Source organism: Streptomyces tirandamycinicus (genome assembly GCF_003097515.1).
Lineage (GTDB): Bacteria > Actinomycetota > Actinomycetes > Streptomycetales > Streptomycetaceae > Streptomyces > Streptomyces tirandamycinicus.
In genome coordinates this window covers 5,864,275-5,979,359 of record NZ_CP029188.1, presented here as the reverse complement: position 1 = coordinate 5,979,359, position 115,085 = coordinate 5,864,275, and the positions used below count along the sequence as shown (strand labels likewise).

At 73.0% G+C, this 115,085-nt stretch carries 96 protein-coding genes and 5 pseudogenes; 48 read left to right on the top strand and 53 right to left on the bottom strand.

From position 1 onward, the window contains the following. Positions 1–74: 74 nt before the first annotated feature. The 10 genes from DDW44_RS26090 to DDW44_RS26040 form a co-directional block, all read right to left on the bottom strand. A complete protein-coding gene (locus tag DDW44_RS26090) occupies positions 75–1,850 on the bottom strand; it encodes a cation:proton antiporter (RefSeq protein WP_108907966.1) in 1,776 nt (591 codons plus the stop codon). Positions 1,851–1,859: 9 nt separating this feature from the next. Beyond that, positions 1,860–2,912, bottom strand: a complete 1,053-nt coding sequence (locus DDW44_RS26085) for a cytochrome d ubiquinol oxidase subunit II (RefSeq protein WP_108907965.1) — start codon at positions 2,910–2,912, stop codon at positions 1,860–1,862. Further along, positions 2,909–4,420, bottom strand: a complete 1,512-nt coding sequence (locus DDW44_RS26080; RefSeq protein WP_108907964.1) for a cytochrome ubiquinol oxidase subunit I — start codon at positions 4,418–4,420, stop codon at positions 2,909–2,911. The genes DDW44_RS26085 and DDW44_RS26080 overlap by 4 nt, the downstream gene beginning before the upstream one ends. Positions 4,421–4,462: 42 nt before the next feature. Next, positions 4,463–5,257: an SDR family oxidoreductase gene (locus DDW44_RS26075; RefSeq protein ID WP_108907963.1), complete on the bottom strand. Its 795-nt coding sequence runs from the start codon at positions 5,255–5,257 to the stop codon at positions 4,463–4,465. 191 nt (positions 5,258–5,448) lie between these two features. Continuing rightward, entirely contained in the window at positions 5,449–7,041 is a 1,593-nt protein-coding gene (locus DDW44_RS26070; RefSeq protein WP_108907962.1) for a GMC oxidoreductase, read from the bottom strand. A gap of 280 nt (positions 7,042–7,321) precedes the next feature. Continuing rightward, positions 7,322–8,236, bottom strand: coding sequence for a cyclase family protein (locus DDW44_RS26060; protein ID WP_108907961.1), 915 nt, complete (start codon positions 8,234–8,236; stop codon positions 7,322–7,324). 44 nt (positions 8,237–8,280) lie between these two features. Further along, entirely contained in the window at positions 8,281–9,678 is a 1,398-nt protein-coding gene (locus DDW44_RS26055) for a chloride channel protein (protein ID WP_108907960.1), read from the bottom strand. A gap of 12 nt (positions 9,679–9,690) precedes the next feature. After that, positions 9,691–10,029: an SHOCT domain-containing protein gene (locus DDW44_RS26050; RefSeq protein WP_108907959.1), complete on the bottom strand. Its 339-nt coding sequence runs from the start codon at positions 10,027–10,029 to the stop codon at positions 9,691–9,693. 58 nt (positions 10,030–10,087) lie between these two features. Beyond that, positions 10,088–10,552 carry a DUF6325 family protein gene (locus DDW44_RS26045; RefSeq protein ID WP_026281483.1) on the bottom strand — a complete coding sequence of 155 codons (465 nt, stop codon included), beginning with the start codon at positions 10,550–10,552 and terminating at the stop codon, positions 10,088–10,090. Between the two features lie 169 nt (positions 10,553–10,721). After that, positions 10,722–11,396 carry a GAP family protein gene (locus DDW44_RS26040; RefSeq protein ID WP_018888800.1) on the bottom strand — a complete coding sequence of 225 codons (675 nt, stop codon included), beginning with the start codon at positions 11,394–11,396 and terminating at the stop codon, positions 10,722–10,724. Between the two features lie 279 nt (positions 11,397–11,675). Between DDW44_RS26040 and DDW44_RS26035 the strand changes: the two genes are divergently transcribed. Then, positions 11,676–12,614 (top strand): YhjD/YihY/BrkB family envelope integrity protein, encoded by a 939-nt coding sequence (locus tag DDW44_RS26035; RefSeq protein ID WP_017944451.1) that lies wholly within the window; start codon positions 11,676–11,678, stop codon positions 12,612–12,614. A gap of 157 nt (positions 12,615–12,771) precedes the next feature. Here the strand turns inward: DDW44_RS26035 and DDW44_RS26030 are convergent, their stop codons facing one another. From DDW44_RS26030 to DDW44_RS26010, 5 genes are all read right to left on the bottom strand, one after another. Further along, a complete protein-coding gene (locus tag DDW44_RS26030; RefSeq protein WP_017944452.1) occupies positions 12,772–13,584 on the bottom strand; it encodes an ATP-binding cassette domain-containing protein in 813 nt (270 codons plus the stop codon). After that, positions 13,581–14,636 (bottom strand): ABC transporter permease, encoded by a 1,056-nt coding sequence (locus tag DDW44_RS26025; protein ID WP_018888798.1) that lies wholly within the window; start codon positions 14,634–14,636, stop codon positions 13,581–13,583. Before DDW44_RS26025 ends, DDW44_RS26030 begins: the two co-directional genes overlap by 4 nt. Next, positions 14,633–15,649, bottom strand: coding sequence for a sugar ABC transporter substrate-binding protein (locus DDW44_RS26020; RefSeq protein ID WP_166802797.1), 1,017 nt, complete (start codon positions 15,647–15,649; stop codon positions 14,633–14,635). The genes DDW44_RS26025 and DDW44_RS26020 overlap by 4 nt, the downstream gene beginning before the upstream one ends. Before the next feature lie 95 nt (positions 15,650–15,744). Further along, positions 15,745–16,740 (bottom strand): sugar ABC transporter substrate-binding protein, encoded by a 996-nt coding sequence (locus DDW44_RS26015; protein ID WP_108907958.1) that lies wholly within the window; start codon positions 16,738–16,740, stop codon positions 15,745–15,747. A gap of 172 nt (positions 16,741–16,912) precedes the next feature. Continuing rightward, positions 16,913–17,686 carry a GntR family transcriptional regulator gene (locus DDW44_RS26010; RefSeq protein WP_017944456.1) on the bottom strand — a complete coding sequence of 258 codons (774 nt, stop codon included), beginning with the start codon at positions 17,684–17,686 and terminating at the stop codon, positions 16,913–16,915. A gap of 101 nt (positions 17,687–17,787) precedes the next feature. Here DDW44_RS26010 and DDW44_RS26005 point away from each other — a divergent pair, with 101 nt between their 5' ends. Continuing rightward, the gene (locus DDW44_RS26005) at positions 17,788–18,792 is read left to right on the top strand and encodes a Gfo/Idh/MocA family protein (RefSeq protein WP_027732278.1); all 1,005 of its coding nucleotides are present in this window, start codon (positions 17,788–17,790) and stop codon (positions 18,790–18,792) included. A 161-nt stretch (positions 18,793–18,953) separates the two neighbouring features. Here the strand turns inward: DDW44_RS26005 and DDW44_RS26000 are convergent, their stop codons facing one another. After that, entirely contained in the window at positions 18,954–19,649 is a 696-nt protein-coding gene (locus DDW44_RS26000; RefSeq protein ID WP_108907957.1) for a TetR/AcrR family transcriptional regulator, read from the bottom strand. A 139-nt stretch (positions 19,650–19,788) separates the two neighbouring features. Here DDW44_RS26000 and DDW44_RS25995 point away from each other — a divergent pair, with 139 nt between their 5' ends. Then, positions 19,789–21,054, top strand: a complete 1,266-nt coding sequence (locus DDW44_RS25995; protein WP_108907956.1) for a saccharopine dehydrogenase family protein — start codon at positions 19,789–19,791, stop codon at positions 21,052–21,054. 87 nt (positions 21,055–21,141) lie between these two features. Here the strand turns inward: DDW44_RS25995 and DDW44_RS25990 are convergent, their stop codons facing one another. Together DDW44_RS25990 and DDW44_RS25985 are read right to left on the bottom strand one after the other, a co-directional pair. After that, positions 21,142–22,023 carry a diacylglycerol/lipid kinase family protein gene (locus tag DDW44_RS25990; protein WP_108907955.1) on the bottom strand — a complete coding sequence of 294 codons (882 nt, stop codon included), beginning with the start codon at positions 22,021–22,023 and terminating at the stop codon, positions 21,142–21,144. 28 nt (positions 22,024–22,051) lie between these two features. After that, positions 22,052–23,647, bottom strand: coding sequence for an FAD-binding oxidoreductase (locus tag DDW44_RS25985; protein ID WP_108907954.1), 1,596 nt, complete (start codon positions 23,645–23,647; stop codon positions 22,052–22,054). Positions 23,648–23,719: 72 nt separating this feature from the next. On the opposite strand from DDW44_RS25985, the gene DDW44_RS25980 reads away from it, so the two are divergent. From DDW44_RS25980 to DDW44_RS25970, 3 genes are all read left to right on the top strand, one after another. Continuing rightward, positions 23,720–24,319 carry a TetR/AcrR family transcriptional regulator gene (locus DDW44_RS25980; protein WP_078509128.1) on the top strand — a complete coding sequence of 200 codons (600 nt, stop codon included), beginning with the start codon at positions 23,720–23,722 and terminating at the stop codon, positions 24,317–24,319. Beyond that, positions 24,316–25,872 (top strand): glycerol-3-phosphate dehydrogenase/oxidase, encoded by a 1,557-nt coding sequence (locus DDW44_RS25975; RefSeq protein ID WP_108907953.1) that lies wholly within the window; start codon positions 24,316–24,318, stop codon positions 25,870–25,872. The genes DDW44_RS25980 and DDW44_RS25975 overlap by 4 nt, the downstream gene beginning before the upstream one ends. Positions 25,873–26,095: 223 nt before the next feature. After that, complete coding sequence (locus DDW44_RS25970; RefSeq protein WP_108907952.1) at positions 26,096–27,367, top strand: DUF418 domain-containing protein; 1,272 nt, start codon at positions 26,096–26,098, stop codon at positions 27,365–27,367. 99 nt (positions 27,368–27,466) lie between these two features. Here the strand turns inward: DDW44_RS25970 and alc are convergent, their stop codons facing one another. Together alc and allB are read right to left on the bottom strand one after the other, a co-directional pair. After that, positions 27,467–28,591 carry an allantoicase gene (alc, locus tag DDW44_RS25965; protein ID WP_108908951.1) on the bottom strand — a complete coding sequence of 375 codons (1,125 nt, stop codon included), beginning with the start codon at positions 28,589–28,591 and terminating at the stop codon, positions 27,467–27,469. 1 nt (position 28,592) lies between these two features. Further along, complete coding sequence (gene allB, locus DDW44_RS25960; RefSeq protein WP_108907951.1) at positions 28,593–29,945, bottom strand: allantoinase AllB; 1,353 nt, start codon at positions 29,943–29,945, stop codon at positions 28,593–28,595. Positions 29,946–30,281: 336 nt separating this feature from the next. Here allB and DDW44_RS25955 point away from each other — a divergent pair, with 336 nt between their 5' ends. Further along, positions 30,282–31,088, top strand: coding sequence for an IclR family transcriptional regulator (locus tag DDW44_RS25955; RefSeq protein WP_017944467.1), 807 nt, complete (start codon positions 30,282–30,284; stop codon positions 31,086–31,088). 26 nt (positions 31,089–31,114) lie between these two features. On the opposite strand, the gene DDW44_RS25950 is transcribed toward DDW44_RS25955, so the two are convergent. Next, a complete protein-coding gene (locus tag DDW44_RS25950; protein ID WP_018888785.1) occupies positions 31,115–31,828 on the bottom strand; it encodes a class I SAM-dependent DNA methyltransferase in 714 nt (237 codons plus the stop codon). Positions 31,829–31,992: 164 nt separating this feature from the next. Continuing rightward, on the bottom strand, positions 31,993–32,304 hold the full coding sequence (locus tag DDW44_RS25945) for a DUF5955 family protein (protein WP_026281481.1): 312 nt from the start codon (positions 32,302–32,304) through the stop codon (positions 31,993–31,995). A gap of 531 nt (positions 32,305–32,835) precedes the next feature. Between DDW44_RS25945 and DDW44_RS25935 the strand changes: the two genes are divergently transcribed. From DDW44_RS25935 to DDW44_RS25925, 3 genes are all read left to right on the top strand, one after another. Continuing rightward, positions 32,836–33,447 carry a nucleotidyltransferase family protein gene (locus DDW44_RS25935; RefSeq protein WP_206307297.1) on the top strand — a complete coding sequence of 204 codons (612 nt, stop codon included), beginning with the start codon at positions 32,836–32,838 and terminating at the stop codon, positions 33,445–33,447. 346 nt (positions 33,448–33,793) lie between these two features. Next, on the top strand, positions 33,794–35,416 hold the full coding sequence (gene aceB / locus DDW44_RS25930) for a malate synthase A (RefSeq protein WP_018888782.1): 1,623 nt from the start codon (positions 33,794–33,796) through the stop codon (positions 35,414–35,416). 131 nt (positions 35,417–35,547) lie between these two features. Then, positions 35,548–36,153, top strand: a complete 606-nt coding sequence (locus tag DDW44_RS25925) for an arsenate reductase/protein-tyrosine-phosphatase family protein (protein WP_244224114.1) — start codon at positions 35,548–35,550, stop codon at positions 36,151–36,153. Between the two features lie 56 nt (positions 36,154–36,209). Here the strand turns inward: DDW44_RS25925 and DDW44_RS25920 are convergent, their stop codons facing one another. Next, positions 36,210–38,039, bottom strand: a complete 1,830-nt coding sequence (locus tag DDW44_RS25920) for a DUF4012 domain-containing protein (protein WP_108907948.1) — start codon at positions 38,037–38,039, stop codon at positions 36,210–36,212. 42 nt (positions 38,040–38,081) lie between these two features. Next, positions 38,082–38,723 (bottom strand): sugar transferase, encoded by a 642-nt coding sequence (locus DDW44_RS25915; RefSeq protein WP_108907947.1) that lies wholly within the window; start codon positions 38,721–38,723, stop codon positions 38,082–38,084. 200 nt (positions 38,724–38,923) lie between these two features. On the opposite strand from DDW44_RS25915, the gene DDW44_RS25910 reads away from it, so the two are divergent. From DDW44_RS25910 to DDW44_RS25885, 6 genes are all read left to right on the top strand, one after another. After that, entirely contained in the window at positions 38,924–39,922 is a 999-nt protein-coding gene (locus DDW44_RS25910) for a UDP-glucuronic acid decarboxylase family protein (protein ID WP_244224239.1), read from the top strand. Between the two features lie 62 nt (positions 39,923–39,984). Beyond that, positions 39,985–40,848, top strand: a complete 864-nt coding sequence (locus DDW44_RS25905; protein ID WP_240800554.1) for a WecB/TagA/CpsF family glycosyltransferase — start codon at positions 39,985–39,987, stop codon at positions 40,846–40,848. After that, on the top strand, positions 40,845–41,792 hold the full coding sequence (locus DDW44_RS25900) for a glycosyltransferase (RefSeq protein WP_108907945.1): 948 nt from the start codon (positions 40,845–40,847) through the stop codon (positions 41,790–41,792). Before DDW44_RS25905 ends, DDW44_RS25900 begins: the two co-directional genes overlap by 4 nt. After that, positions 41,696–42,178 carry a glycosyltransferase gene (locus tag DDW44_RS25895; RefSeq protein ID WP_244224238.1) on the top strand — a complete coding sequence of 161 codons (483 nt, stop codon included), beginning with the start codon at positions 41,696–41,698 and terminating at the stop codon, positions 42,176–42,178. Before DDW44_RS25900 ends, DDW44_RS25895 begins: the two co-directional genes overlap by 97 nt. A gap of 75 nt (positions 42,179–42,253) precedes the next feature. After that, complete coding sequence (locus DDW44_RS25890; protein ID WP_108907943.1) at positions 42,254–43,510, top strand: glycosyltransferase family 4 protein; 1,257 nt, start codon at positions 42,254–42,256, stop codon at positions 43,508–43,510. Next, on the top strand, positions 43,504–44,685 hold the full coding sequence (locus DDW44_RS25885) for a glycosyltransferase family 4 protein (RefSeq protein WP_244224113.1): 1,182 nt from the start codon (positions 43,504–43,506) through the stop codon (positions 44,683–44,685). Before DDW44_RS25890 ends, DDW44_RS25885 begins: the two co-directional genes overlap by 7 nt. Before the next feature lie 72 nt (positions 44,686–44,757). Here the strand turns inward: DDW44_RS25885 and DDW44_RS25880 are convergent. From DDW44_RS25880 to DDW44_RS25875, 3 genes and pseudogenes are all read right to left on the bottom strand, one after another. Next, a pseudogene (locus tag DDW44_RS25880) lies at positions 44,758–45,036 on the bottom strand (zinc ribbon domain-containing protein); the annotation flags it as partial. After that, a complete protein-coding gene (locus tag DDW44_RS32200; RefSeq protein ID WP_167455456.1) occupies positions 45,012–45,218 on the bottom strand; it encodes a hypothetical protein in 207 nt (68 codons plus the stop codon). The gene DDW44_RS32200 and the pseudogene DDW44_RS25880, both read right to left, overlap by 25 nt. A gap of 136 nt (positions 45,219–45,354) precedes the next feature. Beyond that, positions 45,355–46,515 carry a glycosyltransferase family 4 protein gene (locus tag DDW44_RS25875; RefSeq protein WP_167455534.1) on the bottom strand — a complete coding sequence of 387 codons (1,161 nt, stop codon included), beginning with the start codon at positions 46,513–46,515 and terminating at the stop codon, positions 45,355–45,357. Positions 46,516–46,968: 453 nt separating this feature from the next. On the opposite strand from DDW44_RS25875, the pseudogene DDW44_RS25870 reads away from it, so the two are divergent. Further along, positions 46,969–48,157 (top strand): annotated as a pseudogene (locus tag DDW44_RS25870) (IS110 family RNA-guided transposase). A gap of 4 nt (positions 48,158–48,161) precedes the next feature. Here DDW44_RS25870 and DDW44_RS25865 read toward each other — a convergent pair. Both DDW44_RS25865 and DDW44_RS25860 read right to left on the bottom strand, forming a co-directional pair. Further along, a complete protein-coding gene (locus DDW44_RS25865; protein ID WP_108907941.1) occupies positions 48,162–49,724 on the bottom strand; it encodes an oligosaccharide flippase family protein in 1,563 nt (520 codons plus the stop codon). Between the two features lie 60 nt (positions 49,725–49,784). Beyond that, entirely contained in the window at positions 49,785–50,489 is a 705-nt protein-coding gene (locus tag DDW44_RS25860) for a class I SAM-dependent methyltransferase (RefSeq protein WP_166802795.1), read from the bottom strand. A gap of 224 nt (positions 50,490–50,713) precedes the next feature. On the opposite strand from DDW44_RS25860, the pseudogene DDW44_RS33600 reads away from it, so the two are divergent. Next, positions 50,714–50,913 (top strand): annotated as a pseudogene (locus DDW44_RS33600) (winged helix-turn-helix domain-containing protein); the annotation flags it as partial. A gap of 3 nt (positions 50,914–50,916) precedes the next feature. Here the strand turns inward: DDW44_RS33600 and DDW44_RS33595 are convergent. The 6 genes and pseudogenes from DDW44_RS33595 to gmd form a co-directional block, all read right to left on the bottom strand. Then, positions 50,917–51,054 (bottom strand): annotated as a pseudogene (locus DDW44_RS33595) (IS256 family transposase); the annotation flags it as partial. A gap of 104 nt (positions 51,055–51,158) precedes the next feature. After that, entirely contained in the window at positions 51,159–51,812 is a 654-nt protein-coding gene (locus DDW44_RS25845) for an SAM-dependent methyltransferase (RefSeq protein ID WP_108907938.1), read from the bottom strand. A 571-nt stretch (positions 51,813–52,383) separates the two neighbouring features. Next, positions 52,384–53,130: an FkbM family methyltransferase gene (locus DDW44_RS25835; protein WP_108907936.1), complete on the bottom strand. Its 747-nt coding sequence runs from the start codon at positions 53,128–53,130 to the stop codon at positions 52,384–52,386. Between the two features lie 78 nt (positions 53,131–53,208). Then, positions 53,209–54,618, bottom strand: a complete 1,410-nt coding sequence (locus DDW44_RS25830) for an O-antigen ligase family protein (protein ID WP_146207058.1) — start codon at positions 54,616–54,618, stop codon at positions 53,209–53,211. A gap of 97 nt (positions 54,619–54,715) precedes the next feature. Continuing rightward, on the bottom strand, positions 54,716–55,636 hold the full coding sequence (locus DDW44_RS25825; RefSeq protein ID WP_108907934.1) for a glycosyltransferase family 2 protein: 921 nt from the start codon (positions 55,634–55,636) through the stop codon (positions 54,716–54,718). 4 nt (positions 55,637–55,640) lie between these two features. Continuing rightward, a complete protein-coding gene (gmd, locus tag DDW44_RS25820; RefSeq protein WP_108907933.1) occupies positions 55,641–56,678 on the bottom strand; it encodes a GDP-mannose 4,6-dehydratase in 1,038 nt (345 codons plus the stop codon). Between the two features lie 220 nt (positions 56,679–56,898). On the opposite strand from gmd, the gene DDW44_RS25815 reads away from it, so the two are divergent. The 4 genes from DDW44_RS25815 to DDW44_RS25800 all read left to right on the top strand — a co-directional run bounded on the left by DDW44_RS25815 (position 56,899) and on the right by DDW44_RS25800 (position 62,213). Next, positions 56,899–58,503, top strand: coding sequence for a tyrosine-protein kinase domain-containing protein (locus DDW44_RS25815; protein ID WP_244224112.1), 1,605 nt, complete (start codon positions 56,899–56,901; stop codon positions 58,501–58,503). Further along, positions 58,500–59,492 (top strand): GDP-L-fucose synthase family protein, encoded by a 993-nt coding sequence (locus tag DDW44_RS25810; RefSeq protein WP_108907931.1) that lies wholly within the window; start codon positions 58,500–58,502, stop codon positions 59,490–59,492. The genes DDW44_RS25815 and DDW44_RS25810 overlap by 4 nt, the downstream gene beginning before the upstream one ends. 648 nt (positions 59,493–60,140) lie before the next feature. After that, entirely contained in the window at positions 60,141–61,031 is an 891-nt protein-coding gene (locus tag DDW44_RS25805) for an LPXTG cell wall anchor domain-containing protein (protein ID WP_146207057.1), read from the top strand. 195 nt (positions 61,032–61,226) lie between these two features. Beyond that, positions 61,227–62,213 (top strand): glutaminyl-peptide cyclotransferase, encoded by a 987-nt coding sequence (locus tag DDW44_RS25800; RefSeq protein WP_108907929.1) that lies wholly within the window; start codon positions 61,227–61,229, stop codon positions 62,211–62,213. Here the strand turns inward: DDW44_RS25800 and DDW44_RS25795 are convergent. The 8 genes from DDW44_RS25795 to uraD form a co-directional block, all read right to left on the bottom strand. After that, a complete protein-coding gene (locus tag DDW44_RS25795; protein ID WP_425275663.1) occupies positions 62,186–63,160 on the bottom strand; it encodes a fibronectin type III domain-containing protein in 975 nt (324 codons plus the stop codon). The genes DDW44_RS25800 and DDW44_RS25795 overlap by 28 nt on opposite strands. Positions 63,161–63,347: 187 nt before the next feature. Beyond that, positions 63,348–63,668: an Rdx family protein gene (locus DDW44_RS25790; RefSeq protein ID WP_017944491.1), complete on the bottom strand. Its 321-nt coding sequence runs from the start codon at positions 63,666–63,668 to the stop codon at positions 63,348–63,350. Positions 63,669–63,680: 12 nt separating this feature from the next. Beyond that, positions 63,681–65,843 (bottom strand): hypothetical protein, encoded by a 2,163-nt coding sequence (locus tag DDW44_RS25785; protein WP_108907927.1) that lies wholly within the window; start codon positions 65,841–65,843, stop codon positions 63,681–63,683. A 333-nt stretch (positions 65,844–66,176) separates the two neighbouring features. Next, entirely contained in the window at positions 66,177–67,724 is a 1,548-nt protein-coding gene (locus tag DDW44_RS25780) for a nucleobase:cation symporter-2 family protein (protein ID WP_166802794.1), read from the bottom strand. A gap of 270 nt (positions 67,725–67,994) precedes the next feature. Then, positions 67,995–69,386: an 8-oxoguanine deaminase gene (locus DDW44_RS25775; protein WP_018888759.1), complete on the bottom strand. Its 1,392-nt coding sequence runs from the start codon at positions 69,384–69,386 to the stop codon at positions 67,995–67,997. A gap of 312 nt (positions 69,387–69,698) precedes the next feature. Next, complete coding sequence (pucL, locus tag DDW44_RS25770) at positions 69,699–70,646, bottom strand: factor-independent urate hydroxylase (RefSeq protein ID WP_027732247.1); 948 nt, start codon at positions 70,644–70,646, stop codon at positions 69,699–69,701. Between the two features lie 6 nt (positions 70,647–70,652). Next, positions 70,653–71,042 (bottom strand): hydroxyisourate hydrolase, encoded by a 390-nt coding sequence (gene uraH / locus DDW44_RS25765; protein ID WP_017944496.1) that lies wholly within the window; start codon positions 71,040–71,042, stop codon positions 70,653–70,655. Beyond that, positions 71,039–71,551: a 2-oxo-4-hydroxy-4-carboxy-5-ureidoimidazoline decarboxylase gene (uraD, locus tag DDW44_RS25760; RefSeq protein WP_027732246.1), complete on the bottom strand. Its 513-nt coding sequence runs from the start codon at positions 71,549–71,551 to the stop codon at positions 71,039–71,041. The genes uraH and uraD overlap by 4 nt, the downstream gene beginning before the upstream one ends. A 266-nt stretch (positions 71,552–71,817) precedes the next feature. Between uraD and DDW44_RS25755 the strand changes: the two genes are divergently transcribed. Beyond that, positions 71,818–72,108 (top strand): hypothetical protein, encoded by a 291-nt coding sequence (locus tag DDW44_RS25755; protein ID WP_017944498.1) that lies wholly within the window; start codon positions 71,818–71,820, stop codon positions 72,106–72,108. Positions 72,109–72,287: 179 nt separating this feature from the next. On the opposite strand, the gene DDW44_RS25750 is transcribed toward DDW44_RS25755, so the two are convergent. Both DDW44_RS25750 and DDW44_RS33000 read right to left on the bottom strand, forming a co-directional pair. Then, complete coding sequence (locus DDW44_RS25750) at positions 72,288–72,656, bottom strand: helix-turn-helix domain-containing protein (protein WP_018888756.1); 369 nt, start codon at positions 72,654–72,656, stop codon at positions 72,288–72,290. Between the two features lie 149 nt (positions 72,657–72,805). Next, positions 72,806–73,048: pseudogene (locus tag DDW44_RS33000) on the bottom strand (YkoF family thiamine-binding protein); the annotation flags it as partial. 160 nt (positions 73,049–73,208) lie between these two features. Here DDW44_RS33000 and DDW44_RS25740 point away from each other — a divergent pair. From DDW44_RS25740 to DDW44_RS25655, 18 genes are all read left to right on the top strand, one after another. Continuing rightward, positions 73,209–74,324 carry a lytic transglycosylase domain-containing protein gene (locus DDW44_RS25740; protein ID WP_108907925.1) on the top strand — a complete coding sequence of 372 codons (1,116 nt, stop codon included), beginning with the start codon at positions 73,209–73,211 and terminating at the stop codon, positions 74,322–74,324. Positions 74,325–74,379: 55 nt separating this feature from the next. Further along, positions 74,380–75,594: an RNA polymerase sigma factor gene (locus tag DDW44_RS25735; RefSeq protein WP_108907924.1), complete on the top strand. Its 1,215-nt coding sequence runs from the start codon at positions 74,380–74,382 to the stop codon at positions 75,592–75,594. A 530-nt stretch (positions 75,595–76,124) separates the two neighbouring features. Further along, positions 76,125–77,069: an ABC transporter ATP-binding protein gene (locus DDW44_RS25730; RefSeq protein ID WP_108907923.1), complete on the top strand. Its 945-nt coding sequence runs from the start codon at positions 76,125–76,127 to the stop codon at positions 77,067–77,069. Continuing rightward, positions 77,066–77,836, top strand: a complete 771-nt coding sequence (locus DDW44_RS25725) for an MlaE family ABC transporter permease (protein WP_017944504.1) — start codon at positions 77,066–77,068, stop codon at positions 77,834–77,836. Before DDW44_RS25730 ends, DDW44_RS25725 begins: the two co-directional genes overlap by 4 nt. A 2-nt stretch (positions 77,837–77,838) precedes the next feature. Beyond that, positions 77,839–78,666 carry an MlaE family ABC transporter permease gene (locus tag DDW44_RS25720; protein WP_017944505.1) on the top strand — a complete coding sequence of 276 codons (828 nt, stop codon included), beginning with the start codon at positions 77,839–77,841 and terminating at the stop codon, positions 78,664–78,666. Next, complete coding sequence (locus DDW44_RS25715) at positions 78,666–79,910, top strand: MCE family protein (RefSeq protein ID WP_108907922.1); 1,245 nt, start codon at positions 78,666–78,668, stop codon at positions 79,908–79,910. Before DDW44_RS25720 ends, DDW44_RS25715 begins: the two co-directional genes overlap by 1 nt. Further along, positions 79,907–80,950 carry an MCE family protein gene (locus DDW44_RS25710; protein WP_017944507.1) on the top strand — a complete coding sequence of 348 codons (1,044 nt, stop codon included), beginning with the start codon at positions 79,907–79,909 and terminating at the stop codon, positions 80,948–80,950. Before DDW44_RS25715 ends, DDW44_RS25710 begins: the two co-directional genes overlap by 4 nt. Before the next feature lie 20 nt (positions 80,951–80,970). Continuing rightward, complete coding sequence (locus tag DDW44_RS25705) at positions 80,971–81,951, top strand: MCE family protein (protein ID WP_018888751.1); 981 nt, start codon at positions 80,971–80,973, stop codon at positions 81,949–81,951. Positions 81,952–82,136: 185 nt separating this feature from the next. Further along, positions 82,137–83,243: an MCE family protein gene (locus tag DDW44_RS25700; protein ID WP_108907921.1), complete on the top strand. Its 1,107-nt coding sequence runs from the start codon at positions 82,137–82,139 to the stop codon at positions 83,241–83,243. Further along, positions 83,240–84,544, top strand: coding sequence for an MCE family protein (locus tag DDW44_RS25695; protein WP_108907920.1), 1,305 nt, complete (start codon positions 83,240–83,242; stop codon positions 84,542–84,544). The genes DDW44_RS25700 and DDW44_RS25695 overlap by 4 nt, the downstream gene beginning before the upstream one ends. Further along, complete coding sequence (locus DDW44_RS25690; protein ID WP_108907919.1) at positions 84,541–85,818, top strand: MCE family protein; 1,278 nt, start codon at positions 84,541–84,543, stop codon at positions 85,816–85,818. The genes DDW44_RS25695 and DDW44_RS25690 overlap by 4 nt, the downstream gene beginning before the upstream one ends. A 350-nt stretch (positions 85,819–86,168) precedes the next feature. Further along, on the top strand, positions 86,169–86,663 hold the full coding sequence (locus DDW44_RS32995; protein ID WP_051093093.1) for a hypothetical protein: 495 nt from the start codon (positions 86,169–86,171) through the stop codon (positions 86,661–86,663). Positions 86,664–86,712: 49 nt separating this feature from the next. Beyond that, positions 86,713–87,558, top strand: a complete 846-nt coding sequence (locus DDW44_RS25680; RefSeq protein ID WP_108907917.1) for a hypothetical protein — start codon at positions 86,713–86,715, stop codon at positions 87,556–87,558. 666 nt (positions 87,559–88,224) lie between these two features. Further along, entirely contained in the window at positions 88,225–89,064 is an 840-nt protein-coding gene (locus DDW44_RS25675) for a TIM barrel protein (protein ID WP_018888745.1), read from the top strand. A 58-nt stretch (positions 89,065–89,122) separates the two neighbouring features. After that, positions 89,123–90,040, top strand: coding sequence for a 2-hydroxy-3-oxopropionate reductase (locus DDW44_RS25670; protein WP_108907916.1), 918 nt, complete (start codon positions 89,123–89,125; stop codon positions 90,038–90,040). Positions 90,041–90,426: 386 nt separating this feature from the next. Then, a complete protein-coding gene (locus DDW44_RS25665; protein ID WP_108907915.1) occupies positions 90,427–91,890 on the top strand; it encodes a catalase in 1,464 nt (487 codons plus the stop codon). 910 nt (positions 91,891–92,800) lie between these two features. Further along, a complete protein-coding gene (locus DDW44_RS25660; RefSeq protein WP_108907914.1) occupies positions 92,801–93,256 on the top strand; it encodes a DUF6153 family protein in 456 nt (151 codons plus the stop codon). A gap of 132 nt (positions 93,257–93,388) precedes the next feature. Continuing rightward, entirely contained in the window at positions 93,389–94,012 is a 624-nt protein-coding gene (locus tag DDW44_RS25655; RefSeq protein WP_108907913.1) for a DUF305 domain-containing protein, read from the top strand. Between the two features lie 210 nt (positions 94,013–94,222). Here DDW44_RS25655 and DDW44_RS25650 read toward each other — a convergent pair whose 3' ends face one another. Further along, the gene (locus DDW44_RS25650) at positions 94,223–96,544 is read right to left on the bottom strand and encodes a heavy metal translocating P-type ATPase (RefSeq protein WP_108907912.1); all 2,322 of its coding nucleotides are present in this window, start codon (positions 96,542–96,544) and stop codon (positions 94,223–94,225) included. 481 nt (positions 96,545–97,025) lie between these two features. Further along, on the bottom strand, positions 97,026–98,420 hold the full coding sequence (locus DDW44_RS25645; protein WP_483027316.1) for an LCP family protein: 1,395 nt from the start codon (positions 98,418–98,420) through the stop codon (positions 97,026–97,028). 624 nt (positions 98,421–99,044) lie between these two features. Between DDW44_RS25645 and DDW44_RS25640 the strand changes: the two genes are divergently transcribed. Then, positions 99,045–99,554, top strand: coding sequence for a hypothetical protein (locus tag DDW44_RS25640; RefSeq protein WP_108907911.1), 510 nt, complete (start codon positions 99,045–99,047; stop codon positions 99,552–99,554). Positions 99,555–99,626: 72 nt separating this feature from the next. Next, entirely contained in the window at positions 99,627–101,054 is a 1,428-nt protein-coding gene (locus DDW44_RS25635) for a flotillin family protein (RefSeq protein WP_108907910.1), read from the top strand. A 286-nt stretch (positions 101,055–101,340) separates the two neighbouring features. Here DDW44_RS25635 and DDW44_RS25630 read toward each other — a convergent pair whose 3' ends face one another. The 5 genes from DDW44_RS25630 to gcl all read right to left on the bottom strand — a co-directional run bounded on the left by DDW44_RS25630 (position 101,341) and on the right by gcl (position 107,940). Beyond that, a complete protein-coding gene (locus tag DDW44_RS25630) occupies positions 101,341–101,907 on the bottom strand; it encodes a hypothetical protein (protein ID WP_108908946.1) in 567 nt (188 codons plus the stop codon). 65 nt (positions 101,908–101,972) lie between these two features. Continuing rightward, the gene (locus DDW44_RS25625) at positions 101,973–102,761 is read right to left on the bottom strand and encodes an ArsR/SmtB family transcription factor (protein ID WP_108907909.1); all 789 of its coding nucleotides are present in this window, start codon (positions 102,759–102,761) and stop codon (positions 101,973–101,975) included. Between the two features lie 195 nt (positions 102,762–102,956). Then, complete coding sequence (locus DDW44_RS25620; protein WP_017944530.1) at positions 102,957–103,226, bottom strand: hypothetical protein; 270 nt, start codon at positions 103,224–103,226, stop codon at positions 102,957–102,959. 200 nt (positions 103,227–103,426) lie between these two features. Further along, positions 103,427–105,337 carry an NAD-binding protein gene (locus DDW44_RS25615; protein ID WP_108907908.1) on the bottom strand — a complete coding sequence of 637 codons (1,911 nt, stop codon included), beginning with the start codon at positions 105,335–105,337 and terminating at the stop codon, positions 103,427–103,429. 815 nt (positions 105,338–106,152) lie between these two features. Beyond that, positions 106,153–107,940, bottom strand: coding sequence for a glyoxylate carboligase (gene gcl / locus DDW44_RS25610; RefSeq protein ID WP_026164759.1), 1,788 nt, complete (start codon positions 107,938–107,940; stop codon positions 106,153–106,155). A gap of 300 nt (positions 107,941–108,240) precedes the next feature. On the opposite strand from gcl, the gene DDW44_RS25605 reads away from it, so the two are divergent. Continuing rightward, entirely contained in the window at positions 108,241–109,149 is a 909-nt protein-coding gene (locus DDW44_RS25605; RefSeq protein ID WP_108907907.1) for a hypothetical protein, read from the top strand. Positions 109,150–109,399: 250 nt separating this feature from the next. After that, on the top strand, positions 109,400–109,906 hold the full coding sequence (locus DDW44_RS25600; protein WP_108907906.1) for a GNAT family N-acetyltransferase: 507 nt from the start codon (positions 109,400–109,402) through the stop codon (positions 109,904–109,906). A gap of 332 nt (positions 109,907–110,238) precedes the next feature. Here DDW44_RS25600 and DDW44_RS25595 read toward each other — a convergent pair whose 3' ends face one another. Then, entirely contained in the window at positions 110,239–111,780 is a 1,542-nt protein-coding gene (locus DDW44_RS25595) for an AMP-binding protein (protein WP_108907905.1), read from the bottom strand. A gap of 603 nt (positions 111,781–112,383) precedes the next feature. On the opposite strand from DDW44_RS25595, the gene DDW44_RS25590 reads away from it, so the two are divergent. The 3 genes from DDW44_RS25590 to DDW44_RS25580 all read left to right on the top strand — a co-directional run bounded on the left by DDW44_RS25590 (position 112,384) and on the right by DDW44_RS25580 (position 114,953). After that, entirely contained in the window at positions 112,384–113,544 is a 1,161-nt protein-coding gene (locus DDW44_RS25590; protein WP_017944537.1) for a magnesium and cobalt transport protein CorA, read from the top strand. Between the two features lie 342 nt (positions 113,545–113,886). Beyond that, positions 113,887–114,279, top strand: coding sequence for a hypothetical protein (locus tag DDW44_RS25585; RefSeq protein ID WP_027732216.1), 393 nt, complete (start codon positions 113,887–113,889; stop codon positions 114,277–114,279). Between the two features lie 5 nt (positions 114,280–114,284). Then, complete coding sequence (locus tag DDW44_RS25580; RefSeq protein WP_208648009.1) at positions 114,285–114,953, top strand: nucleotidyl transferase AbiEii/AbiGii toxin family protein; 669 nt, start codon at positions 114,285–114,287, stop codon at positions 114,951–114,953. Positions 114,954–115,085: the final 132 nt, after the last annotated feature.

The following is a 115,085-nucleotide window of genomic DNA, read 5'->3' as shown; positions in this document are numbered from 1 at the left end:
ACCCCCGGGCGGCGGCCCGTTCACCCGTCCCCGGCGGGCCGGCCCCTACGCGCGCGGCCCTCACGCGGGCGGCCTTACGCGGGCGTTCCGCCGGGCGCCGGGCCCAGCAGGACGACCCGGTCCCCCGGGCCCGGCCGGGCCGGCCGCGACTCGGTGACCGGCTCCAGGCGGCCGTCCGCGCCCAGCACGAACAGGGCGTCGTGACCGGGCGGCGGGCACTCGCCCGGCGCGCCCACCGTGAAGCGCGCGCCCCGGCCGTGGCGGTCCGCCAGCACGTCCCGCCCCAGGCCCGGGCCGAAGAGCACGTCCGGGCCGGTGCGGGTGGCGACGGCGCCGGGGCCGTGCGGGGGCGGTCCGACCCGGTGGACCGGTCCGTCGACGCTGTCCTGCGCGACGACGGAGACCAGCGCGTTGAAGTCGTCGTCGTCGGTGAGCAGCAGGACGGAGGTGACCCCTTCGAGCCGCCCGGACGGGTCGGTGGCCGCGGTGAGGAGCTCCCCCGGCGCCGGCTCGATCCCGGCGTGCCGGACGCGCTGCCGCTGCTCCTCCGTCGCCGTCCACACCGTGACGTCCAGCCCGGCGGACTTCAGGCACCGGGCCAGGTCGACCGACCAGGGCCGCCCGCCCACGAGCAGCGGCCGCGCCCGGGTCGGAAGGGTGATGCCCAGCCGGGCGGCGACCGGTGCCGCGGTGAGACCGTAGACCAGGACGGTCCCCACGATCACCAGGAACGTGACCGGCAGGATCGCGTCCGTGCCGGGCAGCCCCTCACCGTCCAGGGTCGAGGCGAAGGCGGACGCGGTGGACGCGGCGACGATGCCGCGCGGCGCCATCCAGGCGATGAACAGCCGCTCCCCGCGCGGCAGTCCGTGCCCGTGGGTGGAGATCCAGGCGACCAGCGGCCGGACCACCAGGACGAGCGCGCCGACCAGTCCGAGCGCGGGCAGCAGCACGGGCAGCACGGACGACGGGGCCACTCCGGCCGAGATGGTCACGAACAGCAGTCCGATGATCAGCTGCACCAGGGTCTCGAAGAAGGGCCGCCGGACCGGCATGCCCAGGCCGGGGAGGTTGGCCACGGCGAGTCCCGCCACCACCGCGGCGATCAGGCCCGTGTCGTCGCGCACGATGTCGCAGCCCGCCGACACCGCGACCACCGTGGCGAGCTGGGCGAGCGTCCCCAGCGTCTCCCCGAGCCGGAGCCTGCGGAGGAGGAACCACAGCACCGCGGCGCCCACCGCGCCGCCCGCCAGCCCGACCAGCCAGCTCAGCATGAACTCGCCCAGGTGGAAGCCGCGGCCGACCCGGAAGTCGCCCGAGAGCAGGGAGTGCAGGACGAGGGCGCCGAGAATGGCCCCGACCGGGTCGACCAGGGTCCCCTCCCAGATCAGGATGCGCCGCACCCGGTCCGGGGGCCGTACGTGGTCGAGCAGCGGCCCGACCACCGTCGGCCCGGAGACGACCAGTACGGCGCCCAGCAGCAAGGCCACCGGGAAGGGGACGCCGAGCAGCGCGGGGGCGAGCGCCGTGACGGAGGCCCAGCTGGCCAGGACGCCGAGGAACAGCAGCCGGAGCACCACCGAGCGGATGGCGCCCCGCAGATGGGCCAGCCGGAGCCCGAGGCCGGCGTCGTAGAGGATCACCGCGACGGACAGCGAGACGATCGAGGAGAAGTTGCCCGGCGCCAGCTGGTCCGGATGGACGACGTCGGTGAGGGCGCCCGCCGTGAACCCGGCGGGCAGCAGCAGGATCAGCGCCGGGATGCGCAGCCTGCTCGCCGCGATCTGGCAGCCGACCGCGATCAGCACGATCAGGGCGATGCCCAGGAGGAACTGGTCGGGGGTCAGCACGCGCGGACGTCACCCGCTCCCGGCGGGGCTGCCGCCCCCGCCCTCGCGCAGATCCGACTCGGAGAGGGACTCCAGCTCGGCGTGCGTGTCGAGCCAGTAGAGCAGGACGAGCGCGGGCCCGACGAGGAGCAACGCGACCAGGGTCACGACCAGCAGCCACACCAGCGTCGACGGGGCACCCGCCGCCTGCTCGATGGTCAGGGAGGTCGGGATGAGGTACGGGCGCTGGGCGACGCCCCAGGCGACCACGGAGGCGGCGACGATGCCGGTCGCCGTGAACCGGGACCAGCGGGTGTGTCCCCGCAGCAGCATCACCGCCGTCGCCACCGTGCAGGCCACGGCCACCAGGGCGAGCACCAGCCCGGCGCCCTGGGTGAGCCCGCTCCACAGGTGCGGGGCGTCGGTGGGTACGACGAAGAGCGCGGCCACGCCGAGCAGGGCGGCGACGGCCAGCGCGCCCAGCGCCCGGCGCCGGAAGTAGCCGACGAGATCGGGGGCGTTCCAGCGCTCGGCGTCGCAGGAGAGGAACACCGCGCCGAGGAAGGCGGTCCCGGTCACCGTGAGCAGCCCGAAGAAGAAGGACGTCGGGTTGGCCCAGGCTTCCGCCGACGCGGTGGTGCCGGGCGCGACCCGGCCGGAGGCGATGCCGCCGACGGCGGCGCCGAGGAAGTACGGGGTGAGCAGCGAGGAGACGGCGAACAGCGCCCCGTACAGCCGCCGTCCGGCCACCCGCTTGATCGGCTTGCGCAGCGCGAAGCCGGCGCCGCGCAGGACCAGTCCGACGACGGCGAGGGCCAGGGGAAGCCACATCGACGAGAACACCGTCTGGAAGAGCAGCGGGAACCCGGTCCACATGATGACCAGGACGAAGATCAGCCAGACGTTGTTGACCTCCCACACGGGTGCCATGGCGTGGTCGATCAGCCACCGGGGCCGCCTGCCTCGTTCGGCGCCGCCCGCGGTGAGGTCCCAGAACCCGGCGCCGTAGTCGGTGCCGCCGGCGCAGGCGTAGGCGGCGACGGCGAGCAGCAGCACCAGGGCGACGATGCCCGCGGTCGTCATGGCGTCCCGTCCTCCCCCGCGCGGGCCCCGGTGCCGGCGGACGCGGCCGGTACGGCGGCGCGCGGGCCGTAGGGCGTCTCGGTCTCCGGGCCCTCGGCGGGGGTGGCCGTCCCGGCCGCCGCGTCCTCCAGCCGCCAGCGGGTGCGCATCTTCAGCAGCACCGCGAGGAACGAGCCGAAGATGAAGACGTACACGACGATCACCACGCCGAACATGGTCCAGAGGGTGGAGGCCCGGGTCGATGTGACCGCCTCGGCGACCCGCATGTTCTGGTACACGATCCAGGGCTGCCGGCCCACCTCGGTGGCGATCCAGCCGCACTCGACGGCGACCACGGAGGCGACCCCGGCGCAGGCCGCGCTGCGGTAGAACCACCGTGACTGGGGCAGCCGTTCGGCCGCGGGCCGCTTCCTCCTGCGCCAGACGACCCACGCGTAGCAGAGCACGAGCAGCCCCAGCAGCGAACCGATGATGACCATGATGTCGAAGGCCCAGTGGACGATCGTGGCCTCGGTGGGATCGGGCCGGTCGGAGGCGGGCACCGAGGTGAGGCCGGTGACCTGGGTGTCGGGCCGGAACCCGGCCAGGATGGAGTCGAGTTGGGGGATCTTGATGCCGCCGGTGACGGTGCCGTCCGGGTGCAGACGGCCGAAGATGTACTCCGGCACATGGGTGTCGGTCTCCCAGACGAGTTCCATCGCGGCGAACTTGATCGGCTGCTTCTGGAACACCGAGCGGGCGATGGAGTCGCCGAGCACGAACTGGACGGGCGTGAGGATCGCCGCGACGGTGAACGGGACGGCGAAGCCGATCCGGTGGTAGCGGTCCCGGCGCCCTTTCAGGATGCCGACGGCGTAGACGCCCGCGACGACGTACCCGGCGGTCATGAACATCGCCACCACGAAGTGCCAGTACTGCGGACCGAACATCGGGGTGAAGATGGCCTTCCAGACGTCGACGTCCACGGGGTTGCCCGTGGCGTCGAGCCGGAAGCCCTGAGGGGTGTTCATCCAGGAGTTGGCCGCCAGGATGCCGAACGCGCCGAGCAGCGCGGTGGCCGGCAGCGGCAGCCCGAGGAGGAAGTGGGTGCGCGGCGGCAGCCGCCGCCAGCCGTAGAGGTAGATGGCGATGAGGACGGCCTCCAGGAAGAACGCCCACGCCTCGACGCCGAACCCGATGCCGAAGACGTCGCCCCAGCGGCCCATCAGTCCCGGCCAGAGCAGTCCGAACTCGAAGGAGAGGACGGTGCCGGTGACGACGCCGACGGCGAACTGGATGGCCATGACGGCCGACCAGCGGCGAGCGAGCAGCAGGGCCGTGGGGTCGCTCCGGCGCAGCCCGCGGTAGTGCATGACCAGTGTGATCAGCGGCAGCGCCACCCCCATCGGCACCAGGATGATGTGGGAGGCGAGGGTGAACGCCATCAGCTCCCGGGCCGGGAGCAGCTGGGCGGGTGCGTCCGCGAGCAGCAGATGCGCCCCGGGCGGCAGGGATACCGGATTGTGCATGTGTGCCTTCGGTCGTCGGAGCCCTTCGGATCGCGCGCGGTGTCAGCCGCCGGTGGCGAATCCGGGGAAGAGGGTCATGCCTCCGTCGACGAAGAGCGTGGTGCCCACCACGTAGTCCATGAGGTCGGAGGAGAGGGCGACGACGGCGCGGGCGATGTCGTCGGGCTCCCCGACGCGGGCGTACGGGATGAGGGTGAGCAGGTCCCGTTCGGCGTCCGGGGTGTCCCAGGCGTCGGTGTTGATCGGGGTCTTGATGGCGCCGGGCGCGACCGCGTTGACCCGGATCTTCTTCGGTGCGAGCTCCTGGGCGAGGGTCTCCATCATCATCTGCACGCCGCCCTTGGAGGAGGCGTAGTTGACGTGGCCGGCCCAGGGGATGACCTGGTGGACCGAGCTCATGCAGACGATCTTCCCGGCCGAGCGGGACACCTCGGGGACGACGCCGCGCCGCAGGAACTCCTTGGTGGCCTCGCGCGCGCACAGGAACTGGCCGGTGAGGTTGACGTCGATGACCTTCTGCCACTGGGCGAGGGTCATGTCGGTGAGCGCGGCGTCGCGCTGGAGGCCGGCGTTGGCGACGAGGATGTCGATGGTGCCGAACTCCTCGACCATCCGCTGCGTCATCGCGACGACCTGCTCCTCGTCGGAGACGTCTGCCTCGTGCGCGTAGGCGCGGACACCGGTGGCGGCGATCTCCTTGACGACCGCGTCGGCGGCATCCCGGCCCGCCACGAAGTTGACCACGACGTCCGCGCCGGCCCGGCCGAGGGCGATCGCCGTCGCCTTTCCGATACCCGAGTTGGCGCCGGTGACCAGTGCCTTCTGGCCCTTGAGCAACGGCGGAACCGGGTACGGTGCCACTCCTGCCTGGGAATTCACGATGCCTCCTGGGAACGTGCCTGCCCGCGGCCCGGGGCCGCGGCGGCGCTGGACGGAACCCGCGCGCAACGGAACCACCGGCGCGTGCCGTCAGGCGGACAGCGCACGGTCGTGTGGGCCGTTGGGTGCCCGATGTTCGCCCGGTCGGCTCAGCCGCGAAGCCGCTCGGCCAGGTGGTCCCCGACGCGCAGGGCGTTGGCGATGGCGGTCAGCGACGGGTTGACGGCGCCGATGCTCGGGAAGAAGCTCGTGTCGACGACGTAGAGGTTGTCGAGGTCGTGGGCCTTGCAGTTGACGTCCAGGGCGGAGGTCGCGGGGTCGTGGCCGAAGCGCACGGTGCCGGCCTGGTGGGCGGTCGCCCCGATGGGCATGCCCTTGTGCAGGTAGAGGCTGTGCGGCAGCAGATGGTGCTCGTGCATCCCCAGCCGGCCGAGCATGCCCTGCAGTTTGTGGCGCAGCCGGTTCAGCGCGGTGATGTTGTTCCCCTCGTCGAGCGCGAGATGGATGCCGCCGTCGCGGTCCAGGGTGACGCGGTTGCCGGGGTCCGGGAGGTCCTCGCCGCACAGCCAGAAGTCGACGGCGTGGTGGGCCAGCACCTCGAAGGGCATCTGCGGCGTCACCGCACCGGCCCAGCGCGGCGCCTCGCCGTGGATCTGCTCGGCGTCGGACTTGCCGAGCATCTGGATCCCGCCGAGGGGGTACTCCCAGTCGTCCGCGCCCAGGTACCAGTCGTGCAGGGCGAGGGTCTTCTGGAACCGGGTGTCGTTGGGTTCCTTCGACACCGCCATCAGCGCCATGTTGTTGTGCCGCATGTAGTGGCGTCCCACCACGCCGGAGCTGTTGGCGAGCCCGTCCGGGTGCCGGTCCCCGGCCGACGCCAGCAGCAGGGCGGCGGTGTTGACGGCGCCGCAGGCCACGGCGACGAGGTGGGAGGAGAACCGGGCCTCGGTGCCGTCGGCGAGTTCCGCGACGACGGTGGTGACGCTGCGGCCCGCGGCGTCGGTGTCCAGCCGGGTCACCCGGGCGTGGGTGACCAGGTCCACGTTGGGGTGCTCCAGGGCGGGCTCGACGCAGATGACCTGGGCGTCGGACTTGCCGCGCACCAGGCAGGGGAAGCCGTCGACCCGGTCGCAGCGGATGCAGACGCTGGAGTGGGTGGCGCGGCCGTCGCCGTCCTGCACCAGGTTGACGCCGATGGGCAGGTGGAAGGGGTGCAGGCCCTGCTTCTCCAGGTCGTCGCTCAACTGCTGGATGCGCGGCTCGTGCGCGACGGGCGGGTGGCGGTACTGGCCGCTGACCACGCCCTCCGTGGGGTCCTCGCCGTGGCTGCCGTGCACCAGGTACAGGTGCTCGGCCTGGGTGTAGTAGGGCTCCAGGTCCTCGTAGCTCAGCGGCCACGCCGGGGACACCCCGTCGTGGTGGCGCAGTACGCCGAAGTCCTCGGGGCGCAGCCGGAACAGCGCGGCGCCGTAGAACTTGGTGTTGCCGCCGACGTAGTAGTTGACCTCGGGCGGGAAGGAGTTGCCGTGCTTGTCGTACCAGAACTCGGGGGCGCGGTACTTGCCCTTGACGAAGACGGCCGTGGAGTCCCAGTTGTCGCGTTCCCGGGGGAGGTAGCCGCCGCGTTCCAGGAGGAGGACGCGGCGGCCGGTGGGGGCGAGGCGGTGGGCGAGGGTCCCACCGCCTGCTCCGGTGCCGATGATGATGACGTCGTAGTCGTCGTAGTGCGGGGATTCGGTCATGGCAGCCACCGTTCTCGCGGTTCCGGGCGCGGGATCCGCGTTCTGGCCCGGATGGGGGGTTCGGGATCGGTGAGGCGGTCCGGTTCGGAGTCGGGGTCGGGGTCGGGGTACGGGTCGAGGTATGGGACGGGGACGGGGTCCGGGTCGGGGTCGCGATAGAGGTCGGGGTCGGGGCCGGGGGGCGGGAGCCGGGGCGGGTGGTGGTCCGCGTACCCGGAGCCGAGGCTCGGGAGCCGGGGCCGGTGGTCGGGGACCGGGGCCGGTGCGGCGGGGCGGGCGGTCACAGCACGGCGATCGGGTTGACGGGTGAGCCGGTGGCGCCGGGCAGCCGCAGCGGTGCGACCGCGCACAGGAAGCTCCAGCGGCCCTCCTCCTCGCAGACCGGTACCAGCTCCTCGAACTGCAGGTAGTCCATGAGCTGCATGCCCATGGCGTGGATGGTCAGGACGTGGACGGGGAAGTCCACTCCCTGCACGGTGCTCGGCGCGGTGTCGCTGTTGCCGTCGCAGCCGAGCATCGCGACGCGCCGGTCGACGAGGAACTCGACCGCCTCCGGATGGAGTCCGGCGCGCGCCTCCGCGGTGTTCCACACGCCGTGCTCCCGGCGTCTGCGCCGGTGGCCCACCCGGACCAGCAGCACGTCCCCCGGTCCGGTGCGCACGCCCTGGGCGGCCTCGGCGGCGGTCAGGTCGTCGGCGGTGACCTGCTCCCCCGGTTCCAGCCAGGGCACACCCCTGAGCCGGGGGATGTCCAGGAGCACGCCCCGGCCCACGACGCCGTCCCGCGCCACGTCGACGGCGAGTTCCACGGCTCCGTCCGGGGTCAGGCTGCCGGCCGGGACGCCGTTGTACAGCGTGCCGTCGTACAGGACGTGGCACAGGGCGTCGAGATGGCTGTCGACGTCGCCGTGCACGTTCATCGCGAAGCGGTCGAGGGCGAACTGCAGCCCGGGGGACGGCTGTCGGGCGAGGTCGGGCGCCTTCATCCGGTGCCGGGCCGGCTCCGGGTTGTCCGGCCCGGGCCGGGTGTCCACGGGCGCGGCGAGCGACACGGTCCGGCCCGTGGTGACCTCGCGGGCCGCGGCCACCACCCGGTCGGGCGTGAGGTACCCCAGCGTGCCCCGCCGGTCGTCCGGGCCGCGCCGGGTCCGCTCGCGGACCCGTTCGTGGAGGGCCCGGAACTCCTCGGCGCTCATCGTCCCGCTCGGGGTTCCGCTCGGCGTTCCGCTCGTGGTCCCGTTCATGGTGCTCCCCCGGTCGCGCCCGCTCCGGCCGGAGCCGCCGGAGCGGACTCCGGGGGTGGTGCCCCGTGGGCGCCCGGCAGCAGTTCGGTGGTGACGATCGCGACCACCGCCGCGAGGATCACCACGGGCGTCATGGCGATGCTGCCGAGCAGCAGGGCCACCAGCACCACACTGCTGACCGGCAGACGCAGGGCGGCGCCGGCCGAGGCGGCCATGCCGGCCGCCATCCCGGGGATGACGCCGAGTCCGGGCAGCGGCGCCAGCAGCACGCCGGTCGCGGCGCCCAGGAACAGCGCCGGGAAGATCGGGCCACCGCGGAGGCTGCCCAGGCACAGCGCGTACGCGATGCCCTTGAAGGCGAGGACCGCGACGAGCGCCCCGACCCCCCAGGAGGCCGGGTCGGACGCCAGTCGCACCATCGTGCCCTCTCCGGACGAGGCGACGTCCGCCGGTGTCCGGCCGGTGATCCCGGTGTAGAGGGCCGCGCAGGCGCCCGCCGCCAGCGCGCACAGGACGGTGAAGGGGACCGGCCGGGTGCGGACGAGTCCGGCGGCCAGCCGCCCGACGACCTGGATCATGTGGACCAGCACGCCGACCACCACGCCGATGAGCAGGGTCCATCCCACGTCCCCGGCGTCGAGGTGCGGGAACGGCCCGGACAGCGGCAGCCGGAGGCTGCCCGTCTGCAGCCCGGTCCACCGGCCGAAACCGGTGAACACCAGCGAACCGACACCGCTGGACAGCAGCGCCGGGAGCATGACCGCGACCAGCCGCGGGCCGCCCACGCCGATGATCTCCATCAGCAGGACGGCGGCGATGACCGGGTTGCCGAGGACCACGGCGATGGCCGCGGCTGCCCCGGCAGCGCCCAGCAGCGCGGTGTTCTGGGACGTCACGTTGCCGCGGGCGAGGTTGCGGAACAGCAGCGCGAGACCGCCGCCGAGGGCGATCAGCGGCGCCTCCGGGCCGAGGGTGGCGCCGAGCGGCAGGCTCGCCGCCGCCGCGATGACCACACCGGGCAGGGCCCTGGGGGAGGCGCCCCCGGGCTGCAGTCCGTACGCGGGGACGTGGCCGCCCGCACCGGGCAGCCGGGCCACCACCAGGCCGACGATCAGACCCGCGAGGGGCAGCAGCACCAGCGGCCACCACCACGGCGGCTCCGGGCTGCCGAGCAGCGTCTTCGGCAGGTGGTCCCACATCAGGTGCTCGAGCTGGTGCAGCGCGACGAGGAACCAGAAGGCGATGAGCGAGATCGGGATTCCGATGAGCGCGGAGAACAGCAGAATCCGGCGGTAGGAGGTGCTGAGCAGGAGACCGCGCAGCACGTCGGGCTCCGGACGGGGGCTCCCGGGCGCGGCGTTCTCCCGCTCCGGCCCGGCCTGCGGCTGCGTCATCGGCGGCGGCCCTCAGCCGAGGACCTTCTGCTTCTCGGCGGCGAACTCCTGCTCGGTGAGCAGGCCCTGGGCCTTCAGCTCGCCGAGTTCCTTGAGCCTGTCGATCTTCCGGCCCATCTCGTCGTCGGGCGGCATCGGCGGGGGCACCGCTCCCTGGGCCTGGGCCGCGGCCGGGTCCGCCCCGGACGGAGCCTGCGCCTGCTGCGGCTGCGCCTGCTGGTTCTGTTGGTTCTGCTGCTGGTCCTGCTGTGCCCACCGGCCCGACTGCCGGCGCGACACGCGGCCGGACACCGCGGTGGCGGTGCCCGCGATGGCGGCCGTGCGGACCACTCTGCGGATGAGGCGGGGCATGTCGTCCTCCCGTACGGATGAAGGGACGTCTCCGTGTCGGTGACGGCGGACCGTTCGCTCAGGCCGCCGGTTCTCCCTGACCGGACACGCCCTCGACCTCGTCCAGGGCGGCCAGCAGCTGCTGGACGGGGATGCGTCCACCCGCGACCAGTTGGGCCCCGCTGCGCCGCATGGCGCGGGCGAGCGGCGCGGCCCAGGAGTTCTCGTACACCAGGACGGCCGCGGAGTTGCCCGGTTCGACGGCCGCGGCGGCCTCCTCGAGGTCGTCCTGGCCGAGCAGACCGGAGGACGCCCCTTCGAAGACGGTCAGGTCGAGGGTCCCGTCGCCGTCCATGTCGGCGAGCTCCAGGGCCGTGACCGTGCCGTCGGTGTCCTTGCGGACGAACAGCAGGTCGAGAATGCGGATGATCCTCCGGTCGACGAGGTCGACGAGCAGCGGAAAGCCCTCACCCGTCATGCGGTTGCCGGGGAACTCCACCACCAGGTAGTCGACGGGTCCCATTTCTTCGAAGTCATCGCTCATGACCACTCCCTGCGAGCGCATCAGCGGTCCGGGGCGGCTTGCCCGCCGAACGTCCGGCAGCCCCTCGGGGGGCGTCCCGTAAGCCATTGGAGCACTCGCCCGAATGCTTCGCACCTCCGGCGGGGCGGCCTCCAGGGCCCCCGGACCTGCCGGTACCAGGTCGGCCCGGTCAACTGGTGAGCTGGTAGATGCTGTTCCCCGTCAGCCACAGGCCCAGCACCAGGCAGCCGACGACGATGGCCGGCTCCTGGTGCTCCTGCAGCCAGCTCCGCAGCCGCGCCAGCCGCACGCCCGCCGCCTCGGGTGCGAACACCGTGTACAACTCGGCCGCGAGCAGGCTGCCCGTGGCGAGCAGCACGAACCCGAACAGGGCCGCGAACGACGCGAAGTGGGAGAGGTCCGCGCGGACCACCACGGTGGCGGCGGCCGCGACGAGGCCCCAGGGCTGCAGGAACACCGCCAGCGCGGCCGCCGACCAGGGCGACATCCTGCCCGTACCGCCGTGCGGGTCGGACGCGTGTTTGGCCCGGCCCTTCGCCTCGGTGGCCGCCTGGGGCGCCCGGTGCACGCGCCGCCGGTGCGCGCCGTACAGGACCAGTCCGACGCCGATCGCGAGCTTGGCCGCGAGGGCGGCGGTGGAGGGCGGCGACCTGGGCGGTGGTGGCTGACCGCCTGTGAACAGCAGCACCAGGGCGATCACGGCGACGAGACAGGCCAGCCAGGCGAGGATGAACGCCAGGCCCCGCCAGACGCCCCGGTAGGAGGACAGCACCAGCACAAAGGCCATGATGGGCAGCGGGTCGAGGGTGATGGCGACGGCGATGAGCAGCAAGTCGAGGACCATGTCGCTCCCCTCCGGCGGGTTCCCGCGCCGTGCGGGACGCTCGCGAGTGGGCCCTTGAGCCGACGGCCGCCCCGCGCGGACACGGGCCGCGACCGGCTCGCCCACCGTCCATGGTCACCTCCGGTGGCGGCCTCCCGCAAACAGAGCCCGGCGGTGACCCGGTGCGGCGGCCTCCCACGCACGGAGTCCGGCGGTCCCCCGGGCGGCGGGCGTGCTCGGCGTCCCGGGATGCCGTTGCGGACCGGGTCCCGCACTCTTGGTCCCAGGGAAGGAGCACGCATGACCACGCGGCGCCGGGCTCCGGACGTCCTCCGCCCGTCGTGGTGGTCGGGACGCTTCGCGTCGTGGAACGCCTCCGCGCGGTCGGCGGCCGAGCGCACCGAGACCCGCTTCCCCGTCGTCACCCATCTGACGACCCGTATGATCTCGGTCAACATCCTCGACTCCGCCACCCGGCTGGCCGCCCAGTGCTTCCTCACCGCCGTACCGCTGCTGTTCGTGATCGGGTCCTTCGCGCCCGAGGCGGTGCGGGACCAGCTGGTGAGTTCCGTGTCGGCGATCTTCGGACTCACCGGGGCATCGAAGGATCTACTCGAACAGGTGTACCGGTCCACGGACGACAACCTGCGCGAAGCCACCGGCGTGATCGGCGCGGTCATGGTGCTGCTGTCCGCCACGGCCTGCAGCCGGGCGATGCAGCGACTGTGCAAGCGGGCCTGGCTCGTCCCGAGGTCGGGCGTGCGGATCGCCCCCTGGCGCTGGCTGGCGTGGATCGGCGTGTGGCTGGCCGTACTGATGGTCCAGGGGCCGGTACGCGACGGGTTCGGCGCCGGTCTGTGGGTGGCCGTACCGGTCACCATGCTGTCGCAGGTCCTGCTGTGGTGGTGGTCGCAGCACCTGCTGCTGGGCGGGCTCGTCGGATGGCGGCCGCTGCTGCCGGGCGCGCTGCTGACGGGCTTCGCCGTGACGGCGCTGTTCATCGGCAGCCGGTACTACATGCCCCGTGCCATCGACCGGAGCCTGACCGAGTACGGCTCCGTCGGCACGGTCTTCACCCTGCTGTCCTGGCTGATCGTGCTCTGCGTCGCGATCGCGCTCGGCGTCACCACCGGGGCCGTGCTGGCGCGTGAGCCGTGGCTGGCGGGGCGGCTCGGCGACAGCGGTCCGCGATGGGCCGTGGACGGCACCGGGCGGCCCGGAGGGACGGACGGCGGCTGAGGCGTGGGGTGCTCCGCCCCCACGGGCGGTGAACCGGTCCCCGCGGTCGTGCACCACGCGGACCACGACCGTCAGCCGACGGCGTCCACGTCGACGACGGCCAGCGCGGACTCGGGGCGGGTCCAGCCCCGGCGCGCGGCCCCGCCGCCCCGCCCCGTCAGTGCCCCAGGTCGTGCCCGCCGAGATGGCGTGGTGCGGGGGCGCGCTCCAGTTCATGGCGCAGGTCGTCGAGTTCGCTGCCGCCCGCCATCTGCCGGGTCAGCTCGTCCAGGGTGATCTCCGACTTCCGGTGGCTCCCCGCCATCACGCCCCGCTTGAGCAGGATGAACCGGTCGCCGACGAGATAGGCGTGGTGGGGGTTGTGGGTGATCAGGACCACCCCGAGCCCCGCGTCGCGCGCCGCGGCCACGTACTTCAGCACCACCCCGGACTGCTTGACGCCCAGCGCGGCGGTGGGTTCGTCGAGGACGAGGACCCTGGCGCCGAAGTAGACCGCCCGGGCGATGGCCACGCACTGCCGCTCGCCACCGGACAGGGTGCCGATGGGCTGGTCCACGTCGCGCAGGTCGATGCCCATGCGCAGCAGCTCCGCGCGGGTGGTCTCGCGCATCGCGCGGACGTCGAGCCGCCGGAAGGGGCCCCTGCCCCTGGTCGGCTCCGAGCCGAGGAAGAAGTTGCGCCAGACCGGCATCAGCGGCACGACGGCGAGGTCCTGGTAGACCGTGGCGATGCCCCGGTCGAGGGCCTCGCGGGGAGAGCCCAGCGAGGTCTCCTCCCCCTCGATGGAGAAGGTGCCGGAGTCGTGCCGGTGCAGGCCCGCGATGATCTTGATGAGGGTGGACTTGCCGGCGCCGTTGTCGCCGAGGACGCAGGTGATCCCGCCCGCGTGGACCTCCAGTGACACGCCCTGAAGCGCGCGCACGTTCCCGTAGTACTTGCTGACGTCGTCGAGTTCCACGAGGGCCGTCATGCCGTCGCCTCCGCGCGCTTGCGGACCCATGCGTTCAGCAGGGTCGCCAGGAGCAGCATCGCTCCGAGGAAGAACTTGAACCAGTCCGGGTTCCACTCCGCGTACACGATGCCCTTGCTGGTCATGCCGAAGATGAAGGCACCGACCGCGGAGCCGATCGCCGAGCCGTAGCCGCCGGTGATCAGGCAGCCGCCGATGACGGCCGCGATGATGTAGATCAGCTCGTTGCCGACGCCCTCGCCGGACTGCACGACGTCGAACGAGAACAGCAGGTGCTGGCCCGAGATCCAGGCGCAGAAGGCCACTCCCGTGTAGAGCAGGATCTTGGTCCGGGCCACCGGGACGCCCACGGCCCGCGCCGCGCCCGCGCCGCCGCCGACCGCGAAGATCCAGTTGCCGAACCGGGTGCGCAGCAGGATCCAGGTGGCGACGGCGACCAGGCCGATCCACCACAGGATGGTCGTCTTGACGTCGACACCGCCGACGGTGAACGAGGCGAAGACCTTCTTGGCCGCGGGGAAGCCCTCCATGTCGGCGACGGTCCTCGTCGACACCGTGCCGCTGATCAGCTTGGTGAGGCCGAGGTTCAGGCCGGTGAGCATCAGGAACGTGCCCAGCGTGATGATGAAGCTCGGCAGTCCCGTACGGACCAGCATCACGCCGTTGAAGGCGCCGATCGCCAGCGTGACCAGGAGCGACACCAGGGCGCCTACCCACACGTTCGCCGTCATCTGGTAGCTGAACATCGAGGAGACCAGCGCGGAGCTGGTCACCAGTACACCGGCCGACAGGTCGAACTCCCCGCCGATCATCAGCAGGGCGACCGGCACGGCCATGATGCCGATGGTGGAGGCCGCGTACAGCACGGTGCTCAGGCTGGACGTCCGCAGGAAGGTGTCGGCGACGATCGAGAAGAAGAGGAACACGGCGGCCGCGCCGACGACCGAGCCCAGTTCGGGGCGCCCGAGCAGCTTCCGCCACGGCGAGGTGTGCAGCAGCCGCTCGTCCGGGGGGCCGGTCCTGTCGCCGGCCGGTGGTGCGGTCGTGGTCATCGGGTCCCCCGCTCGGTGTACTCCTGCAGTTCGGCGGCGTCCTTCTCGGTGATGATCTGCGGGCCGGTGAGGACGGGCCGTCCGCCGCCCAGCACATCGGCGTTGTAGCGGTAGAGCCACAGCAGGTCCACGGCCTCGTAGCCCTGGAGGTACGGCTGCTGGTCGACGGCGAAGCCGAGGTCGCCGGCCTTGAGCCCGGCGGCGACCTTCGCGTTGAGGTCGAAGGTGTCGATCTCGGCCCCGCTCCCCGCGGTCCGCTTGGCCTGGACGGCGGCGTCGGCGAACGGGGCGCCCAGGGTGACGACGGCGTCGATGGACGGGTCGGTCTGGAGCTTGGCCTCGATCGCGGCCCGGACGTCGGGCATGTTGGTGCCGTCGACGTACAGGTTCTGCAGGTCGCCGCCGAAGGTCTTCGCCGCCCCGGAGCAGCGCTGCTCATGGCCGACGTTGCCCTGCTCGTGCAGGACGCACAGGGCCTTCTTCCGCCCGCGCCGGTCGAGCTCGTCGCCGACGGCCTCGCCGGCGACGGTCTCGTCCTGGCCGACGTGGGTCAGTGCGCCGTACGCCTTCGACTCGGCCGAGCCGGAGTTGACGGTGATCACCGGGATGCCGGCCCGGGTGGCCTTGGCGACGACGTCCTTCATCGCCTCTGGCTTGGCGAGCGTGACGATCAGCCCGTCGACCTTCTTGTCGATGTACGTCTGGACGAGTTGGGACTGCTGCTGGGCCTCGTCGCTGTGGGCGTACAGGAACTCGACGTTGTCCTTGGCCGCCGCCTGCCGGGCGCCCTTCTGGACGATGTCCCAGAAGGTGTCGCCGTCTCCCGAGTGGGTGACCATGGCGAACGTCCAGCGCGGTGTGTCGACCGCGGCCCTTCCCTGCGCCTCGGCGGCCCTGCGGGCGTCCTCGGCGCGCTTGCCGCCGGTGGCGCTGCACCCCGCGAGGGCTGATGCCCCGAGCACCGCCGCCAGCACCGCGCCGATCGCACGTACCCCAGTCCGAACCCTTGCCACGACGCCGTGCCCCTCTTGCTGTGCCTGCCGTACTCCCGGGCAAGTATCCCCGAGCCCGGCGGCCGGGGCGGCCGGCGGGTGGCTGGTGAGCCGGGTCATCGCGTGCCGTCGGCCGTGAGCTTCTCCAGTGCGGGGACGTCCTTCTCCGTCACCAGAGCGGGGCCGGTGAGCACCGGCTTGCCGCCGCCGACGACGTTGCCGTTGGTCTTGTTGAGCCAGAGTCCGTCGACGGCGAGGTAGCCCTGGAGGTACGGCTGCTGGTCGACGGCGAAGCCGACCTCCTCGGCCTTGAGCCGCTTGACCACCTCGGCGTTCAGGTCGAAGGTGTCGATCTCGGCCCCGCTCCCCGCGGTCCGCTTGGCCTGCACGGATGCGGCGGCGAACGGGGCGCCCAGGGTGACGACCGCGTCGATGTCCTTGCCGCTCTGCAGTTTCGCCTCGATGGAGGAGGTGGCGGCGGGCATGTTGGTGCCGTCCACGTTGAGGTTCTCGACGGTGCCGCCGAAGGTCTTCCGCACGCCCGCGCAGCGCTCCTCCAGCGAGACGTTGCCCTGCTCGTGGATGACGCAGAGGACCTTCTTCTTGCCGCGCTTGCCCAGTTCCTCGCCGACGGCCTCGCCGGCGACCGACTCGTCCTGGCCGATGTGGCCGAGCGCGCCGAGCTCCCGGGAGAACTGCCCGCCGGAGTTGATGGTGACGACGGGTATGCCGGCGGCGACGGCCTTCCTGACGACGTCCCTGAGCGCCTCGGGCTTGGCGAGGGTGACGACGATGCCGTCGACCTCCTGGTCGATGTACGTCTGGACCAGCTGGGCCTGCTCCTTGCCCTCCTTGTTCGCGGCGTACAGGAACTCGACGTTGTCCTTGGCGGCGGCGTCCTTCGCTCCGCGCTGGACGATGTCCCAGAAGGTGTCGCCCTCGCCGGAGTGGGTCACCATGGCGATCCTCAGCCGCTCGGTGGTGGCGGGCTTCCCGCCGCCGCTGCCGCCTGCGGCGTTCTCCTCGGAGTCCTTGCCGCCGGAGCTGCTGCATCCGGCCACGGCGAGTGCGAGTGCGGCGAGCAGGACTGCTGCCGTGCGGGGTCTGCGCATGGTGGGGTCCGCCTTCTCTCCCGGCCGCCCGGTTGCGGCTGGGTGAGTTTCTACGGGGGCGGCGCCACCCCGTCAATACTTTGTCCGAACATTCTTACGCGGGGCTGGTGCGATGGGAGCGGGTCCCGCCGCTCATCCGGCCCGGGCGGCGCGGCACCCGCCACGGGATCCCTCAGGGACGGACCAGGAGCTGGAACTCGAAGGCGTACCGCGAGGCCCGGTAGACATGCGAGCCGAACTCGACGGCGCGCCCGGTGTCGTCGAAGGTGGTCCGCTCCATCGTCAGCAGCGGGGAGCCCGCCTCCTCGCCGAGCAGCCGCGCCTCGTCGCCGGTGGCGGCCCGGGCGCCGACCGACTGCCGGGCGCTGTGCAGGGTGATGCCGGCGCCGCGCATCAGCCGGTAGAGCCCGGTGGACTCCAGTTGCCCGGTCTCCAGCGGCAGCAGCCCGGCCGGCAGGTGGTTGCACAGGTGCGCCATGGGCTCGCCGTGCGCCGAGCGCAGCCGCTCCACCAGGTGGACGTCGCTGCCCTCCGGTACCCCGAGCGCGGCCGCGACCTCGGCGGTCGCCGGTTCGACGAGGTTGCGCAGGACGCGGGTGGCGGGCCGCTGCCCCGCCGCCTCCAGGTCGTCGTAGAGACTGCTCAGTTCCAGCGGGCGCCTCACCTGGCTGTGCACGACCTGGGTACCCACCCCCCGGCGGCGCACCAGCAGCCCCTTGTCGACGAGGGACTGGATGGCCTGGCGGACGGTGGGCCGGGACAGCCCGAGCCGGCCCGCCAGTTCGATCTCGTTGCCGAGGAGGCTGCCGGGCGTCAGCGTGCCGTGCTCGATGGCGGCCTCCAGCTGCTGGGACAGCTGGAAGTACAGCGGGACCGGGCTGGCGCGGTCCACGCTGAGCTGGAGCGGCGCGGTGGCGTCCGTCGTGTCTCTGGGCTGCTTGGGCACGCTGCGAGGGTAGTCGCAGGGTCTATTGACGGGAAGTTGTGTCGTTCGATTGTCAGGACAAATGCTTGACAGGGCCCTTCGCCGACCTCCACCTTTGGGCCATGCGCATCGGACTCATCGGAACCGGACGGATCGGCGCCTTCCATGCGGGCGTCCTCAGCCGCCATCGCGATGTCGGCGCCCTGGTGGTCGCGGACACCGACGCCCGGCGGGCGCGCGAGGTCGCGGCCCGGATCGACGCCACCGCGGCTCCTTCCGTCGACGAGGTCTTCACCTGGGGCGTGGACGCCGTCGTCATCTCCTCGGCCACCGCCGCCCATGCCGAGCTGATCGGCCGGGCCGCACGCACCGGGCTCCCCGCCTTCTGCGAGAAGCCGATAGCGCTGGACCTGCCGGGGACCCTGGAGGCCCTGCGCGAGGTCGACCGTGCCGGGACCGAGCTCCAGCTCGGCTTCATGCGGCGCTTCGACGCCGGGTACGGCAGGGCCCGCGAACTGGTGCGCTCGGGCCGGCTCGGCAGGCTGCACACCGTACGGGCGGTCACCGCGGACCCGGCCCCGCCGCCCGCCGCGTACCTGCCGCTGTCCGGCGGGCTCTACCGCGACTGCCTGGTGCACGACTTCGACATCCTGCGCTGGATCACCGGACGGGAGGTGGTGGAGGTGTACGCCACCGGCTCGGACGCCGGGCCCGCCATGTTCCGCGAGGCGGGCGACATCGACACCGCGGCCGCCGTGCTGACCCTCGACGACGGCACCCTGGCGTCCGCCACGGCCACCCGCTGCAACGGCGCGGGCTACGACGTCCGGATGGAGCTGTGCGGCGAGGACGACACGGTCGCCGTCGGCCTGGACGACCGTACGCCGATCACCTCCACCGAACCGCAGGGCCCGCCGCCCGCCGACAAGCCGTGGCCGGGCTTCCTGGAGCGTTTCGCCCCCGCCTACGAGGCCGAGCTGGACGCGTTCGTCCGCCTCGCGATGGGCGAACTGGACAACCCCTGCGACGGCCGGGAGGCCCTGGAGGCACTGCGCGTCGCCGAGGCGTGCGAGCTGTCCCGGCGGGAGCGCCGCCCGGTGCGCCTGGAGGAGATCCCGGGACTCTGAGCCGTCCGGCCATCCGGCAGCGCGGCAGCGCGGCAGCGCGGCAGCGCGGCAGCGGGGCCACGCGACCGCCCGGCACCGGACGGAGGGTGGCGGACGGCGGACGACAGGTGGCGGGTGGCGGGGCGCCCCGCTCGCCCCCGCGCCGGAACCGCCCACCCCGGCTACCCCAGCTCCGAGGCCGCGCTCGCGATCAGCATGTCCAGCGCCGCCGGGTACGCGCTCACGTTCATCTCGGCGACGAGATGGCGCGCCGCCGGTGCGATGTGCGGGTGCGTCGTCGCCGGCAGCCGTGCGTACGTCGCCTGCCAGACCGCCTCGTCCGCGCGGCGCGCCGCCTCGGGGAGGGCCAGTGCCGCCGCGTCCAGTGCCGCGAAGGCGAGCGTCTGGTCGATGAAGCAGTGGTAGACCCGCACGGCGTCGCGCACCGGGAAGCCCGCGCGGTGCAGCACGCCGAGGACGGCCTCGTCCGCGGCGATCTCGTTCGCCCGCCCCGAGACGCGGCTGGCCGTGAGCACCGCGGCCTGCGGGTGGGCCAGATAGGCGGCATGGATGCGCAGCCCCAGTTCGCGCAGGTCCGCACGCCAGTCGTCGGTGGCGCGCCATCCCCTGAGCGCCCGGCCGATCAGCTCGTCGCCGACGGCGAGGATCAGCTCGTCCATGCCGCGGAAGTAGCGGTACAGGGTGCTCGGGTCCGCCCCGAGGGCCGCGCCGAGCCGGCGCGCGGTGAGCCCTTCGCCGCCGTGCTCCCGGAGCATCCGCAGCGCCGTGGTGACGATCAGCTGCTCCGAAAGGACCACTCCGGCCTTCGTGGGGCGACGGCGGCGGCGCGCGCCCTCCGGAACCACCTTCTTGGGCAACGCCCCCTCCTCCCACCGTGGTTGGCACCCGCCGGTACCGGCCCCGGCGCGCTTATGCCAACGCCATTGACGCTACCAGTGGGCGGTGAGTTTCATCAGGCCCCGGAAGAGTCCTGATGAAGAGGGAAGGGAAGAGGTCATGCGCATCTTGCTGGTCGGCGCCGGCGGAGTGGGGACAGCAGTCACCCGGATCGCCGCTCGCCGCGAATTCTTCGAACACATGGTCGTCGCGGACTACGACGAGACCCGGGCCCGGGCCGCCGTGGCCGGTGTCTCGCAGGCCGGCGACGGAGGTCCCGCCGGGACGGACGGCGGCGGCACCTCGGAAGGCGGCCGGTTCTCCGCCGCCCGGATCGACGCCTCGGACGAGGCCGCCGTCAGGGAACTCCTGGAGCGGGAGCGCTGCGACGTCCTGCTCAACGCGACGGACCCCCGGTTCGTCATGCCGCTGTTCCGGGCGTCGCTCGCCGCGGGCGCGCACTACCTGGACATGGCGATGTCCCTGTCGCGGCCGCATCCGCAGCGGCCGTACGAGGAGTGCGGGGTCAAGCTCGGCGACGAGCAGTTCGCGCTGGCGGAGGGCTGGTCGCAGTCCGGCCGGGTCGCACTCGTCGGGATGGGCGTGGAGCCCGGTCTGTCGGACGTCTTCGCCCGCCACGCGGCGGACGAGCTCTTCGACTCGATCGAGGAGGTCGGCGTACGGGACGGCGCGAACCTCACCGTGGAGGGCTACGACTTCGCGCCCTCGTTCAGCATCTGGACCACGATCGAGGAGTGCCTGAACCCTCCGGTGGTCTTCGAGACGGGCCGCGGCTGGTTCACCACACCGCCGTTCAGCGAGCCGGAGGTGTTCGACTTCCCCGAGGGGATCGGCCCGGTGGAGTGCGTCAACGTGGAGCACGAGGAGGTGCTGCTCATCCCGCGCTGGGTGGACGCGGACCGCGTCACCTTCAAGTACGGCCTCGGCTCGGACTTCATCAACACCCTGCGCGTGCTGCACCAGATCGGCCTGGACCGCACGGAACCGGTGACGGTGCGCGGCGCCGACGGCCCGGTGCAGGTGTCGCCGCGTGACGTCGTCGCCGCCTGCCTGCCGGACCCGGCCACGCTCGGCGACCGGATGTGGGGGAAGACGTGCGCGGGGACGTGGGTGAAGGGCGTCAAGGACGGCCGGCCGCGCGAGGTGTACCTCTACCACGTCGTCGACAACGAGTGGTCGATGAAGGAGTACGGCAGCCAGGCCGTGGTGTGGCAGACCGCGGTCAACCCGGTCGTCGCCCTGGAACTGCTGGCGACGGGCGCGTGGTCCGGGACCGGCATCCTCGGCCCGGAGGCCTTCGAGGCGCGCCCCTTCCTCGATCTGCTGACGGAGTACGGCACCCCCTGGGGCATGCGCGAGCAGTAGGCGCGGTGCGCGCAGAGGGGGGTGCACGCACAGGGGGGTGCGGCGGCGCGGCGGGCAGGGGAAGCGGCCCGCAGCGCCGCCGCACGATCAGGCCAGCACGTTCAGCGCGCCCGGCTGCACCCGCACCGTCACCGGCAGGGTCGCGTCGACCTCGCCGTCCGCCCCGTACGGGAGGGAGCGTTCGGCCTCGATCCGGATCTCCTCGCCGCGCAGGACCTCGATCTCGGGGCGCCTCAGGTGCGCACCGGTCTTGAGCTCGTTCATCATCGTGAAGAAGAGGCGCTTGGGCGCGTGCCGGATGACGACGACGTCGAGCACGCCGTCGTCGAGGCGGGCCCCGGGGGCGATGTTGCGGCCGAAGCCGTAGTAGCCCGAGTTGGCGGCGACGACGGTGTAGCCGCGCCGCTCGTGGAGCACCCCGTCCACGGTGACGCGGTACTCCGCCGGCCGCCAGGCCGCGACGGCCCGCAGCCCGCCCGCGTAGTACGAGGCCGCGCCGCGCAGCAGCTTGGAGGTGTTGGCGTGCTGGTTGGCGACGGCGTCGACACCGGCGTAGACGCTGCCCAGGACGGACACCCCGGCGTGGGTGGCCGACTCGACCCGGATGGTGTCGACCGCGCGGGGCGTGCCGTCGAGGAGTACGGCGGCGAGGGCGGCCGTGTCGGTGGGCAGGCCCAGCGCCCGGGCGAAGTCGTTGCCGCGTCCGGCGGGTACCAGACCGAGGACCGTGTCGGTGCCGCTGAGGGCGCCGCCGACGCATCCGGCCATCCCGTCGCCGCCGACGGCGAGCACGACCTGCCCCTTGCGGCCGGCCTCCCGGGCCAGCTCCCGGGCGTGTTCGAGGTTGCGGCTGTACCGGGTGTCGAGCCCGGCCCCGGCCTCCCTCAGGATGCGGGCCAGCGGGAGCAGGGCCGCCGTACCGCTGGAGCCGCCCGCGGTGGGGTTGACGACGGCGGTGAACTGTCGCATGGATGCGCCTTTCGGAAGGCAGGGCCGGTCAGCGGACGGGGATGAGCACACCGGGATTGAGGATCCCGGTGGGGTCGAGCTCGGCCTTGACGGCCTGCAGCACGCGGACGCCGACGGGCCCGATCTCCCGGGTGAACCAGTCGCGGTGGTCGGTACCGACGCCGTGATGATGGCTGATGGTGCCGCCGGAGGCCAGGATCGCGTCGCCCGCCGCCCGCTTCGCCGGGGCCCAGTGGGCGACGGGGTCGCCGCCCTGGGCGGAGACGACGGTGAAGTAGAGCGAGGCGCCGTTCTCGTACACGTGCGAGATGTGGCACATGACCAGCGGCGGGGTGCCCGCGTCGGTGAGGGCGGCGGTGAGGGCGCCGCGCACCGCGTCGTAGAGGCCGGGCAGCGCGGACCAGAAGGCCGCGGTCTCCAGGGTCTCGGCGAAGGCGCCGGCGTCGAGGAGCGCGTCGCGCAGATACGGGGCGTTGTAGCGGCCGTGGGCCCAGCGCTCGCCCGGCTCCTCGCCCACGTACTCGCCGCCGCAGGCGAGGAGGACCTCGCGGGCCCGGGCGCGCCGGTCGGCGGTGTCCTCGGCGGTGCCCTCGTACCCGGCGATCGCCATGCACCCGGCGGACCCCGGCGCGTCCGGGCTCCCGATCCGGTCGGGCTGGGCGAGGCCGACGAGGGACTCGGTCTCGTCGGACAGCCGCAGCACGGTGGGGCGGGGGCCGTCCTGGGCCAGCTTGCGGAGGGCGGCCGTTCCGGCCTCGAAGGAGGCGAAGCGCCAGCCCTCGTAGACCCGGGTGTGGGGCAGGGGACGGACGCGGACGGTGACCGAGGTGATCACGCCGAGCGCGCCCTCGGAGCCGAGCACCAGCTGGCGCAGGTCCGGTCCGGCGGCCGAGCGCGGGGCGCGCCCGATCTCCAGGGTGCCCTCGGGGGTGGCGACGGTGACGCCGAGGACCATCTCGTCGAAGCGGCCGTATCCGGCGGAGGCCTGGCCGCTGGAGCGGGCGGCGGCGAACCCGCCGATCGACGCCCACTCATAGGACTGGGGGAAGTGGCCCAGGGTGAAGCCGCGTTCGCCCAGTAGCGCCTCGGCGTCGGGCGCGCGCAGCCCGGGCTGGAGCACGGCGGTGCGGGAGACCTCGTCGAAGGAGAGGAGTCCGTCGAGGCGGCGCAGGTCCAGGGCGACGAATCCCTGCTCGGCCTCGGGGGCGAGACCGCCGACGACGGAGGTGCCGCCGCCGAACGGCACCACCGCCAAACCGTGTTCGGCGCAGGCCCGCAGCACGGCCAGCACCTCGTCGTGGTTCGCGGGCAGGACGACGGCGGCGGGGATGTCGTCGACCTCCCCGGCGCGGATCCGCAGCAGGTCCGGGGTGGACTTGCCGCGGGTGTGGCGGATCCGGGACTCCGCGTCGGTGCGCAGGTGCACGGGTTCCTTGACGGCGGCGGTGAGCGCGCGGCGGGCCGCGCCGGTCAGCGCGGATCCGGGTACGGCGATGTCGCCGAGGGCGGCGGGGCCGCTCTCGCGGGGAGTGACTCCCAGCAGATCGCGCAGCAGGCCGACCACCGAGTCGGGCAGCGGTGCCGCCTTGGCCGGGTCGCCCCAGCCGCTCCACAACATGTCCACGTCGTCCGTCCTTCACCGTCGGTTTCGCGGGGCGCGGTGCCGCGCGGCCTGCCCTGCATTACACTGTGACAGATGACGCCTATTCGTCACAACCATGGGGACGGAGATGCCGTGCTCGACGCGGCACGGGACTGCGTCCTGGCCGTCGGCGTACGCCGGACCACCCTGACCGACGTGGCCCGGCGCGCCGGTGTGTCACGCATGACCCTCTACCGGCGGTGGCCGGACGTGCGGACCCTCGTCGGCGACCTGATGACGCGCGAGTGGATCGCCCTCGCCGTGAGCGCCATCCCGCCGGTCCGGGCGGACGCCACGACCCGGGCGCGGCTGGTCGACGGACTCGTCGGCGGGGTCGCCGCCTTCCGCGCCCACCCCCTGTTCCACAAGATCGTCGACGTCGACCCCGAACTGCTGCTGCCGTACCTGCTCGACCGCCGCGGCGCCAGCCAGGACGCGCTCCTCGGGCTGATCGCCGGCGCCCTGGCGGAGGGCCACGCCGACGGCTCAGTCCGGCGGCTCCACCCCGATCTGCAGGCCAGGTCGCTGCTGCTCGTCGTGCAGTCCTTCGCCATGTCGCTGCGCACGATGACCGAACCGGACGACCCCGCGCTCACCGACGCGGCCTTCCTCGAAGAGCTGCGGATCCTTCTGGAGAGGACCCTCACGCCATGAGCACTCCGCGTCCCGCCTCCTCCCTGAACGCGGCCCGCCGCGCGCGGGAGCTCGCCGCACTCGCCGACGGGGCCGAGGTCGACGTGCTCGTCGTCGGCCTGGGCGCGACGGGCGCGGGAGCGGCCCTCGACGCCGCCTCGCGGGGGCTGTCGGTCGCCGCGATCGACGCCCACGACCTCGCCTTCGGCACCTCCCGGTGGAGCTCCAAGCTCATCCACGGCGGACTGCGCTACCTCGCGAGCGCCCAGCTGGACGTCGCCCACGAGAGCGCCGTCGAACGCGGCATCCTCATGGAGCGCACCGCCCCGCACCTGGTGCGCGCCCAGCCGTTCGTCCTCCCGCTGACACCGCTGGTCCCGCGCGGCCAGGCCGCGCTGGCCTGGGCCGGCTTCCGGGCCGGCGACCTGCTTCGGGTCTCCGCACGCACCTCGCGGACGGCCCTGCCCGCGCCGCGCACCCTGTCCGCGGTGGAGACCCGCCACCTGGCGCCCGCGCTGCGGCCGGCCGGGCTGCGCGGCGGACTGCTGTCCTGGGACGGCCGGCTCAGCGACGACGCCCGGCTGGTGACCGCCGTCGCCCGGACGGCCGCCGCGCACGGCGCCCGGATCCTCACCCGGGTACGCGCGCTCTCCGTCGGCGGCCGGGGCGCGGCGGTACGCGACGAGCGGACCGGCGAGGAACTGCGGATCCGGGCCCGCGCGGTGATCAACGCCACCGGCGTCTGGGCGGGCGGACTCGTCGGCGACGTGCGGCTGCGGCCCTCCCGGGGCACCCATCTGGTGCTCCGCTCCGAGGTGCTCGGCGGTCTCGCGGCCGGCCTGCACATCCCCATCCCCGGCGAGGCCAACCGCTTCGTCCTCGTCCTGCCGCAGGGCGACGGCCGGGTGTACGTGGGCCTCACCGACGAGCCGGTCGACGGCGACGTGCCCGATGTGCCGGAGGTGCCGGAGACGGACATCGGCTTCCTCCTCGACGTCCTCGGCTCCGCGCTCGACGTGCCGGTCGGCCGCGACGACGTGGTCGGCGCCTTCGCCGGGCTGCGCCCGCTGCTGGACACCTCCGGCGACGGCGACCCGGAGCGCACCGCGGACATCTCGCGCCGGCACGCCGTCCTCACCTCGCCCGACGGGGTCGTCACGGTCGTCGGCGGGAAGCTCACCACGTACCGGCGGATGGCGCAGGACGCGGTGGACGCGGCGGTCACGGCACGCGGGCTGCGCGCCGGGCGGTGCCGGACGGCCGCACTGCCGCTGGTCGGCGCCGCCGGTCCTCACGCACTCGCCGCGCTGGACGCGCCCGCGCGGCTGGTCGGCCGCTACGGCTCCGAGGCACCGGCCGTACACGCCCTCGGCGTCGCCGACCCCGCGCTGGCCCGTCCCGTCGTACCCGGCCATCCGGTCACGGGGGCCGAACTGCTGTGGGCCGTACGGCACGAGGGTGCCCTGGACGAGTCCGACCTGCTCGACCGCCGTACCCGGATCGGCCTGGTGCCGTACGACCGGGAGTCCGCGCTGGACGCGGCGCGCGAGGCACTGGCCGCCCGGACCGGCTGACCGGCCGAACCGGATGAACCGGATGGACCGGACGGTCGCGGCGGCCGGGCCCGCACGTCATCGCGACCTCCGGGCGGCGCGCCCGGAGGTCCGGACGCACGGCCGCAGCACCCCGCCCGCGGCGTGCCTCCCGGTGGTGCGCGGGCGGCACGGGTGTCCCGGGGCCGTAGACGGCGCCGGCGTCCCGAGGTCGTAGACGGCGCCGGCACCTCTACATCCTTCGGTGCAGCGCGCGTTCATCATCCGCCACGACGATCGCGGCGGGAACGGCCCGGACGATGGGGACATGACCGAGACCCTCTCCACCCAGGCCGGCTCGTCCGGTGCGCCCGGTGCGTCCGGCACCCCGGGCGGCCGGCTGGCCCTGCTCGACGTGCTCCGCGGCACCGCCGTCCTCGGCACGCTGATGACGAACGTGTGGGTCTTCACCACCCCGGGCGCCGAAGGGGCGATCCTCCGGGGCGCGGGCGGCGCACCGGGGTTCACGTCCCCGTCGGACGGCGCCGAGACCCTGTTCCGGCTCCTCGCGGACGGCAAGTTCCTGTCCATGCTGACGATCCTCTTCGGCGTCGGCCTCGCCATCCAGTTCGACTCCGCCGCCCGGCGCGGGCCGCCCTGGCCGGGCACGTACCGGGGCCGGGCACTGTTCCTCCTCGCCGAGGGCACCGTCCACTTCGTCCTGGTGTTCGCCTGGGACGTCCTCATGGGGTACGCGGTCACGGCCCTGCTCGTCGCCCGGCTGCTGACCCGATCCGACCGGGCCCGCCGCCGGGTGATGTGGTGGGCGGGCGGTCTGCACCTGCTGCTGATGGGCGGGCTGACCGCGGCGCTGGTGGCGTCCGGGGAGCAGGGCGGCGCGGGGACCGGGGGGAACGTCCCCCGCCGGGTCGTCGAGCTGTACGCGCACGGCGGCTACCCGGACCAGATCGCGTTCCGTCTGGAGAACGCCGTTGCGCTGAGGCTGGAACCGGTGCTGTCGTTCGGGCTCCTGGTCTTCCTGTTCCTGCTCGGGGTGCGCCTCTACCGGGCGGGGGCGTTCGGCGCGGGCACCGCCGGCCGCCGCAGCCGTGCCCGGATGCTCCGCTGGGGGCTGGGCCTGGGCGTACCGCTGACCGCGCTCTCCGTCCTCGCCGGACCGGACGGCTTCCTGCTCGGACGCTACTGCGCCGCCCCGCTGGTGGCCGTCGGCTACATCGGCCTGATCGGCGCCGCCGTGGACCGGGTCCGCCGCGAGGGATGGTTCACGAAGGGGCTCACCTCGGTCGGGCGGACGGCCCTGTCCGCCTATGTGCTGCAGAACGTGCTGTGCGTGCTCGTCTCGTACGGCATCGGCCTCGGCCTCGCGGAACGACTCGGCGAGTCCGGGCGGCCGTGGTGGGTCATGGCGCTGTGGGCGGCGGTGTGCGCCGTGCTGATGGGGGGCTCCGCACTGTGGCTGCGGCGGTTCCCCAGGGGCCCGCTGGAGTCCGTGCAGAGCCGGGTCCTGCGACGCTGAGTGCGCGCCCGGCCGAGGCGGCGCGGGACGCACCGGTGCCGTGGGGTCCGGTGCGTCCCGCGGGGGCGGTTGCCGTGGCCGCCTGCCGGGTGGGGCGGGTCAGCCGCCGAGTTCGCGGTGGCGGGCCGCCAGCTCCGCCGCGCCCCGCTCGGTGAACGAGCCGAAGAGACGCAGCCGGGAGAAGCCCCCGTCCGGGAAGATGTCGATGCGGACGTGCGTGCCGACCGCCGGGGTGTCCAGCACGAAACGGTGGTTGGTGTCCGGCTGCAGACGGGTGCGCGGCAGGAACTCGGCCCACTCGCCGTCCTCGCCCGTCCTGACGGACAGCGCGGCCCAGCCCGCGGCGTTGCCCTTGAGGTACGCGGTGTCGATCTCGACGGCGCGGATCTCGGAGTCGGCGGCCAGCCGGTACCGGATCCAGTCGTTGCCCCGGTCACGGCGGCGCGCGGTCTCCCAGCCGTCGTCCATCTTGCGGGAGCGGCCCGGGCTGATGGTGTTGACCGGCGGCGAGTAGAAGCGGTTGGAGGCGTCCTCCACGGCGCCGCCGTTCTCCAGCGCCACGACGTCGACGGTGCCGAGCGCGGCGAGCCACTTCGGGTCGGGGACGACCTCCCCGTACACGCGCAGCCGTGCGATGCCGCCGTCGGGGTGCTGGTTGACGCGCAGATGGGTGAAGCGCTGCTCGGCGGTGACCTCGAAGCCGTTGGCGGCGTGGCCGGCCACCGGGGTGCGCGGTACGAGCGTCGTCCACTTCACGTTCCCGGAGAGGAGTTCCTCCGGGGTCGGGGCGCCATGGGCCCCTTCCCAGGCGGTTCCCTCGACGGACACGGCCTGCGGCATATTGCCGCGGAAGTGCGCGGTGTCGACGACGATGCCGCGGATCACGCCCGGCGCGCCGAGCCGGACCAGCGCCCAGTCGTGGTCGTCGGCCGTGGGCCAGGGCTGCTCGGCCGAGGCACCGCGGCGGCGCCGCGTCTCCCAGCCGTCCATGATCTTGCCCTTGTGGCCGAAGTGCTCGGGGTCGAACTCGGCGGGCTCGGGCACCAGCAGGTTCTCCCGCTGGGCGAAGAACTCGTCGTTCGCGGCGATCACACCCGCGCCGAGCCGGCGGTCGGCGAGGTTCGCGAGACCGGTGAACGGGAAGTCCGCGGTGCGGTAGTCGGCGTACGGGTCGCCGCCCCCGTACGGGTTCGCGTTGCCGGTGAAGGACGGTATCGCCACGATGTCAGTCGTTCCTTTCGAGCAGCCGGCCGGTGGGCTCGGCGACGGTGCCGTTCTCCACGATCCGCGTGCCGCGCAGCCATGTCGACTTGACGACACCGTGCAGGGTCTTGCCCGCGTAGGCGGTGACCTGGTTGCGGTGGTGGAGTTCGGCGGGGTCGACGGTGAAGGTCTCGTCGGGGGCCAGGACGGCGAAGTCGGCGTCGCGCCCGCCCTCGATGGCCCCCTTCCGGGTGAGGCCGGCGAGTTCCGCGGGGGCCGAGGACATCCAGCGGACGACGTCCTCCAGGGTGTGTCCGCGCCTGCGGGCCTCCGTCCAGATCGCCGGCAGGCCGAGCTGGAGCGAGGAGATCCCGCCCCAGGCGGAGGCGAAGTCGGGGGTCTTCAGATCGCCGGTGCAGGGTGAGTGGTCGGAGACGACGCAGTCGATCGTGCCGTCGGCGAGCCCCTGCCAGAGCACGTCCTGGTTGGCCGCCTCGCGGATCGGCGGGCAGCACTTGAACTCGGTCGCGCCGTCGGGGACTTCCTCGGCGGTGAGGGTGAGGAAGTGCGGGCAGGACTCGACGGTGACGCGTACGCCCTCGGCCCTGGCCTCGGCGATCAGCGGCAGTGCGTCGCCGGAGGAGAGGTGCAGCACGTGCACCCGTGCGTCCAGGCGCCGGGCCTGGGCGATGAGGTTCGCGATCGCGGTGTTCTCGGCGTCGCGGGGGCGGGAGGCGAGGAAGTCGACGTACCGGGGACCCGGCCGCTGCGGCGCGGCGGCCAGGTGGTGCGGGTCCTCGGCGTGGACGATCAGCAGTCCGCCGAAGCCGGCGATCTCCGCGAGGGATCCGGCGAGCTGCTCCTGGTCGAGTTCCGGGAACTCCTCGACGCCCGACGGCGACAGGAAGCACTTGAAGCCGAAGACGCCGGCGTCGTGCAGTGGGCGCAGGTCCTTGACGTTGCCGGGGACGGCGCCGCCCCAGAACCCGGTGTCCACATGCGCCTTGGGCCGTGCCACGTCCTGCTTGACGCGCAGGTTGCCGACCGTGGTCGTGGGCGGGAGGGAGTTCAGCGGCATGTCCAGCAGGGTGGTGATGCCGCCGGCGGCGGCCGCGCGGGTGGCGGTCCAGAAGCCCTCCCACTCGGTGCGGCCCGGATCGTTGACGTGCACATGCGTGTCGACGAGACCGGGCAGGACGGCGTGGTCACCGACGTCCTCGAGCCGGGCCCCGGCGGGCACGTCGGCGTCGTGCGGGAGCACCGCCGCGATCCGCCCGGCGGCAACGGCGATCGACGCGGGGCGTGTGCCGTCGGGCGTGACGACGCGTGTCGAGCGCAGCACCAGGTTCACGTCCGTGACGTGCGTATCGGACACCCTGCCCCTCACTTCCGTACCGCGGTACTTCCGCACAGTGAAATTCAACGAACTGTTGAAGAAGTCTTCCCCTCCGCCCCCGCCCAGTCAAGACCTTGCGGGCCCGCTCCCGATCAGGTCGGCGACCATCGGAGATTTTCACCAAGTGGAACTATGCTTTCGACAAGCAGAACTCGACTGTGCACCGAGGCGCCGTCGCGGGACCTTCGGAGATGACCGGCCGCACACCGGCACAGACGCCCTGACCGGCCCCGACGGCTCCCGCACGAGCGGTGTGCGCCCCGGCACCGCCGGGTAGGCTGCTGCCTTGCCCGCCTGCCTGAAAGGACCGTTGACGTGCCGACGTCCAGCGCCAGCACCACCGACGCCGCCAAGCCCGCCGCCAACAGCGGCGGCGTGCAGTCCCTCGAGCGGGCCTTCGACCTGCTCGAGCGGATGGCCGACGCCGGGGGCGAGGTCGGGCTGAGCGAGCTCTCCGCGAGCAGCGGGCTCCCCCTGCCCACGATCCACCGGCTCATGCGCACCCTGGTGGCCTGCGGCTACGTCCGCCAGCAGCCGAACCGGCGCTACGCCCTCGGCCCCCGGCTGATCCGTCTCGGCGAGAGCGCCTCCCGGCTGCTCGGCACCTGGGCCCGCCCGTACCTCGCCCGCCTGGTCGAGGAGACCGGCGAGACGGCGAACATGGCGCTGCTCGACGGCGACGAGATCGTCTATGTGGCGCAGGTGCCGTCCAAGCACTCGATGCGGATGTTCACCGAGGTCGGCCGCCGGGTGCTGCCGCACTCCACCGGCGTGGGCAAGGCGCTCCTCGCCCACTTCCCGCCGGACGAGGTACGGGCGCTGCTGGCCCGCACCGGCATGCCCGCCGCGACGGAGAAGACCATCACCACGCCCGAGGGCTTCCTCGCGGCGCTGGAGCAGGTCCGCGGCACGGGCTACGCCGTCGACGACAACGAGCAGGAGATCGGGGTGCGCTGCCTCGCCGTCCCGGTGCCCGACTCCCCCACCGCCGCGGCGATCTCCATCTCGGGACCGGCGGGCCGTGTGACGGAGGCCGCGACGGAGAAGATCGTGCCGGTCCTGCGGACGGTGGCGAAGGAACTCTCGGAGGCACTGGCGAGCACCTCGGCTCCCCGGGAGTAACCGCCGGACTCGCCGTGCTGCCCGGCTCACGCCCTGCGCCGCGCCACCACCATCGCGCAGCGCGGGGTGCCGTCGGGGCGCCGCCCGAGGCCTTCGAGCGGGGTCGACTCCACGTCGAATCCGGTCCGTCGAAGCTCGGCGAGCACCTCGCCGAGGGGGAACGTGCGGTAGTACATCACGAAATCGGGCCGCCACACCCGGTTGCGGACGCGCATCACCGCGTCGAAGCCGAGCATCGACCAGTACGGCAGGGTGCCGAAGCGCGGCGGTGCGCCGACGGGGAACGCGAAGACCCCGCCGGGGCGGAGTGCGGAATGCACCTGGGCGAAGAGTCCGGGGCGTTCCCGCGGCAGGAAGTGCCCGAAGGCGCCGAAGCTCACCGCCAGGTCGAACACCGGGCGGAAGGGCAGGGCGCGGGCGTCGGCGCGGACCAGGACCGCCGCGGGGTGGGCGCGCCGGGCCTCGCGGAGCATCCCGGCGCTGAAGTCGACTCCGACGACCCGCTCCTGGCAGAGTGCGCGCAGCACTCGCCCGCCGGCGCCCGTGCCGCAGCAGACGTCCAGCCCGTCACGGAAGGGCCCCAGCGGTCGCAGCGCGTCCGCCGTCTCGTCGAGGATGCGGTCCGGGGTGCGGAACGGCGTCAGGTCGAACTTGGGCGCGAGCAGGTCGTACCCGCGCTCGACCGACGACAGCGCCTGTACGGCGAGTTCGCGGAGGGTGGGGCCCCGGGAGGTGAACATCGGCTCCCAGCGTACGGGACCGCCCTCGGTCGGCGCGGGGCCGGAACGGGACCGGAACCGGGCTGCAGCGGGGCCGACCTGCGGAACGCCGCGGGCCTGGGTCGGGGCCGTAGCGGGGCCGACCGGCGGAACGCCGCGGGCCGGCTCCCGGGCGGTGCGTGCTCTCAGTTCTTCGACTCGCCGAACAGCTCCACCGCGTGCCGCACGTTCGCCAGTCCGGCCGCCAGGGCGCTGACCGAGCCGACCGCTCCGGCGATCAGCAGCAGCGACCGGCGGAGCCGCCGGACCTCGGGCACACCGCTGAGCGCCATCGCGTCCATCGCCGCCAGTTCGTCCTCCGCTATTCCGCGGTCCGCGAACTCGGCCGGGTGGCCGGCGAGTTCGCGCCGGAGCCGGGAGACGGCGGCACGCAGCTCCGTCACTCTCGGGTCCTCGCCGCTCTGCGTCTCCCGCGTCTGCCCCACGCTCCGCAACAAAGGTCTCCCCCTCGCACGTCGTTGTGCTGCCCGGTGAACGACCCGCCGGACGGTGGTCGAACGCCTGGGGTCGCGGGCCAGTTAACGCCATTCCGTAGGCGTTCCGCCACTCCGTGGTACGAAATTCAGCTCGACGTGTCTGCTACCGGCGCTCCCCGCGCCGCCCGGCGCACGGTGTGAACGGTGCCGCTGCGGCTTCCCGGCCCGTTCAGCTGCGTTCCGGCCGGTTCCGGCACGATCCGGCACGATCCGGTGCGATCCGGTGCGATCCGCTCGCCGGGACGGCGGAGCCGAGGAGACGAGTGGGATCCGGGGGATGCGGGGGATGCGGGGGATGCGGGGGAAACGGGGGAAACGGGGGAAACGGGGGATGCCGGGGAAACGGGGCATACGGAGGCCGGCGGAATCCGCCCCGCACACCGCGTCCCGGCACGGGCCGGGTGAGTACGGGGCCGGGACGCGCGGCGCGCCGGTGCGGGGCACGGACGGTTCGTCGCGCCGCGGTGCCGCCCGATGAGGTAAGCAGGGAGCATGGCTCACACATCAGACAAACCGCAGGTCGCAGGGCTGGTGCTGGCGGCAGGCGGCGGTCGCCGGCTGGGCGGCCGCCCGAAGGCGCTGCTGGAGCACCGCGGGCGGCCCCTGGTGGAGAACGCCGTGCGGGTGCTGCGGGCGGGCGGCTGCCGGTCCGTGCACGTCGTCCTGGGGGCGGCGGCGGACGAGGTGCTGCGGCGGGCCGACCTGGCGGGCTGCGTCGTGTCCGTGAACCCGGACTGGGAAGAGGGGATGGGCTCCTCGTTGCGGACCGGGCTGAGGTCGCTGGCCACCGCGGGCGGAGTCCAGGACGCGGCCCTGGTGTCACTGGTGGACCAGCCCGGCATCGGGGCCGCGGCCGTGGCCAGGATCGTGGCGGCGTGCGACTCGCCCTCCGCGCTGGTGTCGGCGGCGTACGACGGCCGCCGGGGGCATCCGGTGCTGATCGGCGCCCGGCGCTGGGAGGCGGTGGCCGAGCGCGCCTCGGGCGACCGCGGCGCACGGGACTACCTGGCGGAGCACGAGAGCGAGATCATGCTGGTCGAGTGCGGTGACGTGGCCGAGGCGTACGACATCGACACACCGGAGGATCTGGCCCACCTCGAGTGAGCCGGACGAGCCCATGCTCCCATCACCCGGTCTCCCGTCGCGCCGTCTCGTCCCCCACCCCCGCCACACCGCCCCATCCCTCGCCGTGCCGCGTCGCGACCTCGCCGTGTCGCGTCGCGTGAGGGCCCTGGCACCGAGCGCCACGATATGTCGAGGGGAAGAATCTCGACGTCAACAAACCTTGTACTTCCACCATGCGATAACTAGTATCCACTGATCAGAAGCACCCAACCGACCCATGGCGCCCTCGGCAGCACTCCCGAAGGCCCGGCACCGAGTGCCACTTCACTGTGCGCCGACCGCCGCCCGTACCGCCCGTGCAGCTCGCTGAAGGAAGTGACAGCTCATGTCCGCACCAGCGCCGTCGCCGCTGGCCATCGTCGAAGCCGAACCACTGCCCCGGCAGGAGGAGGTGCTGACCGACGCGGCGCTCGCCTTCGTGGCGGAGCTGCACCGCAGGTTCACCCCCCGACGTGACGAGCTCCTGGCCCGCCGCACCGAACGCCGCGCCGAGATCGCCCGTACCGGCACCCTCGACTTCCTCCCGGAGACCGCACGGATCCGCGAGGACGAGGAATGGAGGGTAGCCCCGGCCCCGGCCGCGCTCGACGACCGCCGCGTCGAGATCACCGGCCCGACCGACCGCAAGATGACCGTCAACGCCCTCAACTCGGGCGCGAAGGTCTGGCTCGCCGACTTCGAGGACGCGTCGGCACCCACCTGGGAGAACGTGGTCCTCGGCCAGCTCAACCTCATCGACGCCTATGAGCGCCGTATCGACTTCACGGACCCGCGCACGGGCAAGTCGTACGCGCTGAGGCCCGCCGAGGAGCTCGCCACCGTCGTGATGCGCCCCCGCGGCTGGCACCTGGACGAGCGTCATCTCCTGGTCGACGGCCGCCCGGTGCCCGGTGCGCTGGTCGACTTCGGCTTGTACTTCTTCCACAACGCCCGGCGGCTCATCGACCTCGGCAAGGGCCCGTACTTCTACCTCCCGAAGACGGAGTCGCACCTGGAGGCCCGGCTCTGGAACGACGTCTTCGTCTTCGCCCAGGACCACGTCGGCATCCCGCAGGGCACCGTCCGCGCCACCGTCCTGATCGAGACGATCACGGCCGCCTACGAGATGGAGGAGATCCTCTACGAGCTCCGCGACCACGCCGCGGGCCTCAACGCCGGCCGCTGGGACTACCTGTTCTCTATCGTCAAGAACTTCCGTGACGGCGGGGCCAAGTTCGTCCTGCCGGACCGCAACGCGGTGACGATGACCGCGCCGTTCATGCGCGCGTACACCGAACTGCTGGTCCGTACGTGCCACAGGCGCGGAGCGCACGCCATCGGCGGCATGGCGGCCTTCATCCCGTCCCGCAGGGACGCCGAGGTCAACAAGGTCGCCTTCGAGAAGGTGAAGGCCGACAAGGACCGCGAGGCCGGGGACGGCTTCGACGGCTCCTGGGTCGCCCACCCCGACCTGGTGCCCATCGCCATGGCCTCCTTCGACGCGGTGCTGGGCGACAAGCCCAACCAGAAGGACCGCCTGCGCGAGGACGTGCACGTCACGGCCGCCGAGCTGATCGACATCGCGTCGCTCGACGCGCACCCCACGTACCAGGGCCTGCGCAACGCCGTGCAGGTCGGCATCCGCTACATCGAGGCCTGGCTGCGGGGCCTCGGCGCGGTCGCGATCTTCAACCTGATGGAGGACGCGGCCACGGCGGAGATCTCCCGCTCGCAGATCTGGCAGTGGATCAACGCGGGCGTGGTCTTCGAGAACGGCGAGACGGCGACTCCCGAACTGGCCCGCAGGGTGGCCGCGGAGGAGCTGGCGGCGATCCGGGAAGAGATCGGCGAGGAGGCGTTCGCGGCGGGTCGCTGGCAGCAGGCGCACGACCTGCTGCTGCACGTCTCGCTCGACGCCGACTACGCGGACTTCCTGACCCTGCCCGCGTACGAGCAGCTGGTCGGCTGACCGCCCGCCGTGACGGCCCGTCACCCTCGGCACCGCACAGCGCCGGGGGCGGCGGGCCGTCGTCGTCGGCGTCGGCAACGGCACGGCGAGGCGCCCGGCCGAACGGCCACCACCTGCCGGACAATTCCGCTGTGCTCCCTTCCCCCTCCGCCCCGGTCCCGGGACAGGTGACCGGGCCCTTTCGCGTACTCGTCGTCTGCACGGGCAATCTGCACCGCTCGCCTCTGGCCGAACGCCTGCTGAGAGCCAGGCTCGCCGGCTCACCGGGAGCGTTCGAGGTGAGCAGCGCCGGCACCGCCGGTGCCACCGGCATCCCGATGGACCCCGTCGCCGCGTCGCTCCTGGCCGAACTCGGCGGCGATCCCCGTGGCGCGCTCGCCCGCCGGCTGACCGCGGCCCTCGTGGAGGACTCGGACCTCGTCCTGGGCGCGGCGGCGGAACACCGGGAAGCGGCCGTACGGCTCTCCCCTGTGTGGGCGCTGCGGCGCGCCTTCACCCTGCGGGAGTTCGCCAGGCTGCTGAGGGCGGAGGACGCCGAGGGCGTCACGGACCCCGCCGGGCGGGCAGCGGCGCTGGTCGAGGGCGCCGCGGCGCGGCGCGGGAACACGGGCCGGGCCGACGACGACGATGTGGCCGACCCGCACGGCGCGCCGCTGGAGACGGCGCGGGAGGTGGCCCTGCGGATCGCCGAGCCGGTGGAACGCATCTCCGCGGCCGTGCTGGCCGCCGCCCGCTGAGCAGCCCCCGGGCCGCCGAGGGGCCCGGCTCCCCGCCGGTTGACGGGACCGGTGGTTCAGCCGTCGCACGGGCCGGGCGGCCGCGCCGTGAACCGCAGGGGCTGCACCAGCCGCTGGTGCAGCAGCAGCGGCGGGCGGTCCGAGGGCCGCTCCAGGAGTTCCAGTACGAGGGTGCGGGTGGCGCCCCGGGGCAGCTCCATGTCGACCGTATAGACGGGATGGCCGCGTTCGGTCATCTGGTTCAGCATGGCCGGCCGGCCGTCCACCGTGGCCCTCGCCAGCCGGGCTCCCTCCGTCGCGTAGTAGGAGACCAGCAGGCGGTTGTCGCCGGGCCGGGTCCGGTAGGGCGGGCGGTCCACCCGCTGGGTGACGTAGGCGGGAAGGCCGGAGCCGGGCGCCCGGTTCGTCAGGGACGCGGTCACGGTCACCTCCCGTCCGGCCGCCGTGCACCGTCCGGCTCTCCAGTCCATGCGGCGGTCCAGGTAGAAGTCGAGTTTGGTGCCCGCGGCGTTGTTGACGACCAGTCCGGCGAACGGGGCGGGCCCGTCGGGCAGGACGCCGCCGAAGGGGTGCGATGCCAGCTCGCGCTGCTCGGACGGATGGGCGCTCCACACCTTGACCCGTCCTTCGCGCAGTTGGCCGCGCAGCGCCGCGAACAGCGCGGAGCGTCGCGCCGGGTCGCCGGCGCCGTCCAGGAGGACCTCGGACGTGGCGCGGGCGACGTCGAGGAAGAACGCCTTGCGCTCGGCGGTGTCGGGGAAGGCCGCGTAGCTGGTGCGCTCGGTCAGGTCCACCACGTTGGCGGCGGTGACGGAGGTTCCGTCCGGGAGCTTCGCCGGGCCGGCGGCGGTGAGCAGCCCTGCCAGCGCTCCGGGGTCCAGGGCGAAGGCGCCGTCCAGCCGCTGGCCGCTGTGCGCCCGCCACATGGCGCTCCAGATGCGCGCCGCGTGCGGGAAGTGCGGGCTGACGTTGGAGTTGACCCAGACGCCGGTGGGAGCGTGGCGGCCGTGCATCGCGGTGTACTCGGCGCCCAGGTCGACGGACGCCCGGACCTTCGCCAACTCGCCGTCGTTGCCGAAGCGTTCGAACCCCAGACGGCCCCGGTCCGCGGTGAGGATCGCGAACGCGCCGGGCAGCCCGCCGGTGCCGCGCGCCTCCGCCGTGTTCTCGAAGACCACCAGGTACCGTCGCGGGCCCCGCTCGCCGAGCATGGACGGCATCAGCCGTGCCGCGACCGCGGCCTCGGCCGTGGCGGGGACGACGAGGTCGAGCTGTCCGGCGAGCAGGGCCCGGGCCCGGTCGGCGGCGGGCAGCCAGGTGCCGCGGGGCAGGGCGGCCACGTCGGCGCGCACCTCGGAGGCGTGGCGCGATGCCGCGTGGAGGGCGGGGGCGGCACGGCGCAGCGCGGACAGGTCGAGATGGCCGCCGTCCGCTCCGGCGCCGGCGACGAGTTCGCCGGCCGTGTCCGCCAGGGGTGAGAGCACGTCGCGGGTCAGCCGGTCGGCGGCCTCCGCGGCACCCCGTACGGTACGGACGGGGTCACCGAGGACGGGCAGGTGCGCGGCGGTGTACCAGGCCGGACCGGTGGTGAGCCGGTGCGCTTCGGCCGCGCGGGCGGCCGCATCGCGCACCGCGTCCGCCGGGGTGCGTGTCCCGGGTGCGGCCGCCGGCCCTCCCGGGGCGGCCCGGTGGCGCAGCGACTCCAGGGTCCGCTGGGCGGCCTGCAGTTCGTGGCGGGCGAGCAGGCCGGTGACGGCGATCCAGGCGGCACCGGCCAGGGCCAGCCCCGTGACGGCGCACCAGGCCGCCAGGACGGGCCGGCGGCGGCACCAGCGCACCGCCCGGTCCGCGATGCTCGGCGCGAGACCTCGTTCCGGACGCGGCATCCGCGTCTCCCTTCCGTCGGGCGGTGGTGGGGCCACGCGTTGTCAGTAGGCGCCGTCGCCGCGCGCGACGGCGGGCAGCGTGCGCAGCAGGATGGCCAGGTCCTTGCGGATCGACCAGGAGCGCACGTACTCCAGGTCCAGTCGGAGCGCCTCCTCCCAGCCGAGGTCGGACCGTCCGCCGATCTGCCACAGCCCGGTGAGTCCGGGCCGGACCAGCAGGCGGCGGCGGGCGTCCTCGCCGAAGTCGGAGTCCCGGACGGGCAGCGGCCGCGGGCCGACCAGCGACATCCGGCCCGTCAGCACATGCACCAGTTGCGGCAGTTCGTCCAGGGACCAGCGGCGCAGCCAGCGGCCGGTCGTGGTGATCCGGGGGTCTTCGCGCATCTTGAACAGATGCCCGTCGGACTCGTTGCGGGTGCCGAGTGCGTCTCGCATCCGTTCCGCCCCGACGTGCATGGTGCGCAGTTTCAGCATGTCGAACTCCCGGCCGTAGCGACCCGTGCGCCTCTGCCGGAACAGGACCGGTCCCGGGGAGTCCGCCTTCACCGCCACGGCCGCCAGCAGGAGGAGCGGCGCGAGCAGCAGGAGCAGCGCGGCGGCGCCGACCAGGTCGATGGTCCGCTTGACGGCCGCTCGTCCGGGCTTCGGCCGTCCGGGCGAATCGGGGGCGTGAGCGGCCGTCACTGCGACGGGGGAAGCCGCCCCGCCCTCCTCTTCAACTGAACGAGGGAAAGTTGCCCATCGCGGAGGCATATTCGCTCACCTAACGTCTCGAATAGTCCATAACCGACCAATAGATGCAAACACGATGTCGGGGCAGGCCTCGGCAATGACACATCACCTTGCCGCAGTCGACCCGCGACGTGGCCGTCGAGAGGACCTTCATGCGTGCTGTAGTGACGGGTGGGGCCGGGTTCATCGGATCCCATCTGTGCGAGCGCCTGCTCGCCGCAGACCACTCCGTGCTGTGCGTGGACAACCTCGTGACGTCCAGCGAGGACACCGTCGCCCATCTGATGGACCACCCGCGCTTCCGGTTCGAGTACCGGGACGTCACCGAGGGCCTCGGCGTGAGCGGCCCGGTGGACGCCGTGTTCCACCTGGCCTCGCCCGCCTCTCCCCCGGACTACCTGAGGCTGCCGCTGGAGACGCTGCGCGTGGGGTCGGCCGGCACCTGGCACGCACTCGACCTGGCCGCCGACAAGGGCGCCCGCTTCCTGCTGACCTCCACCTCGGAGTCCTACGGAGACCCCCAGGTGCACCCGCAGCCGGAGAGCTACTGGGGGCACGTCAACCCGGTGGGCCCCCGCTCGGTCTACGACGAGGCGAAGCGTTTCGGCGAAGCACTGACGATGGCCTACCGCAGGGAACGCGGTGTCGACGCCAAGATCGTGCGCATCTTCAACACCTTCGGGCCCAGGATGCGCCCGGACGACGGCCGGGCGATCCCCACCTTCATCCGCCAGGCCCTGCGGGGAGAGCCGATCACGGTCACCGGGGACGGCAGCCAGACCAGGTCGCTGTGCTACGTCGACGACCTGGTCGACGGGCTGGTGCGGATGATCGGGAGCAGCCACGGCGGCCCGGTCAACCTCGGCAACCCCCACGAGATCACGATGCTCGAACTGGCCCAGTGGATCAGCAAGCTCACCGAGTCCCCCTCCGAGATCGTGCTGGTCCCCCGGCCGCAGGACGATCCCGAGAAGCGCCGTCCGAGCATCACGCTGGCCCGGCAACTGCTGGACTGGAACCCCACGACACCGGTGGAGCACGGCCTCCGGGAGACCATCAAGGACTTCCGCCGCCGGGTGGACCTCGACGACCTCGGCACCACGCCCCGGCGGCATCCCGTCACCGTGCTGAACGGCACAGCCCGCCGATGACGGCGGTCGGCGATCGGACGGCGAACGGCCCGGGGGCCGTTCCCGTCGTCTCGTGTCTCGGCGTGCCCGTCGCGGCACACACCCCCGAAAGCGCGGCCCGCCGGGTGGTGCACCGCGCCCTGCACGTCCGGGAGGCCCGCGAGGCGCACCGGACGGGGGACGCGGTCGGCCCGGCCGTCACCCCCGAGGGGAGCGACGTGCACCTGTGCAACGCCTACACGCTCGCTCTCGGCGACCGGGATCCGGAACTGCTCGGTACCCTCCGCTCGGCGTTCCTCAACCTCGCCGACGGACAGCCGGTGGTCTGGGCGAACCGGTTCCTCCACCGGGGCACCGCGCTGCCCCGCGGGCGCGTCTACGGCCCGGACCTCATGCTGGACGTCTTCTCGATGAGCCAGGGCACGGGACTGCGTCACTACCTGCTGGGCTCCACGCCGGATGTCCTGGCCGCGTTGCAGCGCGAACTGCGGCGGCGCTTCCCCCGGGCCGTGCTCGCCGGGTCCTGTTCTCCGCCGTTCAGGTCGCTGACCGCCCGTGAGCTGCGGGACCAGGAGGAGGACATCCGCGCCCGCGAGGCCGACATCGTCTGGGTGGGCCTCGGTACGCCCCTGCAGGACCACCGCGCGGCCGAGCTCGGCGCCGCGCTGCCCGTGGTGACCGTGGCGGTGGGCGCCGCGTTCGACTTCATCGCGGGCAGCAAGCGGCAGGCGCCGCACTGGATGCGCCGCGGGGGGCTGGAGTGGCTGTTCCGGCTGGGCTGCGAGCCGCGGCGGCTGTGGCGGCGCTACCTGTTCGGCAACGCCCGGTTCGTCAAGGGTGTCGTCCGGCAGGCGGCGCTGCGGACGGCTCCGGGCAGAGCCGTGGCGCCGGTGCGGCCGCCGGCCATCGGGGCGGCGGACGCCGAGGTGCGGGAGAAGGCGCGGTGACCGCCCCGGCCGGCACGTCCGCGCACCACGCGGGCCCCGCGCAGCAGTCCCCCCGGCCCGGCGTGGGGGCGCTGCGGATCGTCCTGGCCTCGTACGCGTGCGACCCGAGCCGCGGCACGGAGCCGGGCATGGGGTGGGCCTGGGCCGAGGCAATGGCGCGGCGCGGGCACACGGTCGAGCTGCTGACCCGCCCTCACGGCGACAACACCCGGCACATCGTGCGGCGCATCGAGGCCCTCGGACCGGTGGGCCGGCGGATCAGGCCCCATGTCGTGCCCGTCCCGCCCCGCCCCTGGTGGATCCGCCTGCTGCCCAGCTTCCTGCGCGGCCAGGCCCTGGAGTTCGCCCGCTACGACGGATGGCAGCGCCGCGCCCCTGAGCATGCACGGCGCCACGGGCTCGGCGGCGCCGATGTGGTGCACCGCGTCTCCTACGGCTCGCTGGTGGGCGGCAGCGCGCTGCGCCGGCTGGGACCGCCGCTGGTGTTCGGCCCCGTGGGCGGCGGGCAGACCGCCCCGCGCAGCCACCGGCGCTGGATGGGCCCGGCGTACTTTCAGGAGGTGGTGCGGGAGTTGCTGTGGGTGCGCGGCATGAGCCTGCGGCCCGCGTGCCGCGCCACACTCCGCGGCGCCGCTGAGGTGCTGACCACCAATCAGGACACCGCCCGGCGGGCTCGCCGCCTGGGCCGCACCGATCCCCGGATGGTTCTGAGCGACGGCGTGCCCGACGAACTGCTGAAAGAACCCCCGTGGCAGGCCCCTGCGCGGCCGGGACGCCCGCCGGCGGTCCTGTGGGTCGGCCGGTTCACCGCCATCAAGGCCCCCCAGTTGGCGCTGCGCGCTTCGCGCTGCTGCTGGACGAGATTCCCGGCGCCCGCCTGGAGGTGCTCGGGGACGGCCCGCTGCGCAACGAACTGGAGCGGCTGGCCGGGCGGCTGGGGGTGAGCGGGTCGGTGTGCTTCAGGGGCCGGCTGCCGTGGCCGCAGACCCTCGGCGCCTACGACGAGGCGGACGTGCTGCTCTTCACCAGCCTGCGCGACTCCTTCGGGGTGCAGAACCTGGAGGCCTGGGCCCGCGGTGTGCCGGTGGTGCACCTCGACCACCAGGGGGTCCGGGGACTTCTCCGCACCGGGCTGCGCGACTGCGGTACCGCTGGGCGATGCGGCGGACCTGCCGCAGCGCCTGGCCCGCGCGCTCGGCGCGGTGCTCACCGACCATCAGGCCCGCCACCGGAGGGCGGAGGCCGGGCTGCGGTGGGCACGACAGCACACCTGGTCACAGAAGCCAAGCTCGCTGAGCAGTTGTACGAGACCGTGGTGAACCGCCGCTGATCCTCGTCCGCTCGCGGCCGGTCTTCTTCCCCTGGACCCGCCCGCCCACCGCAACCGGAAAGAGCAGCAGAACTCATGGACGACACGATGATCGAGGCACCCCTTCTCCACCAGGGCATTCCGCCGAGGAACCCAGCGGCCTACCGCGTGGCGCTGGTGCACAGCTTCTACTCCTCCCGCCGGCCCAGCGGAGAGAACGCCGCCGTGCTCGACCAGGCGGAGGCGCTGCGCGGTGCCGGGCACGACGTCACCCTGGTCGCCGCCCACACCGACACGCTGGAGACCGAACGCGGCTACGCCCTGCGTGCGGCGGTCCAGGTCGCCACCGGCCGCGGCCGGTCCCCGCTGGCCCAGCTGCGCCGGCTCGGCCCCGATGTGGTGCATGTGCACAATCTGTTCCCCAACTTCGCCACCGACTGGCTGAACCGCTGGCCCGGCGCCCTGGTCGCCACGCTCCACAACTACCGGCCGGCGTGCGCGTCCGCGACGCTCTTCCGCGAGGGGACGATGTGCACCGCCTGCCCCGACGGCGACCGCTGGGCGGGGCTGCGGCACGGGTGCTACCGGGGCGGCCGCAGCGCCACACTGCCCCTGGCCTGGGCCGGCCGGCGCGGCGCTGCGGCCCATCCCCTTCTGCGCCGCGCCCAACGGCTGGTGACGCTGTCCGAACGCAGCCGGGACCTGTACCTGCGGTTCGGCGTGCCGCCGGAAAAACTCGCCCTGGTCCCCAACTTCGTCCACGCCGGAAGCCCGGCCTGCCCCGAGGACTCCACCACGGTGACACCGGAAACCGCCGCGCGGTGGGTGTACGTCGGGCGGCTGAGCGAGGAGAAGGGCATCCTGCCGCTGCTGAGGAGCTGGCCGGAGGGCGAACCCCTCGACGTGATCGGCTCCGGACCACTGGAGCCGGCCTGCCGGCACAGCGCGACCGGCACAGTGAGGCTGCTCGGCACCCTCTCGCGCCAGGAGATCGCCGCCCGGCTGCCGCGCTACACCGGTCTGGTCTTCCCCAGCATCTGCCCCGAGGGCGCCCCCCTCGTGTGCCAGGAGGCGCTGGCCGCAGGAGTTCCCGTGCTCGCCCTCGCGGGATCGGCGGCGGCGGACAGTGTGCGCAGGGACGGTACGGGGGCGGTCTACGGCGACGCCGGCGACCTGCCGCAGGCCCTGGCGACGGCACGCGAGCGCTTCCCGGCGCTGCGTGAGCACTGCCGCCGGATGCACGCCGAACGGTACAGCGCACGGTCCTGGACGGCCGGCATCCAAGCCGTGTACGCCCAGGCCATGGCACAGGCCGCGGGCCGGCCGGCGGCTCCCCTGGAGCCGGCGTGCTGAGCGCTCAGAGCGCCCGGCGCCGCGTGGTCGTGGTGCAGCCGTATATCGCCGACTACCGCACGTCCTTCTTCGACCACCTGCAGGCGCGCCTGGCCCGCGAGCGCGTGGATCTCGAGGTGCTGCACGGGCCCGCGCCCGCGCACCAGGCCGTCGGCAAGGACGCCGCGTCCTGCGCCTGCGCGACTCAGGTCCCCACCCGCCTCCTGCACGCGCCCGGCGGACGGTCCCTGCTCTGGCGCCGGGTGCAGCACCGGGCGGCCTGTGCCGACCTCGTCGTGCTGGAGCAGGCGCTGCAGAACCTGGAGGCATACCCCCTGCTACTGCGGCAGCCGAGGCGACGGACGGCCAAGGGGGCCCCCACGGTGGCCTTCTGGGGCCATGGCCGGACCTACACCAAACCGCCGAGGCGTCTCGAGGAGGCCCTGAAGGGCGCGCTGACCCGGCGGGGTTCCTGGTTCTTCGCCTACACCGACGGCGGCGCGGCACACGTCGCCTCCCGGGGATTCCCCCGCGACCGGATCACCGTGGTACGCAACTCCGTCGACACCACACAGCTCGTGGCCGCGCGCGCCCGGGCAGTGCGGCCGGGGACGGCGGAGTTCACCGAGACCGCGCAGTTGCGCAAGCGGTACGGCCTGGCCGAAGGACGCACCGCCTTGTTCCTGGGCGTGCTGGACGCGCCCAAGCGGATCCCGTTCCTGCTGGACTGTGCCGACCGCATCGCCGCCGAACTCCCGGGCTTCAGGCTCCTGGTGGCGGGCGACGGCGCCGACAGGCACCTGGTCGACGCCGCCGCCTCCCGGCCCGGCAGCCCGGTGATCGCCATCGGCCACACGAGCGGGCCGAGCGCCGCGCCGCTCGGGGCGGTCAGCGACATCATGCTGATGCCGGGCCGGGTCGGGCTCTGCGCGGTGGACTCCTTCGCCCTGCGCACCCCCGTCGTCACCACAAGCTGGCCCTGGCACGCCCCCGAGTTCGAGTACCTGGCCGACGGCCGCAACGCGCTGGTCACACCGGACGACCCCGCCGCCTACGCCGGCGCCGTGACCGCGCTGCTGCACGACCGGGCACGGCTTCAGGCCCTGCGCACGGCCTGCCAGGACGACGCCTCGGCGTACACGTCGCAGGGGATGGCGGCGCGTTTTTGCGACGGGCTGCTGCAGGCGATGGAATGAGACCAGAGGGAGGGAGGAGGAGGAACACGCATGCAGGTACTTGACTCTCCCCTGCCTGTAGGGAGGGGGTTCTCACGGCTCGCGCCGTGATGCTCTCTGCTTCGTCGCCGACTGCCCGCCCGGAGTTCTCCGTTGAGGCCTTACACCAGCTCCACAGACTGTCACCGAAAGTCCTTCGGCCAAAATGTTGCGGGCTGCGTTCACGTCCCGGTCGTGGGTCGTGCCGCAGCCGCACGTACAGATGCGGACGTTGAGCGGCATTGTCGATGCGATGGTGCCGCAGGCGGAGCACAGTCTGGAGGAGGGGAACCAGCGGTCCACCGCGATCACTTCGCGGCCGTACCACTGGGCCAGTGGGCGATCACTCCGTTGCCGGCACCGAGTTCCAGGACGTCCGCGCCTTTCGGGAGCCGCTCGGGGAGTCCGGTCACGGCCGCGGCGAAGCGGTCCCTGGGCCTTGGCTGGTCGAGACCGAGCGGGCTGAGAGCCTCGTTTGTCGCGTCCGCCGCGTACTTGATGTCGTCGTGCCTCACGAGTCGATGCTGTGTCCTGAGCCGGTTCGTTCATGCGCCGAGGATTCATTGGGGAGGAGACCGGTTGTGGTGAACGCACGCCCGGCCGTCCGCTGTACGGGGCCGGAGTGTGCGCGACTGCCGGTGTGGCAAGTGGTCAGCAGGCCGTGCGGAACCAGTCGACGTAGGCACGGGCCACGTCCTGGAGCCGGAAGCTGCCTTCGACACGCTTCCTGGCCCGCTCGGCGAGCAGCACCCGGCGCTCGTGGTCCCGGAACAGCTCCGTCATGTCCGAGGCCAGAACCGCGGGGTCCTCGACGTCCGTCAGAACGCCGGCCCGGCCGTCGTCGAGGACCCAGGGGACGCCTCCGCTGCGGCCACCCGCCACGACCGGAACCCCGACCGCCATCGCCTCGAGGATGGTCAGGGGGAGGTTCTCCGCGCGGGACGGGTGCACAAGGACGTCGGCTTCCCGAGCAAGGCGCTGGAGCAGGAGGGGATGGGCGGTGGGGCCGGCGAACTCCACCCCTCGGTGCAGACCCTTCCCGACGGCCCAGTTCTCGGCGGGCCCGCCCGGTCCGAATCCCGCGCCGCACATCAGCAGCCGCGCTGCGGGAAGGCGATCGCGCACTTGCCGGAAGGCCTGGAGCAGCCCGATTCCGTTCTTCAGCCGGCCCCAGCCCTGCAGCGCCGACGCGAACACCGGTTCTCCATGGTGACGAGGAGCCCCGGCGCGGGGCAGGGAGTCGAGCAGCACGCCGTTGGGGATCACCTCGACATGCCGCCGCACCCCGAGACACCGACGCAGGTGCCGGACCGTGTACGGACTGACGGCGCTGAGGGTGGTCGCCCGGTGTACGGCGGGCAGGGCCAGGCTGTGGCGCATCCAGCGAAAGGCACTCCGCATCTCCCAGGCCGCGCGGAGGGGGGCGTCGTGCGCGGTGACGCAGGAGGGCAGTCCGGTGTCCGTCGCCGCGAGTGCGAACTCGTAGGTCCAGTGGGCGCTGATCACATCGGCGGGGTGCTCGCGCATGGCCCTGGCCAGTCCCCGGCGCTCGAAGAGGAAGAAGTCGCGCGCACGATGCCTGGCCCTGTGGCGCTGCGGCACGGCGACGATCCGCAGCGGATCGCCGTCACCGTACACGCGGCACTCGCTCAGCTCGGCGCTCAGGGCGTAGACGGTCACGCGGTGCCCCTGTTCCAGCCACGTCCGCACCAGCCAGCCCGTGTACGGAAAGGCGTAGACAGCCGGGACTCCCTCCGGCAGGTGGCTGCGGAGCGTCGCGAGATCCACGGGGCCGGCAAAGCCGATGTGCATGGTCAGCTTCCTAATCCTTGAGTAAGCGGCTGCGGTTGGTCCCGTCAGGGACTGTCCGGGCCGTCGATGTGGTGTGGTTCGCAGCACCCCCGTGGGCACCGGGCCGGCCCCTCTGGCTTCCCGGTCCCGGGAGACCTTCTGAAAGAGCGGTGGCGCCCGGTGTCTTCGGGCCGCTACGAATCCCGCCGACCTGTGCCGGACGTCGATCGTCGTGGTGTGAGCCCGCCGCACGGTGACCCCGTCGTACTCCACGAGCCATTCGAGCTCTGATCGAGACCGGCGCCCCCGTGGTGCGCTGGTGCCGCGAGCGGCTGGTGCGATGGCGGACCATCGAGTCCTGGGAGGAGGTCGCCGGGTGGCCCGCACAGGCTTATCACCTGCGCACACGCACGATGAGAGGGGAACGGCTCGACCGTGTTCTGCGGGGTCGACGGGGCGGAGTCTCATCACGGCATGGCCCTGGTCGACCACGAGGGCGACCTGCTGGCCAAGCGCCGCATGGGCGACAATCTCACCGGCTACCGGCTGCTCCTGGACCTGCCGGCCGAGCACGGCGACAGCCCCGATGCCCCGATACCGGTGGCCATCGAGGCCTCCAGCGGCCCGCTCGCGGCCGTTCTGCGAACCGGCACGCGGAAGATCTTCGCTGTCAACCCGCTCGCCGCCGCCCGCTACCGCGACCGGCACGGCGTCAGCCGCAAGAAGTCCGATCCCGGCGACGCCCTGGTCCTGGCCAACATCCTGCGCACCGGCATGCACGCCCACCGGCCGCTGCCCGACGACAGCGAGCCGGCCCGCGCCATCACCGTCCCAGACCGCGCTCAGCAGGACGCGGTCTGGGCCCGTCAGCGGATCGCCAACCAGGTCCGCTCGCTGCTGCGCGACCACTACCCCGTCGCGCTGGACGCCTTCCTCGCCAAGCAGGGCGGCCTGACCCGCCCCGAAGCCCGCACGGTGCTGACTCCGGCACCGACGCCGACCGCGGGAGCCCGGCTGATCCTGCAGCGGCAGCGGACCGCCCTCAAGCGCGCAGGCCGCAGCCGCGGCATCGACGTCCAAGCCGAGCGCATCAAGACCGCCCTGCGCGCCGAGCAGGCACACCAGCCCACGCTGGTCGAGGACGAAAAGGCCCAGCAACTGCGCGCCCTGATCGCGCAGTTGGACGCAGCCCGCAAGGCCGTCGACGACCTCACCGAGGCACTGAACGCCTCTTTTCACCAGCAACCGGACGCTGAGATCCTGCTCAGCTTCCCCGGCATGGGCGTCCAGCTCGGCGCCCGGGTGATCGCCGAGACGGGCGATGACCGCACACGGTTCGCCGACGCCCGGTCCCTGAAGGCATACGCGGGCTCGGCCCCCATCACCTGGGCCTCTGGCAAGAAACGCTTCGTCTGACGCCGCTACATCAAGAACGACCACCTGACCACCCACCAGTGGGCCTTCGCAGCCCTCACGGCCTCGCCAGGAGCAGCCGCGCACTACCGCCGCCGACGTAAACGCGGCGACTGGCACGCCCAGGCCCAGCGGCCCCTGTTCAACCCGCATGATCGGCCTGCTCTACCACTGCTTGCAGACCCGACGGCCCTTCGACGAACAGCACGCTTTCACCTCCTCATCGGCGGATCTGGCCGTCGCGGCTTGACCTCTTAGGCACGTGAGATGTCTTTCACATCGTCATGGGCCGCGGCTGCGAGCCGGGCCCCTTCTCCGGTAAGTTCGGGGCCGGCACGAGGCCCTCCCGGAGAACGCAGGATCCCGGCCGCAGAGGCCACCGCGTAGAGCGGGATCCAGCGGCGAAAGAGCGCACAGAGCACGACGACCGGCAGCATGCAAGCGAGTCCGTAGCCGATCGCGGCTGCCGGGGACCGGCCGGAACCCCCCAGTGCGGCCGCAGCACCCAGTCCGCCGCCGATGAGCGCATGGATCGCGTGCATGCGCAGCGCCGCCCCTGTGTGCAGCAGGCCGGCCCGGTGCCAGCCGCCGAGCTGCACCAGATGTCCGGCCGTCTGCCCGACGGCCACCGCGCCGGCGAGCAGGACGAGGCTCTGTTCCATGACCGCGATGCCGATCCCCGCGAACGTGGTCGACAGCACCGTCAGTTGTGTCGTCAGCACTGCCCTGCTCGCGTGCCTGGTCTGGTCGATGATCATCCCCGACCGGCACAGCAGCGCCATGCCGGCGCCTGCCGCGGTCAGTGGCACCAGGGCGGTGGCGAGCTCCCAGCCCGGACCGAGCAGCAGTCCGAGCGCAGCGGGTCCGAGCCCGCACAGTGCCCCGAAGCCGACGAAGGTGGCGGCCGATGCGGCGCACACGACGTACTCCGCCGCACGGCCGCCCACGAGGCGGTCCGAGGCCCGCCGTTCGGCGAGCAGCGGAGTGGCCGCCGAGTTGAGGCCCTGGAAGAGGACCTGGGAAGGAAGACCGACGAAGTAGGCGGCGCGGGAGTAGGCTCCGGTGGCTCCCGCCCCGAACAAGTGCCCGGCCATCCACGTCGGCGAACTGGTGCTGGCGAATTCCAGGAGCCCGAAGCCGGCCAGAAAGCCCGAAGGCACAAGGAGTTGTCGCGCCCTGACCGGTGCGCCGGGGGGCAGCACGGGCCGGGCGGAGACCCTGAGTGTGACGAGTGCCAGGGTGACGGTCGCCGCCGCGGGCTGCGCGGCGGCCAGCCCGAGGGGATTCCAGCCGAGGGCGATCAGTGTCACGCCGGCGGCGATGCCGCTCGCCTGGCCTGCGAGTTCACAGGTGACCGCCGTGCGGGCCCGCCCGGTGCGACGCAGGGTGGCGATCACGACCGTGGCGGCCGGCTGTACGAGGAACTGGCAGCCCAGCAGGCGGAGCAGCGGCGTCATTTCGGGCATGTGCCACAGCGTGCCGATCAGCGGGGCGGTCGTCTGCACCACGAGGAAACAGAGGATCCCGCAGGCGGTCCCGAGCCGCCAGGCAGCGTGCACGGCGGGCCGCGTCAGCACTCCGGCCCGCAGTACGTAGGTGGCCAGTCCCCCGTTGGACACGTACCCGAGCAACTGGATCACGGTGAGCGCGATGGCGTACGCACCGAACGCACTGGGCGTCACCGTTCGCCCGGTGTACATGGTGTACGCGAGCTGGAGCACCAGGAGGACGGCGGAGCCGGAGCAGTTCCACCTCAGCCAGCGGAGAGCGGACCGGGCTCCGACCGCGGGGACACAGTCGGCGTCAGCGTGTTTCACGCAGGAACCACCTCATGCCGCATGAAGGGGAACGGTCGTACCGTGACCGGCTTCAGGAGGTCAGAACGAGGGTGCCTTGCAGACGAGAACCAGACCCTCGGAAAATGCCGGGCGCAATTTGGCGGCGGCACGAAAGACGGCCCGCATAATACGTTCCCGGACTCTCTTCCCCGGGCCGAAAACGTGGTAGAAGAGCCACCGGCTCGGCTGCAGTCCGCAGTCCGAGACCAGGCGGGCCAAAGAAGCTGGGGTGAATACGTACACGTGATCCGGGTGAATGCTTTCCCACCCCCTCATGGTGTTGACAATCCCCTTGACCGCGAGCCCGTTGGGAGTCGAGAGAATCAACTCGGCCCCGTTTCCCACCTCCCGCATCAGGTCCGCGATACCACGGAGGAACGAGGCCGCGTCCCGTACGTGCTCGATGACGTCGCCTGCCAGGACGACGTCGGGCTTGAACGCGGCGGCAACGGACCTGTCGGCCGGGTCGGCGACGTTCATGACGGTGTACTCCCCGCCCAGCCGGTTCCGCAGGAGTTCGATTCCCTCGGCATCGATGTCCGCCCCGAGCACCGCGGAGGCGGTCTTCAGCAGCCGTGCGTGGAGGATCGAGCCGTCGTCCAGCCTTTCCTCGGTCAGCGGTGAGTCGGCACAGCCGATGTGCAGCACCCGGCGCCCGGCGCAGAATTCGAGCAGGAGCGCGTCCCGGTCGGGAATGACCGGCCCGACGGGCAGACGATGGACGAAGAATCCGGGATGTGGCATGACGCCTCTCCTCAAACTTGCTGAAGATCGTGCCGGGCGGATGGGATACGACGCCGGCACCCCGAAAGGAAGCGGAGATCGGCATCTACGGATGCAGCCGCGCCGAATCCAAGGGTATCCCAGCATCCTTCCAGCTCGGAACTGACACGCCCTCGTCATGGCCCGGTCCGCAAAAGCCGCCCCGGGGGAATTTTTACACCTGCAGAAACCCCCTCCGGATTACTGAGGCGGTGATCGGCCGTCGCTTCCACCTGACCTACACGATCCGGGGCGTGCGGAAGCTGCTGGTGCGCAACGGATGGTCCTGCCGGGTCCCGGCCCGACGGGCCGTGGAGCGGGACGACGATGCGGTGGCCGGGTGGGTCGAGGAGGTGTGGCGGTGCGCGGAAGACTCGCGGCGGCCCGTGGAGCCTGGCTCGTCTTCGGGTCATGTCCCCTGTAGTGGTGTAACCGCGGCGGGTTGATCTTCTGTCTGGGGGTAAATCGAGTCCATGCCGCCCTCGGGGAGGTAGCTGTGGGGGAAGGCGATCCATTCGTCGTGCATCTCGATGAGGACGGCGGTGGCCGGGTCGTGCCACGCCAGCCGCACGAGCAGTGCGCCCGCAGGTCCGAGGCGAGCGGCCGATTCAGCGTGGGTTCGGGAGCCGGATCGCTCCATCCAGGAGTCTGCTACTTCCTGGCGACCAGCGACTTGGGAAGACCGGCGAAGCGCTCGAACCAGATGTGGGATTGAGGGAAGTAGGAGCGCATCTCGGTCACGGACAGCAGTTCGACTTCTTCGACATCTTGCGTCGCTTGTGGTCGATTGGCGCTCGAGATGTGTCCGTAGGGCCAGTGTTGTGAGACGGCGACGCGGGCGCGGAAGGGAAGCCACTGCATTCCCGGGAAGAGCCAGTGGGGTTCGACAGGGAAATATCGGTAGGGCGTCTGAATCCAGTGGTGATCGGCGCAGGAGTGGACGGTTTCGGCGAATTGCTGCCGATGGCGGTGGCCGCCCACGTGTTCCATGAGGGAGTTGGAATAGGCAAGGTCGAACCGTTCGCCTGCCAGGTGACCTGATGTGAGGAGAGTGCAGGCGTCCGCGACGAGAGGGGTGATGTCGGGTTCTGTTTGGTGCGCGGTGCTCGGGTCGAGGTTGACGGTCACCACGTGAGCGGGGCGGACTGGTGACAGACGCCAGGCGTGTGGAGTGCCCCCGAGGTCGAGTACGCGCATGTCTGCGAGGTTGGGGAAGCAGCGCAGTAGTTCTGCCCAGCGCCGTGTGCGGGCGCGGTGGGCGAGGGAACCGGGCTTGGTCGGGTCGGCAATGGCGGTGATGCTCATGCTGGCTCCTCTCACGCGACCTGTACACACGGGTCTCCTGAAACACGACCTGATCGACAAGCACAGCGTGAGCGGCCTAAACGGGCCAAGAGCGCCATTACTCCGCCCGTGGCATGTCACGGGCCATCAGACAGGGTTGCCGTGCTCAGCCATCCGTTGCGGTCTCCTCGGAGGTGACGCGGCCGCAGCGCGGATCGGCTGACACCGGCGTCACATCGAACGGATGCGAGCGGTCTCGTCGTGCAGATGTGGGCGTGGCGGGGCGGCTGTGTCGTTCAGGCACGTCGCCTGTGGAGCGGCTACGCGGTGCACGCGGCCCTGGGGCTCGCGGTGTATGCGGCGGCAGTCGCCCTCTCGAAGATCGCCTCCGGCCGGTCCGTACCCGCTGCCGTGCTCGTGCCGGTGGCCGTCGCACTCGCCGTGGTGCTGTGCCGCCCGGTGCGCACACGGCTGCCCTGTACCGGGTGGCGGCCGAGCGCGATCAGCTCCCCCTCCCCCTGCCGGTGCGGGGACGGGGCCGTCGGCGCGACCGGATCACCCGGCACCCGGCACCGTGGTCAATGCCCGCGTGTCACGTCCGGCCGGATGCGGGCTCGTGGTCGCGGAGGAACACCACATCGCACTGGAGCATCTGACCGGTGCGTCGATCGGTGAACCCCGGGACCACCGCCATGAGGGTCAGTCCGTAGCGCTGTTGCGCCATGCCCATCACCTTCTCCAGCAGGGGGCCGCCCTCGTACAGCGGGACGCAGGACGCCTCCAGCTGCAGACCGCAGCAGCGGCGCGCGAGAGCGTCGGCTCCTTTCAGCACGGCTTCCTCGTACCCCTGGACGTCCAGCTTGACGAAGACGCGGTCCCCGGGTCCGGCCAGCTGCGGCCACAGGTCGTCCAGGCGGTACTGCTCGGCCTCCTGGCGCCCCACGTAGCGGGAGTCGGGGCACGCCTGGGCATGCCGGGGCAGCATGGGCAGGACGGAACTGCTCAGTCCGCTGTTGCCGGCCACGTTCAGGGTGACGGTGGTCCGCTCGTCGCCGACGGCGTGCGGGAACACGGTCCACAACGGGTCGCGGGCCGCGCGGCGGCGCAGGGCCTCGAACGCTGCGCGCAGCGGCTCGAAGGACACGATGCGTCCTCGGTAGCCGAACCGCCGCAGGGTGTGCCCGTACTGGCCGCGGTTCGCGCCCACGTCGAGCACCACATCGGTGCCTGAGTGGCGCAGCAGCTGCACCGCGCGGTAGTCGAAGGAGCACTGCGGAAACCGGTGCACGTCGAAGCCGAAGCGCTGCACGGCTGTGCGGGCCCGGTGGAGAACAGTCACCCGCCCATTGTGATCAACCGTCGCCTGGTTTGTCACTTATTGCGGCGTTACACGCCCCGCTGTTCCTCCGGTTCCCGTTCACAGGGCCGTGCGGTCCCGGTCCTTGACGGCGGGCGGGGCGAGGGGCGCCGGACGCGGCACGGGCGCCACCGGACCGGGCGCGGGGGCCGGCGCTTTCGACCTGCCGGCGGCCCGCGCCTGCCACAGGCACAACCCGAGCAGCACCGCCTGCTCGGGAATGGCCGAGTAGGACACGAAGAGCACCAACTGGCCGATCATCACCACGCGCAGGGCAAGCGTCGCGGGGCCCTGGCGTCCGAGCCGCCGGAAGGTCTGGACATAGACGACCAGCAGCGCCAGCAGCCCCACAAGTCCGAGGCGCAGCATGATGTGCAGGTAGTAGTCATGCGGGGACACCGTGACAAGCCCGCCTGCGATGATCCGTTCGTAGCCGGACCCGAACGGCGCGCCGACCAGCCACTGGGCGACGGTCCGCGGGGCGTCGAGCAGTTCCTGCCAGCCGAGCAGCCGCCACACGAAGGTGCTGTGGGTGCCCTGGGTCTCCCTGACCGAGTCCGCGAGGAAACCGCCGATCGCGCCGAAGGCGCCGGCGGTGTACAGCAGCGCCACCACACCAAGGGCGAACACGCCCGCACAGGCGGACACCAGGCGCTGTCCGCCGCGTGCGGGACGCAGCGCCCACCAGGCCAGCGCCATCGTCGCGGTGGCCACCCAGACGGTCCGGTGCTGGAGCAGGACCACGAGGAGGAGGAGGAACAGCACGGCCACAAGGTGCCTGCCGCGCCCCTGACCGCCCGCCGGGACGGCGTGGTCCGCCGCGGTGTCCCGGCGGGCGGGCGGATGCGCCGACAGCAGCACCGCGGCCTGGGCCAGGACCAGCGCCGCGGCGGCGGGCACCGGCCGGGCGTCCACCGTCACGCCGTCGACGGCGAGATGGGCGTTGACCGCATGCAGTCCGCGGTCCGCCCAGCCGGCCACGCTGAGCAGCGCGTACGCGGCCGCGGTGGCCAGCCAGGCCCGGGGGACGAACCGGTTCAGTGAGGCACTCAGCGGTGCGGTGGCCAGATACAGGACGATGGCGAGGAACTGCCAGAAGGCGACGCGGGAGTCGTTGCCCGCGGCCTGCAGGCCGAAGTCGGCCACCCCCCGCAGGGTGGACCAGGCGGTGAGGGCGAGGAGGGCCAGCAGCGCCCCCAGCCCCGCGCGGGCGGCCAGGCCCCGGCGGGGCAGGCGCACCACGGCGACGAGAAGCGCGCACACGCCCAGGAGGTCGGCCGGATACACGCGCACGCCGAAGTCGAGGGCGGCCTGCTGCCCGCCGGCGGCGACGATCCAGACCTGGGAGCCCAGCAGCAGAGCGATCGCGATCCGGCAGTGCCGGGCGAAGACCCACAGCAGCAGCCCCACGAACGCAAGCGCCGTGAGCAGCATCAGCAGGGTCTGCGGGTCAACGGGAAAAAGTCGCACCGTGATCCGTTCTGGGATGGGGGACATGCACTCGGGGGGCGAACCGGGTGCCCGCGGCCGCACGGTCAGGCGCCGGTGCGGCCGCGTGGCCGGTTGCTCAGGGGTCCGCGCGCAGGGGCGCGGTCGGGTGCTGCGGCCAGGCTCCGGGCCGGCGGCGCAGGGCGGTTTTCACGTACGGGGAGCAGAACACCAGCGGGGCCCAGGGGCCCAGGTGACGGCGGCAGTACCGCCACCAGGGCGCCGGCGGCTGTTCGCGTACCGAGGCCAGCCGCTTCAGTGCGGTGCGCACGTCGAGGCCGGGTTCGGCCGAGGTGCCCGCCAGCGCGTGGGTGTTGTCGTCGCAGGTGCCCACGTGGCCGGGTGCGAGCAGCAGCGGGATGCCGGCCCGGCGGGCGCGCAGCCCGTAGTCGTGGTCGCCCAGGCGGTGGGGGAAGGCGGGGTCGAGGTCGCCCAGGATGCGCCGGGCGGCGGCGGTGACCAGCACGGCGTTGCCGTTGCAGGTGTCGCACGGCTGCGCGTTGCCAGGGTCCGGTTCGATCCGGCGCAGCGCCGGGGGCCTATGCCGGGCGGGGGCGAGGCGGTAGCCGCTGTACGTGGTGCGGGTGCCGTCCCCGGAGCGCATGGCGCCCACGGCCACGGCCGGACGGTCCAGGGGGGCGGCGGTGTCGAGCAGCGCGGTGAGGGCTCCAGGGTCGAGGACCACGTCGTCGTTGAGCCACAGCACATGGGCCGCCGGATCGGCTCGGGTGGCGGCGATCCTGGTGCCGGTGCCCCAGTGGACGTCCGCGCCGACCGTCAGCACGTCGGTGGCGGGGAACGCGGCCCGCACCGCGTCGGCCGTGCCGTCTGCGCTGCCGGCGTCGACGAGGTGGACGGTGCATCGGGTACCCGCGGGAAGTCCGGTCTGCGCGTACACCGAGGCGATGGCCGCGAGTGTCCGCTCCCGGCGGTTGTGACAGGTCATCAGTACGGCGACGCCGCGCGGGGTACCCCGGGCCGGAAGCCGATCGGCGGGCATGGGATCACCGCGCGGCGGGAGCGGGAACGGCGGGGGGCGCCGTCCGGTCGGCGGCGGCCCCGTTGCAGAGGGCGTCGAGTTCCGCGTCGACCATCAGGCGGGCCAGTTCGGGCGCGCGGACCGTGGCGCGCCAGCCGAGGGCCTGCTGGGCCTTCGACGCGTCGCCGACCAGGTCGTCCACCTCGGTCGGCCGCAGATAGCGCTCGTCGAACCGCACATGGTCGCGCCAGTCGAGGCCGACGTGGGCGAAACACTGGTCGACGAACTCGCGCACGCTGTGGCTGGTGCCGGTGGCGACCACATAGTCGTCCGGCTGGTCCTGCTGCAGCATCAGCCACATGGCCTCGACGTACTCGGCGGCGTAGCCCCAGTCGCGGCGGGCGTCGAGGTTGCCGAGGTGGACGACGTCCTGCAGGCCGGCCTTGATCCGGGCGGCGGCCACGGCCACCTTCCGGGTCACGAACGTGGGGCCACGGCGCGGGGACTCGTGGTTGAACAGGATGCCGTTGACCGCGTACAGCCCGTACGCCTCGCGGTAGTTGCGCGTCGCCCAGTAGGCGTAAACCTTGGCGACCCCGTACGGCGAGCGGGGATGGAACGGGGTGCTCTCGTCCTGGGGCGGCGGGGCGGCGCCGAACATCTCGGAGCTGGAGGCCTGGTAGAAGCGGCACGGCAGGCCCGTCCTCCGGATGGCCTCCAGCAGCCGGATGGTGCCCAGCCCCGTGGTGTCACCGGTGAACTCGGGTTCGTCGAACGACACCCGCACATGTGACTGGGCGGCGAGGTGGTAGACCTCGTCCGGCTGCACCTGCTCCAGCAGACCGGTCATCCGCGTCCCGTCGGTGAGGTCTCCGTAGTGCAGGAAGAGACGCGCCTGCGGGTCGTGCGGATCGCGGTAGAGGTGCTCGATGCGCTCGGTGTTGAAGGTGGAGGCACGGCGGACGATCCCGTGCACCCGGTACCCCTTCTCCAGCAGCAGTTCGGCCAGGTAGGAGCCGTCCTGGCCGGTGATGCCGGTGATGAGTGCCGTTCTGGCGGTCACACGCGCTCCTTGGCTGATGGGGTTTCACGAGGCGACGGAAGGCTCCATGCGGATGGGCGCCCTGGCACCGCCTCAGTGTAGAGAACAATTACTGCATTTCTTATGCAATGTGGCGTTATGTCATCTTTCGACCCTTTCGCCGTAAAGTGGGGCAGCATCCCGACTTCACCGCCCACCCCTTCACCCACCCCTTCACCGGATCCGATCGGGGACGGACACCTTGGACCTTCGCGACTACCTACGAGTCCTCTCTCGCCGCTGGCGCGCCATCACCGTGCTGACGCTGCTCGGTACGGCGGCCGGCATGCTCCTCACGTACACGGCCGTCCCCGAGTACCGGGCCACCGCCAAGCTCTTCGTCTCGCTCCAGGGCGGCACCGAAGCCGACACCAGCCAGCTCGCGCAGGGCAATGTGTTCACCCAGGCCCGAGTCCGGTCGTACGCCGAGGTGGCCGCGAGCCCGCTGGTGACGGGGCACGTCGTGCGGCAGCTGAAGCTGAAGATGTCGCCGGCCGAGCTGAGCGGCAGGATCAGCGCGGCCGCCCAGCCCGACACCGTGCTGCTCCAGCTCACCGTCACCGACACGCGGGCGGCCCGGGCGGCGCGGATCAGCAACGCCGTCGCCGAACGGTTCACCGAGGTGATCCGCGGTCTCGAGCGCCCGGCCTACGCGGAGGCGTCGCCGGTGCGGCTGAGCATCACCGAACCGGCCGCCGTGCCCACTCGGCCCTTCTCGCCGCGGCCGGCCGTGAACATCGCGCTCGGGCTCCTGGCCGGACTGGTCCTCGGCGCCGCCTTCGCCCTGGCGCGGGAGACCCTGGACACGTCGGTACGCACCTCCAAGGCGCTGACCGACGCCCTGGCCGGCGTCGGCGGACCGCCCGTGCTCGGCAGCATCGTGCACGACCCCCACGCCACCACCCGCCCGCTTGCGCTCCGCGACGACATGCACGGGCTGCGCGCCGAGGGCTTCCGGCGGCTGCGCACCTGCCTGCAGTTCGTGGACGTGGACCGGCCGCCGAAGGTGATCGCGGTGACCAGCCCGCTGTCCGGCGAGGGAAAGACCAGCGTGGCGATCAACCTCGCCGCGACCCTGGCCGAGACCGGCGCCTCGGTGTGCCTGGTCGACACCGACCTGCGCCGGCCTTCCACCGCCCGCACCCTGGGCCTGATCCGCGACGCCGGACTGACCACCGCGCTGATCGGCCGGGCCGAGGTGGGCCAACTGCTCCAGTCCGCGGGTTCCTTCTCCGTGCTGACCAGCGGCGCGGTGCCACCGAACCCCACCGAGCTGCTGGGCAGCGCGCAGCTGAGGGCCGTACTGCGCGGCCTCGCAGAGAAGTTCGACCATGTCGTGGTGGACACCGCCCCGGTGCTCCCGGTCGCGGACGCCGCCGTGATCGCCTCCGAGGTCGACGGCTACCTCCTGGTCGTACGGGCCTCCCGCACCAGCCGCGACCAGGTCGCCGAGGCTCTGCGCGCGCTGCGGCACGTGGGCGCCTCCGTGGTCGGCACGGTCCTGAACATGGCGTCGCCGAAGGAGGACCGCGGCGCTCACGGATACGCCTACGAGTACCGACCGCAGTACCACGCGACCGGCCGGTTCGCCCGCCTCGCGAGGTTCGTCCGCCGCCGCCCGGCCGGGACCGGCCGCCGCCCCGGACTGGCCGGGATCGCCCGGGTCCTCAGGCGCCGGCGTTCCACCGGTGCCGCCCCGTCCCTGCCGATCCCCGGCGGCGGGCCCGGCGCCCGCCTCGGCTCCCCGGCCACCGCGCCCGCCGACGAGCCGCCGCGCCCGGTGGCCGTCGAACGGAGCGTGCAGTGACCGCCGCGGTGGCCGCGCCGTACGGAGCGGTCCACCGGCCCCTGGACCGGTCGGCCCGGGTGTTCGTGGCCGGGAGTCGGGGCCTCGTCGGGTCGGCGGTGCGGCGGCGTCTGGCGAGGGAGGGTTTCACCGATCTGGTGGGGCCCGGTTCGGCGGAACTCGACCTGCGCGAGCGCCGGGAGGTCTTCGAGTGGTTCGCCGCGGCCCGGCCGGACGTGGTGGTGCTCGCCGCCGCCCGCGTCGGCGGTATCAGGGCCAACGCCACCCGCCCGGCCGTCTTCCTCTCCGACAACCTGCGGATCCAGGTCAATGTGCTGGACGCCGCGCTGGAGCACGGGGTCGAACGGCTCCTTTTCCTGGGTTCCAGCTGCATCTACCCCAAGCTCGCGCCCCAGCCCATCCGGGAGGAGGCGCTCCTCACCGGACCGCTGGAGCCGACCAACGACGCCTACGCCATCGCCAAGATCGCCGGAATCCAGCAGGTCCAGGCGGTGCGGCGGCAGCACGGCCTGCCGTGGATCTGCGCCATGCCGACCAACCTGTACGGCCCCGGGGACAACTTCCACCCGGAGCACTCCCATGTGCTGCCGTCGCTGATCCGGCGCTTCGACGAGGCTCGCAGGGCAGGGGCGCGGCGGGTCGTGAACTGGGGCTCCGGGACGCCGCGGCGGGAGTTCCTGCACGTGGACGACCTGGCCCGGGCCTGCCTTCACCTGCTGGAGCACTACGACGCCGACGGCCCCGTCAACGTCGGAACCGGCACCGACCTGACCGTCCGGGAGGCCGCGGAGCTGGTCGCGGAGGTGGTCGGCTACCGGGGGACCCTCGCCTGGGACCCGGGGCAGCCGGACGGGACCCCCCGCAAACTGCTGGACGTCTCCCGGATCACCGCGCTGGGCTGGGAACCGCGGATCGGCCTGCGGGAGGGCCTCGAAGGCACCTACGCGTGGTACGCGGAACACCTCGGCTCGGGGGCGCTGCGGCACTGACCGTCCACGGCGTCCGGTCCGGCCCGCTCCCGGCCGGACCGGACGCACGGCCATGGGTCCCGGGTCATGGGCCATGGGCCCCCTGGGTCACGGGTCACGGGTCCTGGGTCATGGGCCAAGGGCCTTGGGCCCCCGTCATGGGCCATGGCTCACGGACCCGCGTCGCGGACCCTCATTCGCGGAGCCGCGGTTCGGCCCCGGGCGAGCGCCCGGGGCCATCCGAGTGCTGCTCGTACACCGTCCTGCCGAACACCCTGGTGCGCCTGTTTCGGAAGGGCCGCCTGATGTCTACGGATCGAAGCGCTTGATCCTCTCGAACGGTCCGGCGGATTGACGACCACGAGTGCCGGTGGAGGCGGTGCGGAGGGCACACCAGTGTCTGCTTTGACCTACGTATGCGAACGAACGACCGCGAGCGGAAGGCGCCGGGGCCCTGGAGCCGTACGCAGGCCCGGCTCGCCGGCGGTGAACGCCGTCGGTGGAGGTCGGCGCGTCGCCCCCTCGTCGCCCCCGGGTCGCCGCATCGGTGGCCACGGCCCGCCGTGGGTGCGGCAGACGACCTGTACTGCACCGCGGTTCGAATCTCACTTTTGACAAGCAGTAACGATCACCACTCGTCAAGCGTCTTCCACTAAGGAGCCCGAAACCATGCCCAGACGCTCCGTACGACGACTCGTCGTGGCCGCCGCTGCCGCGAGCCTTGTCGCCGCAGCCCCGTTGATCGCCGCCCAGCCGGCGTTCGCGCAGTACCCGCCCGCTCCCAACCTGACCATCCAGGACGACGACCTCGTCCTGGAGCCCGGCCAGGAGGTCGCCTTCACCGGGCGCGGCTTCGAGCCGGGTGAGCCGGTCACCGGCCGTCTCGCACCGGCCGGCGGCGGAGGCGCGCCCGGCGGCGCAGGTGCTGCCGGCGCACTGGGCCGGTCCGCGGCGGTCGTCCCGCCGGCCTTCACGGCGGCCGACCCCGATTCCCGCCCCACGCCGACCGGGTCCAAGAGCCCCATGGCCGGTGACGGCGACCGGCCCGTCGTGGAACTGGGCAGGTGGACCGCCGACGCGAACGGCATCGTGGACTCGACGGTCATCATCCCCGAGGGGACCCGGGAGGGCGCCTACTACTTCCAGCTCGCCGGAGAGAATTCCGACCTCGTCCTCAGTGCCCGGGTGACCATCGACGAAGACGGCGACGGCGATGACGACGACCACGGCGACGGCGACGGCGACGGCGACCACGGGCGTCCCGGCCACGGCGACGGCGACCACGGGCGTCCCGGCCACGACGACGACCGCGGACACCACGGCGGCCACGACCGCGACGGTCGCGATCACGACGGTCGCGACCACGACGATGACGACGACGACAACGGCGGCAAGTCCGACCACGACGACTCCTCGGACGACGGCAAGGAGAAGCTGGCCGACACCGGCTCGTCCGACGGAACGGTGGCCCTGCTGACCGCGACCGGCGGTCTGCTGCTGCTCGGGGGCGGCGCGCTGGTCGTCGCCAAGCGCCGGCGCAACGCCTCCCAGCGGGGCTGAGCGGAACCTGCGCGTCGTACGACGGCACCCACCCCCCGTACCGGATACCGGAGAGCTCCCGGAACAGCGCCCTCGCTGTCCGGGAGCTCTCCGCGTGCGGGGGGCCGCGACACGAATGCGGCATGGGGGCGAATCCCCCGGTGAGCCGGTGGCGGCACGCCGCCGGCGCGGCGGGGGCGTGCGAGTGTGCGGAGCATGCGTGTCGCGTTCACGGCCCCCGCGGCCGTCCTGGCGCTCGCCGCAGGCGCCTCGGTGAGTTCGTGCGCGGCGGACGGTGGTGCCGGTGGCCGGGGTCCGGAGGTGCGTGGCCGGGCCACGGCACCGGTCGAACGCCTGCGGGTGGAGGTCGTCCAGACGCTGCCGCACGACCCGGAGGCCTTCACCCAGGGCCTGGAGATGGCCCACGGCACGCTCTACGAGAGCACGGGTATCGCCGGCCGGTCGGCGATCGCATCGGGACGGCCGGGGGCCCCGCCCGCACGGCGCGTGCCGCTCCCGGCGCCGCTGTTCGGTGAAGGGATCACCGTGATCGGGCCGACGCTGTGGCAGCTGACCTGGCGCGACGGCGTCGCGATCGAACGCGACACCGGGACCCTGGCGGAGCTGCGGCGGGTGCCCTACGACCGCGAGGGCTGGGGAATCTGCCACCAGCCCCACCGGGGCCGCCTGGTGACGAGCGACGGCTCCTCCCGGCTCGACTTCCGGGACCCCGCGACCCTCAGGAGGAAGGGCTCGGTCGTCGTCACGCTCGACGGGCGGCCGGTGGACCGGCTCAACGAACTGGAGTGCGTCGGCGACACCGTGTACGCCAACGTCTGGACCACCGACCGGATCGTGCGGATCGACGCCGACACCGGACGTGTGACGGCGGAGATCGCCGCGTCCGGTCTGCTCGGTGCGGCCGAGCGGCGGCGCGCGGACGTCCTCAACGGGATCGCGGCCGTCCCCGGGACCGGTCAGTTCCTGTTGACCGGCAAGTGGTGGCCGAAGATGTTCCGGGTGCGGTTCGTGCCCGCGGCGCATGCTCCGGGGCCCTCGGGCGCGGCCCCCCGCTCACCGGCCGCCACCGTCCGGACCCCGGCCGCCACCGTCCGGACCGCGGCCGCCACCGTGCGGCCGCCCACCACTTTCGCCCCATCCCCCACCGCCACCGTTCAGTCCCCCACCACCACGGTCCGCTGAGCCGAGAAGTCCCCCCAGTTCCCGTCCGGGAGTCTGGCGCGCAGCTTCAGCGAGTGGCGGGTGCCGGGCCGGTCGGTCACGGTGAGGGTGTACGTCGCCCGGCCGGGCGGGGGCTCGGCACCCCAGACGATCGTCGTGGCGAGCCGGCCGTCGAGGAAGAGCTGGTGCTCCCGGACGGGGGCGCCGGTCTCCGGCGGGGTCCAGGTCAGCTCGACCGTGTGGGCCGAAGGGGTGGTGCGCCGGATGACCGCGGTGAGCCCGGTGGGGGCCGTGTCGGGGCCCGCGTCCGGGGCTCCGGCGGTCGTCAGTTCGAGCGAGGCGCTGCCCGGTGAGGAGTTGTCGGCCGCGTCCCGGGCACGGACGCTGAACGTGTAGGCCGTGCCGGGCCGCAGACCGGTGATCCGGGCCGTGGTGGAGGTGCCGGGCACGCTGTGGATGCGGGAGCCGGCCTGGTGGACGTCGTACGCCGTCACCCCCCGGTCGTCGGTCGAGGAGTCCCAGGACAGGGTGACCGCACGGCTGCCCTCGGCGCGGCCGGTGAGCGCTCCCGGACGGCCGGGCGGGCGGGTGTCCCCGGCGGCGAGGGCGAGCGTGGTGACGCGGGCCGGCGCGCTGTGGGCCGACGCGTTGCCGGCGGTGTCGACGGCGCGCACGGTGAACACATACGACATGGCGGGGGTGAGTCCCTCGACGTCGGTCATGCGCGTGGCCGCCGGGAGGGACTTGACCCGCCGGCCGTCGCGGAAGACCTCGTAGCCGCTCACGCCGCCGGCGTCGGTCGCGCGCTCCCACATGACGTGCACGGACGTGGCGCTGCCGGCGTGGACGGTGACGCCGCCCGGCGCGGAGGGGGCACGGGTGTCCACCGCCCGGGCGCCGTCCCCGCACGCCGTGAGCAGCAGCGCGGACGCACAGGCCGACACGGCCAGGAACAGGGGGCGTTGCACCGGACTGCCTCCATCCCGCCGGGGCATTGGTCCAGACCTGTATGGCACAGTCCGCCGCACCCGGCAAGAGGGCGGAGCGAGGGAACCGGGGCAGGGCGGTACGGGACACCACGAGACGGGGCGGCCAGGGCGGTACGGGACACGCGCGACGGGGCGGGCCGGGGCGGGATCAGCACATCGCGGCGTCCTACCGTTCGGCGTGGCCCAGCGTCCTCCCCGGCGCGACCCGGTCCCTGACGGCCCGCTTCACCGCGGTCGGCTCGGGAAAGCCCTGCTCACGCCGGTCCCAGACCAGCTCGCCGTCGACGCGCACCACGAACACTCCCCCGACTCCCGGTTTCAGCGCCACCTCGGCGAGCTCTGACCGGTCGAAGGTGCCGAGGAGTTCCTGGGCGAGCCACGCGGCGCGGGGCAGCCAGCGGCACTGGGTGCAGTACTCGATCTGCAGCCGGTGGCCGGCCGCTTCCGGCTCCGCTCCGGGTTCGGGCGCGTCGTCTGCCGTGGGCACCTGTCTCGCCTCTCACCTTCCCGAGCCGCGGCTGCGCGCCGCGGACCGTTTCGCCGTCGCCTTCGCCGTCTTCAGGGTGTGCGCCGCCAAGTCTGCCACCCTGCCGTCGGGATGCCGTCCGCGCAGGTCCTCCAGGACGCGGACCGCGCTCGCCGGGTCGGCGTCCGCCAGTGCCGGCAGCAGGGAGGCCGCGCCGCCCGGCCAGCCGGCGGCGGCCTCGTCGAAGGCGTCGATCAGGGCGGTGGGAGCCGGCTCCGGGGCACCGTCCTCGCCTGCGGTGGCCACGAAGGCCCGCATGTCGTCCGCCCAGCGGGCGTCCAGCTCCTCCAGCAGGAACACGGCGCGGGCGGTGAGCGGCACCAGGCCCTCGTCGGCGGGTTCGCCCCGGGAGTGCAGGAGACGGTGCGCGTACGCGCCGGTGACGGGATCCGCGAGCGCGGACCGCAGCGGTCCGTCGGGGATGCCCGCGCGGTCCAGCCGGGCGAAGAGACCCTGCGTCAGCGTCCGGTAGAAGTCGGCGGCCTTGGCCGCGGAGACGGCGTCCAGCAGTTCGCTCCACACCGCGTCGGTGGCGCCTCTGGCCGTCGTCCACGCGGTGAGGGCCGTGGCGGCGACGGCCGGGGGCCAGTGCTGGACGGCCCCGACGGTACGTGCCGCGTCCCAGGAGGCCGGCTCGTGCTCGTCGGGGGCGGTCACATGGCCCGCGGCGAGGACGAGGCGGACGGCGGCGTTGCCGAGGGGGGTGAGACCGTAGGCGTCGCCGGTGCGGAAGACACAGCCGGTCCCGGTCAGCTCGTCGACCACCGCGGCGAGCGCGCGGGCCCGGTCGTCGACCGCCGACCGGTCGTCCTCGGTGAGGCCCGGGAGTCCGAGAAGCCCGGACAGTTCGGCGAGAGCGGGCGTCTCGTAGGCGGCCGGGGCCGAGGCCGGGACGGCCGCCGGGGCGTCCTCCAGGTCGCGCGGGACGACCAGGTCGGTGTGGCCGGACGCCCTGCGGGCCACCGAATCGGGGGTGCCGCCGCGGGCGTACAGCCCGTAGAGCACATGCGCGGCGTCGAGGGCGTACTCCTCGTCCGCGGGGTTGTCCGGGTCGGAGCGGGAGGCGATGCGCTCCACGACGGCGGCGAGCACGTCGGCGGCGAGTTCGACGAGTTCCTGCGGGGTGCCGTCGGTCCAGACGGCCTCGGCGGGCCCGGGGAGGCCGCACAGCTCGGCGAGGTCGCCGACGTCGTCGCTGCCGGCCGCGAGCGCGGCGGGCAGCGGGGCCGCCCGCAGCAGCGCCCGGATCTCACCGGGATCGGGCAGGGCCGCGGGCGGGGGCAGCGGCACCGCGGAGTCGCCGTGGTAGTCCAGGTGTTCGTCGAGGAAGCGGTCGGCGAGGACGAGGTGCGGCAGCTCCTCGGGACCGGGGGCGAGAGCGGCGTACGGGCCGGACAGCGCCGCGGCGAGCCCCGCCGCCGTCCAGCCGTCGGACAGGCCCGTCGCCAGCGCTTCCAGCTCGGACATGAGCGCCTCCTCGGGGCAGTCGGCGTCCAGGATGGACGTCACGGGCAGCAGCGGCCCCGCGGGCGAGGAGTATTCGAGGTCGTCGGCGAAGGCCGCCAGCAGTACGTCGGCGAGCCGGATGCGGGACTCGAAGGTGGCGGCGGTGACGTCCGAGCGGTGCAGGGGTGCGGGGAGCGCGGGCCGGCCCGCGCGGGGGGCGGCGTCGAACGCGGCGAGCCAGGCGCTCACCGCCCCCGGGTCGTCCACCTCGACACCGTCCGCCCGCATCAGCGACGCGTACCAGCGGGGCCAGGTGAGCCTCCCGGGATCGCCGTGGGCCTCCGCGAACACGGGCACGGCCTCCTCCACCGCGGCGAGGACGCGCGCATGGCGCTTGGCGTTCAGCCGGCCCGCCTCGCGCACCCGGTCGGCCAGCGCCGTGAGCACCGACGGGACGGCGGCGGCCTCTTCCGGGCTCGCCCACAGCAGCAGGGGCAGATCCTCGACGAGCACCCGGCGTACCAGCTCGGGCGTCGGCTCGGGTACCCCCGCACGGCGGTCCGCGCCGTGCAGGGCCAGCAGGGTCAGCACCGCGTCCGCGGGACGGGGCGGGAGGGCGGTCCTCCGCTCCCTCTCCGCCCAGGCGAGGAATGCGTCGAGGCCGGTGTTCAGGGCAGTGGTACGGGTCACCTGGGGAGCGTATGGGTGTTCACCGGGGCAGCGGGGCTGTCCGTGCGGTCCCTCGCCCGATCGGGGGAGGGACCGCCGCCGGACCGCGGGGCGCGGCCGCCGCGGCGGGGCGGGGAGGGGCCGGAGCGCATCGGTGACTCCACCCACGCGTCAACGCGCGGGCGTCCTGTGCCGGTGGCCATGCCGCCGCGCAGAGGGCCGGACCGGACCGGCCGGCGCCCCGGGGACCGGGGCGCGCGACCGGCGCGGCGGCGACCGCCGGTCCGCCGGACGCCCGTCCGGCAGCCGTGCGGCGAAGGGGGTCCGCCGCCGCACGGAAGGCGGCCGGACGCCTCAGTGCACCGGAACCGGATCCGGCTCCCGCCCCGGCTCCCCCGGTGCCGCCTGGGCGGATCGCGCCCGGGTGCCGCCCAGGTGGTTGAAGGCCAGGTTGAGCACGATGGCGACCACGCAGCCGGTCGAGATGCCGGAGTCGAGCACCACCAGGAGGTCCTTCGGGAAGGCGTGGTAGAACCCCGGCGCCGCGATCGGGATCAGCCCGATGCCCACGGAGGCCGCCACGATCAGCGCGTTCTCGCCCTTCTCCAGGGCCGCCGCGGCCAGTGTCTGGATGCCGCTGGCGGCGACCGAGCCGAAGAGGACGACGCCCGCGCCGCCGAGGACCGGCAGCGGGACCAGGGCGATGACGGAGGCCGCGACGGGGCAGAGCCCCAGCAGAATGAGGATGCCGCCGCCGGCGGCCACGACGTAGCGGCTGCGGACCTTGGTCATCGCGACCAGGCCGATGTTCTGCGCGAAGGCGCTGCACATGAAGCCGTTGAAGAGGGGACTGATCGCGCTGCCCAGGGTGTCGGCGCGCAGTCCGCCCTCGATGGTCCGCTCGTCGGCCGGACGGTCCACTATCCTGCCGAGGGCGAGCATGTCGGCGGTCGACTCGGTCATGCAGACGAGCATCACGATGCACATGGAGACGATCGCGGCGACCTCGAACTGCGGGGCGCCGAAGTGGAACGGGGTGGGGAAGCCGAACACGTCCGCGCCGCGCAGGGCGTCCAGGCCGGTCATCCCGAGCGGGACGGCGATCAGCGTGCCGGCGACGAGGCCGAGGAGAATGGCGATCTGCTGCAGGAACCCGCGTAGCAGTCTCCGCAGCGCGAGCACGATGACGAGGGTGAGCGCGGCCATGCCGATGTTCTCCGCCGAACCGTAGCCGGGCGCCGCGGAGTCGCCGCCCTGGGCCCAGTTGAAGGCGACGGGCAGCAGGGAGACGCCGATCAGGGTGATCACGGTGCCGGTGACGACGGGCGGGAAGAACCGTACGAGCTTGGAGAAGTACGGTGTGAGCACGAAGCCGAGCACACTGGCGACGATGATCGCGCCGAAGATCACGGCGATGCCGTCGTAGCCGCGGTCCCTGCCGATGGCGATCATCGGGGTGACACCGGCGAACGAGACGCCGTTGACGAAGGGGAGCCGGGCGCCGACCTTCCAGAAGCCCAGCGTCTGCAGCAGGGTGGCGATACCGGCGGTGAAGAGGCTCGCGCCCATGAGGAACGCGGTGTCCCGGGCGCCGAGGCCCACGGCGGGCCCCACGATCATGGGCGGGGCGACGACTCCCGCGTACATGGCGGCCACGTGCTGGAGGCCGCTGGTGAACATCCTGAAGGGCGGCAGCGTCTCGTCGACCGGGTGCCTGCGGTCCTCGTCGACCGGGTGCCCTCGGTCGTCGGGGGAAGGGGACCGGCGGTCGTCGGGCGCAGCGTCCGCGTACCCGTCCACGCCTGCGTCTGGGTACCCGTCTGGGTACCCGTCTGCGCCCGCGTGTGCGTCTCCGTCTGCGTCTGCATCTGCGTCTTTGCGGAACCTCGGCTCGGCTGCCACGGCAATTCCTCCGGTCGGTTAACACGTCGGCTCCGACGTGGGTGTCAGGGAGGTCAGAAGTGGTGCGTGGTGCGGGTGTTGCACAGGGTGCCGAGGGGTTGGGCGCCCATGGAGAAGTGCCGTGGGGTTGCCGGCACAGGGGAGGGTCACCGCCCCGGGAGGTGTGCGACGTGTCGGCGCACACCTCCCGGTGACGGCTGCCGTGGACCCCGCTCGGGTCCACGGCCCGCCGGCCGAGGGCCGTCCCCCTCAGCCGGACTACCGGGGGTGTCAGGCCTGCGCGGCGATCCGCGCGAGGCGCTGGGCCTCGTCCCGCGTGGAGCGGGCGATGGCGTCCTCGTCGGCCTTGAGCAGCCGGCCGTTCTCGACGACCGGCTCACCGCCGACGAGGGAGAGCGTGACCGGGGCCGCCGCACCGAGGACCAGGGCGGCCACCGGGTCGGCGATGGAGGCGTGGGCCAGGGTGTCCAGCTTCCACAGGACCAGGTCGGCGAGCTTGCCCGGCTCCAGAGAGCCGATCTGCGTGGCGCGGCCGAGGACCTCGGCGCCGCCGTACGTACCCAGGCGCAGCGCCTGACGCGCGGTCAGCGCCGCTTCCCGGTGCACCGGGTTGAGGCGGTTGACGAGCAGTGCGTTGCGCAGTTCGGTGTGCAGTTCGCCGGACTCGTTGGAGGCCGTGCCGTCGACACCGAGTCCGACCGGGACACCGGCCTTCAGCATGTCGGGAACGCGGGCGATCCCGGCGGCGAGGCGGGCGTTGGACGAGGGGCAGTGGGCGACACCGGTCTTCGTCCGGGCGAACGCCTCGATGTCGGAGTCGTTCATGTGGACGCAGTGCGCCATCCACACGTCCTCGCCGAGCCAGCCGGTGGACTCGAAGTACTGGGTGGGCCCCATGCCGAAGAGCTCGTGGCAGAACTTCTCCTCCTCCACGGTCTCGCTGCCGTGGGTGTGGAGGCGTACCCCCTTGCGGCGGGCCAGTTCGGCGCCCTGCCTGAGCAACTCGGTGGAGACCGAGAAGGGGGAGCAGGGGGCGACGGCGATCTGCGTCATCGCGTCGAAGGAGGCGTCGTGGTGCTTGTCGATGGTCTCCTCGGTGGCGGCCAGGGCGCCTTCGAGGGTCTCCACGGCGAAGTCCGGCGGCAGCCCGCCGTCCTTCTCGCTGCGGTCCATCGAGCCCCGGGCCAGGGTGAAGCGGACGCCCATCTCGGACGCGGCCCGGATGATGGCGCCGGAGAGGTCGCCGGAGCCCCGCGGGAAGACGTAGTGGTGGTCCATCGCGGTGGTGACTCCGCCGCGCGCCATCATGGCCAGGGAGCCCTGCGCCGCGGAGTAGGCCATCTGCTCGTCGATGCGCGCCCAGGTCGGGTAGAGCGCGACCAGCCAGTCGAACAGGTTGTGGTCGGTGGCGAGGCCGCGGGTGATCCACTGGTAGAAGTGGTGGTGCGTGTTGACCAGGCCGGGGGTGGCCAGGTGGCCGGAGGCGTCGACGCGGCGGACCACGTTCTCCAGGTTCCCGGGGGCCTTGCCGGGGCCGACGGACTCGATGCGGTTGCCGGTGACGACGATGTGCCCGGAGGCGTACTCGGTGTCGCCGGCGTCCACGGTCGCGATCGCGCAGTTCTCGATGACGATGCGCGGGGCTGCTGCCGATGCTGCCATGGCGGTGCGTCCTCTGTCTTTCGGTGGCGGTACGGGCACGGCAGGACCCTGGAGGATTTGAGTGCCACGGGCCGGGGGCCGTGGGTGCCGAGAGGATGGACGGACGGGGTGGAGGGCCCGGGTGGGCGGACGGGGTGGGGGCGGACGGGGTGGGCGGGACCGCCGCGGGCGGTTCCGCCCCGGGGGCATGTGTCAAGGAAACCACCCGCCCCGCGTGCCCGGCGGTGGCCCGGTGCGTCCGGTCGGACGGACCGGGCCGGGGCCGGTCACGCCGGGCGGGCCGCTGCCCGGCCGCTGCGGCCGGCGCGGCGGTCAGAGGTTGGTCAGGTCGACCGGGATCCGCGCCTCCGCGCCGTCCCGCAGGATCGTCGCCTCGATGAGGCCGTACGGCCGGTCGGCGGCGAAGTAGACCTCGTTGTCGTTCTTGAGCCCGAAGGGCTCCAGGTCGACGAGGAAGTGGTGCTTGTTGGGCAGGGAGAAGCGGACCTCGTCGATCTCCGCACGGCTGTTGATGATCCGCGCGCCCATCTGGTACAGCGTCTGCTGCAGCGAGAGGGAGTAGGTCTCGGCGAAGGCCTGCAGCATGTGCTTCCTCACCTGCTCGTAGGACTTCTCCCAGTTGGGCGCCTTCTGCTCGTCGTCGGTCCAGTTGAACCGCCAGCGGCCGGAGACCTCCGTCGCCAGGATGCGGTCGTACGCCTCCTGCAGGGTGGTGTACCGGTCCTTCACGTAACCCCAGAACTCGGAGTTGGTCGAGTTCATCACGACCAGGTCCTTCAGGCCGGAGACGACCTCCCAGGACTCCCCGTCGTAGGTGATCTGGGTGAGGCGGGTCTCCTGGCCCTTGCGGACGAAGGAGTGCCTGACCTCGTCCGCGCCGATGAACTTGGAGTTGGCGTCGGAGGCGTCGATGCGCTCCCAGGCGTACTCCTCGATGCGGATGCGCGCGCGGTGGATCGGCTCCTGGGAGGTCACGAAGTGGCGGGCGAGGTGGATGCCGAACTGCTCGGCGGACTCGATCCCGTACTCCTTGGCGAACGCGTACACCGTGTTCTTGGTGGTGTCGGTCGGGAGGACGCTGGCGTTCGAACCGGAGTAGTGGACGTCGTCCATGTCGCCGGAGAGCGCGACCGAGACGTTCAGGTCCTTGATGTGGTGGGTGCCGCCGTCCCGCGTGATCTTCACGACGCGGTTCTCGGCCTTGCCGTACTGGTTCTGTCCCAGGAGTACGGGGCGGCCGGGTCGGGATGTGGCTGTCATTGTCTGCTAGCTCCCTCGGTAAACGGAGTAGCCGAACGGGTTGAGCAGCAGCGGTACGTGGAAGTGCTCGCCCGGCACGACGGCGAACGTGATCGCCACCTCCGGGAAGAACGCACCGCTGTCCCGATTCGCGGGGGCGTCCTGCTGGGCCTCGGCTTGCTTCTTCGCGAAGTACGGCCCGGTCTCGAAGTCGAGCCGTACGTGGGTGGTGCCCTCCGGCAGCGCCGGCAGGTCCTTGCACCGGCCGTCCGCGTCGGTCGCGGATCCGCCGAGTGCCGTCCACTCGCCCCCGGAACCCTCGCGGGCCGACAGGGACACGGCGACGCCCTCGGCGGGGCGGCCGGCGCTGGTGTCCAGGATGTGGGTGGACACGGACGCCGTGGTCTCGGTGCTCATGCGCTCTCCTCCTCCACGAGACGGGTCAGCCGGATCCGGTTGATCTTCCCCAGTTCGGCGCGGACGATCTCCCGCTCCCGCTCGGGCGAGTGGTCGATCCGCTCCCGGACGGCGTCCCTCATCTGCTCACCGGTACGGCCGGTGGCGCAGATCAGGAACACATGGCCGAACTTCTCCTGGTAGGCCAGGTTGAGTTCGAGCATCTCGGCCTTGAGCTCCTCGGAGGCACCGGCCATCCCGCTCTGCTCGCGGGAGGAGGTCGGGTCCCCGGGCTTCGGCCGGCCGATCGGCGGGTGCCCCGCCATCGCCTCGGCCAGATCCTCGGCGGTCAGCTCGGCCATGGCGGCGTCGCCGGCGGCGAGGAGGGCCTCGACGGTGGCGTAGGGGCGCCGGGCCAGCAGCGCGCTGCCCCATGCCGTACTGGCACACACCTCGTGCAGCGCGGACCGGGCCTCGCTGTCCGTCGAGGTGTTGAACCGGGTGAGGCCCGGTACGGAAGTCGAAGACACGGGGTCCTCCGTGGCTGTTCTGCAAGGTGAGTCGGACGGGCTGCGGATAGCTAACGCCTTCCCACGACAGCCAGTCAACAGTTTGTTGAAATTTTGTGGCCGGAAAGGCCGCCGTCCCGGGATGCGGACGGCCACCGGACGCCGTACGCCCCTGACCGGCCGAGCCGCGGCCCGAGCGGCCCCGGGCCCGCATTTCCGGATGCGTCGCTCCGCCGGGCGGGTGAACCTGAGGGAAGTCCAGGCACCTGAACACCAGGGAGAACACGATGATCCAGATGTTGCACGAGAAGGGCCTGCGCAGCGAGCACGCCTACACCGCGGCGTTCGTGTCCATCGGCCTGTCCATCCTGGCCTGGACCGCATCGCGCAAGGCCGAGCCGGGCGCCGGACTCGACCGCGCGGACCGGTGGGGCATCTTCGTCGGAGAGTGGGCACCCACGTTCTTCGGCCTCGGACTCGCCCTCTCGCACTACGAGCAGCACGACGGCACCCTCGTCGCCGGCGTGCACGACATCCGCAAGGCGCAGTCGTCGTCGAAGGAGCAGGAGGCCATGTGACCTTGCGAACAGCAGCGCCCGCCCCGGTCGGCGACGACCCGGGGGCGGGCGCTCGGCCGTGCACGGAGCCGGTGCCCCGGGTCGGGCGCTCGGCCGTGCGCGAACCGGTGCGCGGGGGCGGACGGAGCGTGCCGGCGGGTCCCCGGGTCCCGCCGACCACCCGCCTCGGGCCTCCCGCCCTAAGGGCTCTTCTCCCGGTTCAGGTAGTTGTAGACGGTGAACCGGCTGACCCCGAGCGCACCGGCCACGGTCTCCACTCCGTGCCGTACGGAGAAGGCACCGCGCGCCTCCAGCGTCCGTACGACGGACTGCTTCGCCTTGCGGTCGAGTGACGACAGCGGCATGCCGTGGCGCCGCTCCATGGCGGCCAGGATGTGGTCCAGCGAGTCCGAGAGCTGAGGCAGCCGCACGGCCAGTACCTCGGCTCCCTCCCAGGAGAGGACCACGTCGTCCGGCTGGGCCTGGTCCGGGCGGAGGATCTCCGCCCCCATCGCGTCCGCCAGCGGTCTCACGGCGCTGACCAGGGGATGCTCGCCGGGCCCGGTCACCGCTCCCCCTCCGCGTTCTCGTTAGCATCCGCATCCGCGTCCGCGTCCTCGCTCGCGTGCGCATGCGCGTTCGCGCTTTCCACGGCTCCGTCGTCCACGGCCTCGCGACGGCCGCCCACGGCTCCGTCGTGGACGGCCGTCGCGGTGCCGTCCTCCCCGATCACGTTGACCTGCAGCGACACCCGGGTGGCGCCCGCGCCGAGGGCCCGGCGCAGCAGCGAGTCGACCGCGGTGAGCACGGCGTCCGCCCCGCCCTCGGCGGTGTTGCCGAAGGGGCCGACGTCCACGGCGTCCAGGTCGGCGGCCTGGATGACCTCACGGGCGACCAGCGCGTGGGCCGGGGCCTCGTCGAGGTCGAAGGGCTCTGTCGTGAACTCCACTCGCAATCGCATGACCCCACGTTAAGCCCGCCCGTACGGGCGCCCGCCGGGCGGTGCCGGAGAATCCGGCGACCGCGTGCGACGGAACGGCCCGCCTCCCGCGTAGAGCCGGATGGAGGAAGCCGCACGCCCCGGGGTGGCGGGCGGCAGGACGAGGGAGGGGTGGGCCGGCATGACGGGTCACGGACGCAGAGCGGTACGGGGTGCGGCGGTCGCCGCGGCGGCGATGGCGGTGCTGACCGCGTCACAGGCGCAGGGGGCCCTGGCCTCCGCGCCCGCACCCGTCGGGGAAGGCGGGACACCCGGGCCGAGTGTCTCGGGCGACTCCGCGTACCGCACCGAGTTGCCCCCGCTCCGCGCGCGGGGAGCCGGAGGCCCGGCCGGCGGGGATGCGGGCGAAGGGAGCCCGGTGGCGGGCGGCGGCGCGCTCCCGGCCGGCGTCTTCGCCGCCTACCGGCGGGCCGAGTCGGAACTGGCGCGCAGCGCCCCCGGATGCGGGCTGCGCTGGCAGTTGCTCGCCGCGATCGGGCAGGTGGAGTCCGGGCAGGCGCACGGCGGGCGGGTGGGGCCGGACGGGACGACCGTCACGCCGATCCTCGGGCCCCGGCTGGACGGCAACGGCTTCGCGCGGATCACGGACACGGACGGCGGGGCGTACGACGGGGACACGGTGTACGACCGTGCGGTCGGGCCGATGCAGTTCATCCCGTCGACCTGGGCGGTCTGGGGTGCCGACGGCAACGGCGACGGCCGGGCCGACCCGTCGAACATCCACGACGCGGCACTCTCCGCGGGCCGCTATCTGTGCGCGGGCGGCCGGGACCTCTCGGAGCCGGCCGACCTGGACCGCGCGATCCTCGGGTACAACCGCTCGACGGCCTATCTGCGTACGGTCCTGGCGTGGTTCAACTACTTCCTCCAGGGGCACCTGGTGGTGCCGGACGCGGGTGGCGCCGGAACCGCCGCGCCCCGTGCCACACCGGCGCCCTCCCGCACGGCCCGGCCCGCCCCGCCCGGACCGGACGCCTCCACCCGACCGAGGGGGACCGGCGGCGCGGACGGCACACGGCCGCCGGGGTCCTCCGCGTCGCCCGCGCCCCGGCCCACGGAGCAGGGCACCGAGGGCCCGGGCCGCCCCGTGCTGCCCGTCGCGCCCGTGCCGGCCGTCCCCACGCCCCGGGCCCCGCTGCCCGGCGGCGGCGTACCCTCCGGCACGGAGCCGCTGGTCGGCAACGGTAAGGACTCGATGCGCGCCACCCCCTCCACAACCCCGGATACCCGGCGGTAATGTCGCCCCCCGCCGGGCAGGACGGGACCGGCGGGGTGAGCGCGAAGGGGCCCTCATGGCGACGGACACTCAGACTGCGCATTCGGGCGCGGAGGAGCGGGCGGCCCGCGGCGGGCCCCGGGAGGGGGCGTCGCAGGAACGCTGGCAGCGCGCCTGGAGCCATCGCGAGGACCTGCTCAAGGTGGCCCGTCGGCGGTCGATGAGCCAGGAGGACGCCGAGGACGCCGTGCACGAGGCGATGCTGCGGGCGGCCGAGAACCCGCATCTCGACGACGACCGGCTGGGCGCGTGGCTGACGACGGTGACGATGCGGCTGTGCGTCGACCGGTACCGGCAGGTCAACCGGGAGGCGGAGGTACGCAGCAGCCCGCTGCTGGTGGCGCCGCGGCCCGCGCCCGTCGACGAGGTGGTGTGCGACCGGGCCGAGGCGAAGTGGCTGGCCGTGCGCAGCGGTGAGCTGCCCGCCCGGCAGGCGGAGGCACTGCGGCTGAAGTCCGAGGACCTCGACGTCGGTGAGGTCGCCCGGGAGATGGGGCTGAGCTACCGGACGGTTGAGTCGCTGCTGGCCCGGGCCCGCCGGACGCTTCGGGCGTCGCTCGCGGGCACGCTGGGGGTGGTCCTTTGGCTGCTGGGGCGCAGGCCCCGGACGGGAGGCAACGCTCATCTGGTGGTCGCCGCGTCGACCGCGGCGACACTCGCGGCCGCCGGTTTCGTCGTCCCGTACGCCCAGGAGGGCGACGGGCCGGGGCCGTCCCCCAGCACGTCCGAGACCGCCGATGTCCGGACCGCGGGCGACGGCGCCGGGCGGGGCGGCGAGGAGCGGGGCGGCGCGGGGCAGAGCGTCCCGACGGGCCCGCTGCCCGCTCCACCCGGCGTACCGGGAGCACCGGGCGACGGCCTGCCCGTACCGCTGTTGCCGGGTGGGCCGGCGCTTTCCTCGCTCCCGCCGGTGGCGGTGCCCGCGGTGCCCGCGCCCGCGGTGCCCTCCGTCCCGGAGGTGCCCGGGATACCCGTGACGCCCGGGATACCGGAGCTGCCGGAGCTGCCCGACGCATCCGGCGCGCCACGGCTGCCGGAGGCCTCCGGGGTGCCGCGGCCGCCGGACCTGCCGGGGGGTCCGGGCGGCGCCGCCGAGGGGACGCCCGGCCTGCCCCGGCCGACCGCGACCGCGCCCGCCGCTCCGGCGGAACCGGCCCTGCCCAGCCCCCCGCCCGCGGGGCCGCCGCCCGCACCCACCCGGTCGATCCCGGGCGACATCCCTGCACCCTGACGACCGTCGGACCGCTGCTCCACCGAACACGACCGCGCCCACGCCCGGCCCGCGCATCGCGCCCCGCCGGACCGGCCCGGCCCGGCGCGACCGCCGACGGCAGCGGCGGAACCCCGGACGCGCCCCGCGCGGCCCCGCCACGACCGCCGGCGGCCCCGCATCCTCCGGTGTCTCGGCGCGGCGCGGCATCCCGGGCGGCTTCCGCCCCGCGCGCATGCGCCCACCGCGATCCCGCGGGAGCCGGACCGGTGGACGGGCCGCCCCGGGCGACCGGGCGAACGGGCCGCCGACCGGGAAGGGCGCGTACGGACGCCTCCGTACCCATGGGAAACGGGGGCGGCCCGCCTTCCCCCGCCCTTCGGTCTGCCCCCGCCGGACCGCCTCCCCCCGCCGGCGCCGTCGCCCCCGGCACACCCGTGTGAACGCCCCGTCTCACCCGCGTAAAAAATCTCGGTCCTCGTGCGACGGACGCCCCGTCCCTCCCCGTAGAGCAGATGTCGGAGCTGCTCAACGGCTGAAGGGTGTACCGGATGGGTGTCGAGATCTGTGTGGAGGGGCTGACCAAGTCCTTCGGCCACCAGGTCATCTGGCAGGACGTGTCGCTGACGCTGCCCGCCGGGGAGATCTCGGTCATGCTCGGCCCCTCGGGCACCGGCAAGTCCGTGTTCCTCAAGACGCTCGTCGGGCTGCTCAAGCCCGACCGCGGGTCGGTGCGGATCGCGGACCGGGACATCACCCGGCTGCGCGAGCACGACCTGTACGAGGTGCGGAAGCTGTTCGGCGTCCTCTTCCAGGACGGCGCGCTGTTCGGGTCGATGAACCTGTACGACAACATCGCCTTCCCGCTGCGCGAGCACACCCGCAAGTCCGAGACGGAGATCCGGCGGATCGTCCTCGAGAAGATGGACATGGTCGGCCTGATCGGCGCCGAGGAGAAGCTGCCCGGCGAGATCTCGGGCGGGATGCGCAAGCGGGCCGGGCTGGCGCGCGCCCTGGTGCTCGACCCGGAGATCATCCTGTTCGACGAGCCGGACTCGGGACTCGACCCGGTGCGGGTGGCCTATCTCAACCAGCTGATCGTCGACCTCAACGCGCAGATCGACGCCACCTTCCTCATCGTCACCCACGACATCGCCTCCGCCCGTCAGGTCCCGGACAACATCGGGCTCCTCTTCCGCCGGGAGCTGGTGATGTTCGGGCCCCGCGAGCGACTGCTGACCAGCGACGAGCCCGTCGTGCGGCAGTTCCTCCACGGCCGGATGCAGGGTCCGATCGGCATGGCGGAGGAGAAGGACGCCGCCCAGGTCGAGCTGGAGCTCGCACAGCTGGACCGGGGCGGGTCGGCCGACGACGGTGGCGGCGCGATGACCCCGCGGCTGCTGCCGAGCCCCGGCATCACCCGCCCGCCCCGCTGGGAGGCCATCGCCCGGCGTGAGGCGGAGCTGCACGGCCGCAAGGAGGTGGCGGGAACATGAGCCTCTCCCCCACCGGGGCGCTGCGGCACTCCGGCAGCCTGTTCGCGATGGCCCTGGACGTCCTGCGGACGCTGCCCCGCCGGCCCTTCCAACTGCGGGAGTTCATCCAGCAGGCCTGGTTCATCGCCAGTGTGACGATCCTGCCGACGGCGCTGGTCTCGATCCCGTTCGGCGCGGTCATCGCGCTGCAGATCGGCAGCCTGACCCGGCAGCTCGGCGCCCAGTCCTTCTCGGGCGCGGCCTCGGTGCTCGCCGTCCTTCGGGAGGCGTCGCCGATCGTGACGGCCCTGCTGATCGCGGGAGCAGGCGGCACGGCGATCTGCGCGGACCTGGGCGCCCGCAAGATCCGCGAGGAGATCGACGCGATGCAGGTGCTGGGCATCGACCCGATCCACCGCCTGGTCGTCCCCCGGGTGCTGGCGTCGATGGTGGTCGCGGTGCTGCTCAACGGCCTGGTGTCGGTGGTCGGGGTCGCGGGCGGCTACTTCTTCAACGTCGTCCTGCAGAACGGCACTCCCGGCGCCTACCTGGCCTCCTTCACCACCCTCGCCCAGCTGTCCGACCTCTGGGCGGCCGAACTGAAGGCGCTGGTCTTCGGGGCGATCGCGGCGATCGTCGCCTCGTACAAGGGGCTGACGGCCAAGGGCGGCCCGAAGGGCGTGGGCGACGCGGTGAACCAGTCGGTGGTCATCACCTTCATGTTGCTGTTCGTCACGAACTTCGTGATGACCGCCGTGTACTTCCAAGTCGTTCCGCAGAAGGGCTGACCGTGGCGCTGATCGACCGTCTCGTGGGGCGCCCGCTGCGCTCCCTGGAGGAGCTGGGCGCCCAGCTGGTCTTCTACGGGCGCTCACTGGCCTGGACCGGACGCACCCTGCGCCGCTACAAGAAGGAGGTGCTGCGGCTGCTGGCCGAGGTCAGCTTCGGCCGCGGCGCTCTCGCCGTCGTCGGCGGGACCGTGGGCGTGATCGCGTTCCTGTCCTTCTTCACCGGCACCGAGGTGGGGCTCCAGGGGTACGCGGCGCTCAACCAGCTCGGCACCTCCAACTTCGTCGCCTTCCTGTCCGCGTACTTCAACACCCGGGAGATCGCCCCGCTGGTGGCGGGGCTGGCGCTGTCGGCGACCGTCGGCGCCGGGTTCACCGCCCAGCTCGGCGCGATGCGGATCAGCGAGGAGACCGACGCCCTGGAGGTGATGGGCGTCCCGTCGCTGCCGTTCCTGGTGACGACCCGGATGATCGCGGGGTTCGTCGCCGTCATCCCGCTGTACGTCGTCGGGCTGCTGTCCTCCTACTTCGCCGCCCGGACGATCACGACGGGCTACTACGGCCAGTCGGCCGGCACCTACGACCACTACTTCCAGCAGTACCTGCCGCCCGTCGACGTGCTCTGGTCGTTCGGCAAGGTGATCGTCTTCGCCGTCGTGATCATCCTGGTGCACTGCTACTACGGCTACTACGCCGGCGGCGGACCGGCCGGTGTCGGCGTCGCGGTCGGCCGTGCGGTGCGCACCTCCATCGTCGCCATCAACATCCTGGACTTCTTCCTCAGCCTGGCGATCTGGGGAGCCAGCACGACCGTACGGATTGCGGGGTAGTGCCGATGTCCGTCCGACTGCGGATCAACGGAATCGTCTTCATCGCGGTGCTGGGGCTGCTGCTGTCGCTGTCCGTGGCCGTCTACCGCAAGGCGTTCACCCCCGTCGTCCGGGTCACGCTGGAGACCGGCACCCTCGGCAACCAGCTGGATCCCCAGGCCGACGTCAAACTGCGTGGGCTGCTGGTCGGCGAGGTCCGCGGGGTGCGGGCCGACGGGGAGAAGGCGACGCTGGACCTCGCCCTCGACCCGGAGCACGTGTCGCGGATCCCGTCCGACGTCCGGGCCCGGCTGCTGCCCAAGACCCTGTTCGGGGAGAAGTACGTCGACCTGGTCGCCCCCGACGGCACCCCGGCACGGGCGATCCGCGCCGGGGACGTCATCACCCAGGACCGCACCGCCGTCGGCATCGAGGTGCAGCAGCTGATGAACGATCTGCTGCCGCTGCTGCGCACGGTCCGCCCCGCCGAACTCAACGCCACGCTCACCGCGTTCTCCACCGCGCTGGAGGGCCGGGGCGACCGGATCGGCGCCAACCTGGCCCGGGTGGAGGACTATCTGCGCCGGCTCAACCCCCATATGCCGTCGCTGCAGGAGGACATCTCACGGTTCGCGGACGTGGCCGAGGTGTACGGGGACGCCGCGCCGGACCTGATGCGGATTCTGCGCAACACCCTCACCACCAGCCGCACCGTGGTGGAGAAGCGGGAGCAGCTGGCCGCCCTGTTCACCTCCACCGCCGGTGCCGCGAACACCGCGGACGCCTTCCTGGGCGACAACGGCGAGCGGCTGATCACCCTGGGCCGGGTCTCGCGGCCCACGCTGGCGCTGTTCGCCCGCTACTCGCCCGAGTACCCCTGCCTGCTGGACGGTCTCGTCCGGCAGGAGGCCGCGTCGGCACAGACCTTCAGAGGCGGAAAGATGCGTATCACCCTCGAGTTCGTCCATCCGCGGCCCGGGTACCGCCCCGGGGAGGAGCCCCGCTGGGGGGAGCGCTCGGGTCCCGACTGCCACGGCATGCCCCGGCCGCGGGTCCCGGCACCGGACGTGAAGCTGGACGACGGCACCACCCGGGTCGCGCCGGGGGCCGCGACGGGACGGCCGGTGTCCGCGACGCGGGCCGAGCAGCGGGCCGTCGGATCGCTCGTGGCCCCGGTCCTGGGCGTGCCCGCGGACGAGGTGCCCGCGGTGGCCACGCTGCTGTTCGGCCCGATGGCCCGGGGGACGGCGGTGAGCGTCGCATGAGGTCCGCGTCCCTGCGGCGGGCCGGCCAGACCGCGTCGCCGCTGATCAAGTTCGGTCTGTTCGCGGTGGTGACCGTGCTCGCCACGGCACTGCTCGCCGCCACCATCGCCACCGTCTCCTTCACCCCCGAGCACACCTACCGCGCGGTGTTCAGCGATGTCACCGGCCTGGAGGAGGGCGACGACATCCGTGTCGCCGGTGTGCGGGTCGGCGAGGTGCGGGAGATCGGCATCAAGGACCGGACGCTGGCGGAGGTCACGTTCACCGTGACCGAGAACCGCCCGCTGCACACCGGCACCGGCGCGGTCATCCGCTACCGCAACCTGGTCGGCTCGCGGTACGTCGCGCTGACCGAGGGCCCCGGCGACGGCTCGGCACTGCCGCCCGGGAGCCGGATCCCGCTGTCGCGCACCCAGCCCGCGCTCGATCTGAACGCCCTGCTGGGCGGGTTCAAGCCGCTGTTCGCGGCGCTCAGCCCCAAGGACGTCAACCAGCTCGCCACCCAGATCGTGAGGACGCTGCAGGGGGAGGGCGGCACGGTGAACAGCCTGCTCGCGCACACCGCCTCGCTCACCACCACCCTCGCCGACCGCGACGAGCTGATCGGCTCGGTGATCGACAACCTCAACACCGTGCTGGCGACCCTGGACAAGCGCGGCGCGCGCTTCTCCGCGCTGATCAAGCAGCTCCAGCGGGTGGTCTCCGGTCTCTCCGCCGACCGGAAGCCGATCGGCGAGTCGCTGGCGAACATCAACAGCCTCGCGGAGGCCACCTCCGGCCTGCTGGAGGACGCCCGCCCGCCGCTGCGCGACGACATCGCGGAGCTGCGGGATCTGACCGGGACGCTGAACGACAACGAGAAGACCGTGGAGGGCGTGCTGAAGCGGCTGCCGAACAAGCTCGACAAGCTGACCAGGACCGCCTCGTACGGCTCCTGGTTCAACTTCTACCTCTGCGACTTCGACGGACGGGTGGTCCTCCCGGGGACCGGTGAGGTCATCACCCCCGAACTGCACGTCGCCCGGGCGAGGTGCGCATGAAGGGGCGTCAGAGGGCCCGCATGATCCCGTTCCGGGAGCGCAACCCCGTGACCATCGGCGCGGTCGGCCTCACCGTGCTCGCGCTGCTGGCCGTCGCCGCGTTCAACGCCGACGACCTTCCGCTGATCGGCGACGGCGAGACCTACAGCGCCGCGTTCTCCGAGGCGGGCGGGCTGAAGCCGGGCGACGAGGTGCGGGTCGCCGGGGTGAAGGTCGGCAAGGTCGACGAGGTGGACCTGGACGGGGACCACGTCAAGGTGGTCTTCCGGGTCAAGGGGGAGCCGGCTTTCGGCACCCGCACCGGTGCCGCCATCCGCGTCAAGACGATCCTGGGCGCCAAGTACCTCGCCCTGGAGCCGAAGGGGCCGGGGCAGTTGAGGCCGGGCAGCGAGATCCCGCTGAACCGCACCACGCCCGCGTACGACGTCGTGACGGCGTTCAGCGACCTCACCACCACGACGGAGCAGATCGACACCGAGCGGCTGGCCACGGCCCTGGACACGATCTCCACTACCTTCGAGGACTCCCCGGCCGAGGTGCGGGAGTCGGTCAGGGGCCTGTCGCGCATCTCCCGTACGGTCGCCTCCCGCGACCAGGCGCTGCGCGAACTCCTCGACCACGCCGACGGGGTCAGCGCGGTGCTCGCCGAGCGCTCCCGGGAGTTCTCCCTCCTGGTCAAGGACGGCGACGCGCTGTTCCAGGAGATCTCGCGGCGGCGGGCGGCGATCCACGCCCTCCTCAAGAGCTCCGCCTCGCTCGGGGTCCAGCTGTCGGGCCTGGTGAAGGACAACAGCAAGGAGATCGGGCCCGCGCTGAAGGGCCTGAACCAGGTCGTCGACATGCTCGAACGCAACCAGGCCGCCCTCGACCGCAGCGTGCGGCTGCTGGCTCCGTATGTGCGCGTCTTCGCCAACACCCTCGGCAACGGGCGCTGGTTCGACAGCTACATCCAGAATCTGGTCGCCGCTCCGGTGGTCCCGCGGACGGGAGGTCCCTCGTGAAAGCGCCCCTGCCGCGCATACGTCTGCCGCACACGTCCCTGTCCCGCATACGTGTGCCGCGCACACCCCTGTCGCGCATACGTCTTCCGCGCACACTTCTGTCGCGCATACGTCTGCCGCGCATACGTCTGCCGCGCACACCCCTGTCCCGCATACGTCCGCCCCGCACACCGCTGCTGCGGGGGGTGGCGCTGGTCACCGCCCTCGCGCTGGTCGCGGCGGGCCTGCTGCTGTGGCCGCGGGAGGAACCGGTGCGGGTCACCGCGTACTTCCCTCGGACGGTCGGCATCTACCCGGGCTCGGACGTCCGGGTGCTCGGTGTCCGCATCGGCGAGGTCAAGGAGATCACTCCGGAGGGCCGCCGGGTGCGGGTGGTGCTGGAGTACGGCGAGGGACGGAAGGTGCCCGCCCAGGCGAAGGCCGCGATCATCAACTCGTCGGTGGTCAGCGACCGTTACGTGCAGCTGCTGCCCGTGTACCGGGGCGGACCGGTGATGCGGGGCGGCGATGTCATCCCGGAGGAGCGCACGGCCGTACCGGTGGAGCTGGACCGGGTCTTCGAGAGCCTGCACACGACCTCGGAGGCGCTCGGCCCGCGCGGCGCGAACGACGACGGCGCGCTGTCGCGGCTGCTGGGCGTGAGCGCGGACAACCTCGAGGGGCAGGGCGAGGCGATCCACCAGTCGGTGGAGGACCTCTCCCTGGCGGTGACCACTCTGTCGGACGGGCGGCAGGACCTGTTCTCCACCATCCGCAACCTCCAGGTGTTCACGGCCGCGCTGGCCGCGGACGACAAGAACGTCCGCTCCTTCAACGACAGCCTCGCGGAGGTGGCCGGGCAGCTCGCCGCGGAGCGCAAGGACCTCGCGGCGGCACTGCGGCACCTCGGGGTGGCGCTCGCCGACGTCTCCGACTTCGTACGGGCGAACAAGCAGTCGCTGACCTCGAACGTGGAGGGCCTGAGCAAGGTCACCAAGGTGCTGGTCACCCAGCGCGCCGCGCTCGCCGAACTGCTGGAGGTCGCCCCGGTCGGACTGTCCAACCTGCAGAACGCCTACAACCCGTCCGCGGGGACCCTCGACACCCGCAACAACGTCGAGCACCCGCAGGACCCGGCCTCGCTGCTCTGCTCGCTGCTGCGGACGACCGGGGACGGGAAGGCCAAGGACTGCGCCGACCTGCACAAACTGTTCGACTCCCTGCCGGAGCTGGAACCGGCCGGCACCCGGGCGGTCTCCGGCACCGGACCGGTCGACCGTACGCTCGGCGGAATCCTGGAGGCCCGCGCATGAGGGCACTGCGCACCGGCACGGCGGCATGGGCGGCGGCCGGCTCGCTGCTGCTGACGGGCTGTGAGTTCAACGGTCTGTACGACGTCGCCCTGCCCGGCGGCGCCGCGGCCGACGGCAACGCCTACCGGGTGACCGTCGAGTTCAGGGACGTGCTCGACCTGGTGCCCCAGTCGGCGGTGAAGGTCAACGACGTCACGGTCGGCGCGGTCGAGAAGGTCGAGCTGGACGGCTGGCACGCCCGGGTGCGGCTGCGCGTCGCGGACTCGGTGACCCTGCCCGCCAACGCGGTGGCCGAGCTGCGGCAGACGAGCATGCTCGGCGAGAAGTACGTGGCGCTGTCCTCGCCCGCGGACACCGCCCCGGCCGGCCGGCTGAAGGACGGCGACCGGATCCCGCTCTCCCGCAGCGGCCGCAACCCGGAGATCGAGGAGGTCCTCTCCGCGCTGTCCGCCCTGCTCAACGGCGGCGGGGTGGCCCAGCTCAAGACCATCACGGTTGAGCTCAACAAGGCGCTGGAGGGCCGGGAGAACCGGGTGAAGTCCCTGCTGACCGAGCTGGACACGTTCCTCGGCGGTCTCGACGGCCGGCGCAAGGAGATCGTGCGCGCGCTGGCCGGCATCGACCGGCTCGCCAAGCGGCTGGCGCAGGAGAAGAAGACCATCGCCGGGGCCCTGGACACGGTGCCGCCGGCCCTGAAGGTACTGGCCGACCAGCGGCGCAGCCTGACGGCCATGCTCACCTCGCTGTCGAAGCTGGGGAAGACCGGCAGCCAGGTGATCAACGCGTCGCGGGACGACACCGTCGCGAACCTGAAGAGCCTGCGGCCGATCCTGGAGCAGCTCAACAAGGCCGGTGACGATCTGCCCCGCTCCCTGGAACTGCTGACGACGTATCCGTTCCCGCGCAACGCGGTGGACGCCATCCACGGCGACTACGTCAATCTGAAGATCACCGCCGACCTCGATCTCGAGTCGGTCTACGGCAATCTCGCCGACGAGCCGTCGAAGCCCGGCGTACCGGACGTGCCGTCGCTGCCCGGCGTACCGGGACTGCCGGAGCCGCCCGGGCTTCCCGACGTCCCCGACGTGCCGGACGTGCCCGGCGTCCCGAAGCCCACGGCGCTGCCGGGCGAGCCGGGCGGGCCTCCTCCGGCCCCGACCCCGCCGGGCGGCGGAGGCGGCCTCTGCCCGCCGGTGTGCACCACCGGGCACGCGTCGTACGGGAGCGGCGACGGCGACGGACGGCCGCCGGGGGTCGATCTCGCGCTGGCGGAGCTGATGCTGAAGGGAATGCAGCCGTGATCACTCGCATGGTGAGGATCCAGCTCGCGGCCTTCGCCGCGGTCACCGCGATCGGCGTGTCGTACGTCGGGGCCCGCTACACCGGTCTGGTGGACGCCGTTTTGGACCGCGGCTACACCGTACGCGCCGACCTCGCCCACTCGGGCGGGGTGTTCCAGGGCGCCGAGGTCACCTACCGGGGAGTCCCCGTGGGCCGGGTCGGGGAGCTGCGGCTGACCGGGCGGGACGGCGTGTCCGTGGACCTGGACATCGAGGACGGGGCCCGCATCCCGGCGGACACGGTGGCGGTGGTGGCGAACCGTTCGGCGGTCGGCGAGCAGTACGTCGACCTGCAGCCGCGCGGAACGGGCGGACCGTACCTCCGCGAGGGGAGCGTCATCGCCCGCGGCGACACCCGGGTGCCGCTGCCGACCACCGACGTGGTCCTGAGCCTGGACCGGCTGGTGAACTCCGTCGGCAAGGAGGATCTGCGGATCACGGTCGACGAGCTCGGCAAGGCCTTCGCGGGCACCGGTCCGGAGCTGAGCAGGCTGGTGGACTCCGGCAACAACCTGGTCGAGGCGGCGTCCGGATCGCTGCCGCAGACGATCGCCCTGATCGAGGACTCGCGGAAGGTGCTCGGCACCCAGGCGGAACAGGGTTCGGCCATCCGGTCCTTTTCGCGGGACCTGGCGGCGCTGACCGCCGAGCTGAAGTCCTCCGACGGTGACATCCGGCGGCTGGTCGACGCCGGGGCGCCCGCCGCGCAGGAGGTCGACTCGCTGCTGTCGGAAACCCGGCCCCATCTGCCGGTCCTACTGGGCAACCTGATCAGCGGCGGCCAGATCACGCTGGCCCGGCTGCCCGGTGTGGAACAGGCCCTGGTCACCTTTCCGGTGGTGGTGGCGGGCAGCTACACGGTGATCCCCGGGGACGGCACCACCCACTTCGGCATGGTGACGAACGCCGACGACCCACCGGCCTGCCGGCAGGGCTACGGGACCCAGCGTCGCGATCCCTCGGACACCTCGGACCGGCCCGCGAACACGGCGGCGCACTGCTCGGCCCCGCGAGGTGGCCCCGTCTCGGTCCGCGGCGCGCAGAACGCGCCCGGCTCCTCGGGGCGTTCCGGCGGCGGCGCGGACCCGGCCGCGTACGTCACCCCTTACGACCCGGAGACCGGCACGGCCGCCGGACCGGACGGAACGACTGTCGAGATCGGCTCGACGGGCGGCGAACAGAGCGTGTTCGGAAAGGAGTCATGGCAATGGCTGCTCGTGGGACCGATGGCATGACGGACATGGCGGTGGAGAGCACGGCGAGCCCGTCGGGGGCGGAGAGCGCGGCTGGCGTGGCGGGCGCGGAGAGCCCGTCGGCGGCGAAGAGCAGGGCGGACCGCGCCTCGGCGGTCACGGCGGCAGGCGACGGCAGCACCGTCCCGGCGGCCGATGGCGGGAAGAGCGACGCAGCGGCCGACGGCGGGAAGACCGTCCCGGCGGCTGACGGTGACGGCACCGCACCGGAGACGGACGGAGACGGGACCGACCCGTCCGCAGGCGCGACGGCAACGGCCCGCGAGGCGGGCGGCGGGCGCGGGGGGCACGTGGTGAGGGCCCTGCGGGCGCCGGCCCGGCTCGGGGCACGGGTGGCCTCGGCCGCCCGGCACGGCAGGGCGGTGGCCGCCGTCCTCGCGGTGGCGACCGTGGCGACGACGGCCCTGTCCCTGTGGCTCGGCGTCCAGGTGTACGAGCAGCGCGCCGACGAGCAGCGCCGCCAGGACATCCTGGCCGCGGCCCGGCGGTCGGCCCTCAACTTCACCTCGCTGGACTACCGGCACTACGCGCGGGACAGCGCCAACGTCCTGAAGGGCGCCACCGGCGACTTCAAGAAGCAGTTCGCGGCGCAGACAGCGGAGTTGACCAAGCTCGTCGCCGCGAACAAGTCGGTGTCCGAGGGCCAGGTGCTGGAGGCCGGTATCGCCCGCTCCGACGAGCGGTCCGCCCGCGTCCTGGTCGTCGCCGACAGCAAGGTGACCAACTCGGCCGCCCCGGAGGGCCAGGCCCGTACCTACCGGCTCCAGCTCGACCTCGTGCTCGAGGGCGGCCGCTGGCTGACGTCGAACGTGGAGTTCGTCGGCTGAACCGCGCCCGCAGCCGGCGCCTCTACGACCACCAGTGAGGAGAATTCCCGTGGCGAACACGACGACCCGCGGCCGCGGCTCCGGTTCCCCCGCCCGGCGTTCCATGACCGCCGCGGCCAGGGCGGCGGCCAAGCGTGCCGGGCAGACCGGCCAGACCGGCCAGACCGGAGGCGCCCGGCGGGCCGCGCCGGGAACGGACGGTTCCGGACGGCCGGCCGCAGCTACCGGCGGTGCCGTGGCCGGGCGCACCCTGCGTGCCGAGGACCCTCCGCCCGCGGGTACCGAACCCGACTGGGAGGCGCCCGGCTGGGAGGAGGCCGCGCCGGACGCGGAGTCCGCTGCCGGGGCCCCGGCGGCGGACGGCGGGACGCCGGAGGGCCGCCGGTCCTCGCGGCGCCGGTTGCTGGTCTGCGCGGTACTGGCCGTGCTCACCGTCGCCGGGCTGGTCGCGGCGGCCGTGCTCGGTACCGCGTACGCGAACGGCCGGCAGGCCGAACAGGCGCGGTCCGGGGCGCTGGCGGCGGCCCGGAAGGCGGCGCCGGCCGTGCTCTCGTACGACCACCGGCATCTGGAGCGGGACTTCGCCGCGGCACGCGGCCATCTCACCGGCCCGTTCCTCGAGGAGTACCGCAGGACGACCACGAAGGTCGTGGCGCCCACGGCGAAGAAGTACCAGGGGGTGGTCACGGCCTCGGTGGTGGCACCGCCCGGCGGCGGCGGTTCCGCGGCCTCGGTGGTGTCGGCGTCACCGGACAGGGCCGTGGTCCTGCTCTTCGTCAACCAGGTGACGCGGAGCACCCGCGTCGACGGGCCCCGGGTGGACCTGAACCGGGTCCGGATGGAGCTCACCCGGACCTCCGGAGGGTGGAAGGTCAGCGCGGTCGACGCGCTGTAGACCGCCGGGAGGGACCACTGCGCCCTCCGGGTGGCGGTGGGGGGACGGCCGAGTACGGCCGTCCCCCCACCGCCACCCGGGGGGCGCTTTCGCGTGGCCCGGACGTGCCCGTCACGGGCCACTCCGGGCGCCGTTGCCGCCCGGCGGCTCCCGGCGGCTCTGCGCGGCTCCCGGCGGCTCCCGGCGGCTCTGCGCGGCTCCGGGCGCCTCCGGGCAGCTCCGGGCAGCTCCGGCGGCTCCCGGCGGCTCCGGGCGGCTCCGGGCGGCAGAGGCTTCCCCGGCCGCATCCGGCCGGGCCTGCCTTCTCCGCCCGCCCTGATCGGTCCGCCGCCCGCCCGCCACGCTCTTCGCCGCCCGCCTCGCTCGCCGCCCGCCTTCAGACGTGGCGGGCGCGGTCGCGTGCCCATCTCGCCGGGGCCGCGGCGCCGGGGAGCGGCCAGTAGCGCGGTCGCTGTCGCATCCGGAGCGCGGCCGGAGCGCGGCCAGACGTCGGCCGGAGCGCGCCCGGACCCCGCCGGATCACGCCCGGACCCCGCCGGATCGCGTCCGGATCGCGTCCGGATCGCGGTCAGATGTCGGCCCGGCCTTGACATCCCTCCCCCACGACAGGCAATCTTCCATTAAGCAGAAAGAAGTTTCCGCAATACGGAAGGGGCGCATCTCCTCATGGGATACCCGGACCAGCGCTTCGATGTGAACCTCTCGATCCTCTTCACCGAGCTCCCGCTGCTGGAGCGCCCGGCGGCCGCCGCCGCGGCGGGCTTCACTGCGGTCGAGCTGTGGTGGCCGTGGACCGACACCGCCACACCCGAGCAGAGCGAGCTGGACGGCCTGAGGAAGGCGCTCAAGGACTCCGGCACCCGGCTGGTGGGCCTGAACTTCTACGCCGGGCAGCTGCCGGGCCCGGACCGCGGCGCCCTCTCCGTACCCGGCGAGGAGTCGGACCGCTTCCGCGCCAACATCGACGTGGCCGCGGACTTCGCCGCGTCGGTCGGCTGCAAGGCGCTCAACGCCCTCTACGGCAACCGCGTCGAGGGCGTGGACCCGGCGGTCCAGGACGAACTCGCCCTGGAGAACCTGGTGGCGGCGGCCCGCGCGGCCGACCGGGTGGGCGCGATCCTGCTGATCGAAGCCCTGAACAAGCCGGAGTCCCCGCTCTACCCGCTGGTGAGCGCACCCGCCGCGATCGAGGTCGTGGACAGGGTCAACGCCGCCACGGGCCTCGGCAACGCCAAGTTCCTGCTGGACATCTACCACCTGTCGATGAACGGCGAGGACGTCGCCGCCGTCATCGACGCCTACGCGGCGAAGACCGGCCATGTGCAGATCGCGGACAACCCCGGGCGCGGCGCGCCGGGCACCGGTTCCCTGCCGCTCGAGGAGCTGCTCGACCGGCTGAGGAAGGCCGGTTACGACGGCTGGGTCGGCCTGGAGTACAAGGCCGGCGACCGTCCGAGCGCCCGGTCCTTCGACTGGCTCCCCGAGAGCGCCCGGCCCGCGCACTGAGCCCGGGCCTGCCGTCCGCCGCCCCCCTTCGTACCACCGCTTCAAGAGAGGCATCCCGATGAGCACCCTCGCAGACTCGCCCCGTACCGACCTGCCCACGATCGCGTGGATCGGCCTCGGCATCATGGGCTCCCCCATGTCCGAGAACCTGATCAAGGCGGGCTACCAGGTGACCGGCTACACCCTGGAGCAGGAGAAGCTGGACCGCCTCACTGCCGCCGGGGGCACCGCCGCCACGTCGATCGCCGAGGCCGTCGCGGGCGCCGATGTCGTGATCACCATGGTGCCGGCCTCGCCGCAGGTGGAGGCCGTGGCCTACGGCCCGGACGGCATCCTGGAGAACGCGAAGCGCGGTGCCCTGCTGATCGACATGTCCTCGATCACCCCGCAGACCTCCGTAGAGCTGGCGAAGAACGCGGCCGACAAGGGGATCCGCGTCCTGGACGCCCCCGTCTCCGGCGGCGAGGCCGGCGCCGTCGAGGCGGTACTGTCGATCATGGTCGGCGGCGAGCAGGACGCCTTCGACGAGGCCCGCCCCATCCTCGAGGCCCTGGGCAAGACGATCGTCCTGTGCGGCCCGCACGGCTCCGGCCAGACGGTGAAGGCCGCGAACCAGCTGATCGTCGCCATCAACATCCAGGCCTGCGCCGAGGCCGTCGTCTTCCTCGAGAAGTCCGGTGTGGACCTGCGGGCGGCCCTGGACGTCCTCAACGGCGGACTGGCCGGCTCCACCGTCCTGACCCGCAAGAAGGACAACTTCCTCGACCGGGACTTCAAGCCGGGCTTCCGGATCGACCTCCACCACAAGGACATGGGCATCGTGACCGACGCCGCCCGCAACGTCGGTGCCGCACTGCCGGTCGGGGCCGTCGTCGCCCAGCTGGTCGCCTCCCTGCGCGCACAGGGCGACGGGGGCCTGGACCACTCCGCACTGCTCCGCGCGGTGGAGCGCCTGTCCGGCTCGCCGGCCGCCTGACCCGCCCCGGCGTCCGCCCGCCCGCCCCACTCGCACCCGGGCGGATGTCCGCGGCGGGTGACCACGACGGTTGACCGCAACGGATGTCCGCGGCGGACGACCACGGTGGTTGACCGCAGCGAGCGACCGTGGCGGATCACCACGGCGGGTGACCGCAGTGGACCCGCACCCGCCCGGACCCCACAGTTCCCCACCCCCCGGGGTCGTCATCGGCCCCCTCACACGTCCGGGCCGTGGCTGCGCCGACACCTGTCCTGTCGCGCCCAGGCGCAGCCACGGCCCGGATTCCCACCCCAGACTTCAACAAACTGTTGACGTTCTCTCGGGCACGTACTTACGCTCCTGACACCTCAGCAGCTCCCGCACGGAAGGCCGCCCTCCCACCCATGACGCAGCGCGTGCTTACGACCGAGTCCGGCGCCCCGGTCGCCGACAACCAGAACTCCGCCACCGCCGGCGTCGGTGGCCCGCTCCTGCTCCAGGACCAGCACCTGCTGGAGAAGCTCGCCCGCTTCAACCGCGAGCGCATCCCGGAGCGGGTCGTCCATGCGCGCGGCTCCGGCGCGTACGGCTACTTCGAGGTGACCGACGACATCACCGGCTTCACCCGGGCCGGGTTCCTGGACACGGTCGGCAAGCGCACCGAGGTCTTCCTGCGCTTCTCCACCGTGGCGGACTCGCTCGGCGGCGCGGACGCCGTCCGCGACCCGCGCGGCTTCGCGGTGAAGTTCTACACCGAGGAGGGCAACTACGACCTCGTCGGCAACAACACCCCGGTGTTCTTCATCAAGGACCCGGTCAAGTTCCCGGACTTCATCCACTCCCAGAAGCGCGACCCGTTCACCGGCAAGCAGGAGCCGGACAACGTCTGGGACTTCTGGGCCCACGCGCCGGAGGCCACGCACCAGATCACCTGGCTGATGGGCGACCGGGGCATCCCGGCCTCGTACCGCCACATGAACGGCTACGGGTCCCACACCTACCAGTGGACGAACGCCGAGGGCGAGGCCTTCTTCGTCAAGTACCACTTCAAGACCAACCAGGGCATCCGCTGCCTGAGCAGCGAGCAGGCCGCGGAGGTCGCGGGCAGCGACCCCAACTCGCACCAGACGGACCTGCTGCAGGCCATCGAGCGGGGCGTGAACCCGTCCTGGACGCTGTACGTGCAGATCATGCCCGCGGCCGAGGCGGCGGACTACCGCTTCAACCCGTTCGATCTCACCAAGGTGTGGCCGCACGCCGACTACCCGCTGCAGCGCGTCGGACGGCTGGTCCTCGACCGCAACCCCGACAACGTCTTCGCCGAGGTCGAGCAGGCGGCGTTCTCGCCGAACAACTTCGTGCCGGGCATCGGGCCCTCGCCGGACAAGATGCTCCAGGGCCGTCTGTTCGCCTACGCGGACGCCCACCGCTACCGGCTCGGCGTCAACCACACGCAGCTCGCGGTGAACGCGCCGAAGGCCGTTCCCGGCGGCGCCGACAACTACGGCCGCGACGGCCTCATGGCCACCCGCAACGGCTCCCGCCACGACAAGAACTACGAGCCGAACTCGTACGCGGGCCCGGTGCAGACCGACGCGGCCCTCTCGGCCCCGCTGGCCCTGTACGGCCACACCGGCACGCACGCCGCGCCGCTGCACGCCAAGGACGACGACTTCCACCAGGCCGGTGAGCTCTACCGCCTGATGTCGGAGGAGGAGAAGTCGCGTCTGGTCGCGAACATCGCCGGCGGGCTGTCCCAGGTCTCCCGCGACGACGTGATCGACAAGAACCTCGCCCACTTCCACGCCGCCGACCCGGACTACGGCAAGCGCGTGGAGGAGGCGGTCCGCGCCCTGCGCGAGGACTGAGCCCCCGCTCCCCCGTTCCCTCCGTGCTCCCCCGTTCGTCCCGCTCCCCGCGCCGTCCGGATCTGCCACGCCGGTCACATCGGCCGTGTCGGCCATGTCGGCCGCGTGGTGCGTGCCGGTCGCCGGCCCGGGGCGGGAAGCACGGGGGACCGAGACCGCGTACGCGTGCAGACTGGGAGGTCCCGCCTGCGTACGCCGTCCGAACCGCCGGCCCGGATGAGGGGTGGCCGGCGGGGAGGACACGGCGCCGGCCGCGCGGCCGGCGCCCGCCCGAGGACCGCGGCGGTGTGCGAGCCAGTGCGGTGGTACGGGCCGACCGGGCTCCCTTCCAGACCTGAGGGAGGGGGCCGGAGAGCCCATCGCCCCGCCGCGGTCCCGGCGGAAGCCGACCCGACCCGAACGGCCGGCCCAATCCGAACGGCCGGCCCGACCGGCTGAACCCGACCGCAGTCGGCCGCAGTCGGCCCACGTCGGCCGAACCCGGTGGCCGGCCTCTCGGGGCTCCCCCTCGCGAGCCCCTCAGGCGCAGGATCCGAACGTCCCTCCCCGGCCCCGTGCCTCCTTCGGCCCGGACCCCGGCCACCCGGAGGGCCTTCCTCGGTCGGGCTCGTGGCGACCCCGCGCCCCCGCCCCCGCCCCCGCCCCAGCCCCAGCCCCAGCCCCCGGGAGACTTGCCGGCCCGGGGAGACTTGCCGGCCCGGGGAGACTCACCGGAACCCGGCCCCGGTCCCACGAGCCCCGCCCGGCGGCGCGAACGTCCTGTCGCGCCAGCCTCGCGCCGCCGGGCGGCAACCACCCTCGCCAACCCCCGTACGCCCGGCGTGCGCGTCCCCGGACTCACGCCCCGGCCCGCGTCCGCCCACGGCAGGGGCCCGGGAACCGTCCGCGGGCGGGGCCCTACGATGAGCCCATGACCCGTCACACCACCGGCCGCGCACGCCCCACGGGGCGTGCGCTCGCGTTGCTGGTGCTGACGGTCCTGGCGGGTGTGCTGGGCATGCACGCCCTGGCGCCCACCGGAGGCGCCGGGACGCACGCCCCGGCGCACGACGCGGTGGCCACGGCCCACGCGCCGTCCGGCCACCAGCCCTCCCACGCGGCCTCCGACCACCGGCGGCCCCCCTCCGAGCCGTCCGTGCCCGAGGCCGGTCCGGGTTGCTCGCACACGGACGGCGGTCCGAACCACCTCGACCACGCCGACGGGAACTGCGCGGCGACCGGGGTCGGCTCCTCGTACGCACCGCCCGTACCGACCGCCGGGCTCGGGGTCCCGCCCGACTTCGCGGCGCCGGACGGTACCGGTCGTACCGCTCCGGCCGGGCGAGCCCCGCCCGATCTGGCCGAGCTGCAACTCCTGCGCATATAGGGCGACCCACGCGGCGCTCCGCTCCCACCCCGGCCCGGCCCGGCCGGTGAGCGGTGCCGCGCCTCCGCACGCCCTCGTTTCCACGATCCCGCGCGCCCGGATCCCGGCCGCGCGTCAAGGAGTTGCACCAGCATGAACAGCAAGCGTTCCCCCATCCGCCAGGTCGCCGCGGCGGCGGCCGCCGGAGCGGCCGTCCTCGCTCTGGCCGCGTGCGGCGGAAACGGCGGTACGGCGGACCGCCCCGGCGGTCACGCGGCAGCGTCACCGTCCACGGCGCCCTCCTCCGCCCAGCAGCGGCACAACGCCGCCGACGTCGCCTTCGCGCAGGGCATGGTCCCCCATCACCGGCAGGCCGTGGAGATGGCGGACCTGGCCGCGTCCCGCGCCGGGTCGGCCGAGGTGAGGAAGCTCGCCGAGGACATCCGGAAGGCTCAGGACCCGGAGATCAGGACGCTCTCCGGGTGGCTGGCCTCCTGGGGCGAGGACGTTCCCGCCGAGGGCGCGGACCACTCCGCGCACGGCGCGGAAGGGATGATGGGAGCCGGGGAGATGGCCCGGCTGGAGAAGTCCTCGGGCACGGCGTTCGACACCGCCTTCATGGAGCTGATGATCCGGCACCACGAGGGCGCGGTGGCCATGGCCGAGGCCGAGCGGGCCGAGGGCGCCCACGCGCCCGCCAAGAGGATGGCGGGCGAGATCATCACCGCCCAGACCGGTGAGATCGCGCTGATGGAGAAGCTGCTCGGGAGGAACTGACCCGGTGGCGACGGGGAGGGTGCCCGGTCGGGCACCCTCCCCGTACCCCCTCCCCGTACTCACTCGGTGTACTCACTCGCCGTTCTGCCTCTGCTCCACCGGCCCTTCGGAGCATCCCCGGGGCGCCGCGCTCGGATGTTCCCGTGGCCCGTCGCGGTGCGCACGGGCGACCCGCGCCCGCTGGGCAGTCACCCCTCGCCCGGCGGCGTGTCACGCCGCGAGGGCGCCCCGGCGGCCCGTCCCCGGCTGGACTCGGCGCGCCGGGCGGAAGCGCCGCAGGCGCAGGCTGTTGCCGACGACGAAGACCGACGAGAACGCCATCGCCGCGCCCGCGATCATCGGGTTCAGCAGTCCCGCCGCGGCGAGCGGAAGAGCGGCGACGTTGTAGGCGAAGGCCCAGAAGAGGTTGCCCTTGATCGTGCCGAGTGTCCTGCGTGACAACCGGATCGCGTCCGCCGCCACCCTCAGGTCGCCGCGCACCAGGGTCAGGTCCCCCGCCTCGATGGCGGCGTCCGTACCGGTACCCATGGCCAGGCCCAGATCGGCCTGGGCGAGCGCGGCCGCGTCGTTGACGCCGTCACCGACCATCGCCACCGTCCGGCCCTCCTCCTGCAGCCGCCGCACCACGTCGACCTTGTCCTCGGGCATGACCTCGGCGATGACGCGGTCTATGCCGACCTCGGCCGCGACCGCCTCGGCGACGGCCTTGTTGTCGCCGGTCAGCAGGATCGGAGTCAGCCCGAGAGCGCGCAGTCGGCGTACCGCCTCGGCGCTCGTGGGCTTCACCGCGTCGGCGACCCCCAGGACGGCCCGCGCCCGGCCGTCCCACGCCACCGTGATCGCGGTCCGGCCCGCCGCCTCGGCGCGCGCCCTGGCCTGTTCGAGTTCGGCCGGGAGCGCGACGCCCGCGTCGGCGAGCAGCCGCTCGCGGCCGACCAGGACGGCATGGCCGTCGACGACGCCCCGCACGCCCAGGCCGGGGACGTTGACGAAGTCCTCGGGCGCCGGGAGCGCCCCGGCCCGCTCGGCCGCTCCGCTGACCACGGCCCGGGCGAGGGGGTGCTCGGAGGCACTCTCCAGGGCCCCGGCCAGCCGCAGCACCTCGATCTCGCCGGTCCCCGCGGCGGTGTGGATCCCCAGGAGCGTCATCTTCCCGGTGGTCACCGTGCCGGTCTTGTCGAGAACGATGGTGTCGGCCCTGCGGGTGCTCTCCAGAACCTCCGGCCCCTTGATCAGAATGCCGAGCTGGGCACCCCGCCCCGTACCCACCATCAGCGCGGTGGGGGTGGCCAGTCCGAGCGCGCAGGGGCAGGCGATGATCAGCACGGCGACCGCGGCCGTGAAGGCGGCCGTCCCTCCCGCTCCGCTGCCGAGCCAGAAGCCGAGCGTGCCGAGGGCCAGGACGATGACGGCAGGCACGAACACGGCGGAGATCCGGTCCGCCAGCCGCTGCACCGCGGCCTTGCCGTTCTGCGCGTCCTCGACCAGTTTCGCCATACGCGCCAGCTGGGTGTCCCCGCCGACCCGGCGGGCCTCGACGACGAGCCGTCCACCGGCGTTGAGCGTGGCCCCGGTGACGGCGTCCCCGACGGACACCTCCACGGGCACGGACTCGCCGGTCAGCATGGACACGTCCACGGCGGACGAGCCTTCGACGACGGTGCCGTCGGTGGCGATCTTCTCGCCGGGGCGTACCAGGAAGCGGTCGCCCACGGCCAGTTCCTCGACGGGGACCAGCTGCTCCGCGCCGGCGCGCAGCACGGTCACGTCCTTGGCTCCGAGTTCCATGAGGGCCTTCAGCGCCGCGCCGGCCCTGCGCTTGGAGCGAGCCTCGAAGTAGCGGCCCGCCAGGATGAACGCCGTCACTCCGGCCGCGACCTCGAGGTAGATGTTCCCGGCGCCGTCGGTCCGGGCGATGGTCAGCTCGAAGCCGTGGGTCATGCCCGGTTCTCCCGCGGAGCCCAGGAACAGGGCCCAGAGCGACCAGAGGAACGCCGCCGAGACGCCGACCGACACCAGGGTGTCCATGGTGGCCGCGCCGTGCCGGGCGTTGGTGAAGGCCGCCCGGTGGAACGGCCAGGCCGCGTACGTCACCACCGGCGCGGCCAGTGTCAGCGAGAGCCACTGCCAGTACTCGAACTGCAGGGCCGGGACCATCGCCATGGCGACCACGGGCACCGCCAGCACCGCGGCGGTGATCAGCCGCTGACGCAGCGGCCGCAGCGCCTCCTCCGGCTCGCTCTCGCCGTCGCCCCCGCCGCTGCTCCCTCCGTCGCCGGGTTCGGGCCGGGTTCGGGCCGGCGGGGGTTCGGTCGCGGTGTAGCCGGTCGCCTCGACCGTGGCGATGAGGTCGCGGACGGAGACCTCGTCCCCGTGGTAGGAGATCTTCGCCTTCTCGGTGGCGTAGTTCACCGTCGCCACCACACCGTCCATGCGGTTGAGCTTCCTCTCGACACGGGCGGCGCACGAGGCGCACGTCATCCCGCCGATCGCGAGTTCCACCTCGGCGGTGCCGTTGACCGTGGCAGTCATCCCTGCTCCAGAGCTCGTCGACGTGCGGAGCCGGACGCCGGCGGGCTCCCCTCGTCCGCGCCCGGGCCTACTCCTGCAGTATACCCCCTGGGGGTAGGGGGTACATCTGGCACCGGTACCAGAACCGGTACCGCGCGGGCGCGGCGGACGCTGCGCGGTCCGGCCGGGCCCGGCCGTCGCGGCGCGGCGGCGCGGCGGCGCGGCAGTGGCGGCGTCGCGGCGCGGCGCGCACCGCAAAGCGGTACGGCACGTCACCGTCGTACGGCAGCCCACCGCCGTACAGGGCGCCTCAACCGTCGTACGGCACGGCACCGTACGGGGCACCGCACCTCCGTACGGCACGGCACCGTCGTACGGGGCACGCACCCTCGGTGCCGACGGCGGCGCCGGGCCCCCGGACCGGCGGGATGGTCCCGAGCCCCGGCCTGGGCTCGGTCCCTGACCGGCCCGAGCTCAGCGCCTCGGCCCGGGCGCGCCACGGTCACCGTGTGCCGCCGAAGCCCTCCCCCAGGGTCAGGGTGACCAGACCCTCCGGCGCGTCGGCACTCTCGGCGACGCCGGCCCCCGGCAGCCGGGAGGCCAGGGCCCGGGCCTGCCGGGCGAGCCCGGCCGGGTGGGTGACCGTCGTCCTCGCCCCCGCTCCCGCCCCCGCCCCCGCCGTGGGAGCGGTGCCGGTTCCGGCGATGGTGAATCCGTACCTGCGCAGTGACCCGGCGACCTCCTCGGCGAGACCAGGCGTACCGGTGCCGTCGAGCACCCGTACCCGGACGGTGCCGGCGTACAGGGGGTCCTCGCCGGCGGCGGCTACGGTCTCCTCGCTGACCTCCCTGTCCCGGGCGAGCGACGTGAACAGTTCGGCGGCCTCCGGGTACTGCCAGACGACGTTCGCCGTGTCGGATGGCACGTCCATGCTGCGGGGGTAGTTGGGCACGGTCACGAACGTCAGCCGGCCGGGCGGGATCGCCTTCAGCCGGGAGGCGAGACCGTACAGGGGCTGGATCCCGGCGAGCGCCTCGTCCGTGGTGAGGGACTTCGTCGCGGACTCCAGCAGTCCGTACATCGCGCCGGGGCTGGTCAGCTTCTCCTGAGCCCGGTCGGCGAGGGCGCGCAGGAACTCCTGCTGGCGGCCGATGCGGCCGAGGTCGGAGCCATCGCCGACACCGTAGCGGGCGCGCACGTAGCCCAGGGCGTCCTCGTCCCGCACGGTCTGGCACCCGGCGGGGATGTCGAGGCGCGCCCTCTCGTCGCGAATGGCTTCCGCGGGGCACACCGTCATCCCGTCGAGGGCGTTGACCATGCCCTTGAACCCCTGGAAGTCGACCGACATGAAGTGGTCGATACGCAGCCCGGTGTTCCGCTCGACCGTCTTGACCGCGCAGGCGGCGGCCCTGGCGACCTCACCGCCGGTGCCGCCGATCGCGAACGCCTCGTTGATCTTGGCGTGGTGGGGGCCGGAGGTGGTGCCGTCGCCGCGGTCGCACGCGGGCACCTCCACCCAGGAGTCCCGGGGGAAGGAGACCACGGTCGCCCACTCCCGGTCGGCGGCGAGGTGGAGCACCATCAGCGTGTCGGAGTGCATGGTGGTGTGGCCCCTGCCGTACTCGGCGTTGGCCCCGGCCCGGGAGTCGGAACCCACCACGAGGATGTTCTTGGAACCGGGGCTCATTCTGGGAGGCCGGTCGTCGCCGATCCGGCCGTCCACGTCCGCGGAGCGGATGTTCCCCTGCAGGTCCCGGTAGGCCCAGACGCCGGCGGCCGTGACGACGGTGAGCAGCGCCGCGAGCACCGACACGGCCCTCGGCACCTTCCGGCCGTGCCGGGCCGGCCGCACCGGGCCTCGAGCCGGCCGAGCCTCCGGGGTCCGCCGGTCCGCCACCGGGTCCGGCCGGGTCCCCACCGGGTGCCGCCGCGTCTTCGCCGGATGCTGCCGCGTCTTCGCCGGGTGCTGCCCGGGCGCATCACTCACGTCGAAGTTCCTCCACTGCCCGGGTGGGTCGGCGCCCGCCCGTCGTCGGTGATCGCTCTCGGCGGGACGGCAAGGTCCAAGCACTCTACTTCCGGACAAATGGGATAGGGCCACGGCGACACCCTGGCCCCGCACGGGCTGGTGGGCCCGGATCCGGCCGTCGGCTCGTCATCGGCGCCCTCGTGGGCGTAGAGGGCGTGGGCGTCAGTGCGGGCGTGGCGTCCCCGTGGGCGTGGGCTCGGGCGTCACCGTCCGCATGGGCGTCGCCGTCAGCGTGGGCGGCGGCGTCGTCAGCGGCGTCAGCGGCGGCGGTTCCGACGCAGGCGCGCGACCTGCGGAAGCCCGACGGCGGTACGGGCCGGCGTTCCCGGCCCCACCCCGCCCGGAGGGCGGCCCTCCCTGCCGGGCGCGGCAGCGTGGAGGCGCTGGCATCAAGAAGTCGTCAAGATTGCCGCAACACGGCAATGACATACGCGCGTCGTGAAGGGGACGATAGGGCCCTCGGGGTGATCAGAGGTCAGGGGGCGTGCTGGTATGGGTCTGTTTCTCGGTCTCGGCATCGTGGGCATCGTCCTGCTGGCACTCTCGCTGGTCCTCGACGGGGTACTGGAGGGTGTCCTCGACGGCGTGCTGGACGGCGTGTTCGACGGCTGGCTGTCGCTGCCGGTGATCGCGGGATTCGTCTCGATGCTGGGCTTCACCGGCGCGATCGTGCTGGGCACCACGGGCCTGGGAGCGACCGCCGCGACGGTGGCGGGCGTGCTCGCCGGGCTGCTCGCGGCCCGGCTGACCTGGTGGCTGAGCAGCACGCTGATGCGGGACCGGACCGCGGCCGCTCCGCAGGGGGGAGACCTCCTCGGTACCGGAGGGTCCGTGGTGACGGCCATCCCGGCCGACGGCTACGGCGAAGTGATGCTGCGGGTGGCCAGCCAGCCGGTGAAGTTCGCCGCCAAGTCCGCCACGCCCGTCGAGCGGGGCGCGGAGATCTGGGTGGAGGCCGCCCTGTCGGCCACCTCCGTCCTCGTCCGCCCCGTTGAGCGCTGAAACGGTTCACCTCGGCGCCGTTCCATTCGATCCACTTGATCTGCCGCCCCCAGGGAGGCAGGGGGGAGCACCATGAATCCAGTCGTCATCGCCGTGGTGGGAGTCGTCGTACTCCTCGTCCTGCTGGCCCTGGTCGTCGTCACGCGATACAAGGTCGCAGGCCCCAGTGAGGCGTTCATCATCACCGGCCGGCGCGGGAAGAAGGCGACCGATCCCGAGACCGGGCGGGTCTTCACCGACAACAGCGGCCAGAAGGTCGTCGTCGGCGGCGGCGTGTTCGTCGTGCCGTTCGTGCAGCAGCGGTTCACGCTGGACCTCTCCAGCCGGCACATCCCCGTGGCCGTACGGGGAGCCGTCACTCTGCGCGGCATCAAGGCCAACCTCGAGGGCGTCGCGATCGTCAAGGTGGGCGGTACCGAGGACTCCATCCGGGCGGCTGCCCAGCGCTTCCTCGTCCAGCAGAACGGGATCGTCGGCTTCACCCAGGAGGTGCTCTCCGGCGCGCTGCGCTCCATCGTCGGCCGGATGTCGGTGGAGGACATCATCCGGGACCGGGCCGCGTTCGCCGGGCAGGTCGCCGAGGAGGCCGAGGCCAGCCTCTCCGGCCAGGGCCTCGTACTGGACGCCTTCCAGATCCAGGACATCACCACCGAGGGCTCCTATCTCGAGGACCTCGGGCGCCCGGAGGCGGCGCGGGCGAAGCAGGAGGCGGACATCGCCGAGGCGGTGGCCCGGCGGGCGTCGGAGCAGGCGCGGCTGAAGGCCGAGGAGGAAATCGCCGTCGCGCAGCGGACGTTCGCCCTCAAGCAGGCCGAGATCAAGGCGGAGACGGACGAGGCCGCCGCCAAGGCCGCTGCCGCGGGGCCGCTCGCCGAGGCCGACCGGGAGCAGGAGATCCTCAGCCAGCAGGAGAAGGTCGCGGAGCGCCGGGCTGCCCTGACCGACAGGGAGCTCGACACACAGGTCCGCAAGCCGGCCGACGCGGCCCGCTACCAGGCCGAGCAGGAGGCCGAGGCACGTCGTGTCGCCCTGGTGAAGCAGGCCGAGGCCGACGCCCAGCGGGCCCGCCTGACCGGTGAGGGCGAGAAGGCGCACCGTGCGGCGCTCGCCGACGCGGTCCGCATCGAGGGCGAGGCGGAGGCCGCCGCCATCGCCGCCAAGGGGGCGGCCGAGGCCGACGCCATGCAGAAGAAGGCGGACGCCTTCGAGCGGTACGGCGACGCCGCGGTCCTGCAGATGCTCGTGGAGGTGCTGCCGCAGGTGGTCGGCAAGGCCGCCGAACCGCTCGGCGCGATCGACAAGATGACCGTCATCTCCACCGACGGCGCCGGAAAGCTGCCGCGGGCCGTCGCGGACAACGTGGCCCAGGGCCTGGAGCTGCTGGGGTCCACGACCGGTGTCGACCTCGCCGAGATGCTGCGGGGCATCACGCAGAAGGGCACGAAGCAGCAGACGACCGGCAGGACCGCGGAGAACGGGGCGGTCGAGATCACCGGCTAGCGGGGGCACTCACCGCCGGGCGGGCCCGGGAGAACCGGGGGGGCCGGGACAACCGGGGAGAACCGGGAGATCCGCGAGAACCGGGAGGGGGCCGGGGAGCATCGTGCTCCCCGGCCCCCTCCCGCACGGCGGTCCTGGCTCTGCGATCGCGGCACGCCGCAGGGTGGGCCCAGGGGGGAACCCGGCCCGGCGGGATCACGGACGCCGGGCACATCGGCGGCGGCGAGTTCCCCGAAGCATCAGGACATTCTCCTGGCGAGCCGACGTCGGGTTCGCCGTGCCCTGGTCACCGCGTGGCCTCGGCCACCGCCCGGCCGGGGAGGAGGTCGAGGAGCTGTCGTGTGTGGCCGGGCAGCTCCGCCTCCGCCAGCCCGGTGACGATGTCGCGCAGCGGCATGGGCTGATCTGCCAGGAGGGTGCCGTTGGACAGGAGCCGGACGGGTGCCGGGGTACTGAGCTCGGCGTCGCTGAGCGCCGCACCTCCGGCGAGCGCGCACAGGGCGGCCGCCTGGCCGCCGATGCGGTCCCGGAGCCCGGCGTTGCCGCCGGCGTGTTCGATGGTTCGCTCGATGGTCCAGGCGTCGAGGGCGATCCGGTTGTCGTACGTCGTGTGGGCCCCCGCCGCGACACTCGCGACGGCGGCGATCGTGGCGGCGCTGACGAGAGAGACGTGCGCAAGGATCTGGTCGGCGTTCCACTCGCCGTGCGGCGGGGCGGGGCCGGGGCTGTCGGCGTCGGCGTCGGCGTCGGCGTCGGTCACAGTGGCAGCGGCCACGGTGGCGGCGGCGGCCACGGTGGCGGCGGCGTCGAGCAGTGCCTGGTAGGCGTTCTGGAGCGGGGTCGCGTCCAGCATGTCCTGCACCTCTCTGTGCGGGCGGGGATCGTGCGCGAGGAACACCAGCGGCGCGAAGGAGCACCTCAGGTGTGGGCGGGGGACATCTCCCAGGGCGCCTGCGGCAGGACCTCGCCGGTCTCCAGCATCGACTTGAGGTTCGCCAGCACGGCCGGCCAGCCGGCCGAAATGCCGCCCAGCATCTCCCGGTTGGGGAGTTTCTCGTGGGTCACGGTGAGACGGACGATGTCCTGATGCGGTTCGACGAGGAAGGTGACGACCGACGGCTCCCTCGGCGCCCCGCTGTCGGGGGCGTCGTCAAAGGTGATGACCAGACGGTTCGGGGGCTCGGACTCCAGGACACGGCCCACCACGTCGATCCGGCCCGATCCGTCGGTTCGCCGGTGTTCCCAGGCTGAGCCCGGCTGCCAGTCGGAGACGTTGGCGTGTCCCCAGTAGCGCGCTGTCAGGTCGGCGTCGGTCAGGGCGTGCCACACCTGCTCCGCACCGGCGCGGATGTAGGTGACGTATACGTAGTCCGGCACCGGTGTGGGTGCGTTGCTCATGGTGTACTCCTCTGCCTGGCGCTTGATGGCGCTGATCGCTTGCAGGCGGGGTTTGTCGAAGCCGGAGATCCAGCGCTCCTCGATCTCGTGGATCGGGGCCGGGTTGAGGTAGTGCAGCCGCTCCCGGCCGCGCCGTACCACGGTGACGAGGTCGGCCCGCACGAGCACGTCCAGGTGCTGCGTCGCCGATTGGCGGGCCATGTCGAGGCGCTCGCAGAGTTCGCGGAGCGTCTGCCCGTTGTGCTCGCGCAGCCGGTCGAGCAGGAGCCGCCGGGTGGGATCGGCCAGCGCCTTGAACACCGAGTCCATCGCCGTTGCTTCGAGGCTCACGGCTACATTATGCAGGCATTCACCTGCCTATCGTCAAGTGGGGGCCCGCCGTGCGAGCCGAACGCAGCGATGAGGCCGGGCGGGCGCGTCATCGCCACCGCGCACATCGGCGACGACGAGGCGGGGCGCACCCGAGTCCTGCGCGGTGTGCGGTGCCGCCCGCGAACGCGACGTTCACCCGGCGGGCGGGTGGCGGTCCACGACCACCGCGACGAGGGCGCCGGCGAGGACCGCCCACGCCACCGCACCGGGGCCGGCGTGCTGCCGGCCCACGAGACCGAGCACGACCGCCGTCACCGCCCCCGCGGTCATGGCCCGGGGGTTGGAGACGAACGCCCACCGGGCACGGGCGCTTCCCGGGTCCCGCAGCTCCGCCAGGGCGGCCCTGATCACGAGTACCGCGGCCACGATGGCGACGGTCAGCAGCGAGGCGGTGCCGTCCACACGGTTCCTCCCTCACATCCGTCGATGACGTGGAAGGCCAACGTGCGACCGGGCGCCGCGGGTTCCCGCACCCGTGTCGCCGCCCGCCGAGCCGTCGGTATCCGCATCGCCGCCCCGCCGCCGTCACCGGTCTCGGGCACTGCGCGGGCCGCGGACCGTTGCCCGCGGAGGCCGTGGACGGCAGGCGGAGCGGGCGCCTCCTACCGCATCCGGTGCTCCAGCAGTTCCGCCAGACCGCGGCGGGTGGCGGCGACGACCACCCGGTCGCCGGGGCGCAGCAGATGTCCGGGGTGGAGGTCGAAGAGCAGACCGCTGGTGTGGTCCGCCCCGTCGTCCGGCGGGGCTGCGGACAGGTCCGGGCGCCGGTCGCCCGGTGCCGTCATGTCGAGGGCGAGCACCCGCCACATGCCCGGACGGAGCGCTTCGGCGATGGTGTGGCCCTCCAGCTGCGGCAGTTCGGCCACTTCGAGCGCGGCGAAGAGCAGTACCCTCCGCTCGACGGAGATCGCCCCGAGCACCTGGCGGCCCATCATGGCGCCGGCGAAGGCGGGTGCGGAGAGCGATGTCACGCTCCTGCTGCGGGTGAGCGCCCCGGGGTGCGCGGCACGCAGCGTCCGGTAGACGGCGGTGGCGAAGTCGTCGTCGTAGAGCCGGAGCGCCACCCGGAGGCCGGAGGCGATCGAGCGGGCGTGCAGGGCGGCTTCGAGGTTGGTGGTGTCGGAGCTGGTGAGGGCGAGCAGGGCGTGGGCCCGGTGGATCCGGGCCGCCTCGAGCACCCCTTCCTGGGTGACGTCCCCGATGATCACGGGGACGCGCAGCCGGCGGGCGAGTGCCACTCCCCGCGCCTCGGGGTCGTTCTCGACGCAGACGACGGGGGTGCCGATCTCGCGCAGCCGGCCGAGGACGCGGGTTCCGATCTTGCCCAGGCCCAGCAGGACGACGTGTCCGGCCAGACCCCGTGGCGGCCGGCGCAGGGTGGTCGCGGAGCGGAAGGAGCTGAGCGCTTCCAGTACGGCGGCGACGAGCAGGGGCAGCAGCAGCAGTCCCACCAGGCCGGTGAGCAACTGCAGGATCTGGCGGTCGGTCTCCCCGTCGACCGCGGGGTCGTTGATGGCGAAGAGGTCGAGCAGCGTGATGTAGGCGGCGTGGAGAGGGTGTCCGCCCGCCGTGAGCCAGCTCGCGACGGCCAGGGCGGCCACGGCCGCGCCCACACCCGCGAACGACCAGCGCACACGGCGCGAGAAGAGCTCCCGGAAGGGCAGCGCGGGGCCGCTCAGGCGACTGCCGGGCCCTTCCTCCGGTCCGGTGACGGCTTCGAGCACGATCCGTCCCCTGCGGGACGCGGCGGCGACGGCCCGGTCGTCCGGCAGCAGGAGCGGTCCCGCCAGGCCGCTTCCCTCCGAACCCTCCACGCCACCGGGGTCGCTGCTGGTGGAGGACAGCAGCGCCAGGGTGCACAGGCCCGGATGCGCGACCCCGCCGGGGCCCGGCGGGGGCCGCTCGGCAGCGCGCAGGAGCATCCCGTCCGCCTGGACGATCTTGCTGGTGCCGGTGACGGCGGTGGCGGCGAGCGCGGGGGCGGCGGTGTCGGCGTCCGACAGCACGGTCGTCGAGGAGTCGATGTCGTCCGCGGCCATCCCGGGGACGGCGAGGACCGCCGCCTGGTCGAGCAGTTCCTCGAGATGCTGGCCGAGCTTGCGGTTGTAGAGGCGGATGACCAGGCGCAGGCGGGGGTTCAGCCGGCGGGCGGTGAGTGCGGCGCGGATGTTGGTCTCGTCGTTCTCGTGCACCAGCGCAAGGGCCTGGGCGGTCTCCACCCCCGCTGCCCGGAGCGCGTCGTCGTCGGGGTCGTCGGTCTCCAGGACGGGCATCTCGTACGGCCGTCCGCCGCCGCCGTCGGCGGCCGTGCGGTGCCCTCCCGTACGGGCGATGCCGGCCGACACCCGGCCGAGGAGGGCGAGGGCCCGGCCTCCCGAGGGAGCGCCCGCGTCCGCGGGAAGGCCCGGGGACGAGCGGCTCGGCGGTACGAGGAGCGTGACCTGCTGCCGGTAGACGTCGCGGAGTTCGGCGGCGAGCCGGTGGGCGAGGGCGTCGTCGCCGCTGACGAGCATATGGCCGGTGGCGGACCGTACTTGCCGAGGTATGGGGTGCACCTGCCATACATTGCCGTGTCCCGCGCACGCGGCGCACCTCAACTCGCCCCCGGGCGGCGTCAGTCGGCTCTCGGCGGACTCCCCGGTGCGGCCACCGCCGCTCTGCGGAGCTCGGGGGCGGCCACGGCCGATCGGCGGAGCCCGGACGCGGCGGCTCGGCGGAGCCCGCGCGCGGCGGCTCGGCGGACCGTACCGGCGCCCGGCGGCCCCTTGCGACCGCCCCGGCGGCCCCGAACGGCCGCTCGGCGCCCCGCAGCCCGGCAGGCCCGGCAGGGTCAGTGGGCTCCCCGGCCCACCCACCCGTGCGGCTCGGCCCACCCGTCCGGCGGCTCGGCGGACCCGTACCGGCGCCCGGCGCACCCGCAGCGTGCACGCACGCACACGGCGGGATCGGCGGCTCGGCGCGGCGCCGGCGAGTGGACCGGTCCGGCGGGGACGTCGCCGGGCGGCCCGGCACGGCACGGCTCGTGGGCGACCTGGCGGGTACGCCGGGGCCTCGGGCCCGTTGCGCGACGGCGGACGCACCGCGCGCCGGTCACGCGCCGAAGCGTTCGCCGGGTACGGCCCGGCGCGGTGCGCCGCACCGGGCAGCCGGCTGCGCCCCGGTGTCCACCGCCGGATGCCCGCCGGAGAACCGCTGGAGAACCGCTGGATGACCGCCGGATGACGGCACCGCCCGGATGAGGGCATCGCCCGGATGAGGGCATCGCCCGGCGGGTGGTCCGCCCGCCGGGCGGGCCACCTCTCGCGGCGCGGCGTGCCGGAGAGCCGCGTCAGGCCCTCAGCGGCACGATCGCGGTCGGCGCGTGGCCCGGCTCGGTCGCGACCTCCTCGAACTCGGTGACGTCGCTGATGTCCGCGGTCCGGCTCATCGCGATGTTGGTGACCCGCTCCAGGATCGCCTCGACGACGACCGGCACCCGGTGCTCGGCGGCGAGCTTGCGGGCCTGGTCGAAGGCCGCACCCAGTTCACCCGGGTCGGTGACGCGGATCGCCTTGCACCCCAGGCCCTCGGCGACCTTGACGTGGTCGACGCCGTAGACGCCCAGCTCCGGGGAGTTGATGTTCTCGAACTCCAGGTTGACCTGGAAGTCGATGTCCAGGCCGAGCTGCGCCTGGCGGATCAGGCCCAGGTAGGAGTTGTTGACGAGGACGTGGACGTACGGGATCCGGTGCTGCGCGCCGACCGCCAGTTCCTCGATCAGGAACTGGAAGTCGTAGTCGCCGGAGAGGGCGACCACCGGGGTGTCCGGATCGGCCGTGGCCGCGCCCAGCGCCGCCGGGATGGTCCAGCCGAGCGGGCCCGCCTGGCCGCAGTTGATCCAGTGGCGCGGCCGGTAGACGTGCAGCATCTGCGCACCGGCGATCTGGGAGAGGCCGATGGTGGTGACGTAGCGCGTCTCCGGGCCGAAGGCCTTGTTCATCTCCTCGTAGACGCGCTGCGGCTTGATGGGGATGTCGTCGAAGTGCGTACGGCGCTGCAGGGTGGCCTTGCGCTCCTGCGTGGAGGCGGCCCACGCGGAGCGGTCGGGCAGCCTTCCGGCCGCCTTCAGCTCCTTGGCGACCTCGACGAAGAGCTCCAGCGCGGCCCGGGCGTCCGAGGTGATGCCGTAGTCGGGGGCGAAGATCTTGCCGATCTGGGTGGGCTCGATGTCGACGTGGACGAACTTCCGGCCGCGGGTGTAGACGTCCAGCTTGTAGCCGGTGTGGCGGTTGGCCCAGCGGTTGCCGATGCCGAGGACGAAGTCGGACTCCAGGAAGGTGGCGTTGCCGTAGCGGTGGGAGGTCTGGAGGCCGACCATGCCGGCGTTGAGTTCGTGGTCGTCCGGGATGGTGCCCCAGCCCATCAGGGTCGGGATGACGGGGGTGCCGGTGATCTCGGCGAACTCGACCAGCAGGTCGGAGGCGTCGGCGTTGATGACGCCCCCGCCGGCGACGATCAGCGGGCGCTCGGCCTCCAGCAGGAAGGCGAGCGCCTTCTCGATCTGGGCGCGGGTCGCGGCGGGCTTCCATGCCTGCAGCGGCTCGTACGTCTCGGGGTCGAACTCGATCTCGGTGAGCTGGACGTCGATCGGCAGGTCGATCAGGACCGGGCCGGGGCGGCCCGAGCGCATCAGGTGGAACGCCTGCTGGAAGACGCCGGGGACCTGCGCGGCCTCCAGCACCGTCGTGGCGGCCTTGGTGACCGGCTTGGCGATCGACGCGATGTCGACGGCCTGGAAGTCCTCCTTGTGGATCACGTTCGTCGGCGCCTGTCCGGTGATGCACAGGATCGGAATCGAGTCACCGATGGCGGAGTACAGCCCGGTGATCATGTCGGTGCCGGCAGGACCCGACGTGCCGATGCAGACACCGATGTTGCCCGGGTCGGCGCGGGTGTAGCCCTCGGCCATGTGCGAGGCGCCCTCCACGTGGCGGGCCAGGGTGTGGTCGATGCCGCCGCCCTCCTTGAGGGCCTTGTAGAAGGGGTTGATCGCCGCGCCCGGCACACCGAATGCGTGGCTGACGCCTTCACGCTTGAGGATCTCAACAGCCGCTCGGGCGGCGGTCATACGGGGCATGGAGTGCTCCTGCTTCGGCCTGGCGGATCGGGCTCTGTCGCGCCACCTGAGAGCGTCGATTCCGTGCTGGTTCCCTGATCGTCTTCCGCAGCCTCACTTGCTTTTCCGTATTGCGGAAGATGTTTTCTACTATTCGGAAGCAATGTAGGCGGCGTGCCGGAGGGCGTCAAGGGAAGGACGGCCGCCGATGGCCGAACTCCCTCCCCCAGGTGCCGCGGTTGGTGGACGATGGACCGGAGGCGTACCCGGAAGCGCCGAAGGGGGACGGACATGGGAGATCACGTACCGGTGCGCTGTCCGGTGTGCCGCCGCTCGCACACCTTCGCGTCCCCCGTCTATCCCTGCGCCTGCGGCGCACCGCTCGCCCCGCCCCTGCTGCAGGGGGCTCCCGCCGAACCGATCCGCCACCGCACCTGGACCGACGACTGGGTCACCGTGCGCTGCCCGGCGTGCGGACGGCAGGACCAGTGGCCGCAGCCGGAGCTCGGCTGCCCCTGCGGCACGGTGCTGCGGATCCCGGTGCGGCCGGTGACCGCGATGCCGGAGACGTCGGCCGGCGCGGCGGCGGCGCAGCGGGCCACCGCCGCCGCCTCGGGCGCCGACGGCCCCCTCGCGGCCTCGGGGACCGGCGCGGCAGGCGGGCCCGGCCACCCCGGTCCGGCCGCTTTCGGCCGACAACAGGAGGCGGGCCCGGCGGATCCGGGCGCCACGCCTGCGGATGCGCCGATGCCGACGGGCCCCGACGGGCCCGCGGAGGCCCCGCTGCCGTCCGGCTCCGGCGGGACGGCGGAGGACTGCCCCTTCGCCGCGCCACCGCCTCCGGCCTACCGCCCCGCCTTCCGCCCGGTCCCGATCCGCACGGCACGCGACGCGGTGACCGCCGCGGCACGGTATCTGCGCTGGCTGGGCTTCCAGGAGGTCGTCCAGCCCGAGGAACGGACCGCGTCCGGGATCGATCTGCGCGCCCCGGGCCTGGTCGCCCAGGTGGACCCGACCACCCGGCCCGTCACCCTGCGCGCCGTGGAGTGCCTCTGGCTGAGCGGACTGAACTCCTCCGCCCGGAGCGTCGTCTTCTCGCTCGCCGGCTACTCCGCGGACGCCCGGGTGCGGGCCGACGGCCTCGGGGTCCCGCTGTTCGTCATGGACCTCACGGGCGCCGCCGAGCCGGTGAACGGCCCGGCGAAGGACCTGGCCTCCAGCGGCGCCTGACCCGGCTGGACACCACCCGGTGACGCCGGGGACCGGACCCGGTGGGGAACCGCACCGAGCGATCTGGAACCGACGGGGCCGCCTCCGGCCGTGGAAGCGGCGGGTCCTCCTGGCCCGCGGAACCGCACGGAGCCACCCCTGGCCGAGGAACCGCCCGGAGCCACCCCCTGGCCGCCGAACCGCATGGAGCCGCCTCCGGATCACAGAGGAAGGCGGCCGTCCGGCCGGGCGGTGCGCCATACTCGCCCGTATGCGCATACGGTCGGCCGAACCCTTCGAGCTACCGCTCCTCCAGGACATCGAGCGAGCCGCCGGTGAGCCCTTCCGCTCCCTCGGCATGGCCGCGATCGCGGACGACGAGCCCCCGCCGCTCGAGGAACTGGAGCGGTACCGGAGGTCCGGCGGGCTGTGGGTGACGGAGACCGCGGACGGCCGGCTCGTGGCGTATCTGCTCACCGAGCCCGTGGACGGCGCCGCGCACATCGAGCAGCTGTCCGTCCATCCGGACTTCGCACGGCGCGGTCTCGGCCGGGACCTGATCGGCCATCTGGCCACGGTGGCCGCGGCCGGAGGGCTGAGCGCGCTCACGCTGACCACGTTCACCGAAGTGCCGTGGAACGCGCCGTACTACGCCCGACTCGGCTTCCACGCCCTCGGCGAGCACGAACTCACCGAGGGACTGCGAAGCATCCTGAAAGCGGAGGCCGCCCACGGCATCGACCGCTGGCCCCGCACCTGCATGCGCCGCCCCCTCTGACGCGGGTGAAGGGCGGAGGGCGGGACGGATGAGAGCCGCTCTCAGGCGGCCCGGCCGAACCGGGCAGCGCGAGACCGGAGGCCGCGCCGCCGTCCCGCCCTCGGCGACGCTCCCGGGCCTGCTCCCTCGCCGACGTCTCATCCGCCGACATCTTCTCCGCGCACGTCTCGTCCGCCGACGACTTCATCCGCCGACGTCACCTCCGGCCTTCGCGACCCACGAGGTGCGGGGACGCCGGGCGGCAGAAGCGGGACGGGCGGGGACGCCGGGCGGCAGACGAGGCGGGCGGCGTACGCCGGATCCGTGCGGCGGCTTCGGCGCGCGCGGGAGGGTCAGTTGACGCCCCGGTCGATGCCGGCCCAGTACGGCTCCCTCAGCCTGAACTTCTGGATCTTGCCCGTCGCCGTCCGCGGGATCGCGTCCCGGAACTCCACACTCGTCGGCGCCTTGTACCCCGCCATCCGCTCCTTGCAGTACGCGATGATCTCCGCCTCGCTCACCACCGCCCCCTCGGCCGGCACCACCAATGCCTTGATCGTCTCGCCCCACTTCGCATCCGGCACCCCGATGACCGCGACCTCCGCCACCGCCGGATGGCTGAAGAGGGTGTCCTCCACCTCGATCGACGACACGTTCTCACCACCCGTGATGATCACGTCCTTCTTCCGGTCGGAGATCGTCAGATGCCCGTCCGCCTCATCGATCGAGCCGCCGTCCCCGGTGTGGAACCAGCCGTCCTCCAGGACCGCCGCCGTCTCCTCCGGCTTCTCCCAGTAGCCGTCGAGGACCACGTTCGACCGGGCCAGCACCTCGCCCGAGTCCGCGACCCGCAGCTTCACACCCAGCGCGGGCAGCCCCGCCCGCGACAGCCTGCGCGCCCGCTCCTCGGCCGGGAGCTCCGCGTCCTCGGCCCGCGCGCGGTTGAACGTCAGCACCGGTGACGTCTCCGTCAGACCGTAGATCTGCGTGAACTCCCAGCCCAGTTCCTCCTCCACCCGCTGGATCATCCGGCTGGGCGGGGGCGCCCCCGCACACACGATCCGGACGCGATCCCGCCCGGGGATCTCGCCCTGCCAGCCCGTCGCCGCGTCGAGCACCGCGTTCCACACCGCCGGGGCCCCGCACATCAGCGTCACCCCGTGCTCGTCCACCCGCCGCAGGATCTCCGCCCCGTCGACCTTGCGCAGCACCACCTGCTTCACCCCCAGGCCGGCCATCACGAACGGCATGCCCCAGCCGTTGCAATGGAACATCGGCAGCGTGTGCAGGTACACGTCCCTCTCCCACGCCCGCGTATGCAGGCCGAAGGTCAGGCCGTTCACCCAGATGTTGCGGTGCGTGAGCCGGACTCCCTTGGGGCGGGCCGTCGTTCCCGAGGTGTAGTTGATCGTCGCGGTGGCATCCTCGTCGGGATTCGCCCAGGGGCGCGGCTCAACGCCGAACCGCATCAGTTCGCTCTCCGTCTGCTCCCCCAGCACGAAGCGGTGGTCCGTCTTGATGTGCCGCACCGTTTCCCGGACCTCGGGATCGACCAGCAGCACCGAGGCCCCGCTCTGCCGTACCACGTACTCGATCTCCTCCGCCTTCAGACGGAAGTTGACGGGCACGCAGATCCGGCCGCTCATCGGCACCGCGAACAGCAACTCCAGCAGACGGGCCGAGTTGTGGCTGACCACGGCCACCCGCTCGCGTTCCCCCACCCCCAGCGCGTCCAGGCCGGCCTGCCACGCCCGCACCCGCTCCCCCAATCGGCCGTACGTCGACACCGGTACCGGCGGCGCGGGCTGGCTGGGCTCGTCGATCACGCCGGGACTGGTGGCGAAGCCCAGCCTCGCCCGGTCCAGGAAGTCGGCAATCGTCATCGGAACGCGCATCGCTCTTCCCTGCTCCTCTGTTCGGCATGTTCGGGACCGCTCACGAGCATCGTGCAATCAACTCGGGTGTTGGTACCCCCGCATGGGGGTGCATCCCCCTCCTCCCGGGCGGTGTGCGGTCGGGAGGACCCGAGCCATGGCCTCCGGCCCGCCGTGCGGCGCCCGGGCCCGGGCGCCGCGGACGCGATGGGAGCCGGCCGGGGCGCTTCGCGACCGGCGCCGGTTCCCGCCCCGCCCCGGCCGGCCCCGCCAAGACCGCAGGACGAGTCGCCGGTGCGCGCCGCGGGTGCGCACGGCCGGTCCGTCGCACCGCGGGCGTCCACGACCGCGCACCGTGGGTGCGGAGCGCACGACGCATCGTGACCATGCGCAGGCCGGGCGGCCCTCCGCACGGCGCCACGACGCCCCTGCCCGAGCCGGGGGGCCGCACACACCCGCCTCCGGCGCGCCCCGGCGTCCTCCCTGCCCACCATGCCGCCGCCGGTGAGCCCGGATATCCTGCCCGTGCCGATCAGGAACGCATGTATCCGGCGCGAACGCGGGTACAGGGATGTGCACGCAGCGGCGCAGCGTGCGCCTCGCTCGCACGGGAGGTGACCCAGGATGCCCCGACGAAGCCGTTCCGCTCCGGCCTCGAAGAGGAACTCCTGGCGCCGCCGCGTCTCCCCCGCCGCTTCCCCGCCCCGGTCTCCGGAGCCCCCGGCGTCCGCCCCGCCCGAGCAGGCCCGCGACGGGCAGGACCAGCGCAGCATCGTCGAGGCGGCGCTGTACCGCGACGGCCGCCGGGTCTCGTCGCCGTCGTCGCTCGCGGAGACCTTCCGCCTGCTCCGGGAGGAGCCGGCCGGCATGGCCTGGATCGGTCTCCACCGGCCGACCGAGGCGGAACTGCGCGCCTTGGCGGAGGAGTTCGACCTGCACGAGCTGGCCGTCGAGGACGCCATGGAGGCGCATCAGCGGTCCAAGCTGGAGCGGTACGGGGAGACCCTCTTCGTCGTCCTGCGCGCCGCCCGCTACCTCGACGCCCTGGAGGAGGTCGACTTCGGCGAACTTCACGTCTTCGTCGGCCGCGACTTCGTGATCACGGTCCGCCACGGGGCGGCCCCGGACCTGTCGGCGGTCCGCCGCCGCATGGAGACCGATCCCGAACTGCTCGCCCTCGGTCCCGAGGCGGTGCTCTACGCCATCCTCGACGCGGTCGTGGACGGGTACGCGCCCGTCGTCGCCGGTGTGCAGAACGACATCGACGAGATCGAGACGGAGGTCTTCGGCGGCGATCCCGCGGTGTCCCGCCGCATCTACGAACTCTCCCGCGAGATGGTCGAGTTCCAGCGCGCGACCCGGCCGCTGGTCGGCATGCTGCACGGTCTGATGGCGGGCTTCGCCAAGTACGGCACGGACGAGGAGCTCCAGCGGTACCTCCGCGACGTCGCCGACCACGTCACGCACATCAGCGAACGCGTCGACGGCTTCCGGCAGGCCCTTGCGGACATCCTGACGGTGAACGCGACGCTGGTGACCCAGCAGCAGAACGCGGAGATGCGGGCACTGGCCGAGGCGGGCTTCGAGCAGAACGAGGAGATCAAGAAGATCTCCGCGTGGGCGGCCATCCTCTTCGCGCCCACACTGGTGGGAACGATCTACGGCATGAACTTCGTGAACATGCCGGAGCTGCACTGGAGGTTGGGCTACCCCTTCGCGATCACTCTCATGGGCGTGGTTTGCGCCAGTCTGTATGTGATCTTCAAGCGCCGGGACTGGCTCTGAGTCCCTCTTGCCGAGCTCAGCTCTTGTGCGGCCTTTGCTCTCGCACCGGTCACGGATCGGGGTGAAATCAGCCCTGGGGAATCTCTGGGGAGAAGTGATCCGGGTGATCTCCTCTACCTGCCTCCGTTACGCCTCTGACCAGCACTTTTATCCTCCTGAAGCCGCTGGGGAGAATCCGCCGACGGCACGGTCCCTGCGTCAGCGACTCCATCCCTATCCCGTTCCCCGCAAAGCCTGCCGCCGAGCGCCCTTGCCCCCATCTGCAACGGACACAGACAGTGACATTGACTCCTTGGTTGAAGCCACCAGCCCGCGACCCTATGCGCCCGCCATAATGGAGGCATGGCCTCCCACCCACAGCACACCGGACCCGGGCCGAGGATACTCTCGGGCGCAGACGCCGAGGACCTCGCGCTGTACCGGGAAAAGTTCCGGCGCCGTCTGCCGGAGTCACTTGACGAGCTGCACGGACCGGCCCACGGCGTCGTGGAGCTGCCGCTGCACCTGGCCTGGTCCGGGATGACCTCGTACGGCCTGGACAAACCTCGCCAGCGCATGGGCCTGTACCGCACCGTCCTGCACGAGGGCCTGCACGACGACCTGCCCCGCTACCTCAACCGGGATCTGCTCCTAGAGCTATGGCCCGTACTGCGCACCCTCGTCGGCCGCACCGTGCGCACCGTGTGGGAGGACGCCTTCCCCGAGCTCGCCTCCCGCACCCGGGCAGCCGCGTGACGGACATGCCGGAGCTGCACACGCGGCTCCTGGCGGATGTGATCGCCCTCGGCTCGCCGTATCCCCTGGTCCTCACCGGCGGGTACGCCGTGCGGGCGCACCGCCTCGTGAACCGCCCCAGCCAGGACCTCGACGTCGCCACTGAGAACCCGGCACCCATGGCCGACATCGCAGCCGCGCTCTGCAGCGGCCTGACAGCCCGGGGCTGGAAGGTACAGGCGTTGGAGACTGCCCCGCTGTCCGCTCGCTTCACCGTGACGGACCCCGCCACCGGGCAGGAGTGCGAAGTCGACATCCTCAAAGAGATCTTCTGGCGGCCCGTCACCCAGAGCCCGTACGGGCCTGTCCTTGCCGAGGAGGACGTGATCGGGACCAAGGTTCGCGCCCTGGCTGACCGAGGAGCGCCACGCGACCTGATCGACGTGTACGCAGCCTCCCACCGCTGGAGTAACGCCGAGCTCGAAGAGTTCGGTCGCCGACACGCCCGCGGCCGTTTCGAGCGCGAGGACCTCCAGGCGAACCTGACGGGCGCCGAGTGGACCGACGACGAGGCCTTCACCGCCTACGGCCTCGACGAGACCACCATTAGCGCTCTGCGCGCCTGGGCCGTGGAGTGGGCCGACGACCTCGCGACCCGTCTGCTCGAAGAGTCCCATGACCGCGACATCGACTGATCACGCCCAGGCGAGACTCCATCTGGCAGGTACCCCCGTGCCAGCAGATCCGTTGCGGAGCGGAAAACCGTTCCTCAAAGGTCTCTACACTCACACCGACCCGCCGGGTTCACTCTCCAACGGCATCGCGGG

What these genes read in the sequence shown, in the direction of transcription:
- DDW44_RS26040 (WP_018888800.1), bottom strand. Translation starts at nt 11,396, where the DNA reads ATGGTCCTCGACTTGCTGCTCATCGCCGTCGCCATCACCCTCGACCCG.
- DDW44_RS25800 (WP_108907929.1), top strand. Translation starts at nt 61,227, where the DNA reads ATGCGTGTCGCGTTCACGGCCCCCGCGGCCGTCCTGGCGCTCGCCGCA.
- DDW44_RS25630 (WP_108908946.1), bottom strand. Translation starts at nt 101,907, where the DNA reads ATGCTGGACGCGACCCCGCTCCAGAACGCCTACCAGGCACTGCTCGAC.
- DDW44_RS25590 (WP_017944537.1), top strand. Translation starts at nt 112,384, where the DNA reads ATGCCCCGACGAAGCCGTTCCGCTCCGGCCTCGAAGAGGAACTCCTGG.
- DDW44_RS25805 (WP_146207057.1), top strand. Translation starts at nt 60,141, where the DNA reads ATGCCCAGACGCTCCGTACGACGACTCGTCGTGGCCGCCGCTGCCGCG.
- DDW44_RS25935 (WP_206307297.1), top strand. Translation starts at nt 32,836, where the DNA reads ATGGCTCACACATCAGACAAACCGCAGGTCGCAGGGCTGGTGCTGGCG.
- DDW44_RS25660 (WP_108907914.1), top strand. Translation starts at nt 92,801, where the DNA reads ATGACCCGTCACACCACCGGCCGCGCACGCCCCACGGGGCGTGCGCTC.
- aceB (WP_018888782.1), top strand. Translation starts at nt 33,794, where the DNA reads ATGTCCGCACCAGCGCCGTCGCCGCTGGCCATCGTCGAAGCCGAACCA.
- DDW44_RS25615 (WP_108907908.1), bottom strand. Translation starts at nt 105,337, where the DNA reads ATGCTCGTCAGCGGCGACGACGCCCTCGCCCACCGGCTCGCCGCCGAA.
- DDW44_RS25725 (WP_017944504.1), top strand. Translation starts at nt 77,066, where the DNA reads ATGAGCCTCTCCCCCACCGGGGCGCTGCGGCACTCCGGCAGCCTGTTC.
- DDW44_RS25635 (WP_108907910.1), top strand. Translation starts at nt 99,627, where the DNA reads ATGAATCCAGTCGTCATCGCCGTGGTGGGAGTCGTCGTACTCCTCGTC.
- DDW44_RS25920 (WP_108907948.1), bottom strand. Translation starts at nt 38,039, where the DNA reads ATGCCGCGTCCGGAACGAGGTCTCGCGCCGAGCATCGCGGACCGGGCG.
- DDW44_RS26025 (WP_018888798.1), bottom strand. Translation starts at nt 14,636, where the DNA reads ATGACCACGACCGCACCACCGGCCGGCGACAGGACCGGCCCCCCGGAC.
- DDW44_RS25655 (WP_108907913.1), top strand. Translation starts at nt 93,389, where the DNA reads ATGAACAGCAAGCGTTCCCCCATCCGCCAGGTCGCCGCGGCGGCGGCC.
- DDW44_RS25580 (WP_208648009.1), top strand. Translation starts at nt 114,285, where the DNA reads ATGCCGGAGCTGCACACGCGGCTCCTGGCGGATGTGATCGCCCTCGGC.
- DDW44_RS25705 (WP_018888751.1), top strand. Translation starts at nt 80,971, where the DNA reads ATGATCCCGTTCCGGGAGCGCAACCCCGTGACCATCGGCGCGGTCGGC.
- DDW44_RS26035 (WP_017944451.1), top strand. Translation starts at nt 11,676, where the DNA reads ATGACCACGCGGCGCCGGGCTCCGGACGTCCTCCGCCCGTCGTGGTGG.
- DDW44_RS25665 (WP_108907915.1), top strand. Translation starts at nt 90,427, where the DNA reads ATGACGCAGCGCGTGCTTACGACCGAGTCCGGCGCCCCGGTCGCCGAC.
- DDW44_RS25735 (WP_108907924.1), top strand. Translation starts at nt 74,380, where the DNA reads ATGGCGACGGACACTCAGACTGCGCATTCGGGCGCGGAGGAGCGGGCG.
- DDW44_RS26070 (WP_108907962.1), bottom strand. Translation starts at nt 7,041, where the DNA reads ATGACCGAATCCCCGCACTACGACGACTACGACGTCATCATCATCGGC.
- DDW44_RS25595 (WP_108907905.1), bottom strand. Translation starts at nt 111,780, where the DNA reads ATGCGCGTTCCGATGACGATTGCCGACTTCCTGGACCGGGCGAGGCTG.
- DDW44_RS25640 (WP_108907911.1), top strand. Translation starts at nt 99,045, where the DNA reads ATGGGTCTGTTTCTCGGTCTCGGCATCGTGGGCATCGTCCTGCTGGCA.
- uraH (WP_017944496.1), bottom strand. Translation starts at nt 71,042, where the DNA reads ATGAGCACCGAGACCACGGCGTCCGTGTCCACCCACATCCTGGACACC.
- DDW44_RS26005 (WP_027732278.1), top strand. Translation starts at nt 17,788, where the DNA reads ATGCGCATCGGACTCATCGGAACCGGACGGATCGGCGCCTTCCATGCG.
- DDW44_RS25585 (WP_027732216.1), top strand. Translation starts at nt 113,887, where the DNA reads ATGGCCTCCCACCCACAGCACACCGGACCCGGGCCGAGGATACTCTCG.
- DDW44_RS25980 (WP_078509128.1), top strand. Translation starts at nt 23,720, where the DNA reads ATGACGCCTATTCGTCACAACCATGGGGACGGAGATGCCGTGCTCGAC.
- DDW44_RS25670 (WP_108907916.1), top strand. Translation starts at nt 89,123, where the DNA reads ATGAGCACCCTCGCAGACTCGCCCCGTACCGACCTGCCCACGATCGCG.
- DDW44_RS25860 (WP_166802795.1), bottom strand. Translation starts at nt 50,489, where the DNA reads ATGCCACATCCCGGATTCTTCGTCCATCGTCTGCCCGTCGGGCCGGTC.
- DDW44_RS26085 (WP_108907965.1), bottom strand. Translation starts at nt 2,912, where the DNA reads ATGACGACCGCGGGCATCGTCGCCCTGGTGCTGCTGCTCGCCGTCGCC.
- DDW44_RS26060 (WP_108907961.1), bottom strand. Translation starts at nt 8,236, where the DNA reads ATGAGCGCCGAGGAGTTCCGGGCCCTCCACGAACGGGTCCGCGAGCGG.
- DDW44_RS26030 (WP_017944452.1), bottom strand. Translation starts at nt 13,584, where the DNA reads ATGACGGCCCTCGTGGAACTCGACGACGTCAGCAAGTACTACGGGAAC.
- DDW44_RS26055 (WP_108907960.1), bottom strand. Translation starts at nt 9,678, where the DNA reads ATGACGCAGCCGCAGGCCGGGCCGGAGCGGGAGAACGCCGCGCCCGGG.
- DDW44_RS26045 (WP_026281483.1), bottom strand. Translation starts at nt 10,552, where the DNA reads ATGAGCGATGACTTCGAAGAAATGGGACCCGTCGACTACCTGGTGGTG.
- DDW44_RS25740 (WP_108907925.1), top strand. Translation starts at nt 73,209, where the DNA reads ATGACGGGTCACGGACGCAGAGCGGTACGGGGTGCGGCGGTCGCCGCG.
- DDW44_RS26050 (WP_108907959.1), bottom strand. Translation starts at nt 10,029, where the DNA reads ATGCCCCGCCTCATCCGCAGAGTGGTCCGCACGGCCGCCATCGCGGGC.
- DDW44_RS25845 (WP_108907938.1), bottom strand. Translation starts at nt 51,812, where the DNA reads ATGAGCATCACCGCCATTGCCGACCCGACCAAGCCCGGTTCCCTCGCC.
- DDW44_RS25675 (WP_018888745.1), top strand. Translation starts at nt 88,225, where the DNA reads ATGGGATACCCGGACCAGCGCTTCGATGTGAACCTCTCGATCCTCTTC.
- DDW44_RS25950 (WP_018888785.1), bottom strand. Translation starts at nt 31,828, where the DNA reads ATGTTCACCTCCCGGGGCCCCACCCTCCGCGAACTCGCCGTACAGGCG.
- DDW44_RS25650 (WP_108907912.1), bottom strand. Translation starts at nt 96,544, where the DNA reads ATGACTGCCACGGTCAACGGCACCGCCGAGGTGGAACTCGCGATCGGC.
- DDW44_RS25695 (WP_108907920.1), top strand. Translation starts at nt 83,240, where the DNA reads ATGAGGGCACTGCGCACCGGCACGGCGGCATGGGCGGCGGCCGGCTCG.
- DDW44_RS25910 (WP_244224239.1), top strand. Translation starts at nt 38,924, where the DNA reads ATGCGTGCTGTAGTGACGGGTGGGGCCGGGTTCATCGGATCCCATCTG.
- DDW44_RS25990 (WP_108907955.1), bottom strand. Translation starts at nt 22,023, where the DNA reads ATGCGACAGTTCACCGCCGTCGTCAACCCCACCGCGGGCGGCTCCAGC.
- DDW44_RS25995 (WP_108907956.1), top strand. Translation starts at nt 19,789, where the DNA reads ATGCGCATCTTGCTGGTCGGCGCCGGCGGAGTGGGGACAGCAGTCACC.
- DDW44_RS25625 (WP_108907909.1), bottom strand. Translation starts at nt 102,761, where the DNA reads ATGGACTCGGTGTTCAAGGCGCTGGCCGATCCCACCCGGCGGCTCCTG.
- DDW44_RS25875 (WP_167455534.1), bottom strand. Translation starts at nt 46,515, where the DNA reads ATGCACATCGGCTTTGCCGGCCCCGTGGATCTCGCGACGCTCCGCAGC.
- DDW44_RS25890 (WP_108907943.1), top strand. Translation starts at nt 42,254, where the DNA reads ATGGACGACACGATGATCGAGGCACCCCTTCTCCACCAGGGCATTCCG.
- gcl (WP_026164759.1), bottom strand. Translation starts at nt 107,940, where the DNA reads ATGCCCCGTATGACCGCCGCCCGAGCGGCTGTTGAGATCCTCAAGCGT.
- DDW44_RS25600 (WP_108907906.1), top strand. Translation starts at nt 109,400, where the DNA reads ATGCGCATACGGTCGGCCGAACCCTTCGAGCTACCGCTCCTCCAGGAC.
- DDW44_RS25710 (WP_017944507.1), top strand. Translation starts at nt 79,907, where the DNA reads ATGAGGTCCGCGTCCCTGCGGCGGGCCGGCCAGACCGCGTCGCCGCTG.
- DDW44_RS25775 (WP_018888759.1), bottom strand. Translation starts at nt 69,386, where the DNA reads ATGGCAGCATCGGCAGCAGCCCCGCGCATCGTCATCGAGAACTGCGCG.
- DDW44_RS25825 (WP_108907934.1), bottom strand. Translation starts at nt 55,636, where the DNA reads ATGCCCGCCGATCGGCTTCCGGCCCGGGGTACCCCGCGCGGCGTCGCC.
- DDW44_RS25730 (WP_108907923.1), top strand. Translation starts at nt 76,125, where the DNA reads ATGGGTGTCGAGATCTGTGTGGAGGGGCTGACCAAGTCCTTCGGCCAC.
- pucL (WP_027732247.1), bottom strand. Translation starts at nt 70,646, where the DNA reads ATGACAGCCACATCCCGACCCGGCCGCCCCGTACTCCTGGGACAGAAC.
- DDW44_RS25975 (WP_108907953.1), top strand. Translation starts at nt 24,316, where the DNA reads ATGAGCACTCCGCGTCCCGCCTCCTCCCTGAACGCGGCCCGCCGCGCG.
- DDW44_RS25755 (WP_017944498.1), top strand. Translation starts at nt 71,818, where the DNA reads ATGATCCAGATGTTGCACGAGAAGGGCCTGCGCAGCGAGCACGCCTAC.
- DDW44_RS26015 (WP_108907958.1), bottom strand. Translation starts at nt 16,740, where the DNA reads ATGCGCAGACCCCGCACGGCAGCAGTCCTGCTCGCCGCACTCGCACTC.
- DDW44_RS26080 (WP_108907964.1), bottom strand. Translation starts at nt 4,420, where the DNA reads ATGCACAATCCGGTATCCCTGCCGCCCGGGGCGCATCTGCTGCTCGCG.